Here is a 115,343-nt window from a genome sequence, read left to right as displayed (position 1 = left end):
AATTGTCGCTCAGCCTCGGCATTGCAGCGGGGGCCGCGGCGTTGCAGGTGTGGGCTCACCTCAACCCCGGCTCAAATATTTTCGCATTCCAGAGTTTCAGATGGGCCTTTGTCGCTATGGGCCTCATATCCCTCAGTTCGGTCGCGATTTTTTTACGGCTGCCGGCGGATGCGGGAGCGGAATTGACCGCCCGCCAGGAAGCGCGCGCCGCAGCCGCAAAGCCAAGCGCCCATTGAGCGCCGCAATCAGGCTTCGCTTGTCCCGCAGAAGCCGGTTGCGAGAACGTAAAGCTCTGACGAATCAGCGCGACTCGCCTGCGGCTTTACGTGCCGCACCACCGCAAAATCGCGCTTCAGCCGCATGAGAAGCTCGCTTTCCGTCCCGCCCTGAAAGACCTTGGCGAGAAAAGCGCCTCCAGGCGCCAGCGCGTCGCAAGCAAAATCGGCCGCGAGTTCGACTAGACCGATGATCCGCAAATGATCCGTCTTCTTGTGCCCCGTCGTATTCGCGGCCATGTCCGAGAGCACGACATCCGCCTTGCGGCCGAGCCACTCGGTCAGCAGCCTCGGGGCTTCCTCATCCAGAAAATCCATCACCCTGAATTCGGCGCCTGGCATCGGCTCGATCTCGAGCAGGTCGATGCCGATGATTCTGCCTCTGCCGTCGGCGGCCCCGATCTGAAGCGCCGCCACTTGCGACCAGCCGCCGGGGGCGGCCCCAAGATCGATGATTTTCTGGCCTGGCTTTAGAAAATGGTAACGTTCGTCGATCTCCAGCAGCTTGAACGCCGCGCGGGATCTGAAGCCTTCCCTCTTGGCGCGCGCCACATAAGGATCATTGAGCTGCCGTTGCAGCCACAACGTCGAGGAGAGCGAGCGCTTGTTCGCGGTCTTGACGCGCGTTTTCAGCGAGCGACCGCCCTCCCGACCCGAGGTCGTCTTCGGCTCGGTCATCGGCGAGCTCGCGGAACAGCCCGGTCCGCGCTGATCAATTGCATCAATATGCCCTCTCGCAACCCGCGATCGGCAATCCGCACCCGATCGGCGGGAAAAGCGCGCCGGATGGCTTCGAGGATCGCGCAGCCGGCGATAACGAGATCGGCGCGCCCGATCCCGATGCAGCCGTTCGTCGCACGCTCCTCATAGGTCATTTTCCGCAAGGACGCCACGGCGCCGTTCACTTCGTCGCTCGACATCCATAAACCGTCGACGCGGCGGCGATCGTAGCGAGACAGGCCGAGAAAAACGCCGGCGATCGTCGTCACCGTACCCGATGTGCCAAGGAGGTGGAAGTTCTCGCAGCGACGCTCCGCGCCGACCATCACGACGAAGTTCGCCAGTTCGCCGGAGACATGGTCGACCATCGCATTGAATGTCGCATCGGACACTTCGAGGCCGCCGAATTTTTCCGCCAAAGTCACGACGCCGAGTTTCAGCGAAACCCAGAAACGGACCCTTTCGCGGAGCGCCAGATCGGCGGCGCGTCCCGCGACCCCGTTGGGCCGGCCAAGCCAGACGATTTCAGAAGATCCGCCGCCGATATCAAACAAGACCACGCCGGAGGCTGACGAATCGGCGAGCGAGGCGGAACCCGCAGCCGCCAGATGCGCCTCCGTCTCGCGATCGACAATCTCGAGTTCGAGGCCAATATCCCGCTGCACTCTTTTGAGGAATTCGGGCCCGTTTTCCGCAGACCGGCAGGCCTCGGTCGCGATCAGCCGCGCCCGCGTGACGCCCCGGTCGCACATTTTACGATGGCATATCTCAAGAGCGTCGAGCGTCCGTTCAATGGCGGCCGTACTTAGGGTGTGCGTTCGCGACAGCCCTTCACCCAACCTCACGATCCTGGAAAACGAGTCGATGACGCGAAATTCGGAACTCGGAGCGCCTGTCGAGGACGCGCGCGCGATCAGCAACCGGCAATTGTTGGTGCCAAGATCGAGCGCGGCATAGACGTGCTCCTGACCTTGAGATTTTCCTTTTCCCGGCCGCCGCGGCGGGGCGAAGGCAGCTTGCTTTGCGACTCCTCCGACGTGGCTCGCAGCGATAATGGGATCCTGAAGAAGCCCGGCGGGGCCGCCCGCTTGATCGCGGAGGCTAGGGGGAGGGACGGGGCTCAAGCGGCTCGCGGCCACCTCCGTGCTTTCCATTCATTCGCACTCCCAATGCGTTGCGCGCGCCGCTACGGCATGTAGTGAGTGTAACAATCGCTTGACCAAACGCCAAGAGCCGCCGCGGGCGGGCGCGGCAGCTTCGGTTCGGGCTTTACTCGGGCCGGTGCTGCTCTTCTCCCGGCTTTGGCCGAGCTGGCTTTTCTTGAGCCGCGCCGGGTTGCGGCCGCACATGCTGGTCCGGCTTCTCTTGGCGCAATTCCTGCGCCCGCGGCGCGGGCCTATCCTCGTGGACTTGCGGTTGCGCGGTTGGAGCAGGCTTGGACCGCTCCTCCGGGGCGCTCGGACGAGCCTCAGGCGAGGCAGGCGGCGCGACTTTTATCGCTGCAGGAGGCGGCGCAGCCGGCCTTGGCGCAATCTGAGGAGCGGCGACCGGCGCCGAAGCCCCAGGCTGCGGCTTAACCGGAATGCCAACGGGGCCTCCGCCCTGCCCGACGGCCGGATGTTCGTTTCGCGGCGCAACGGCGGGCGCGCCGTCGCCTCGCGGCGGGACATGATTTGGCTCAACCGCGCCATTTGCCGGCGGGCTCCCTACAGCCGGGGCGACGCCGGGTTTGCCGATCGGCGCCGGCGCCGGCGCAGCGGGGACTCCTCCTGGCCCGACGTTCGGGCGTCCCGTCGGCGATGCGGCCGGGGGCACGCCATTGCCTTGAGGCAGCGCATGGTTCAGCTGGCCGCCGCCCGCTGGTGGAATGACCGTCGCTGGATTTTGCGCGCCGGGCCCCGCGCCGACCGGTCCTTGCTGGCCGAAATTTTGCTGGGTGAAGACGCCGGGCCGACCATTTGGATGCGCGTATGGCAGCGGAATTGGAGCGGGGATCGGCAAAAAGCCCGGATGCGGCGGCAGCGGCGGCGGCGGCAGACTGATGAATTCCCTCGGCGGCGGCGGGAGGAAATAGATCGGCGGCGGCGGTGGCGGCGGGTAGTCATTGGAATAGAAGACGACGACCGGCCGATCGATAATTTCGTATTCCACCTGCGGCGGCGGCGGCAATCCTCCGAAATCATAGACGTCGAAACGCGGCGGCGGTTCAACTGGCGCAGTAAGCAGGGCCAGGCGTCGACGCGCATCGAACACATGCGGTCCATGCGGATAGCGCTGCATATAGCTCCAATATGCGTCCGGCGTATTCGCGAAATAGGTGCGGCGCCAGGTTAAGGCCTCGCGCCGCGCCGCCAGCAGCGCACGCACGCGACGCGCTAGGGGGTCATTTGGATAGACGGTGAGAAATTCCTCATAGCCTTCGAAGGTGTCGCGCTGGAGGGCGGCGGCATAGGCCTCTCCGGGAGAAAATGAGTTGATCGGCCGCGACTCCAAGGCGGCATAGCTTTGCGCTGCGCCCTGCGCCGGCGCATTTGGCGCGCCCTCAAGCAAGACGATCGGCGGCGCGATCTTCGAGGCATCCCATGGCGTGAAGGCGCCGCGGGTCAACTGGTCGACGCGCAGGCGGGCTCGGGAAAAAATCTCATCAAGCGACGCGCCGCCCGCGCGCAGCATTTCCGCCAGCGCCTGCGCATAGGCGCCATAGGGGCCGGGCTCGTTTGGCGCGATGGTTCCGGGGGCCGCGTTGAAAGCGTAAAGAGCGCCGGGATCGGCGTCGACGAGGGCGAGGCCGCCCGCGAGCTGACCGCCTTTGGCGAAATTATTCGCGCGCGCCGCATCGAGAACGACGATCCGCCCGCGCAACGGCAGGGCCGCGAGAGCGCGGGTAAAATCGGAGACGCGCACCGCCTGCAGCGGAATATCCGCATCTCGGGCTATGACCGCCCCGACCGGGGCGAAATAATTTTCGCCTTCATATTGGAGCCCCAGGCCGGAGAGATAGACGAAAGCAATCGCGTCGGGGCCTCCCTGCGCGGCCTTCTCCAGAAAATCGCGGAAAGCGCGGCGAAGCGCATCCTGATCGAGATTGGCCGCCCCCATCACGTCAAAGCCCGCCGCGCGCAGGCTGTCAGCTATGAGCCCGGCGTCATTGGCGGCGGTGGCCAAGGGTTCGGCGTATTGCGCGTCGCCGATCACAAGCGCGAAACGAGCCTCGCCGCCTTGCGCCGCCGCTGGACGCGAAAAGGACAGGGAGAAGGCCAAACTAAGGATAAACAGGCAGCCCGTGATCGATCTCAGCATCATCTCTCTCAATCGTCGGCCGGAACCGGAGTTAAGTCGGAACCGCCTTAGAGAGGGCCAATGTGGCTGAACCTTGTCTGAACGCCGGAGGAAAGTTCAGTCGATCAGGCGCGCCACCTCATCGCGCAGCATCGGCACAACCTCACTTTCGAACCACGGATTGCGTTTGATCCAGCCGCTGTTGCGCCAGGAAGGATGCGGCAATGCGATGATTTTTGGCGAGGAACCAGAAAGTTCCCGCCAGCGGCGGACGACTTCCTCCAGCCGCAGGCCCTTGGGCAAGGGTCGCCCCAGCCGTGCAAAATGATAATCCTGGGCGAAACGCCCGATCGCCAGAATGCATTCAATGCCCGGCAAGGCGGTGAATAGTTCGTCATGCCAGGTCGCGCGGCACTCGGGACGCGGCGGCAGATCGCCCTTGTCAGCGGTGTGGCCCGGAAAACAGAAACCCATTGGCGCGATCGCCACGCGCGACTCGTCATAGAAAACCTCGCGCGAGACATTCATCCATTGCCGCAGACGATCGCCTGACGGATCATTGAACGGCAATCCGCTCAAATGCACGCGGATGCCGGGGGCTTGACCCGCGACCAGCAGACGCGCCGTCGAGGAGACGCGCAACACGGGACGCGGCTCATGGGGCAGCGGCATTTTGCGCGGCGCTTCCACGCAAAGCTGGCAAGCCCTGATGCGATCGGTCAAAGCGGACAGGCTGGGTAGGGCTAAGTCAGAGCTCGAAAACTTGTCCGTCATAAGCGACCGTCAGCCCCGCCTGCTCCATCTCGGCGCGACGCGCCAAAGCCGAGTCGCCCATGTGGGTGAGAATCATCCGCTTGGCCGAAAAGCCTTGTAGATTAGCTCGAAGGGTTGGCCAATCGATATGATAAGGCGTCGGAGAGTCGCCGGAAGAGCATTCGCAAATAAAAAGATCCGCGCCGGCGGAGAGATCAAACAAGGTCGGCGTGAACGCAGTATCGCCCGAATAGGCGAAGACGCCGCCGCCGCCGGTAAGGCGCACCCCCGTCGACAATGCGCCGGAGGGGTGAAATGCGTCATAGGTCTGAAGGGTGAAGCCCGCACATTGGTTTTGGCGGCCAGGAACAATCTCCTCGGCGCTCCAGGGAAAACTCCAAGGCGTCTTGCTCGCCCCCGGAAAAAACAGCTCAAGCGCCGCATCCAGCCTCTTCTTAAAGCCAGGCGGCCCGATCAAAATTAGAGGCCGCGTTCGATGCCTGACGAATTGGCAATCGAACAGCAGGAAAGGCAAGCCGCCAAAATGATCGCCATGCAGGTGCGAAATTACAACAGCGTCAACGACATCGAACTGAAAGCCCAGCTTTTTCCACGACACGATGGAGCCGGCGCCAAAATCGACAAGCGCGACGCCGCTGTCGGCATCAATCCTGAAACAAGAATGGGCCCGTCCTCCCGAGCCAAAAGCATCCCCGCATCCAACAATAGTGACTTTCATAACCCGCCCTATCAACCAGCTCACAGTAACGTCTTTGTCGCGATAGAAACGCCCCATTTGTTTCTACTTCGTATCTATAGTTTTTTTTTCGCAGCAATGACTAAATTGATCAGAGCGATACAAATAAAACTACTAATTATCGAAGATCTTCAAAAGACGATTGATAACCTTCGGAAATTTTTGGACGAGTGCGGAAGAATCCTATCGCCGCCGGCCGCCGCAATATGTGCGCCAGCGCACCTTTACCGTTCGCGAGATCTCGTCGCGCAATATGGGGGCGGGGACGTTCTTTGCTTGGCAAGCCTTGCTCCAGCCCTAAATGTGAAGAATCCGGGGAAGCTGATGAGGCGGCGTTAATCTTTTTGCGGCACAAGTACGGGCTGACAAACCTGATCTACCAGCGATTTGAGCATGATCTTCGAAATATCGCAAATTTTTCGACAAAATCATGCGTTGAATCAGACGTATAGCTGAGCATGGCCAAAACCGATCATGCCCTGGAGCGGCCTTCCCCAAGATGACAGAAGTCACCGCAAACATGATTGCAAGGGGGTCCGCGGCCAATGCGGATGTCGCCGCGAAACGGCGAGGCTTTGGGCTGACGTTTCGCAAGGCGCAGGAAGCGGGGCTCGCCTGCGCAAATCGCGATTTCGATCTCGCTTTGCTCAAACTTTTCGCCAATGGGCGGCAATCGTCCGCCCTCGCCATGGCCGCGCTCAGCGTGGTCTTCGCCGTGATCGCCTTGGTCTGGGCGCCAGCCGACGCCATCTTTATCTGGTTGAGCCTCAATCTCACAGCCTTGGGCCTTACGCACCAGCTCGCCCGCAGATTCCTGCGCGGACCCGTCTCAAACGCCGCAGCCGCTCGCTGGCGCCGCGATTTCGTCATCGCCGAAACGCTGCAGGGTTTTAGTTGGGCGATCATCATCTGCCTTGTCAGTCAGGCCGACGATCCCGCCACTCACGCTTGCGCATTGGTGATGATGCTGCTCGTCGTGGCCATAAATGCGACGATCACCGCCTCTGTGCCTGCCGCCGCGATCGGGGCTTTGGCGCCGATGACTCTGGCGATCGTGGCGCTGCTGCGCCCGACGAGCTTTACCGGCGGGACCTTGCCGCTTGCGGCTCTCGCCGGCGGCGCGCTGCTTTATTTTCTGCTCCTCGCCCGGAAATTGCGCGCCGCCTCCGTCGAAACTCTGTCTTTTCAGGCGGAGAAAGACGCATTGATCGCCGAGCTCGAACAATCCAAATCAAACAGCGATCTCGCGCGGCGGCGCGCCGAAGAGGCAAATCTCGCCAAATCCCGCTTTCTCGCCACGATGAGTCATGAGTTGCGCACGCCCCTCAACGCCATCCTTGGCTTTTCGGAAGTCATGAAAGGCGAGTTATTCGGATCGCATATTGTTGCGTCTTATCGGGAATATTCGAACGATATTCATTCGAGCGGCCAGCATCTCCTCAAGCTGATCAACGAAATTCTCGACCTGTCGCGGATCGAGGCCGGGCGTTTCGAACTCAAGGAGGAGCCCGTCGCGCTGGATCACGTCGTCGAGGACTGCCGCCATCTGCTGGCGCTCCGCGCGAAAAAGCGCAATATAATGTTGGAAGAGGCTGTCGAACCCAATTTGCCGCGCATCTGGGCCGACGAGCGCGCCGTCCGCCAGGTGACCCTGAACCTTCTTTCGAACGCCATCAAATTCACGCCTCCGGGCGGCGCGATCAAGATCAGGATCGGCTGGACGGCGAGCGGCGGCCAATATGTGGCTGTTCGCGATACGGGGCCGGGAATCCCCGAGGAAGAAATCCCGATCGTGATGTCCGCGTTCGGGCGCGGCGCGCTCGCCCAGAAAAACGCCGAGGAAGGCTCCGGCCTTGGTCTGCCTATCGTCAAGGGTCTTGTCGAACTGCACGGGGGCACCTTCACGCTGAAATCCAAACTTCAAGAGGGCACGGAAGTCATCGTGATTTTCCCGCCGACGCGAGTCATGGAGCCGGCGAGCGTCATAGAAACCGACTTTGGGGCCGCAAGAATCCGGCGGCCATCCCGACGAGAGCTACATCCGGCGGCTTAAACCCTCGCTTTACTCGAACCGGCACCGACGATCAGGCGCCAGCGAACCAAATTCCTCTCCATGCCATTTGCCCCAAAGCCTGATAATGGAGACAATATGCGATGCGCGTTGGGCGGCCTCGCCCCAATCGACAAATAGGCTCGCGGGATGGGTTTCATCGCGACCGCCAGGGCCAGAGGGAGAAAAGCCATCGTGTCGCTACCCTTGACGAGCGCCGCCTCGCGCCTGCGAACTGCCCTGCTGGGCGCGGTGCTCATTGGTTTTGTCTCGGCTTCCACCTTCAGCGCCGCCGACGAGGCTGCGCAGAAAGCCCCGAGCTCGCCAAACGCCTCCGAGGAAGCCACAACGGCAGGCCCCGCAACGACGACCCCGCCGCATCCGTTGCCGCCGGCGGCGACAACCTCCCACGTCGTCGAGCTGCCAGGACGCAGCCTACGCTTCAAGGCGATCGCCGGCGCGATCCGACTGAGCGACGCCCAGAGCGCCGAACCGCAAGCCGATGTCGCTTATGCGGCTTTTCTCCTGGAAGGCGCGGACGCCGGCAAACGCCCGATCACATTCGTGGTCAACGGAGGTCCGGGCGCGAGTTCGGCGTGGCTCGATCTCGGCGCTATGGGGCCGTGGCGGCTAAAGCTCGACGGCTCGCCGCAATCGCCTTCCGAGCCTCCGATCGCCATAGACAATGCGGAAACCTGGCTCGATTTCACCGATCTCGTGTTCATCGACCCACCCGGAACCGGCTATAGCCGCCTGCTCGGCAAAGGCGATGCTGCGCGTCATCATTTCTATTCGGTCGCCGGCGACATTGAGGCGCTCGCCGTCGTGATCCGCAAATGGCTCGGCGCAAACAAACGCTTGGAAAGCCCGAAATTCATCGTCGGCGAAAGCTATGGGGGCTTTCGCGCGCCAAAACTCGCGCGCCAATTGCAAGATAAGGAAGGCGTCGGCGTCGAAGGCCTAGTGCTGATTTCGCCGGTGCTCGATTTCGGTTGGTTCGAGGGCGCCAATAATCCGATGACTTACGTGACGCGTCTGCCCTCGCAGGCGGCGGCCGCGCGGGATCCCGACAAGGGGGCCTCGCGTGCGGATCTCGCCGACGTCGAAGCTTATGCGGCGGGCCCTTACCTCGAAGATCTTCTGCGCGGCGAGCGCGATCCGGCGGCGTTGGCTCGAATTGCGGAGAAAGTCGCAGGCTTCGCCGGCCTCGATCCGGCTTTAGTGCGCCAACTTGGAGGGCGGATCGATCTGGCAAGTTTTGCTCGCGAGCGCAGCCGCGCCGCGGGCAAGATTTCCAGCCTTTATGATGCCGACATCAGCGGCTTCGATCCGGCGCCTTTGTCAGCGTCGAGCGAGTATTCCGACCCGGTTCTCGACGCAATCAAAACGCCGCTGGCGAGCGCCATGGCCGATATCACCGCCAATAAGCTCGGCTGGCCGATCGATGCGCGCTACGAAATCCTCAATGAAAGCGTCAATCACCAATGGGACTGGAGCAGCGGTCGAGGCCGCGCCGAGGCGCTCGGCGACCTGGAGCGCGCGCTCGCGATCGACCCGCATCTGCGCGTTCTCATCGCGCATGGGCTGACCGATCAGGTGACGCCCTATTTCGCCTCTAAACTGCTTATCGATCAAATTCCGCCGATGGGCGACCCGAGCCGCGTGCAACTGAAGGTCTATAGCGGCGGCCACATGCTTTATCTGCGCGACAAATCCCGCGCCGCCCTGCGCGAGGATGCGCGCAGCCTAATCGAGGGAAAATAGATTTTCCCTCGACGCTGACGAAATCTACTTCACCTTGCCTGCAACCTGAGCCTCGGCGAAGGTCGCCATGTCCTTATGGCAGGCGAGAGCTGCTTGCATGATCCCGACGGCGAGCGCCGCGCCGGAGCCTTCGCCGAGCCTTAGCCCAAGATCGAGCAAGGGCTGCTTGCCAAGACGCCGCAAAACCTCGCCGTGCGCGCCTTCGGCCGAAACATGAGCAGCGAGGCAGTGATCAAGGGTCGCCGGATCAAGCGCATGGAGAATGGCGGCTGCGGCGCAGACGACATAACCATCAAGGACCACTGGAATGTTCTGCATGCGCGCCGCCATGATCGCGCCCGCCATCGCCGCGACCTCGCGTCCGCCCAAACGCCGCATCAGCTCTAAAGGATCGGCGAGATAGGGCTTATGGAGATTGACGGCTCCCTCCACGGCTGCGATTTTCCGCGCGAGGCCGCTCTCGTCGACTCCCGTGCCGCGTCCCACCCAATCTTCCGCAGCGCCGCCGTAGAGGCCATGATAAATCGCAGCGGCGATGGTCGTGTTGCCGATTCCCATCTCGCCGACGCAAAGGAGATCGACCCCATCGGCGATCGCCTCCATGCCAAAGCCAAATGTCGCCGACGCCGCCACCGCTTCCATGGCGGGCTCTTCAGTAAAATCCTTCGTCGGAATATCGAGGGCGAGGTCGAAGACTTTCAATCCAACGCCGTTGATGGCGCAAATCTGATTGATTGCTGCGCCTCCAGCCGCGAAATTCTCGAGCATGGACCGGGTGACCGAGGCCGGATAGGCGGAGACGCCTTTCGCCACAACGCCGTGATTGGCGGCGAAAATCGCCACAAGCGGACGATCGATCGTCGGCTGCGGCTTGCCTTGCCAGGCCGCGAGGAAGGCGACGATATCCTCCAGCCGGCCAAGCGAGCCTTGCGGCTTGGTGAGCTCCGCCTGCCGCGTGCGCACCGCCGCGACCGAGGCCTCGGACGCTTGCGGCATGAGGGGGAGAAGATCACGGATTGCATCAAATGGCGAAGCTGCGGCGGACATGACAACCTAAAAGTTGGAGGAAAGAAAAAATCTTGAAGAATTTCGGGCGCCGCACAGTCCCGCTTCAGGCAAATGCAAGGCCTGAACGACACGCTAATGCAGTCTAGTGCGATTCAATGCAAGTCGGTCTGCTTCCCTCACCAGGACGCAAGGTCAAGCGTGCGACGCGGCAACTTGCCTCGCATCTGCGATATTGCGCTGCAACAACAAAGCGCTTACATTGCGGACAATCCGTTTTATTGGAGGAGATGACTCGAACTCACAACCTTGAATTGGAGATCGACGATATGATACGGAAACTTTCCCTGTTAGCCATTGGGTTTGCCGCCGTCGCGACGGCCAGCATCGCCATCGCCGCTCCCCTCTCCACCCCTAACAGCGGCGAGGCCCAGACGAGGCCGATTATGACGCCTGCTTCAACCTCGGATTCTTCCGATCGCGTCTATTGCTACAATGGCGTCACCGGCGATCAATCCAACCGTTATCGCGGCTGGGTGTGTCGGTCCGAACAGCAGGGCGGCAAGACCCGCTAAAATCCACAACTCTTGCGTGCAGCCCTAGACCTGCGAAAGCTCCCGAGCGAGCACTCGCAGCAAGCCTCGACAACAGTACCGCAATGAAGGATGAGAGGCGATGCGCTACGGCTCGTCGCTTCTCATCGATTTTCTGATTTGCCTGCGTTTTGCAACGCGGCTTCCGCTTCCATCGCTCAGCCGTGAAACCATGCCGCATAGCCTTGCGAGGTTTTCGCGCGCGGTTGGCCTGCTCCCGGCGGCCGGCGCCCTCCTCGGCGCGATCGCCGCAGGCGTCCTTGCAGCGGCGGCGCTTGCGTTTCCCGCGCTCCTTGCCGCGCCGCTCTCCATCGCAACCTTGATCCTGCTTAGCGGCGCTCTGCATGAAGACGGCCTCGCCGATTGCGCCGATGGTTTCGGCGGCGGTGCGACGCGCGAGCGCAAGCTCGAAATCATGCGAGACAGCCGAGTCGGCGCCTTCGGCGCTCTGGCTCTGGCCTTGTCGCTTTATATTCGCATCGTCGCGCTGGCTTTCATCGCTGCGCAAAGCGTTGCACTGGCGAGCGCAGTGCTGATCGGCGCGGCGGCTGCGTCGCGCTTTTCCGCTCTAATTCCCATGTTCGTGCTGCCTTCCGCCCGCGCGGAAGGAGCCGGCTTTTCGGCGGGGAGGCCTGAACCCCCGTCGTTCGGCCGCGCCGCCTGCCTCGCCGCTATCTTTGCGGCGACCCCGCTCTTAGCCGGCGCAAATCTCGGGAAGGCGACCCTGGGTCTTGCGGCAAGCGTCATTGCGGGGTTTGGGTGCAGCGCGCTCGCCAAGCGGCAGATTGGCGGCCAGACTGGCGACGTCGCCGGCGCCGCGCAGCAGATCAGCGAAATCGCCTTTTATCTCGTATTCGTCGCCCGTTTTTGACGAGGAATGCGGACCCCTTGTTACAGTCCCGCGAGATAGAGCGTCGGATCGACCGGCGTCGCGCCCTTGCGAAGCTCGAAATGCAACTGCGGCGTGGCGACATTGCCGCTCTGCCCCGACTTGGCGATGGTCTGACCGCGCTTGACCGTCTCGCCGCGCTTGACTTCAATGTCGCCATTATTGGCGTAGGCCGAGACAAAGCCGTTTGGATGGCGGATCAAGATGAGATTGCCATAGCCCTTTAGTTCGCTTCCGGCATAGGCGACAATCCCGCTCTCGGCGGCTTTGACCGAGGTGCCTTCCGGAACGGCGATGTTGATTCCGTCGTTGCCACCGGCCTTGAAGCCTTGAATGATGCGGCCTCGCGCCGGCCAGCGGAATTCCGGATTGGCTGAATCGCCGGCTTTGGCGGGTTCGGACGCAGCCTCCTCTGGCTCGGGCTTCTTCGTCTCGAGGACTGCGACTTCGACTTTCGACCCTTTCTGCGCATCCTGCTTCGTCACAGCCGCGGTTTTGACGGGCTGCGCCGCAGCCGCTGCCGCTTTGGGCGCAGCGACGGGCGCCTTTGCGGGCTCCTTGGCGGCGGCGAGTTTTTGCGCAGGCGCGGCGGTTTTGTTCGCCACGTGAGCTTGGTCAACTGCATTCGCCGGGGCTTTGCCCTTCAGCAGCTTGATTTGTTGGGCATGGGCGTCGGCGGCGACGCGCACTGGCGCACTCGGCGGCGCGGCGCTGGCGGTCGCGTGCGCAGCGCCAGTCGCGTTATACACAGGAATAATGACGCGCGCGCCGGGATGCAGCTGCGAAACGGATGCCAGCCCGTTTGCTTTCAGCAGGGCGTCCATTGGAATTCCATAGCGCTTGGCGATGATGTCGGCGTTTTCGCCATCGGCCAGCACAACCGGCGTGCCGCCCTCGGCAGACCAGCCCGCGACGGCCGTGGATGAGTGAACGGGCGCGGCGGCGACCCGAGCGCTCGGCGGCGCGGGCGAGGCCAAACTCGCCGCTGGCGGGGCCAGGGGGCGCGACTGCACCGGGGTGACGGGCGCGCTTTGGTTGATGCTCGCGGTCGGCGAAGGATCGGTCACCGCCGAGTTTTGGAAGGGGCTGCCGAAAGGATCGGTCAGCCGTTCGGAGTTCGCGCAGCCTGCGAGCATGCCCGCCGCCAGCCCCGTCAAAGCGAGCCGGAACGCGAAGCGTGAGTAATATACCGCAACCAAATGACTCATGACGCAGCCCACTGACGTAATAGCTATGTCTGCATTAAATGGGCCGCGAGTTAAGGGAGAGTTTAAGATGAACGAATATTCACAAAAAACCGTTCAAATTAAACTTAATGGAATCCTCGCCGATCTTCCTTCGGCCCTATGCTCGGGCGCGCAACGCGGCGGCAAACTGAGCCGCAAGGTTGAGCGCAGGCGCTAAAGCGCTTGAGACACGCCCGGCAGGATGGCTTGCAGCCTGCAAGGGCAAATCGGCGTCGCCTCCAAAGCATCCGTCTCATTGCGCGCAATGCGCACCACATGCTGATGCGCCGGAACATCGAGATCGGGACGGGCCATGACGATCACGCCATCGGGGGCGAGAACCGCGATGAGATTTTCGGGAAGTTCGGTGAGCGCGCCTTGCACGATCACCCGATCAAATGGGCCCGTCTGCGGCGAAACTGCAAGACCATCGCCCCAGGCGACGCCTGCGTTCATCACCCCAAGGCGCGCCAAGCGCTCGCCTGCCTCGATCGCAAGGCTCTGGAATCGCTCGACGGAGACGACTTCACGAGCGATTCGGGCAAGAAGAGCCGTCGCATAGCCGGAACCGGCGCCGATTTCGAGCACCCGATGATGCGGCAAAGGCGCCAGAACCTCGATCATGCGCGCGGCAAGCCAGGGTTCCGGCAAAGTCTGGCCGCAGCGCAGCGGCAGCGCGAGATCGCGGCGAGCCAGATCGGCATAGCGATGCGGCACGAAGATTTCACGCGGCACCATTTCCAGCGCACGCAGGACATTCACATCCCGAATGCCCCGGGCGCGCATAGCCAGCAAAAACGCCGCCTTCGCTTGCGCCGATGCGACGGCCTCATTGAAGAGCGGGGATTCGGCGGCTTGCGGTTCTCGCGGCCGCGCAGGCGGGCGGCGGCCGCTCAGCGCAAGGCCTGCGCGTAACGCGTAAGCGAGGGAGCATCGGTCAAATCAAGCCGCAATGGCGTGACCGAAATGCGCTTTTGGGCGATGGCTTCAATGTCAGTGCCTTGCCCCGGCGCGAATTCATTGCGGTCGAAGGCGATCCAATAATACGGATTGCCGCGCCCGTCCGCCCGCGCGTCGATCTTGGCCATATAACCGCGACGACCCTGTACGGTCACCGCAACGCCCTCGACTTCAGCCGCCGGGCAAGGGGGGAAATTCACATTGATGACGGTATGGGGCGCTATTCCCTCAGAAAGGATCTTATCGATGAGCGAAGGCCCATGGGTCTCGGCGCAGCTCCAGATCGCGCCCTCTCGCCCATGCAAAGAATTATAGGCCTGCGACAGAGCGATTGAAGGCGTTCCCAAAATTGCGCCCTCCATCGCGCCGGCGACCGTTCCGGAATAGATCACATCCTCGGCGACGTTCTGGCCGCAATTCACCCCTGACAGAACCACATCGGGCCTAGCCCCATCGAGAATCCGGCGGATCCCCATGATGACGCAGTCGGTCGGCGTGCCTTTCACGGCGTAGCGCCGCTCGGAAATTTTGCGCAGACGCAATGGATCGTTGAGCGACAACGAATGGGCGACGCCCGATTGGTCGGTTTCGGGCGCAACGACATAGACATCGTCCGAAAGTGCGCTGGCGATCCGCTCCAGCGCAGCAAGGCCCGGCGCGTGAATGCCGTCATCATTGGTGATAAGAATGCGCATCCAGCCCGGCTCCCGCACAACGCTTTATTATCGGCCTCGATGCACGGTTGATATGCCGGCAAAATCCGGAGGGGACGATCTCATGTGGCGACGGCAAGCCGATGACGGTCGCCGATATTATTTGCGGCAGGGTGGCTCGTTCAGAAGCTCAAGGCTCGACATTTCGCCGGAAAGGACAAAATCGCCATAATCCAGTCTCAGCGCGCGTGAAATTCCGTTTTCATAGAGGTCAAACGACAAGACGTAGCTTGGTCCTTCGTCCTTCTTGCCAGTTTCGAAATAGCTGATCGATACGGGCCAGCGCCGCAGCTTCTCAAGCGCGGGAATTTGAGCGGCTTGCTCGATCACGGGCGATGACTCTGGATGGCCTATATAAGTGGTGGTCTCGAATACTTTGTCTCCGGTCTCAGATCCGTCGTAGACCTTGACCTCGAGAAGATTCTTGCCAGTTTCGGCGGCCGCGAGAATGCGCCTCAAATGCTCCGTCGGGAAAACCACGTCCTCGCCGAGATCGAATTTGCTGTGTTTTGGTTTCGAGAGATTGACCGACAAAGGGCCGCTGCTGGATTTTGAGGCCTTGCCATCAATTGTCTCAGCGGTTTCGTTATCGACGCTTGTTTGCATCTTGAAGTCGAAATTCTTGCCTTCCGAGTCCTCGAAGGTTGCCGAATGCATATCCGATATTCGCGTCGGGCCTTCGGCTGGCTGCAACTCCGTCAACTGGCGGAAATTCTGCACATATCCTTCGCAGGGCGAACCCGCAAAATCGAAAGCGATGCGTCCGTGCGCTGCGGTGGGACTTTTGCTCCCCACTGATTTCGACAGCGTCAATTCGTAGACGGCTCGATGCGGGGCCAGCGCAATTGTGCTGGCTGGGTCGACTTTGGACTGATCTAAATTGACCTGACCGGACTTGACCTCTGCCGGGGCGTCGGGAGTCGCAGTGGCGTTATGGGCTCCCGCCGCAGCAGGGAGGGAAGCAAATTCGATAAGGGTCAGAGCCAACGCGCCGGAGATGAGAAAGCGAGCGTGCGAAGCATACATCTTCTTTGGTCCTCGAACGATGGGCGATGGCGGTCAAACGCGAATCCTTACCGCAAAGGGTAAAGTTAGAGTCAAGACGCGCCACATGCAACCGGGGGACTGAAGCTCTGCCGAATTGGCGTGGGGCTCCCATGTTCGACGGGCGGAACTTCCAACGCTATAGGAGTGGAAACGACAAAGGAGTTTTATTGATGACCAAAATCGAAGCTAAGCTGACGGCTCTTGGCGTTTCGCTGCCCGCAGCTGCGGCTCCAATGGCCAATTACGTCCCATCCGTCATTTCCGGCTCTTTTCTCGTCATTTCAGGTCAATTGCCGTTCGGTGCGGATGGCAAGCTTGACCTTGGGCATATCGGCAAGATCGGCGGGAATGTATCGATCGAAGCCGGACAAGCGGCGGCGCGCCGCTGCGCTATCAATCTTTTGGCGCAAGCCAAAGTGGCTCTCGGCGATCTCGACAGGATCACGCGCTGCGTTCGCCTCGGCGGCTTCATCAATGTCGCGCCAGGATTTTTGACGTTACCTGCCGTTATGAACGGCGCCTCCGATTTCATCGTCGAGGTTTTGGGAGATCCCGGCCGCCACGCAAGATCGACCGTGGGCGTTGCCGAACTGCCGCTCGGCTGCGCTGTCGAGGTTGAGGCCATGTTCGAAATAGCGGCTTGATGCGGGGCCAAAACGTCCGTGAAATCAACGCGCCGGATTGGCTTACGGCGCGGCCGATCGCTCACCGCGGGCTGCATTGCAAAGCGCGCGGACTCGTTGAGAATACCATCGCGGCCGCAGCCGCCGCGATGGCCAAAGGCTATGCGATCGAATGCGACATCCAGCGCTCGAGCGACGGCGAGGCTATGGTGTTCCACGATTTCACGCTCGAGCGCCTGATGCTGGCCGAAGGCCGCCTTGATGCGTATTCGGCGCAGGAAATCAGCGGCTTGCGCTTCAGGGACTGCGATCAGTCGATTGCCCCGCTCGCGGATTTTCTCGCAGCGATCAACGGCCGGGTCCCGCTTATCGTCGAAATCAAAAGCCGGTTCGACGGCGATTTGCGCCTCGCGGACCGCGCTATCGCGATCGTCGCGGAATATGACGGTCCGGTATGCCTAAAGAGCTTCGATCCGGAGATCCTGGCCTTTATCCGCGCTCAGAAAATCGCTTGCCCGTTGGGACTTGTGGCGGAAGCTCGCTACGCGGAAAAGGAATGGCCCGAACTCTCGCCGGAGCGGCGCACGGCGCTCGCCGATCTGCGCGATTTCTCCCGCGTGAGGCCAGATTTTTTGTCCTGGCATATCGGCGATCTGCCGCATGCTGTGCCAGAGCTTTGCCGCAGCGGCATGGGCATGCCGGTCATCACATGGACGGTCCGGTCGGCAAGCGACCGCGAACGCGCAAACCTGTGGATAGATCAAATTATTTTTGAGGGATTTGAGCCCTGAGGGCAATCGGCGGCCCGTTTACGGCTTCGCTGGAGCCTCGGTCTCGGACGGAATCAAGCGCTCCTTGACCAGAAATTTCATCGCGCGCGTATAGGCCTGCTCATCGTCGCCGCGGAACTGGCCGCTGGCGTAAGCGACGGGTTTATCGGTCGCAAGATCCATGATGTAGATGTCGACGCTCGAGATCAGGGACGAGACTTTGTGCACTGCCGCCAGCAGCGCGTAGGTTGCGCCGGCCTCTTTAGCGATCGGCTCCCAGCAGCCATTGCAATTATAACGAGGTTCGGTCTTGGCGATCCGCTCGCCATATGGCGAAAGATCGACGGCGCGATAGCGGCCGGTTTGCTCCAGCTGGTCCTTTAGCGTTTGCGTCGCATGTTCGAGGCGCTCCGCTTGGCCGGGTTTGCTTCCCTCCCCGCTCGTATCCCAAAGTTCAACCGGGAAAATGGCGATCGAACGCGGCGCTTCGGCCTGCGCAAATGCGGCGCCCCCCATGAGCGCAGTTAATAAGAAAGCCGCAGCAAAAAGCCTTATCCCCACGCTCTGTTTCCTCCAAAAACCTCAGATCGATGTCGAGACCGGCTTCTGGGGCTGCAAAGACCTCGGTTTGACGAAACCTGGAGGCGTATTGGCGGCGCTGCGATCGACTCTTGTATAAAGAGTGAAGCGCGGATCGAAGATGAACTGGACCAGCAGTCCGCTCCACGACTTATGCGTCTTCAGATCGTCGTAGAATTCGGGCGCCATTTTCTTCAGCTCCGGCAACCGCGTCCACGGGATATCGGGAAAATCATGATGCTCGTTGTGATAGCCGATGTTGAGCGCGAGAATGTTCAGCGGACCATAATAATCAAAAGTCTCCTGCACCGGATCGCTGGTGAAATGCTCCTGCACCCAACGCGCGCCAAGAGGGTGCAAGCCGCCGACCGAGAACCAGAACGATGCAAACAGATAGAGAAGCGCGTTGGGACCGAGCAAAACGAAAACCGCGATATCGAACAGGATGACGCAGACTCCGTTGATGATCGTCCAGCGACCCCACATCGGGACGGAGCCTTTCAGCCGGCCGAGCCTGATCAGCTGAAACGCGGCGAAAAAGAACATCCAGGTCGCTTTTCCATACCAAGTCGCCCCAAACAGGCGGGCCTCCCAGTGGCTCGGCAAATCGGCGTCAAAATCATAATCGCCGAGATGGGAGTGATGCTTGATGTGGTAGCAGCGAAACCCCATTGCGGTCGGAACCGTGTTTGGCAGATCGGCTAAAATCCCGGCCCACCTGTTCAAGAACGGTTTTTTGAAAATGGCGTTGTGGCAGGCGTCGTGAATGACGACGAACATCGCATGATTGGCGAAAGCGCCGACGCCAAAGGCGACGATCACGGCGAGCCACCAATAGCTGAGGCCGAGGCTACCGAGCACACCCGCTATAACGACTTGACCGACGACGACGCATAAGGTGACCGCCGCCGTTCTCCAGTCATGGCCGATCAGGGTTGCGACCTCAGGATGCGCCCGCATGATGGCGCGCCGGCGCAGCGGATGCGGACGCGGCTCTGTCGTCTGGAGAAAACCGTCGGCGGCCGGAGCTACTTCGCTCGCGCCGACGGCGCCGAAGTCCATTGCGGGAAGGCTCATGTCGATGTCCCTTTTTCCAGCCGCGTTGAGCTTGCCCCAGCGGGGGCGTTTTGACGACCCTCAGGCAGCGATATTTTTCTCATAAATGCGATGAATTTTATCGATGCGCGCGCCGGATAGTTCGATCGGTCGGCGCATTCCGACATTGTCTTCCAGAACCCAGCCGAATTCGACATGGTCGATTGAACTCCGGGCGCTGCGCCGGCGGCATTCCTCGATGAAGGCCAGAATGACCGCGCCCCCGGCGGCTTTACGATGCAGCGCGCGGCGCACGCCAAACAGCGCGAGCCGTCCGGACTTGAATGCATGGCGCCTGATGCGCGAGATCACGCGCGGCAAGCCGAGCGGAAACAGCCGCCCAGCGAGATCGGCGGTGATCTCATGCAGGTTCGGCAAAATGACGCCGAAGGCCTGCGGCGCTCCATCAAGCTCGATCATAAAACCGCCTTCCGGCGGCATCACCATTTTAAGGCCATCGGCGGTCGACAGGAATTCTTCGAGCGTGAAAGGAACAAAACCCCAGTTTTCGCTCCAGGCGTCGTTGAAAATATCGACAATGACCGGCGCTTCTGCGTCGATCTTTTTGAGGTTCAATGTCCGGATCTTCAATCTGTCGCGCCACTCCGGCCGCGCCAGAATTCCTGGCTGCGTCGTCCGGTCCTTCTCCGTCACTTCATAACGGTAAGAAATAAGATCGTGCGCCTTGACGTAGCCGAGCCGTTCCACGGCTTCGACCAAATAGGGCGGATTCCAGGGCATGAACACCATCGGCGGAGCTGTGAAGCCTTCGACCAGCATGCCAGTCTCGCTGTTGATCGACGGCGAAAACGGCCCGTGAATGATTGTTGCGCCTCGCTGGCGCAGCCAGGTTTCGGCGGCTTGCGTCAGAGCCTCGACAACGGCGCCGTCGTCTATCGCATCGAGGCAGCCGAATTGCGCCCCCGATGCGCCGACCGGCAAGGTCGCATCCTTTTTGTATATTTGCGCCAAAATGCGGCCGGCGGGCTTGCCATCCTTGTGAGCGATCCAGGCTTGCCGATCGACCTGCTTGAAATGCGGATTGAGCCGCGCCGCGTGCAATGTCCAACGCTCGGCGTCGAGCGGAGGCGCGAAGCCGTTTTGCCCCTCGTAGATCAGCCGCGGCAATCGGCAGAAGGTAAGAAAATTCAGAAGTCCATCTGCTGGAACGACTGTTACCGCGCCTATGGGCATAGTTTAACCTTTGGAATGCGGGTAATAGGGCCCCTTGAGCATGATCGTGAAAACGCTGCGAGTTTTGTGACAGGGCCACGCCTCAAAGCACAAAAAGCGCGCGGCGTCCCTTCAATTAAAAACGACCAGACTTGCCGAAGCAACCCAACAGTTAAAACCGCTCAACGCCTAGAATTCTTCGCAAGTAGCTGCCGCCGTCGCGAAAACTCGCATGGTTTGGGTTTAGCGCGACGCCAGGGAGTTCAGGTCGCGGCGATCAAGGCATGGGCGGGAGCCTCCGCAACTGCATCCCGCTTGGCCAAAAGGTCGATGACGCCTCGGATTTCGCTCTCGGTATGTGTGGTGGAGAGAAAGAAGCGTAAGCGTGGCTGGTCTTTGGGCACGCCAATCTGGATGATCGGCGGCACGTAATAGCCGTTCTCCATCAAATGACGCGAGGCGGCCAAAGTTTCGAGACTGTCGGAAAAGAGGATCGGAACGACGCCGCGCCCAATGGCGGGACCCGTGTCGAGACCAGCCTCATGGGCGAGATCCATGAATAATTCGGCGTTTTTACGCAGTTGCTCAAGCCGCCAAGCCTCTTCTTGCATCAATTGCAACGCGGCGGCGGCGGCGGCGGAAATAACCGGGGAGAGGCCAACGCTATAGACGAAACCGGGCAGCGTGTAGCGCAGCCATTCGATCACCGCCGCCTTGCCGGCGACGAACCCGCCGCAGGACGCGAGCGACTTCGACAACGTGCCGATGATGAGATCGATTCGTTGCGGATCGACCCCCGAATATTCGCACAGGCCGCGCCCGTCCGCTCCGAGCACTCCGAGAGAATGAGCCTCGTCAATCAGCAACCACGCTTTATTGCGTTCCTTGATCTCGACGAGGCGCGACAGGTCGGCGATATCGCCGTCCATACTGTAGAGCCCTTCGGCCACAATGAGGACGTTGCGGTAGTTTTCCCGCCGCTCGCTCAATAGAAAATCGAGGTGATCGAGGTCATTGTGACGGAAAATGATGGTTTCGGCGACTGCGCTTTTGGCGCCGCTGACGATGCTATTATGCGACAATTCGTCGATGAACAGCGCGTCTCGCGAGCCGAGGAGATGCGAAATCGTCGTGACATTGGTCAAATAGCCGCTGACCAAGGTCAACGCCGAGTCGGTTCCGATGAATTTGGAGAGTCCTTCTTCAAGAAGGTGATGCATCGACCGCTCGCCGCCGACGAGACGGGACGCAAGAGCGCCGACCCCCAAAAGTCCCCAGCGCCTCCGAGGCCGCCGCCTTGACCATCGGATGGGAGGCGAGTCCCAGATAATCATAATTGGCGAAACTGGTGAAATGGCGCCCGGTGGCTGCGGCTTCGGCGCGCAAACTATCTATGGGCGCGAAAAAAGGATCGCCGCTCTCTAGATAGGCTTTGCCCGCAAGGCGAAAGCGTCTCGTCGCATGGTCTTCAAGGCTATTGGTTTTGGTCACTTAGTTCGGCTGTCCAAACGGTTCAAGAAACGCTTTGAAAAAGGCGGCGCTTCGATTGCGAAGGATCGAACAGATCCACGAATAGGAAAATGACGCATATCATTATGCATTGCAGGGAGCAAAACCGATCTTGAGCTAAGGCCCCTCCACGCGGTGCTTTGGCCGGTCCAAGAGACAATAATCTTATGAAATTCAAGCAGTTAATCTGAATTGTCAATTACAGTTACAAAACGTAACAACGGCATATCCGCCGCTCAACGCAAGGCGCGTCGCGCAACTGCGCAACCTCAGTCACAAAACCGAATCAATAACGCGGCCTAATCAATATAGCCGCGCTTCTCCAGTATGTAATATGTAGAGCTTAAGCATTAAAATGGCTCGAAGTCGGCTTTCGGAAAGGTCCATAACTATAGATATTCGCCTTCCAGTTACGATCGACAATCGAGGACAATGAGTTTTGAATGACGTCGTCGTGCGCGCGCCAATGCGATATCTGGATAAAGCCAACGGCGCGTTGCGCGATCTTGGCCTGCTGTCGCCCAAAGTCGAAGATACGCTTCGGCGGCGGTGACGACGGCGGTTTCCGCACCGGCGCGGCATAGGCTGAGGGGACGACACATAAAATATCGACTTTATAGATTTATATCGCTAATCTACGCTTCGCCCGCTCTTTTCGGGTTCGCGCCGGCGAGCATCGCTCGACCGCTTAAGTTTCGTCGATAAATCCCCATATGTGGGTTTTAACACCTAGTCCGATTTGAAAGTGTGCTCCAACGGCGAATACGCCCTCGCCGCCGTCAACTGAAGAAAGTCTACGGAATGCCTGTCACTGCAACGACGCTGAAGGTCGCCGTCATTAGCGGCAATACGCACCGTCCTTCAAAATCAAAGGCGCTCGCCGAGCAAATCCTCCGATCCGTGCAGAGCAATATTTCGATCAAGCCGCAGCTTTTCGATATTCTCGACGCCGGACCAGGGCTTGGAGCCGCATTCACTCGCGCGGAGCTTACGCCTGAGGCGGCTCAACTCGTCGATGCAATTGAAGCCGCGGATGCGCTGATCGTCGTCGCGCCCGTCTACAAAGGCTCCTATTCCGGACTGTTCAAGCATTTATTCGACTTTATCGAGCCTGCGGCGTTGATCGACCGGCCCGTGCTCATTGGAGCGACCGGCGGCGGCCATCGCCATGCGCTCGTCGTCGAGCATCAATTGCGCCCCTTGTTCGCCTTCTTCACGGCGCTGACGGTGCCGACCGCGATCTACGCGACCGATTCCGATTTCAGCAATGGCGAGGTCGTTGAACCCCTGGTGTTGGACAGAATCGCCGCCGCCGCAGGGCAATTTGCGGCCATCCTGGAGAAGCGCGCGCCGCGCGCGTTATCCGCCGCCGCCTGACGTAAGGCGGCGGCGCCGCGGCCGCGATCGAGCCACGGCGCAGCTTCCGCCTTACTCCAAGGTCATCAGCAGATCGCGCGCGTCGATCTGCTGCCCTGGCGCGACGAGAATTTCCGCGATCTTGCCATCGCGCGGCGCGTGCAGCGAGGTTTCCATCTTCATCGCCTCCAGCGTCGCGACGATGTCGCCGGCCTTTACCTCTTGCCCGCTGCGCACGGCGACGCTCACGACCGCGCCCGGCATTGGAGCCGCTATATGCCGGTCATTGCCGTCCTCGGCCTTGCGCCGCATGACGGCCGTCACCGCCGCCGAACGGTTCTGCACCCTGATGATGCGCTGTTGACCGTTCAGCTCGAAGAAAACCTTGACGTGCCCCTCTTCGTCGGTCTCGCTGATCGTCTGCAAAAGCAGCACCAGGGTCTTGCCCGGCTCGATCTCGATGGCGATCTCCTCGCCCGCCTGCATTCCGTAAAAGAACACGGTCGTCGGCAGCGCGGAAACAGGCCCGAAGCGGCGCACGGTGGCCGAAAATTCAGTAAAAACCTTGGGGTACATCAAATAAGAGGCGAGATCGTCATCGCTGAGCTGACGCCCGCACGCCTTTTCAGCCTGCGCGCGCGCGGCGCCGAGATCAGCGGCCGGCAATAGCGCGCCGGGCCGAACGTCGATCGGCGCCTCGCCTTTCAGCGCTTTCGCCTGCAACGCCTTCGGCCAGCCTCCCGGCGGTTGGCCGAGGTCGCCCTTCAGCATCTCGACGACTGAGGTCGGGAAAGCGATCTCGCGCGTTGGGTCGAGCACATCGCTCGGCGTCAGATTTTGGCTGACCATCATCAGCGCCATGTCGCCGACGACTTTCGATGAGGGCGTCACCTTGACGATATCGCCGAACATATCGTTGGCGGCGCGATAAGCCTTGGCGACCTCATGCCAGCGCGTCTCGAGGCCGAGCCCGCGCGCCTGCTCCCTGAGATTGGTGAACTGACCGCCGGGCATCTCATGCAGATAGACTTCGGAGGTGCCGCCCTTGAGATCGCTCTCGAACGCCGCATATTGCAGCCGCACCGCCTCCCAATAGAAGCTGAGCTGGCGGATGGCTTCCGCATCAAGGCCTGTGTCGCGCGGGCTATGCCGCAAGGCCGCGGCTATCGAGCCAAGGCAAGGCTGCGAAGTGGCGCCCGACATTGAATCAATGGCCAAGTCGACGGCGTCGACTCCTGCGTCGATCGCGGCCAGCACGGTCGCCGCCGACACCCCTGACGTATCATGCGTATGAAGATGCAAAGGCAGTCCAACTTCCTCGCGCAGCGCCTTGACGAGCGCGCGCGCGGCGGGCGGCAGCAGCAGGCCGGCCATGTCCTTGATGCCGAGGATGTGGCATCCGGCCCGCTCCAACTCCTTGGCCACCCCGACATAATAGTCGAGCGAAAACTTGGCGCGATCAGGGTCCAGAATATCGCCGGTATAGCAGATCGCGCCTTCCGCCAGTTTGCCGGTCTCGCATACGGCGTCGATCGAGACGCGCATGTTCTCGACCCAGTTGAGGCAATCAAAAACGCGGAAGAGATCAATGCCGCCGGCGGCGCGGCGCACGAAATATTTCACCACATTATCGGGATAGTTGGTGTAGCCGACGCCATTGGCCCCGCGCAGCAGCATTTGCGTCAGGAGATTGGGCGCGCGTTTGCGCACCAGCGCGAGGCGCTCCCACGGGTCTTCCGAGAGAAACCGCATCGAAACATCGAATGTCGCGCCGCCCCAGCATTCCAGCGAGAGAAGCTGCGGCAGGCCCTTGGCGCATGCTTCCGCGGCGGCCGCAATGTCCCGCGTTCGCATGCGCGTTGCGATGAGCGACTGATGCGCGTCCCGCATGGTGGTGTCGGTGACGAGGACGCGCTGTTCATTGCGCATCCATTCGGCAAAGCCCTTTGCGCCGAGCGCCTCGAAACGCTGGCGAGTTCCCTCTGGAATGGAAGCGCCCGGAAATTGCGGGATGACCGCCCCGCGCGCATTCGCGGGAGGGCGCGCCCTTCCCCGCGTTTCAGGATGTCCGTTGACGGTGACGTCGGCGATCCAGGTCAGCAGTTTCGTCGCGCGGTCCTGACGCTTCTTGAAATCGAATAGCGAGGGCGTCTCGTCGATGAAGCGCGTCGTGTAATCGTTTGCGATGAAACGCGGATGGGTAATGATATTGTGCAGAAAGGCGAGATTGGTCGCGACGCCGCGGATGCGATATTCGAGCAGCGCGCGATCCATCCGGCGGATCGCCTCTTCCGGCGTCGCAGCCCAGGCCGTGACCTTTTCGAGCAGCGGATCGTAGAAACGGGTGACGATGGCCCCCGAATAAGCGGTGCCTCCATCAACGCGGATGCCAAAGCCCATGGCGCCGCGATAGGCGGTGATGCGGCCATAGTCCGGGATGAAATTATTTTCCGGATTTTCCGTGGTGATGCGGCATTGCAGGGCGTGACCCGAAAGCCGAATGTCTTTTTGCTCCGGAATGCCGGTCTCTTCCGGCCTGCCGATGCGTTTGCCTTCGGCGATGCGGATCTGCGCCTTGACGATATCGAGCCCGGTCACGACTTCGGTCACCGTATGCTCGACCTGGATGCGCGGATTGACCTCGATGAAGTAGAACTTGCCGGTCTCGGCATCCATCAAAAATTCGACCGTTCCGGCTCCGATGTAATTCGTGTCGCGGCCGATCTTCAACGCCGCTTCGCAGAGACTTTCGCGCGTCGCTTGGTCGAGATAAGGGGCGGGAGCCCGTTCGACGACCTTCTGGTTGCGGCGCTGGATCGAGCAGTCGCGCTCAAAAAGATGCACCAAATTGCCATGCGCATCCCCGAGAATCTGGACTTCGACGTGCCGCGCCCGGCGCACCAGCTTTTCAAGATAGACCTCATCCTTGCCGAAGGCGTTCCTCGCCTCCCGCTTGGCGCTGGTCACGGCGTCGAGCAGTTTGTCTTCGCTCTCAATCGGCCGCATCCCGCGGCCGCCGCCGCCCCACGAGGCCTTAAGCATGACCGGATAGCCGATCTCCCGGGCGAGCCGCTTTACCTCTTCCGGATCGTCGGGAAGCGGCGGCGTCGCCGGCATCACCGGCGCCCCGCTGGAGACGGCGATATTGCGGGCGGCAACTTTATTGCCAAGGTCGCGCATCGTCTGCGGCGAGGGGCCGACGAAGATAATGCCCGCGGCGGCGCAGGCTTCGGCGAATTCGGGGCTTTCCGAAAGGAATCCATAGCCTGGATGGATCGCGTCGACCTTGGCTTCCCTGGCGACGCGGATCACCTCCTCGATCGACAAATAAGCCTCAAGCGGTCCCTTGCCGGCGCCGATCTGATAGGCCTCGTCGGCCTTAAAGCGATGCAGCGAAAGCTTGTCTTCCTCCGCATAGATCGCCACGGTGCGGATGCCGAGTTCGGTCGCGGCCCGAAAGACGCGAATGGTGATTTCGGATCGGTTCGCAACCAGTAAACGACGAATTCGGGCCATGGGCGCTCGCTTCCCGTTCAGGAGTGGCCTCGCCATCGCAGCTTGCGTGGCGTCGTAAGGCGAGACCGCGCGCATTTAGACGCAACGCAACGGAAATGTCATGGTCGATGATGCCGCGCCTAGTTTTGTCTCAGAGCAGCGCGGATTTTGCTTCAGAAAAAAGCGGAATGCCCGATAGAGTTAAAAAAAGGCGCCGCTTTGCGATATCCTTGTTAAGGCAGCGTGAAAATTGATGCACAAAAAATGCCTGCTCAAAAATGCGGCCAAAATCCTAGCCGCACAGCTTAGTATGATCGTCTCACGTCGGGTCCGGCGGCGACCTTGCGAGCGCGGGACTGGAGAATTGTTCGCACTTTGACGCTGCGCCTGCTGCTTTGTCTCGCCGGCTTCGGCTTCGGCTTTGCCTTGGCTTACGCTTCCGGGCGCGGGCGGCCGGCGATTGTTCTGCCGCGCCCGCTTCCGACAGCGCTGCCGGCGGCCGGATCGCCTCGGTAAGCGAGAGGCTGGAATTGACGCTGGAAGATGGCAGGCAACTCAAGATCGCTGGCATCGATCCCCCGCGTCCGACGCCGCAGGACCCTGATCTCGATATAAAGTCGAGTGAAAAGCTGGCCGACTGGCTCAACGGAAAAGAGATTTCGTACCGTTTTGAGGGACAGCGCCCGGATCGCTGGGGGCGTTTCGTCGCGGAGGTTTACGCGCCCGCCGGGGAACAAGGCTCGCCCCTCCTTTTGGTGGCGCAGGCAAGTTCTCGACGCAGGCCTTGCTCGTTTTGAGCCAGACGCCGCTGCGCGGCCCTGTCGCGCAGCTCTGCTCAAAGCGGAAGCCGGAGCCCGCGCGGCCGCGCTTGGACTTTGGGCGGATCCGTATTATGCGGTTATAATGGCCGGCGACCATGAGTCCTTCGCTGAGAAGGCTGGAACCTTTGTCATCGTCGAAGGTCGCGTCGCCGGCGTCGGCAAAGACGGTTTTCGCGTCACTCTCTTTTTAGGGCCGCGCCGGGGCCAGGATTTTTCGGTCACAATCTTGCAACGCAATGTGAAGATATTCGATGCTGCGGGATTGAATTTAGCCAGCTTCGCCGGCCAAATAATTCGCGTGCGCGGACTTCTCGATATGCGCTTTGGACCGCAGATCGAGATTTCGAGTCCGGATGAAATTGAGGCGATCACACAAGGACAAAGCGAGGCCGCAACCAATTTGGCCCCGCAGCGCTGAAACAGGTCCTCGTCACGTAATGAACAATTCCGCGGACATCGCACAGTCGCGGCGGCTGACAGCCGAAGGATTGGGACGCCGCATCGTGACGGCTTTCGCCTTGGCTGCGGCGCTCGCCTTGGGCGCTTGCGCCTCGATAGAGCCGCAAGGCGAACAATCATTCAAGATGGACGCGCCGCCGCTGCCGCCGCACCCGCCTGGGGTGGAAACCAAGGCGATGGCCGAACATGCCCGCATGATCGCGCTGTTCGATGGAGAATACAAAGATCCCGCCGCCGAACGCTACCTCAACGAAATCCTGATCAAACTCGCCAACGCGGACGATCGGAAAAGCGAACCCTATAAGGTGACGATCCTCGATTCCCCCATCGTCAACGCCTTCGCGCTGCCGCCGCGCAACCTCTATGTCACGCGCGGCCTTTTAGCTCTTGCCAATGACGCATCCGAAGTCGCCGCCGTGATGGCGCATGAGATCGCCCATCTCACCGCAAGACATGCAGTCCGCCGCGAGGAGGAGGAGAAACGCGCCGCCGTCATCAGCCAGGCTGCGACCGTGATCCAGAACAAGCAGAAAGGCGAGGAAGTCGAGGCCGTAGCGCGCCGGACCATCGCCAGCTTTTCGCGCCAGCAGGAGCTCGAGGCGGACGCAATCGGCATCAAAGTCACCGCGCGCGCGGGTTTTGACCCCTATGGCGCGTCCCGCTTCCTCAGCGCGCTTGGCCGCTCGGCGTCGATGCGGACTTCGCTGATCGGCCAGAACGCCAGCGCGGATAAGCCGGATATTTTGGCGACGCATCCCTCGACTCCGGAGCGCGTCACGCAAGCTATCGCCGCCGCCCGCCAGATCGGCGCGCCGGGCATCGGCGAGACCGATAGAGGTCCTTACCTTGCGGCGATCGATGGCATGATATTTGGCGACAATCCGGCCGAAGGCGTCGTCCGCGGCCGCAGGTTTCTCCACGGCCGATTGGGGTTCGCATTCCTAGCGCCGGAGGGATTTACTCTGGAAAATGCCTCCAAAGCTCTGCTCGGGGTCTCCGCGAACGGCGACGAAGCGCTACGGCTCGACAGCGTCAAGGCGCCGCCTGGGATGTCGCTCGAAACGTATATGGCGTCTGGCTGGATCGATGGCTTGATGCAAAGTTCGATTGAAGCGATCGAAGTTAACAATTCGCCGGCGGTGATCGCCAGCGCGCGGGCTGGGGAATGGAACTTCCGCCTCGCCGTGATCCGGTTCGAGCCCTCCGAGATTTATCGGCTGATCTTCGCCACGCGCGCGCTAACCGACGAGAGCGAAAAGCGTTTTCGCGCAGCGCTCCAATCATTTCATCACGCCTCGCCCGAAGAGATTCGCGCGGTGCATCCGCAGCGCATCGGCATCGTCACGGCCGCCGCCGGCGATGATCCATCGACGATGGCGGCCAAAATGGCCGTTCCCGACCAGCAGCTCGATTCTTTTCTGCTGATCAACGGTCTTGAACCCAATGCGACGCTCACTCCCGGCGAGCGCTACAAGATTGTCGCCGAACAGGATTAGGCAATTCAAAACCGGGCTGATGCGAATTTGAGCCGGCGGCCAGACGCCGGTTAGCGGCTCGCCTTCGGTCGCCGGAATGTCCGCTCCCGATTGATTTTTAAAGCCAACCAGATAGCATCCGCTCAAATCTGTTTGGGAGGAGAATTTCCCTTTGCGTCCGATCTGGTTTCTTCTTCTCATTCCCTATATTGGACTGCTCTACGTCCCTTTCTACAATCATTTGGAACCGGAACTCTTGGACTTCCCATTGTTCTATTGGTACCAATTGCTTTTTGTGCCAATCACCTCGCTGCTTATCTATATTGTCTATGGGCGGCTCGGCGATGGGCGGTGAGATCGACTATCCGGCTCTGGCCGTCTTTCTCTTCTTCTTCGCGCTCGTCACGGGCATGGGTTTTGTAGCGGCGCGCTGGCGGCGGCCAAAAACCCTTGCGCATCTTGACGAATGGGGCCTTGGCGGTCGCCAATTCGGCACATGGATCACCTGGTTTCTTGTCGGCGGCGACTTTTACACGGCCTATACGATCATCGCCGCGCCGGCCCCGGTCTACGCCATCGGCGCTTATGGCTTCTTTGCCCTGCCCTACACGATCATTGTTTTTCCCTTCGTGTTTGCGGTCATGCCGCTGCTCTGGAAAGTCGCCAAAGCCAATAATTACGTGACCGCCGCCGACGTCGTTCACGGCCGTTATGGATCGCGATCGCTCGAACTCGCAGTCGCGATAACAGGGGTCATCGCGACGATGCCCTATATCGCGCTGCAGCTGATCGGCATGTCGGCGGCGATCAAGGCTCTTGGCCTTGCCGGGGAGCTGCCGCTCATCGCCGCCTTTCTCGTTCTGGCGATCTACACTTATTCGTCGGGCCTCCGCGCGCCTGCGCTCATCGCCTTCGTCAAGGATGCGATGATCTATATTGTCGTTATTGTCGCAATCGCGTTGATTCCGCTTAAGCTCGGCGGTTATCACGCAGTATTCGCCGCCGCCGATGCGGCTTTCAAGGCCAAAGGGACTGGCGGAATACTGCTGGCGCCAAGCCAATATGTCGCCTATGCGACCTTGGCTTTCGGCTCGGCCATGGCCGCCTTCATGTATCCGCATACGATAACGGCGATTTTTGCGAGTTCAGGCGCCCATACGATCCGCAAGAACGCCATGTTGCTGCCGGCCTATACCCTGCTGCTCGGCCTGCTCGCGCTCTTGGGCTACATGGGCCATGCCGCCGGGCTGAAGCTCACCAACAATAATGACGTCGTCCCGATGCTGTTCAAGGCTTTGTTTCCGGGCTGGTTCGCCGGTTTCGCCTTCGCCGCCATCGCGATTGGCGCGCTCGTTCCGGCCGCCGTCATGAGCATCGGCGCCGCCAATCTCTTCACCCGCAATTTCTGGAAAGCCTATGTCGAGCCTGACATCACTCCCCAAGGAGAGGCGAAGGTCGCCAAAATAACCTCGATGGCCGTCAAAGTCGGCGCGCTTCTGGTGATCTTGTTCCTGCCGATCCAATTTGCGCTTGATCTGCAATTGCTCGGCAGTTTGTGGATCTTGCAGACGTTCCCGGCTTTGATTTTCGGGCTTTTCACAAGCTGGTTCCGCGCGCCCGGCATTCTCGCCGGCTGGGCGACCGGCTTTTTGGGGGGCACCCGGCTTGCCTGGTTGAACGGATTCAAGCCCTTGCACGCTCTGGTGATCAACGGCTCTAGCGTCACCGTCTACTCCGGGCTGCTGGCGCTCGCCGCAAATATTCTCGTGGCGGTTATGGTCACGGCGGCGCTGCGGCTGCGCGAACCTTCTGTGTCGGTATGAAAGCTTTTCTGTCGCGCGGCATTCACATTGCATTCACCGAAACGGCCCTTCATGTAATATTTAGATCGATCCAAAGGAGCGACACAGATGGATAAATTCGACCGCCCGCGCGAAATCATTGAATTCTGCCTGAAGCCTCTTTCCATATCCAAGACATCAGATGAATATAAGGAAGCTTATCGGCGGCTCGAACACGTCATCAAAACCTATCAATTGATGATCGTGAAAGAAAAAATGCCGGTCGCCATCGATTTTTCGAAGATGAAGACCATTACAATCAACGAGGCCGCCCATGGAGACGATGCCTGACGCGCGCGATCTAGAGACGGATTCAATCGCCAGCGCCGCTGGAATTTGATGGTGGCCGATCGCGGCGCAGAAAATTCTCCATCGGAAGGTCTCTCGTGCCGCTGCTGCATCGTTGGCGGCGGACCGGCTGGGATGATGCTCGGCCTGCTGTTCGCCCGCGCCGGAATCGATACGATCGTCGTCGAGAAACACGCTGATTTCCTGCGGGATTTCCGCGGCGACACGATCCACCCCTCAACGCTCGAAGCCTTAAGCGATCTCGGACTGCTTGAGGAATTTTTGAAGTTGCCGCACCAGGAGGCGCGCCAACTCTCAGCGCAAATCGGGGCCGTCACTATTCCCCTTGCCGATTTTTCGCACCTGCCGACCCATGCGAAATTCATCGCCTTCATGCCGCAGTGGGATTTCCTCGATTTTTTGGCGCAAAAGGCCGCGCGCTACCCGCAGTTCCGTTTGATGATGTCGACGGAGGTCACGGGACTTCTGCGAGAAGGAAGCCGAGTCGCCGGCGTCCAGGCCGAAACCAAGGATGGGGCCTTAACGATTCGCGCGGATCTCACCATCGGCGCCGATGGCCGCCATTCGCAGGTCCGCGCGGAGGCCGGTTTTGCGCCGCTGAACATAGGCGCGCCGATGGATGTGCTCTGGTTCAAGCTTTCGCGCCGCCGCGACGATCCAATCGAGGTTTTCGGCCGGCTCGACGCCGGGCAGATGCTGGTGACGATCAATCGCGGCGAACATTGGCAATGCGGCTATGTGATCCCCAAAGACGCCGCCGACGAGATCAAAGCCGCCGGAATCGCGGCGTTGCGCGCGCGGATTGCGGAACTGGCCCCGTTTCTTGCGGACCGGACCGCCGAACTCGCGAGCTTTGACGATGTCCGGCTGCTCAGCGTTGCGGTCGATCGTCTACCCCTCTGGCACAAGCCCGGCCTTCTATGCATAGGAGACGCCGCGCACGCGATGTCGCCGGTCGGCGGGGTCGGCATTAATCTGGCCATTCAGGACGCCATCGCCACCGCCAATCTCTTGTCTCAACCCTTGCTCAGCCAGCCGCGACCGCCGGATGAATGCCTGGCTCGGGTACAAGCCCGGCGGGAATTCCCCACTAAAGTCACGCAAGCGATACAGGTCTTCATTCAAAACAAGTTGATTTCCCGCATTCTGAAAGGCATTGGGCCGGTTGAGCCGCCGTGGTTCCTGCGCCTTTTCAAGAGCTTTCCAATCCTGCGGCGTTTGCCGGCGCGCGTGGTGGGCATGGGCATAAGACCGGAGCGGGTCGCATCGCCGAACGCGGGCGAGCGTCCGATGGCGGCCGGATCACGATGATTTGAGGCGGCGCGTAAACCGCCAGCTTAGCGCCATAATCTTCATGCATGGTCGCTTTAAAGCCATCGTTCCACCATAGCTCTATCCGAGCAAGCCTACAGGGGGTAGGACAGAGGATCGGAGCGCCTCGGATGGGCATCCTGATTCGCCTGAGTTCAAGCAAGCAAGCGTCAACATATATGGACACTTCAAGCCGGCGGCCGGCCTGTTCTGCGGCTGATGAAACGATCTGCGGCGGCAACCGCAAGCCAAAACATTGGCTCGCTGGTTTGGCGGTCGCGACGTTCGCCTTTTGCCTTGCTGTGGTCAGCGCCGCATCGGCGGCTCCGGCGCTGGTGATTGAACTCAATTCCGGCGCTGTCCTCTATCAGGATCAGGCCGCGCAGCCTTGGTATCCGGCTTCGTTGACGAAATTGATGACGGTCTATGTCGCGCTGAAAGCCGTGCGCGACCACAGCATCTCTCTCGACACGCCGCTGGTCGTCTCCGCCCGCGCCACATCAATGCCGCCATCCAAAATGGGGTTCCGGCCCGGTACCCTGGTGACGCTCAACACCGCGCTGAAAATGCTGATGGTGAAGTCGGCCAACGACATCGCCGTTACGGTCGCCGAGGGCGTTTCGGGCTCGGTCGAAGCCTTCGCCGACGATATGAATGAGTCGGCCGCATCGCTCGGAATGCAGCAATCGCATTTCGTCAATCCAAATGGCCTGCCCGACCCGCGGCATGTTTCTTCGGCGCGCGATCTGGCTATTCTGGGACGCGCCTTGTATCTGACCTTTCCCGAGCGCGCCGACCTGTTCAACATCGGCGCTTTGGAGCTCGACGGAAGGGTCATCACAAATCACAATAATATGCTTGGCCGCTATCCCGGCGTCGATGGAATGAAGACCGGATTCACCTGCGCCGCCGGATTCAATATCGTCTTGAGCGCCAGCCAAGGCGGCAAGAGATTGATTGCCGTGGTGCTCGGATCGCCAAATGTCGCGTTGCGTACGATCAGGGCCGCCACTCTGTTTGACCGCGGCTTCGCCGGCGTCGATCAGCCTTCCGGTTCGGTGGTTGATCTTCAGGCGCAAGGCGCCGCCGCGCCCGACATGGGAAATGCCATTTGCCGCAACCGCGGCTCGGCGATCGCCCAGGCCAACGCCGATATAGAGCGGCTGATGGCCCCGCTGGAAGCCGCCAACGCCCGCGCCTTCGCCGCTCCGGAAAGCGCCGCCTATGACAGCAGCGCGCTATCGCGAATATCGCCGATGGCGACGCGCATCACATTGGTGCCTGCGCCCGATTTCGACCCCGTGCCCATCTCGATCGGCGCCCCCGCCGGCTATGTCGGACCCATCGCGCAGGCCCGCGCAGGACACACGCCCGTCGGAACCGATGCCCCGCCCGAGGCCGTGAGCGCCTACGCTCCAGCCAAACAGCCAACCCTCGCCGATAGCGCGCCGCTGGCTCAAGATGTCGGCGCGCTTCCCATGAAAGGGAGATCAAAACACGCGCTTCGCTCCGCAGCCAAAGCCTCGCATGGGCGCCGGCCGGCAGCGACGCAAACGGCCAGCGAGGAATCGGACGGCAAGGACGTCAAAGCCTCGCCCAAATCGGCCCATGCTGCGAAGGGCAAGCCCCAGCATGTGAAGGACATCGCGGCAAAGACCAAAACGGCAAAGACTGAAGCCTCCAAAGCCAAAGCGGAAACGCGCCAGCAGGCGATAGCCAAGGCTGGAAAGTCGCATGGGGCAGCCGCCAAGGTCGCGCAAAAAGCCGGCGCCAAAAAAGCAGAGACAAATGCCGTCCAATGATCCATCTGTCATGGTCCAAGGCGCGATGGAGCAAGACATGATGCAGCAGGAAATGGAGCCGGACGTTGCGGAGCAGCCGGCGACCAGCCAGGGAAGGCGACCGCCGCCGCCCTTTCCGTTAACCATCATCACCGGGTTTCTCGGCGCCGGCAAAACCACCCTGTTGAACCGCCTGCTGCGCGATCCGGCGCTGGCCGACACTCTCGTCATCATCAACGAATTCGGCGAAATCGGCCTGGATCATCTTCTGGTCGAGCAGTCCGGCGACGACATGCTGGTCATGACGTCAGGCTGTTTATGTTGCACAATCCGCGGCGATCTCATCGCCACGCTCGAAGATATTCTGCGCCGGCGCGACAACGGACGCATTACGCCATTCCGGCGCGTGGTGATCGAGACAACGGGTCTCGCCGATCCGGCCCCGGTGCTTCACACCATCATGTATCATCCCTATCTGATGCTGCGGTTTCGTCTCGATGGCGTCGTCACTCTGGTTGACGCCGTGAACGGCGCGGCGACGCTCGATGCGCATGAGGAAGCGGTGAAACAGGCGGCAGTCGCCGACCGGATCGTCCTGACGAAGACCGATCTTATCGGCGACCCGGACGCCGAGACTTTGAGCGATCTGCGCGCGCGTCTCGCCGGCCTCAATCCGGGGGCCCGTCTTCTCGACGCCGCGAAAGGCGAGGCGACTGCGACCGCCCTCCTCGACGCGGGGCTCTACGATCCTGACCGCAAAACGCTCGATGTTCGCCGTTGGCTGAATGCGGAAGCTTTCGCGCCTGATGCGGACGCCGATGGATCGACGCATGGGGATCATGATCACAAGCACGATCATCATCATAGCCACGACCATCGCCGCCAGGACGTCAATCGGCACGACGCCCGCATTCGCGCCTTCTGTATGCGCCACGAGTCGCCGATTTCGCCCGCCGCTTTCGATCTTTTTCTTGACCTCTTGCGCAACGCGCACGGACCCAGCCTTTTGCGCGTAAAAGGAATTGTCGCTCTATCGGATGACCCTCTGCGGCCTGTCGTCATCCATGGCGTGCAGCATGTTTTCCATCCACCGACGCGCCTTCCGGCCTGGCCGGATGATGACCACGGAACTCGCATCGTATTCATTTTGCGCGATATGGAGCCGGCCTTTGTCGAAGGCCTGTGGAGGGCCTTTGCCGGCGTCCCCACCCTTGACAGCGCGGATGGCCCCGCGCGCAAAGCCAATCCGTTGGCGTTTTCAAAAGGCGGACTGCTTGCTTGAAAATGCAGCAGGGAGTGAATAAGTCGTGCGGATTAGCGCGACTATGAAGGAAAGGCATGGCCGAAAGACAGCGGCTTGACAAATGGTTATGGTTCGCCCGGGTTGTGAAATCTCGGAGCTTGGCGACCCGCCTCGTCGCCTCTGGCCATGTGCGGATCAATGCGCGACGAATCGACGCCCCCGCCAAAGCTGTCGGACCTGGGGATGTTCTAACGATCGCGCTCGAGCAACAGGTTCGCGTCTTGAAAATTCTGGATCCAGGGACGCGGCGCGGCTCATTTCCAGAAGCCAGGCTTCTGTTCGAGGATCTGAGTTCAGGCGCTGCAGCGCAGAAATGATTGCGATGCAAAGCGCTGGCTTCAGGGACGCGCTGACGCAATTTGTCGCGGCGGACCGCGGCGCCGCCGCTGTGAATCCCTTGCTAAGACGTGACAAAGGCGCTAGTGGATCGAGCCCGTTTATAAGCTCGGGGAAATCAACTTATCGATCAAAGAGTTGCGGTCGCGGCCGACCGGAGGGTGATGCTTTTGCCCTGAACCCGACTAGGCGTTGCAACTCGCTAGCATCGTGTTGCATCGCCAAAGGTTTCGCAGGCCGTGCGTGCAAAGGAGCATGATGATGACCTATGTGGTCCTGGAAAATTGCATAAGATGCAAGTATATGGATTGCGTTGAAGTTTGCCCGGTGGATTGCTTCTATGAAGGCGAGAATATGCTCGTCATCAATCCGGATGAATGCATCGATTGCGGCGTCTGCGAGCCTGAATGCCCGGCCGAGGCGATCAAGCCGGATACTGAGCGCGGACTTGAAAAATGGCTGCAGCTGAACAATGAGATGTCTCAGGTTTGGCCAAATGTGACAATTAAGCGCGATCCGCCGGCTGATGCCGAGGAATTTAACGGTAAGCCGGGTAAATTCGAACAATCCTTTTCGGCCAATCCTGGGAAGGGCGACTGACATAAAGTTCAGACCAATGCAGTGACTCGACGGCCTTTGCGGCGATTTGCAATTCTTTGCGGAGTGCAGCCCGCCCGCAGCGCAAATCTTTTGATTTTCACCGTTTTTCGTGCTATGTTCTTTATAACAGTTTCAAAAAACAGAAGCTTGCGACTGTTATCTATCATCCGCGTCGTGGGTCGGCTTACAAAGCGCCAAGGCGTACATTTGTGGTGCGTTGCGCTGGTCAAATCCTCGGCCCATTCGGGCAAATGCGTCATAATTGGATGATCATCGATTAGGAGCGGCTCGCTTGCGCCTGTCCATGGCTCAATTGCGGAGTCTCTGACCGGTGGATTTTACAATCCGCCGTTGATGATCTGTTCCGTCTCCAAAGCGGAACAAAAAGGAGCGCTTATGAGGTCCGTCAAGAAGACCGTAAAGTCATCGAAGACAAAGGCCGCCCTGCATCCGGTGGAGCGAGCTGAGACACGAGTGCGTAAAGCGAATCCGTCCAAGGATAGCGTTAGCGCTAAATCAAAAAAAACCATCGCCGATTCCGCACGGAAGCGAACTGGTGCGAGCAGCGCAAGCAATGTGAGTTCGCCGCGCGCGAAAACATCAAAGACCGTCAGCGCTGCAACTGCTTCAAGGGCATCGAAAAGTGCGGAGCCGAGCAAGGCGAAATCGAAATCGAGCGTCCTGGCTCCTGCTGTAAAAATGTCCGCCCGGACTTCCACGGCGAAGACATCTTCGAGCGCGGTTAAGGGAGCCAAAGGCCAAGCCGCAAAAGCCTTGCCCTCGCGTCAAGCTGTAGCGGCGAGCAAGCGGCGCTCGCTCAAGGTCGAGGCGACCGCGCGGCCCGTCAAACCTGCGGCGGCGCAGCGCAATGTTGAGACCGCCCGCACTGCCGCGAAGCGCAAGTCGGCAAATCAATCCGTCGCCAAAGCGACTAAGGCTCCTGCCGCCAAGGCAGCGACTCTTGGTCGCGGAGCGAAACATCGATCCGCGGACCCAGCAACCACCCCGGGGCTGGCCAAGATATCCTCGAACTCCACTCCAGGGGCAGGTGAGCAAAAAATAGTGACAAAGAAAATCGAGAAAAAAACATCCATGGAATCCGCCACAACCGACTCAACGGTTAAAGCTTCACCGGTGAAAGCGGTGAAACCGCCCGCATCCGCCGCACGGTCGGAATCTGCGTTCAAAACCGCGGTCGCCAGCCGGGCGGCCAAATTGGCCGCCGCTGCAACGATTCCGCCGCCGCCGGCGTCGCTTGTGACGGCCCCCGTGGCGGCGCCGGTTGCCGAAGCGGTCGTTGCAACCGTTGCAACCCCAGTCGAGCCGAAGCCTGCCGACAAGTACAGCAGCCCTCTCGTTAACAAACCGGTCAAAGCTCCGAGCGGCGCGAAGCCCAGTTTCAAGCCCAATGAATATATCGTTTATCCCGCACATGGCGTTGGCCAGATCGTCGCGATCGAGGAGCAGGAAGTCGCGGGCTTCAAGCTCGAGCTGTTCGTCATCAGCTTCGTCAAAGATAAGATGATTCTGAAAGTGCCGACGCCGAAAGTCATCAGCGTTGGAATGCGTAAGCTCGCCGATGCCGATGTGGTGAAAAAGGCGCTCGATACCTTGGCTGGCCGGGCGCGCGTGAAGCGGACAATGTGGTCGCGCAGGGCGCAGGAATATGAGGCCAAGATCAATTCAGGCGATTTGATCTCGATAGCGGAGGTAGTGCGCGATCTCTATCGGTCGGATGCGCAACCGGAGCAATCCTATTCCGAACGGCAGCTCTATGAGGCCGCGCTCGACCGCATGGCGCGCGAGGTTGTCGTGGTGCAAAAGCTGACGGAGACGGAGTCGCTGAAGACGATCGAAGCGCAACTCCAAAAAGGTCCCCGTCGCGGCGTCAAGGCCGAAGAGGTCGAGGCCGACGCCGACGACGCGGAAATCGAAGAAGCGGCATAGTCCTTTCGTTCGCCTGAGATTCGTCTCATCAAAAAGCCCGGCCTTTCGCCGGGCTTTTTGAGTCTCTGGGCGTCGCAGTTCGCCGCGCGAAAGTCATCGCTTTTCTTGCGCTCTTGAATCAGCTTCGACTGTCGCCATATCGAAGAGACGGCGAACGCCGCGGGACGCCTTTGAGGGTCCCTCCTGACGAAGGCTTTTGAAAGCTTCGCAAATGTCGCGCGCATCGAATTCGGATCCCCCTTTCCTGCTCGGGTTCGCTGAGATCGAGCGAGCCATAGCGAGGCCCGCTAGAGGCGGTTCGGACGGCTATCCGCCCTATAATATTGAGCGAATTGCGAAGAATGGTTCAGAGGGGCCGCGCCTGCGCATTACGCTGGCTGTCGCTGGATTCGCCGCCAATCAAATCGAGATCATCGTTGAACGGGAGCAGCTTCTGATCCGGGGACGCCAGAAAGACGATAGGGAGCGCTTTCATCTCCACCGAGGCATTGCGACGAGGCAGTTTCAGCGCGTTTTCTTTTTCGCGGAGACGATGCAAGTCGCTCGAGCCACCGTTCATCATGGTCTTCTTTCCGTGGAGCTGATGCCCCCGGAACCTGAGCAAACCTAAAATCAACAACAACGAGGATAATGGCATGTTAGATGAATCAGACAATGGCGGATCGGTGCGCTTGAGCAACCAGCAACTCGCCAGTTTGGGCGGCGGCCGCGTTGCTTATTTGAAAGCCATGCGATCGGAAGAGGTCAACAGATTGTTTCCGGCGGCTCCCGCCATACAGCCGGGCTTGCAACTGTTCGCCCTGCTCGGGGCCGACGGCTCGCCAATCGCCGTAACCGACTCGCGCGATGCGGCGGTCGCCAACGCTATGCAACAAGAACTCGAAATGGTGAGCGTGCATTAATGCGCTCGCAAATGAGAGCGCGTTCGTTTGATCGCGCTCTTTGCTTCTCTTCCATAAATGCCTGATCTTAAGAAAAACGCCGCGGCGTTAAAATGTCGGTCGCTGCCTGCATTGCTTTCCTGACAATGCCCTCGGAACTTCGATGATATCGATACGTTCACGACGCATGATTTGCAATCGTTCAGGAGAAAAGCAATGGGACGCGGTATTCTGCTTTGGCTTGTTGGCGTGCCGATTCCGGTGATTATCCTTATATACTTTCTTTGGCATTGAATCGCCAATGTAGGATTTTCTCTGCTTGCGCTGTATTGAGCTATGCGGGCGCGCTTGTGCGTCTGCATAGCTTCTAAGCGCTCTATATTCGATGTGATAGGCATTTTGTTTTTTGCGGCTTCATCATGAAGCTTTCAGCCGCCTGTCGTCGTCGCTGCGCCCATTGAGATCGCTGTAGCTTTGAACGAGACTTGGTTGAGGCTCTTATTGGCTGTATGGCTGGAGTCCTCGCGGTTGGCCAGAAAAGCTCAAAGTTCATGCCCGAATCTCAATCCGGCGATTCATCGCGCCCGCCGGCCTCGGCGGCGGAGCCTTATGACGCTTTGGCGGAGGCCAAGCTTCTTTTGCGCGGCGTGCGCGCCGGCGCGTTGGCGACCCTGACGCAAGATGGCGCCCCTTTCGCCAGCCTCGTCAATGTCGCGACCATGCCGGATGGCAGTCCAATTCTATTGATGTCTCGCCTCGCGGCGCATACTCGCCAGCTCGAGCGCGATCCGCGCGCTTCTCTCCTGCTCACACAAAGCGGCGAAGGAGACCCGCTTTCGCATCCACGCCTGACGATCGCGGGAACCGCGGAGCGCGCCGACGATCCGGCCTATCGCGCCGCGCTCAAAGCACGGTTTCTGGCGCGGCATCCAAAATCTTCGCTTTACGCCGATTTCGCTGATTTTTCTTTTTGGCGCATCGCGATTCAACACGCACATCTCAACGGCGGATTTGGCCGCACCGGGAATTTTTCCGTCGCAGCGATCGGCACCTCTTTGGAGGGCGCGGATGCGCTTGTCGCGGCTGAAACGCGGGCGCTGTCGCACATGAACGCAGAACATCGAGATGCGCTCGCTCTTTATGCCGTCGCACTTGCGGACAAACGCAACAAGGCCGGGTCTGGCGATGAATGGATCGCATCGGGGATCGATCCCGATGGCCTCGACCTCATCCGCGCCGATGAGACGGCTCGCATTGTCTTCCCGCAACGGGTTCTTACCCCAGAGGCTTTCCGAGCGACGCTTGTCGAGCTTGCTGCAAGATCCCGGGCAATTGCGCCGGGAGCGGCGTAAGGACCGGATCAGAGTTTCAGAAGCAGGGATCCGTCGGTAAAGTGAATAGCGGAGATCTGCATGGTGCGGTGGAGGCGATCACGTCGGTTCGATTCCACCAGCCGCCTCCCAACGCCTGGAACAGAGCGGCTGTGTCTGAGTAGCGATTGGCCTGCGCCTGCGCGCGGGTGAGAAGCGATTGCAGGTAGGTTTGCTGCGCGTTGAGAATGGCGAGGCTGTTGACTTGCCCGAGCTGCGCCTGTTTTCGCACGATATCCAGGCTTTTGAGCGCTGCGTCCTCAGCTTTCACCGCCGCCTGGAGTCCGCGCGCGTCGGCCTGGAGCGCGCGGAGAGTATCGGCGACGTTCTGGAATGCGGTGATGACAGTGCTTCGATATTGCGCGTCGGCCTGCTCATAGGCGGCTTCGGCGGCTCTCTGCTTATGATACAGGGAGAATCCGTCGAAAATGGTTTCTGACACGCTCCCGGCGACGGTCCAGGCGTAAGTCGGGGGCTGGAAAATCTGCGAGAAGGCGGACGCGCTTGTTCCTCCATTCGCGGTCAAATTGATCACTGGCAATCGATTGGCGATAGCAACGCCAATGGCGGCGCTCGCCGAGTGCATATTGGCCTCGGCGGCCTGCACGTCGGGGCGATGCTCCACCGTCTTCGACGGCAAGCTGACCGGCAGGTCGCGCGGAAGCCGCAAGGAGTCGAGCGTAAACTTTTCAGCGACTTCATCGCTCGGAAAGCGTCCCGCCAACGCCGTCAGAAGATCGCGCTGCTGAGCAAGCTGCTTTTGCAGCGGCGGAAGCGTCTGCTGCGATTGCGCGAGGGCCGCCTCCTGCACCAGCACATCCGCAGTGGCGACCTGACCCAAGCCCTTCTGAGTCTGGAGCAGCTTCAAAAGGTCGCTCTCGATGGCGATGATCTTTTCCGTCGAGGCGATCTGCGAGCGCAGCGAGGCTTCCTGGATAGCCGCCAAAACCACATTGGACGTGAGGGTCAGATAAGTCGCTTCAAGTTGAAACCGTTGCGCGTCGCTTTGCGCTTCGGCCGATTCCACCTGCTTTTGGACCAAGCCGAACACGTCTGGCGCGTAGGATACATCGACCTCGAACGTATGCAGGCTGAAGAAGTCGGACGGCGTTACGCCCGGCGGCGAAACCTCGCCGGCGACCTTCTGGCGGAAGCCATTATAGTTGCCGCTGACCTGTGGATAGAAAGCGCCTTTCTGGGCTTCCGCCGTCTCATGGGCCACGCGCAAGGCCGCCTGCGCCGCCTGCAAATCCGCATTATGCTTCAGCGAATCTTCAATCAGGTCATTCAGCGCGCGCGAATGAAACGTCTCCCACCATTGGCCGGGAATATCGAGGCCTTCGACGAAATGTTGCGGGCCGCCAGCCTTCCCGGACCCGGCCAGGTCATGCGCCAAAGGCTCCGGCGTGAATCGCGTCACGTCCGGGGCCGCGGGCTTTTGAAAATCAGGCCCGCAAGCGGCCAACAGGGTGCACGCCATGCCCGCCGTCATTCCGGCAAAAGCCGCCGCGCCGCTTCTGCGGTTTGATTGCAATAGGGTCCCTCTAAAGAACATCATCACTCTCCGGGCTCCGGAGCGATGTTTCCAAGCGCTCCTGCCTCATGCGGATTTTCCGCTTCCGCGCGCCCCCCGGGCTGCGGCGCCCCGCCCTTTTGTCGTCCGTTTCTGGTTCGTCCGTCGCCTCCGCGCTTTTTGTCATCGCCCCTGAGGAACAGCATGCGAAGCGCGGGCGCGACGATCAGCAGCATGACGGGCCCTATAGTCATGCCGCCCACAACGACCGTGGCGAGCGGTCGCTGCACCTGACTGCCAATGCCATGCGAGATGGCCGCAGGGAACAAGCCGACGCCGGCGGAAAGCGCCGTCATCAACATCGGCCGCATCCGCTGCTCCGATCCGCGGAAGACGGCTTCGGCGATGGACATGCCGCGAATCCTCAATTCGCGGTAGTAGGTAATGTTCAAGATGCCGTCCATGACCGCTACGCCAAACAGCGAAATGAACCCGATAGCGGCGGAGACGCTGAAGGGCTGGCCGGAAAAATACAGCGCGAAAATGCCGCCGGCCACGGCGAACGGTATGCCGGCCATCGACAACAGGCTGTCGCGCAGGGAGTTGAACAACGTGTAGAGAAGCACAAGGATGAGCAGGAAAGTGATCGGCACGATCACCGTGAGCCGAGCCTTGGCGTTCTCAAGGTCCTCAAATTCCCCGGACCACATGATCCGGTACCCGGCCGGCAGCTTCACGTTTTTAGCGACCAAGGCCTGCGCTTCGGCGACAGTGCTTCCGAGATCGCGGCCGCGCACGCTGAACTTGATCGGTATGTAACGATCGCTGCGCTCGCGATAGATGTATGCGGCGCCGGTATCGAGGGTGATGGTGGCGAGTTGGCTCAGCGGGATATAGGCGTTGGCTCCGTTGCCCGTCGAATAAGCCACTTTGATTTTGCCGATTTCATCGATGCTCTCGCGGAATTTTGGATCCAGGCGAACGGAGACTCCGAACTGGCGGTCGCCTTCAAGAACCGTGGTGGCGGTGCTTCCGCTCATCGCGGTCTGGATAACCGAGTTCACGTCCCCTGTGTTGAGACCATATCGCGCCGCCTTGGCCCGATCGATCTTGATGTTCAAGTTTGGCTGGCCGATGACATGGAAGGTCCCGAGATCCTCGACCCCGTGAACATTGACCATTTGTTCCGAGACCTGCGCAGCCAAGGTCTCAAGGGTGTTGAGATTCGGCCCGATCACCTTGACCGAGTTCGCCCCTTTGACGCCGGAAAGCGCCTCTTCGACGTTGTCCTGTATGTATTGCGAGAAGTTGAAGCCAATTCCCGGCAGTTCTTCGGCAAACTCCTGCTGAAGCTGCTCGGTAAGTTGGTCTTTGGTCAAACCGGCCGGCCACTCGTCGAGCGGCTTTAGCGGCGCAAACAACTCGACATTGGAAAAGGCGGAGGCGTCGCTGCCGTTGTCCGGACGGCCGTGTTGGGAGACCACCGTGATGATTTCCGGATGCCGCAGCAGGATTTCACGCATTTTCGAAGTCGCCTCGGTGCCCGAATTGAGGGACATCGTCGACGGCATGGAGGCGCGGATCCAATAGTTTCCTTCCTCAAGCGCAGGCAGGAACTCGCTGCCGAGTTTGCTCGCCGCGAACCCGCTGGCGAGGAGAAACAGCAAACCCAGACCGATGATGATCGGCAGACGCGAGAGGCCCCATTTCAGGACGGGGGTGTAGATGGAGCGCAGCCCCCGAACGATGATCGTCTCGGTCTCTTCGATGCGGGCGGGCAGCACCAGGGAGGCGAAGACTGGCGTGACGGTAAACGTCGCGATCAACGCGCCCGCAAGCGCATAGCCATACGTTTTTGCCATCGGGCCGAATATCTGACCCTCGACGCCCTGCATCGTAAACAGGGGAACGAACGCCGTGATAGTGATCGCAGCGGTAAAAAACACCGCCTGATCGACCTGCAGCGCGCTGATGAAGACCAAGCGCAGCCGCGTGCTCCATCTGAGGCTGCTTCCCTGCGAACCCAGCGAACTTGTCGGGTTCGCCCCCCAGTATCCTTCGGTCAAATGCTGCAAAAGCATCTGCCGTTCTGGTCTTCTCGCCTGGAAATTTCGAAATATGTTTTCGACCAAGATCACCGCTGAGTCCACGATGATGCCGAAGTCGACCGCCCCCAGCGACAAGAGATTTGCGTCCTCGCCTTGCAGCACCAGAAGTATGATGGCGAAAAAAAGCGCGAATGGAATATTGATGCTGACGATGATGGCGCTGCGCAAATCGCCAAGGAAGATCCACTGGATGAAGAAGACGAGGAGGCAACCGAATACGAGATTGTGCAGAACCGTATGGGTAGTGACCCCCACGAGAGAACTGCGGTCGTAGTAGGGGGCGATCTTGACCCCCGGAGGCAGTGTGCCGTCGGAGTTGATCTTCTCGACTTCGGCCTGGACGCGGGGAAGAATAGTATTAGTGTGCTGCGTCCGGCCCATGACCACGATGGCTGCGGTAACGTCATCTTCATGATCGCGACCGGCGATGCCCAACCTCGGAACATTTCCAATCGAGACGGTCGCGACATCCTTGATCTGAACAGGAACGCCGTTGGATTGCGTCAGGACGATATTCTCGATGTCGTCAAACTTGTAACCTTTGGTGACGTCGTCGCCGCCGCCGTCATCGATCAAGCCGATGCCGCGAATGTTCACGGACTGCTGCCCGATCGAGATTTCGCGGCCGCCCACGTTGATATTGGCGTTGCCGATAGCGGTAATGAGCTGGGGCACAGTTACATTGAAGCCCTCAAGCTTTTGAAGATCGGCGTCGACGTTGAACTGCTTGGTCGTGCCTCCCCAGCTGTTGATTTGAACGACGCCGGGGATGGTCAGCAGGCGGCGCGTGACGACCCAATCCTGGATCGTGCGAAGGTTAGTCAAGCCGAAATGGGGGGGACCGACGACTTGATAGCGATAGATCTCGCCGACGAGGCTCGACTGCTGGATTTGAGCGACCTGGTTTCCCGGAAGATTGACGTTCTGCTGAAGGCTTAGCGCCGCCTGCGTATAGGCAAAATAAAAGTCCGTGCCATATTTGAAGGTCACGCGAATGAACGACAGACCGTAGAATGAAGTCGACCTTATGGTGTCGACGCCAGGGGTCGGGTAGAGACCGACCTCCATTGGAATCGTGTAATATTTCTCCATTTCTTCTGCGGACAGGCCGGGGGCCTGGGCGGTGATTTCCAGAATCACTGGCGCAGGATTGGGATAAGCCTCAATGTTAAGCCTGGAAAACGCGAATAATCCGGCGGCCATGAACACCACCGCGCCAATTACGACGATGGCGCGATGGGTCAGTCCGAATGCGAGCACAGCTTTAATCATTGGCGCCTTCGCTTAGGAAACCGGTTCCGTTAATTGATTTTTGTCTAAGAAGGACCTTAGTCGGTCGCGCCGCCCGCAAGCATGTTGCTCAGAAATACCGCCCCATCGGTCACGGCCTGTTCGCCGGGTTTAAGACCTTCCAGGACCTGATCGTAACCATTCTGCTGCAGTCCGAGCCGGACCGTCCGCTTGGTGAACACTTTGCCGTCCGTGACCCATGCCGACATCGTCCCGTCTCCCTCACGCACTACTCCGCCTGGCGGGAGAGCGATCGAACGGCTCGACTTGCCGGTGCGTATGACGAACGTCGCGAACATTCCGGGACGCAGGAGGTTTTCCGGATCTTTGATCTCCGATCGCACCAGAAGGCGGCGGGTGACCGGATCGACGCTCGCGCCAAGCGTCGTGACTTTTCCTTCGAAGACGCGATCTGGATAGGCCAGCACTTGCGCTTCAACTTGCTGGCCGAGGCTAAGAGCGGGGATTTCACTCTCCACGACGAAGGAGTTCATCCATACAGTCGAAGTATCCGCCACCGTATAAGGGGCCGGCGCATTGCCCGGCTGAACGAAGAGTCCGGTAGCGGCGCTGCGGGCGGTGATCTCGCCGGAAATGGGAGACGGCACGATCAAAGTCGAGTCGACATGGCGGTCGGCCACGATGCGGTCGATCTCGGCGTCAGTCTTGCCAAAGTAACGCACGGCGTCGCGCGCGGCTCTGAGATTACCCTCGGCGGTTTGCTGATCGGAAACCGATTGGTCGAGATCCTTCTGCGCGCCGCCGCCCGCCTTCACGAGCTTCTCGTTCCGAGCCAGGGAGCGGTTCGCCAAGTCCAGCACGCCAGCGGTCTGGATCAGCGTCGATTCCGCCTGGAGGAGATCCGTGCTGTCGATCGTATAAAGAGTCTGGCCCGCCTTCACCCTGTCGCCGATCTTCGCGGACAGATCCTTGATCCGGCCCTGATAGGGCGCAAACACCTGGACCGCCATATCCTGGTTGAAATCGATGCTGCCCGTCGCAGATTTCTCGATCTGAAACTCGGCATAGGCGACCGGCGCGACTTTGATCGCCGCCAGTTGTTTTTCCGACAATCGAACGCTGTCGGCCGGAAGCGCCTCAGCGGCGTCCGGTCGCGCCGCGACCGCGACGGTTTTTGGCTTCGGCATTATCGCCTGATATGCGGCGGGACCGAAGAAATAAGCGGCTGCGGCCAAAGCCGCGAAGAACAAAAGAATAGGCAATCGTTTTTGGCGCGATTTACCGAAAGCCTTGCCCGGCGCGGTCGGCGACTTCGCTTCCGCGGCGATTTCGGATTGGCTTTCAGAGCGGGTCATTTCGTCGGTTTCCATGAGGGTACTTAGCTAAAAAGGTTTAGACGGAGGCTAGACAGCCTTATAGCAACCGTCGACGCGCCAATTTATGACAAAGCTGTAATTATTGTGAGCTTGAGCGGTAGAACTCTTCGAATTCTGGCGAAAAACAGAAGCTCGGCAACAATACAATCAAATTTAGGCCACTTTATTTTATGATTCTGCAACTCTCGACGTTGCGGGCCTAAAATCGCTATATGCTGCGAGATTGCATAAATATTCCATATGGATTGACCATCTTCGGCATAGTTGAACCATAAATTTTCCGTGCTCCACGGACGATTTAGAACTCAGCATGGAACCGCAAGGCAAAAAGCGAAATCGGGCCTCGGGCCTGATTGTAGCCAGGGTTGTCGACGAATTGGTAGTCAGCGGTGACATTCACCCCGTCGGCAATTGCATATTTGTAATAGGTCTCAAAGATGTGCTCCCCGCCATAGGACAGGGCCCCGTCGCCGAGAATGGCGCCGATCCCGCCCGCGGCGAGATATTGGGCATGCACGGCGGAAATGCCGTTGAGGACGCCGGAGACGCCGATCTGGTCATTGTCTCTGCCCCATAAATCGCCGCTGATCACGACGCCGCCCGAGGCGGAGCGCTCGACCTCGGTGAAGTCGTAAGTCTCATATTGGCCGTTCGCTGCGCTCAGCCTCACGAAAAGACCAAGGCTTGGCGTGATCTGCTGTTCGAGATTGACGCCGCCGCCAACCTTGACGCGACGCGCCCGCACCGACGTTATATCGGGCGTCACGCCTGCCGCCGCGGCTTCCGCGATGGCCTGACTGTAACTGCCCATAAAGCCATCGTCGGCAAAGAAAAGGAACTTCAGTTTGCCGGGCTGCTCCTGGATCGCGTGACGCTCCTCGAATTCCACTACCGGCATGAATTGGCGGAAGAGTTCGGGTTCGATCGAATTGGCGGCGGGCACGGAAGACAATTGGAAAACGCCGGCTCGCGCGGTCCACCAATCCTGTCTCCATTCCGCGGTCAAGCCGTAAGTATAGCCCCAGGCGTCGGCTGCGAAATCGAACGCGCCCATGGTGTTGGTCGTCCAATTCATGAAACCGTTTCGGCCGTCATGGGCATATTTATTGTCGTCGAAAATATCGGTCACCGCATATTTGCCGATCGTGAATGTCAGGCGATTAGCGTCAACTGATCCCGCGAGTTGGTTTTGCCCTGATTCAACCGGTTCGGTCGTCCCGCCGAGGCCGACCGTCTGGCGCAAAAAATAACGCTGGATGCGCACATACGGATCTGTGCTGCCGACTTTGAAAGCCTCATTGTTCGGAAACCCGGCGATGCCAAACGCATCGCCAATGCCAAAGCCCTCATCGACCTCGGGATTGAGAAAAATTGCAGCGCCCTGCCATAGAGCCAGGCCGAGAAACGCCGTCGCCGTGAAAGTTGCTTCGACATGGCTATTTGGCGGTACGCTATGGGGTCCCGAATAGGGCGCCTGGAACGTCGGGTAATATTGCGGAAGATAGGTTGCCTGGCCGTGGAAATTATATGCCTCTGGCGCCGCCTGCGCGTCGCCGTCCGATTTGGCGGGCTCGGCCGCCGCGAGGGCTGGCGCCGGGACCGATGACGGAAAGTCGCCGAATTTATAGTCAAGCCCGACCCGAAGAATGTGATTCTCGCTGTAGGAGCTCGAAAAAAAGCCGCGCCCCGCCCCATTCGCGAATGTCTGATCGATGCGGCCAAGATTGACGTAGAGATATTCCGCTCTGGCGAACCAATGGTCGGTCAGGGCGTATTCAATTCCAGCGCCAAAGACGTATTTGGGTCGGGATGAACTCGATGCGCCGGTTGTGAATAAATTGCCGGGAGCCGGCGGGTTGAAATTGATCGAGCCCGGATCGCGGTTGCCGCCATAGGCGATGCCTGCGGTGGCATAGAACAGCGCGCGATCGTAAATATAGCCGATCCGGCCCCGCATCGTGCCGAAATAGTGCGAGCAACTGCCTGATAGACTGTAAGAACCGCCGAAGTTCGCGAAGATCGCTGGAGCGGCGAACGCGCCGCTGCGGCAATTGCCGAGATAATTGAAATCGGTTTCAAAGCCAAGCAGCAGCTTGTCGATCTGATAATCGTACCCGCCCTGGAAGCCCCCGGTGAAGCCAGCGTTCGGCGCGCCTCCATTCGGGAACAGATCGAAGCCGCCGATGGCTTGATAGCTTGGCGCGCCAGGAGAGAACCAGGCTCCCGAATTCACCCCAAGATAAAGACCAGTCCAAGTGATGGCAGGCGAAGCGGGGGCCGATGACGACTCGCGCGGAAGATCCGCCGCGAGAACGGAATTCGCCGCAATAACAGGGGCGGCAGCCGCCGCCGCGAAGACCGAGGAAGCCAGCCTCAAGCGCCAGTGATGCGAAGGCGACCGTATCGAAAAATAATTTACCATCATCGCATCGCAGCAACTGAGGGGTCACTGCGAACTAAGCCCAGGCCCGCGCCCAAATCAGGCGAGAGACCTATTTCTCATCGAGACACCCCGCCCAATGCGTTCGCGCGTGACCACGGCTGATGGCAGGTCTCCTGGCTCGCGGGTTGCTGCCTTGCGCCGCCTTCCCGGTTGCCCAGTGGCATGATCGGCGCGCGGCTCGCCGCTTACAGTTGCGGGGGCAGCCACGGTATTGGCGGTTAAGCCGCACCGCGTTCCCTTTTGATCCCCGAAGGGAACCATCGCGATCACCATGTCGTCTTTGAAATCGATAGTCAACGGACGCGGTGACTTCCGTCGCAAATTCGATTGCTCTTCGCGCTGTAAGTGCCCTCGTCGAAGGACGGACTTTATGGAGGAAGTTTGTCCCGCAAATTACGCTAGGTTTGGATACCTGGAAGCGCAAGGGTCGCGTCAGCGACCAGTTTGCGCGCGACTGTCGCAATTGCGGCGCGCCTGCAGGTCCATTCGCTGCGCGCCGCCTCCGTCGCATCGGACGATGCGAAAATTGACCCTTTAGAAAATTGGCGAACCTGCTTTCGCAGATCCGCCGATTTGAGATTAGTAGTGCCAGATCAAATCCATCGAGGCGATAGTAAGCGCATGCTTGGTGCCGTTGTCGAAGGCCGGCTTGTCCAGCGCATTATACCACGCGATTTCCGGACGGATCTCGACTTGAGGCGAGAACCAATGCTGCCAGCCGAAGGCAAAGTTGACATACTGAGTTGCAAAGCCGGTGCGCTGACCATTGAGGTCGTTATAATATTCCGCGCGCCAGGTCAGATTGTCCATATCCGACCACCTGTAGTTCAGATAGCTAAGCGCTGCGTATTCCCTCGCGGTGCAGGACATCTGGTTGGCTGCGCAGACAGCTTCGTTCGGAGGGTTAATTAGGAAAGCGAACGGAGTAGCGCCGAACCCCAAAGTCTTATTCGGGACGTTCTTCTCGTACATGTAGTACGATTCGACCGAGATGTGCCACTTGTCGTCGAACTTGTGATAATAAGTGCCACCCCACCATTGCAGGTTGTTGTAGCCCCACTGGCCGTCGTTGATGCCGTTGGCGCACAGATAAAGGGCGTCGTAGTTGGTATCGCTCTGCCATTGGACGCAGCCAGTGAAAGTCGGCTGCGTGCCAGGATCCCTCTGGCCATGGTAGCCCGGGAAGCCCGTCGTCGGGTTAATAAGCGAGACTTGCTTGGCATTCCACGGCACGGTCTCGGTTCCGGCGCTGAGGCCAAACTGCAACAGCCAGTTCTTGTTCACCTTCAGAGAGGTGAGCAGACCCGTGTTCGTGAAGTTATCAACGGCATAGGTCATCGAGTGCGAATACATGTAGTTGTTTGGCGCGAGCTGCGCCTCGATATCCGGCACCGAGATATACCGACCAAGACGGAATTCCAGCCCATCCAGCACGCCCGGAACATAAAGTTCGCCATAGACCATCGGCACGTCCCAGCCGGCGAAATGATTATGCACCGCGAATTGGTTGCTTAAGACGCCAAGGGCGGTCGTAAAGCGATAGTTTTCGCCGTAGAACCCGCTCAAGCGAAAGCCCCAGTCGATATGGTCCTGCTGCACGGTATCCGGGACGCGTTCGACATACATGACGGCCTGGTCGAGCTGCAGAATATTTGGCGTGTAGGAATAGGCTGCTGGCGCGTTGCCGGCATAACCGGTTTTCGCGGTGCTCACGTTGCCGCCTGCGTCGATCCAGCCATAAATCTGGATGTGCGCATCCTCAAGCGGTTTCCCGATGGGCGTCGCATCGAGAGCATGCATCAGCGGGCTATCCACCGCATTTGGAATTGCGGCGCCGATGTAGTCCATGCCGCCTGCCGGCCACTCGGCGAACGGATAGGGCGGAATCGTTTCCGGCTGCGGCGGGAAGGGCGCCGGGCGCCGGGACACGACGGGCGGCGCGCCGGGCGTCGCAGGCGCGGACGGCATGCCCCATTCGTCGGCATAGGCGTGATAAAACGCGGTGAAGAAGTTGAGCTCTTCCTGCGTCGACGGGACGGGGGCGAGGGGCAAATCCGCAGCGCGCGCAAACTGCCCCGTGTTCAGGAGGAATGCGCCGGCGAAGAGCGCCGGCAGCAAGGAAGGTCTTCGCTGAACAGCCATAAGTGACTCCTATACAGGCGATTTCAGGTGTAGGCGAAAGTACACCTCGTGCGGCGAGATTCAATCTAAGTTGTATGTTTCAACTTGCTTTCTATTGGTGCGATGCTCTGACGCCACAGTTTGCTAAATGGTATGGCAGATCGCTTACTCCCTATAGGCCACTGCCTATTTTGAATACAGAATTGATCTAAATTGTATAAGAATAACTCATGCTTATATAAAAACGATATAAGGGGATGCGCAATTTTTAACTGATATAAGCATTATATAATATTTTTAATACTTCATATAAATATTCTATAAATGTCCACGAAACTGCGCAACTTGCGCCAGCGCGCATGCGCTTCCAGAGGCATCGCGCAAAAAGAAAGCCCGCGTTGCATCGGACCGGCCGCCCGCGATGCCCGATTGGATTGAAGTCGAAAGAGCTTCGATTAAAACTTGAACGTTGTTCGCAGCCCAAACACCGCCGCATCTGGAATGCGGCCGGCGGCGGGGTTTGCCGGATTGACCGCGCCGGCGCCGGGGCGAAAAATATATTGAAAATCCGGCTGAATGTTCCAACCGGGCGCGATGTGCGCCTGGTAGGTAAGTTCGATGACGGATTCGAAATCGCGGACCGGCATGGCGGACCCGGCAAAGAAATTCGCATCCATATCGAGCGCTGTCGCCTCAGGCGAAATCCCCAGATAGGTCACCCCAACGCCGAATACGTCGTCTGGCCTTGCGTCCCAAAGGCCATTGAAGGTCACGCCGGCTTCAGCATAAAAATTGACGAGATTGCGCACCGTCGGGCTTATCGACACGCGGCTGAACACGCCAATTCCTTTTGTCGGATCGGCTTTGGACGATCGCCAGACCATCTGATCGATCCCGGCGTGAAGGGAGTAATCGCCGCTGTAGACGACTGGAGCGTGGTTGCTGGCCGGATTGGCCAGTGAAAGATGGTCCGTGCCGAAGCGGAGGTCATCGAAGTCGCCGAAATGGTACCACGCGCCGAGTTTGAACGTCCCGGCCAGTCCTTGCGAATCCTTGTCTTGGTAATATCTAAATTGTGCCTCGCCCAAGACCAGAGGCGGATCGCGTAGACGAAAATTGATGCCTGAAAGATCCTCGATCTCCTGCAAACCGTTGAATCCGGCGCCGGACGGGTCTCCGTTAAACGCAGCGAGAAGGAAGGTCAGCGCATCTGTCGGGGTGACTTTGAGGCGAACGGCGGGCGTCGCCAGCGGATAGGCAGGGCCGCCGCTCGGGAGATCCGCGGCGAACTTATTCGGCAGGCCGAAGGTCGCATTTAGAAACAGGGCGCCAAGGTCGCTGACGAAGAATTCGGCGTCCGCCGACATTTGACCGATGCGGATCGACGCCTTGTTGTCGAAAAGCTGCTGCTCGTACCAAAGCTCGAAAAGCCTCGTCGAATGCCTCGCCTCTATGCTGCTGACAGTCATAAAATTGTCGATGTTGTTGGTCGACAACCCTTCGCCATGAATTTGGTAGGCATTGACGTGAAAGGTTCCGCCTTTCAGGCCGGCGATCTTTTCAAGATCGCCATCGACCGCCATTTCGAGAAGACCTTCATAGATCGCGCCCTGCTTGACGCCGCCTGTTGGATTGCCGAAGGTCTCGCCGGTATAATTTATCTGAAAATTATAGCCGTAATCAAAAAGCGCCTTCTTGAAATCCGCAAGCGCCGGAACGCTCGACACGATGGAGCCACCTGCGATCTTCGTCCAGTCATCATCCGCGTAAGCGACGCCGCACTGCATCGCCGCGACTCCCGCGAGGTGCAACGCGCGAATGGACGACCATAGCCGCACGGCTCTGTCTCTCTGTCGGCGGAGGCAGTTCGGACATAACCTTATAACATCCTTATGATTAACGGATGCGCAAAGAAGCGAACTTATTTCCGTCGCGAGGACGAATGGCGCAGGGGAATGCGGCCCTGCGCATCAGGTCAGAACGTCAGCGCCTTGACCTCTTTAACGCCGGGCAATGATTTGACCTCGGCGAGAACCTTGTCAGGGACCGGCCCGTCAACCTCGACGAGCGCCATGGATGAGCCGCCCTCGCGATCCCTGCCAAGGGCGAAGGTGGCGATATTGACGCCGGCGTTGCCAAGAATGCTGGCGAAACGGCCGATGAAGCCCGGCTTGTCTTCATTGGTGACGTAAATCATCGACGGCCCGACAGCCGCGTCGATTTTGGTTTCGTTGATCGAGATGATTCGCGGCTCGCCGTCGCTGAACACGGTCCCGGCTACGCAGCGGGCGTAGGCTCCGGCCTCGACGCATAGAGTGATGATCGATTCAAAATCGGCCTCGGCGGCTCTCGTCACCTCGTCAATGACGACGCCGCGCTCTTTGGCCACGGCCGGCGCGGAAACGACGTTGACGTCAGCCAGCAGCGGACGCAGCAACGCTGCGATCATCGAGGCCGTCAGCGCCTTGGTTTTCAGTTCGGCGACTTCGCCTTCATAGGTGATCGAGACTTTCCTGATGTTGCTGTCGACCAACTGGCCGGCGAAGGAGCCAAGGCGCTCCGCCAGGGCGATGAAGGGCTTCAGTTTCGGGGCCTCCTCCGCCGTGATGGAGGGGAAGTTGACCGCATTCGAAATCGCGCCCCGCATCAAATAGTCCGACATTTGCTCGGCGACCTGAAGCGCGACATTTTCCTGCGCCTCCTTGCTCGAGGCCCCAAGATGGGGCGTGCAGACCGAGTTTGGATGGCCAAACAGCAGATTTTCGGTCGCCGGCTCCTTTTCATAGACATCGACGGCGGCGCCGGCGACGCGGCCCGCGTCGAGCAGGGCGCGAAGCGCGATCTCATCGACGAGTCCAGCTCGCGCGGTGTTGATGATCAGAACGCCGTCTTTGGTCTTGGCGAGATTTTCGGCCGAGAGAATATTCCTCGTCTGCGGGGTCACGGGCGCATGCAGCGTGATGATGTCCGCGCGAGCGAGGAGCTCCTCGAGCTCAACTTTCTCGACGCCAAGGTCGAAAGCGCGTTCCGGCGACAAGAAGGGATCGAATGCGATGACCCGCATGCGGAGGCCAATAGCGCGATCGGCGACGATCGAACCGACATTGCCGCAGCCGATCACGCCGAGGACCTTGCCGGTGATCTCGACGCCCAGAAAGCTGCTTTCCTCCCATTTTCCGGCCCTAAGGGATGCATCGGCGGCAGGGATATGTCGGGCGAGCGCGAACATCAGGCCAATCGCGTGCTCGGCTGTCGTGATCGAATTGCCGAATGGCGTGTTCATCACGATCACGCCTTTGGCGGTCGCGGCGGCAATATCGACATTATCGACGCCGATGCCGGCGCGGCCGATGACCTTCAGATTGGTTGCGCGCTCGAGGATTTTGGCGGTGACTTTTGTCCGCGAGCGGATGGCCAGTCCATCGAATGCGCCGATTGCGGCGGCGAGCCCGTGCTTGTCCTTGCCGAGATCTGGCTGAAAGTCGACCTCCATGCCCCGCGCTTTGAAAATGGCGATCGCTGCGGGCGAAAGAGGATCTGAAACGAGGACGCGCGGAGGCACGGGCTTCTCCAATGACAGTCGATCTAATGCGCCTATTCGAACGCCGTTTTCAAGCCAATCCGCCATCGAAGGCGCGAGAATGCAGCCCAAAATGCTGCGGGCGTTCTCTCATGCATGAGAGAACGCCCGTAAAACTAGTAAAACTGGATCGAAATCAAAATTTCAGGCGGCTTCATCCATAAAAGCGCCTTTGACCATTGCATAGGCATAGTCAAGCCAACGCGTCAGCGCCGTAAGGTCGCTGGCGTCCACCGTCGCGCCGCACCAGATCCGCAGGCCAGGCGGCGCATCGCGATAAGAGCCGATGTCATAAGCGGCGCCCTGCTCCGCGAGGAAGCTCACCATCTCGTTTGCAAACTCCGCCTCGCCACGTCGTCCGCGCGCGACGACGGCAGGGTCGATGATCTTGAGGCAGATGCTGGTATTTGATCTGATCGCCGGATCGGCCGCCAAGAAATCGATCCAAGGCGTCCGCTCGACCCAATCGCTGAGCGCTTTCGAATTGGCGCTGACGCGCCTCGTCAGCGCGTCGAGGCCGCCGATCGATTTCGCCCAGTTCAAGGCGTCGATATAGTCCTCGACGCAGAGCATCGATGGCGTATTGATCGTCTCGCCTTCAAAAATGCTCTCTATCAACTTGCCCTGGTGGGTCAGCCGAAACAATTTGGGAATTGGCCACGCTGGCGTATAGGTCTCCAGCCTCTCCACCGCGCGCGGACCGAGAATCAGCATCCCGTGGGCAGCCTCGCCGCCGAGCACTTTCTGCCAGGAGAAAGTCACGACATCGAGCTTCGCCCAATCAAGCTTTTGGCCAAAAGCGGCGGAGGTCGCATCGCAAATCGTCAGGCCCTTACGGTCGGCCGGGATAAAATCGCCATTTTGGACGCTGACGCCCGCCGTCGTTCCGTTCCAGGCGAAAACGACGTCATTATCGAAGTTAAGGCTCGAAAGATCGACGATCTCGCCATAATCGGCCACCATGGAGCGCGTGTTTTTCAGTTGCAGCTGCTCTACGACGTCAATGACCCAATGTTCGCTGAAGGCTTCCCACGCGATCACGTCGACCCCGCGCTGGCCAAGCAGCGACCACAAGGCGGCTTCGACGGCGCCGGTGTCCGAACCAGGGATGATCCCGATTCTATAGTCGGCGGGGACCTGCAAAACTTCGCGGGTGAGATCGATTGCGAGCTTCAGCTTGGATTTGCCGATGCCGGAGCGGTGCGAGCGGCCAAAGGGCGCATTCTCGAGGTTTTTGAGGCTCCAGCCCGGATGCTTGACCGTCGGGCCGCAGGAAAAATTTGGCCGCGCCGGTTTCGCGGCGGGAATCGTCGTCATCATGATGGCCATCCTTACAGATGGGCGCCCTTCGTTGGGGAAGGGTGTCCCGCTTATCTGGATAAGCCTCCGTCGGCATGGCGTCAAGGTGGCGGTTTGCTGCGTCCGAACTTAAGACACCGGCGCTTCAAAAAACCCAAGCCAGCCAACCTTGTCAGTCAAGAAATCGATTCTCTGACTCCTCTCCCAAGATTTGAATGCAGGTCTGTCCGCCGCCATCAGGGGGCGCTGCAGTTCGCTTTTAATTTCTGATCGTTTGAGGTTTTCTCGCCGTTCGCGACTTTGGCTTCACAAGGCCGTAAAGGCTGATCGCCGCCCAGAATCCTTCGATGAGCGCCGCCGGAAAATTCCATTCCGAATAGAGCGAAACGAGAATCAGAATCGCCCCAAGCAGATTGGCGAAGAGATAGCGACGGTCGCGCGAGCCGACGATCCCTTGCTGACTGGCGAAAAACGCCGCGATGACGATTGCAGCGCCGACGAAGCCGGCAAGCGAATAAAAATCAGACGGCATCACGAACCCCAGGGCTCATGGCAAGGTCGTCCCCACCGATTTTCGGAAAAGCGCAAGGTCGTCCCTGCGCCTTCAAAGATGGCGGTTTTGCGCCCGGATTCAATCCGGCATCGTGGTCAGGCGGCAAAGCCAACTTGCGCCGACGTGCGTCGCCACTATAGTCGCGCGTCCTTGTCTTCCCTGTAACCGCCCAAAGAGTTCCCAATGCCGCAGCAAAGATCAGACGTCAAAAAAGTCGTTCTCGCCTATTCGGGAGGGCTCGACACGTCGATCATCCTCAAATGGCTGCAGACGACTTACGGTTGCGAAGTCGTCACCTTCACCGCCGATCTTGGCCAGGGCGAGGAAATCTCTCCCGCGCGGGACAAGGCGATCCTGCTTGGCGTCAAGCCGCAGAATATCTTCATCGAAGATTTGCGCGAGGAATTCGTCCGCGAGTATGTCTTCCCGATGTTCCGCGCCAACGCCCAGTATGAGGGGCTCTATCTGCTCGGAACGTCGATAGCGCGTCCGCTGATCGCCAAGAAGCAGATCGAGATCGCGAGGCTTACGGGAGCCGACGCAGTCGCCCACGGCGCCACCGGCAAAGGCAATGACCAGGTGCGATTCGAGCTGTCCTATTACGCGCTCGAACCCGACATCAAGGTTATCGCGCCCTGGCGGGAGTGGGATTTGACCTCGCGCACAGCTTTGCTCGCTTTCGCCGAACAGAACCAAATACCGATCGCCAAGGACAAGCGCGGCGATGCGCCGTTTTCGGTCGACGCCAATCTGCTGCACGCCTCCTCCGAAGGGAAAGTGCTGGAGGATCCAGCGCAGGAAGTGCCTGACTATGTCTATTCGCGGACAATCAATCCGGAGGACGCGCCCGACAAGCCGACCTTCATCGAGATCGATTTCGAACGGGGCGACGCGGTCGCGATCAACGGCGAAGCATTGTCGCCGGCGACAGCGCTGGCGCAACTGAACGAGCTCGGCCGCGCCAACGGCATCGGCCGTCTCGATCTCGTCGAAAATCGCTTTGTCGGCATGAAGTCCCGCGGCATGTATGAAACGCCAGGCGGCACGATCCTTTATGCCGCGCATCGCGGCATCGAATCGATCACCCTCGATCGCGGCGCGGCGCATCTGAAAGACGAGCTGACGCCCAAATACGCCGAGCTCATCTACAACGGATTCTGGTTTTCGCCGGAGCGCGAGATGTTGCAGGCGCTGATCGACAAAAGCCAGGAATTCGTAACGGGCCGCGTGCGCTTGAAACTTTACAAAGGCTCGGCTTTCGTCGTCGGACGCTCAAGTCCCTATTCGCTCTACGATCAGGATCTGGTGACGTTCGAGGAGGGAGCCGTGGCTTATGATCATCGCGATGCGGCGGGCTTCATCAAGCTCAACGCGCTGCGGTTGCGCACGCTCGCCAAGCGCGCGCGAAAGATGGCCGGGCGCAGCTGAACCGAAAAGCAAAGGAAGCGTTAATCAAATAACCGTGGCGCCTGACAGAATCGCCTGAATCGGCCTATAAAGCGTCCCGGTTCAATATCTGCGAGGAGGAGCATATATGCGTCGATTGATGACCACAGCCGCAGCAGTCGCATTCATGGCCGCCGAGGCCTTAGGCGGCGGTGCCATGGCGGCGCCGGCGGCAAACGCCGATTTGGATGCGGTAGCCCATAGCGCTCTTCCCCTCGAGCAAGCGCAATATTTTTGGGGCGGACGCAATTATTGCTGGTACGGCAATGCGTGGCAGGGACCCGGCTGGTATTGGTGCGGCTATGCGTGGCGTCCGGGCTTAGGCTGGGGCGGCGGCTACGGTTGGCGCGGTTGGGGCGGCGGCGCCGGCTGGCGTGGCGGCGGCTGGCGTGGCGGCGGCTGGCATGGCGGTGGTGGCGGCTGGCATGGCGGTGGTGGCGGCTGGCATGGCGGCGGCTTCCACGGTGGCGGCTTCCATGGCGGTGGCGGTTTCCACGGCGGTCGCCGATAGCGCCAGCGAATCAAGTTGCGGCTCGAGGCCTCCAGGCTTCGAGCAATTGGTTCTCACGTTAAATACATCGGCGGCGGGCTCAGTCTCTGGAGCCTCCGCCGCAAAATTAAAAAGACAGCGGCGATCTTTCGCCGCTTTTTTTTTGCAAATGAGTTGGCGTCTCCGACGAAACGTTCGGGCGGAGACCATCAAGGAGAATTTTATGCGTCGATTGATCTCAATAACAGCGGCGGTCGCATTCATGGCGGCTGAAGCTGCGACAGGCGGAGCGATGGCGGCCGCCGCGGCGCCCGTCGCCAGTCTCGAAGGGCTGGCCCACAATGAGCTTCCGCTCGAACAGGCTCAGTTCGCCTTTGGCGGACGTAATTATTGCTGGTACGGCAATGGTTGGCAGGGACCCGGCTGGTATTGGTGCGGCTTCGCCTTCCGGCGCGGTTTGGGCTGGGGCGGACCCCAAGGCTGGCGTGGCTGGAACAATCGTCCCGGCTGGAATAATGGTCGTCGTCCCGGCGGTGCCGGTTGGCATGGCGGCCGCGGCGGCGTGCATGGCGGCGTGCATCGCGGCGGCGGACACGACGGCAGGCGCTAGCATCAGCGCATAAAGCCCGGACTCCGACCTTCGACGGCGTCAATGACGCCGTCGATCAAATTAGCTTCGAGCAGCATGTCGTCCCGCGCTTCGACAAATTCATCGCGGCGATATCCTTGCGCGTACAGCAATGCGGTGAGATCGGCATAGTCGACGCGCGCGCGCATGGCGGCCGCGACCGCCGGCTTGCCGCGAAACGCAACGCCAAGACCCGCCTCGCGCAACATCGCAAGATCATTGGCGCCATCGCCCACAGCCATTGTTTCATCAATCGACAGACCATGCTCCAAACGCAATTGCCGTAAAGTCGCGCGCTTGGCTTCCCGCCCAAGAATCGGCTCGAGGATATCGCCGCTAAAACATCCGTCCGCATCGAGCGCCAGTTGATTGGCGTAGTCCTCGTTAAAACCGATCCGGTCTGCAATAAGTTTCGTGAAGACCGTGAAGCCGCCCGAGACCAGCGCCGTGTGGGCGCCATGGCTGCGCATGGTCTGAACCAGACTGCGGGCCCCTGGAGTCAATGTGATCGTCCTGCTCATCACCCGCAACACAATATCAGGATGCAAGCCTCTGAGGAGGGCGACGCGCTCGCGCAACGCCGGCTCGAAAGCGATCTCGCCACGCATCGCGCGTTCGGTGATTGCGGCGACATGCCGCCTCAAGCCGATTTCCGCTGCGAGTTCGTCGATGCATTCCTGGCCGATCACGGTCGAGTCCATGTCCGAGATCAGCAGCTTCTTACGCCGCCCCCTCGCCTCCTGGATTATGACGTCGACCTCGGCCCGCCCCAATGCGGCGCGAACCTCCTCGGTCAAGGCGGCGGCGTCGGTTCCTTCAGCAGGTATGAAAACAATATCGGCGGCGACGCCTGCATCGAGCCATCGCGTCCCCTGAGGCCGCGGCAATGCAGACGCAGCCTGCCGCAAAAGTCCCTCGGTCAGGATCGGAGCAGCCTGATTGCAAACAAGCGTCGCGACATGCGTCATCAGGGAGGCTCGTGGGAAGCTCGCGTCAAACAGGCGCCATCCTGAATTCTAGCGGTAAAATTGTGCGCCTCTATTTCAACGCAGGATGGAGACTGCGGCAAGCCCGCAGTCACGCCACTTGCCGCAAAGCCTAATTCCCGGAGCGCTTTCTCTTCAAACGCTGGTCGATCAGCATATTGGCGACGCTCATGCGGCGGGCGGCGGCGACTCGCTGCGCGGGCTCAAAGCGGTCCGGGTGATTTTTCTTGGCGAAGTCGCGCCGGATGCGCTTGAGATCGCCGATGGCGAGATCGGCGCGCAACCCAAGCTCCTCGGCAATCTGCTCGTCTTCGGTTCGTGGCGCAAGCAACTTTGGCGCGGCGTCCGGCTCCTCATCCGCTGTCGCGAGCCTCCCCTCGCCGCGCCACCAGCGCCAGGGAATTTGGCTGAACAGCCGCCGCAAGCCATGCACCGGCTGCGGATCGAGCGACTCCGCCGGATCCTGCGCCTCGTTGGCGATGGCTTGCTCTGCAAGACCCAGGACATCCTCTGCGTAATCATCGCCAGATGGCGACGCCTGAGCGCTGATCCCGCTCCGCCAGCCCCATGCCATAGATCCAAGATTGCGCCGCAGTGGTTCCGCGGGGTCTGACGCTCGTTCAGGCGCGATCGATCGTTCGCTCGATTCGCGAGTGCTTTTTCTTAACGACGCCGCGGTCTGCAAAGACTCTACCCATGAAGCGTCTATCCTCGCAGGACTTGGCGAAGAGAGGTCCGGGACAGTTGTCTCGAGGCCAGCCAGAATGTCGCCAAAGGCTTCGGCGTTGATCTTCTTCATCTGGACCATGGCGCTGATCCACTCCTGTCGGACAATAAAAAAAGGTTGAAGAGGTTTGCCTGAGAGCAGTTGAACTCGAGTTAAAGCGATGTCGCCATCTTGAAATGATCGCCGGACTCGCGGCAGGCATTGATTTGAAGAACCAAGCGGCCTCGACGGTCAAGAATTCGTCGGAATTTGCGCGCCATACCGTTGGCCGGCGGTCAAAAGCGAAAAATAAATCATTTGCAAGACCGGAAAGGGCTAAAGCTTGATGGAAACGCCCGTCCGCAATCGCTATTATGGCGTCCGCTGTCATTGGAGAACCACCATGAATTCGCGCTTGCACCTTTTGATGATCGCGCTGCTCGGCTCCGGCCTCTCCTTGGCCGCGTTCAATGCAGACGCGCAACAACCGCCGCCAGGCGCCCCCCCATCCCCGCCCGCTGGCATGGAAAAACACGGCGGCCCGATGGGCGGCTCCATGCAGATGGGCGGTCCCACGGGCGGCGCTGTGCATGAGCATTTCTCGCCCGCCGACCGCGCGGCCTTCTTCGACGCGCATCTCGCCGGACTGCATGCTGGATTGCAGTTGACTCCCGATCAGGAAAAGCTCTGGCCGGCCGTCGAAACGGCGTTGCGCAATGGCGCAAAGAGCGCCCAGGCGCGACATGAGAAAATGCGCACGGAGCCTCGCCCCGCCGATGCGGTCGCTTGGCTGCGTCGGTTGAGCGAGAACGATTTGGCGAAGGGCGAGACGCTCAAAGCCCTCGCCGACGCCGCCGCTCCTTTCTACGCGTCATTGGCAGAAGAGCAGAAACATCGGCTGCCTTTCCTCTTGCACGGCATCAAGCCGCACGGTCTCGCCGCTCATTCTTTTGCCGGCGCGAACGATGACGACGAAGATGAAGACGCCGACGAGCATGGCAATGGCCCGCACGAAGAAGGCGAAGGGCATCCGGACGGTCATCACTACCACGAGTAGCGAGCCTAACCCCACTGGGCCGGTCGCCTTCTAGCCGGTCCAGTTGCACAAAAGTTGACGGGCGCTGGCGACCTCGCGCGTCAACGACTCTTGCTTTCTTATGCCGAACCCTCAAACCCGTCGCGACTTCAACGATCAGCGGCTCTCCGCAAGCTGCGTCTACCGGTCTGAACGCAGAGGGACGACCATCCGCAACCGGAATCCTTCCGGTTCGAACGCGACTTTCACCTCGGCTCCGATCTGCTGCGACAGCACCCGCTTGAGCAGCACCGAACCGAACCCCTCGCGCGAGGGCGGCTTGACGGTCGGACCGTCCGTCTCATTCCATTCGCACAGCAGCGCTGAGCCATTTGGAGTGTCGGTCAGACTCCATGTGATGTCGATTCGCCCTTCCTCTCCGGCCAATGCGCCGTATTTGGCGGCGTTGGTGGTGAGTTCGTGAACGGCCATGCCAAGCGGAACCGCGATCTGCGACGGCAGATCGACGGCCGGCCCGGCAAGGTGAATGCGAAGGCCGCCATTGTCGCAATAATGGCTGAGCTCCTGATTCAGCAAATGCGCGAATGAAACTGACTGATCCAGCTCCTCCGTCATGACCGCATGAGTCTTCGCCATTGAAGCGATGCGCCCGGCGAAGGCTTCCTGGAATTCCTCGATGGTCGCGGAGCTCTTTGCGGTCGTGTTCATCACCCCTTGCACGGTCGCCAGCGTGTTTCTGACGCGATGGTGCAACTCGCGAATGAGAAGCGCCTGCCGTTGCTCGGCCCGCACATGATCCGTGACGTCGCTCCCCTCGATGAAGACCCCGCTGACCTCGCCCTTGGCCCCGAGGATCGGCTGACAAACGATATCGAGAAAATGCTCTTCGATCTTGCCTTCGCTGCTTTGCAAAAGCACCCGCATCTTGCGGCTGACGAAGGCTTCGCCGCTGCTGAAGACGTCGTCCAGAATTCGAATGTAATTCTGGCTTTCAAGCTCGGGAACAGCCTCGCACGCGGCCTTGCCTAGGAGATCGCGATCGCCGACCAGCTCGCGAAAAGCGAGGTTCGCGATGTCGAACACATGATCCGGCCCATGCAAAACGCACATGAAATTGGCCGCCTGCATGAACAAACGTTGCAGATGATGCGCAGTAGCCAAAAGCGTCTGGTTTAAGACCTGAATCATTTCGATTCGGGGATAAACCGCGTCTTTGAGCGACTGCGTCTCGACTTTTGGCAAATCAAGCAATTGACGCGTCTGCGACAGATTTGAGATGTCTTGCGCATTCTGGAGCACAAAGGCGACCTTTCCGTCCTCGCCGAGAATCGGCGCGTGGGTATAGCTCCAGGATCGCTGCTCGAACCCGTCCTTACCGGGAATGGCGTATGGCAGCACGGGAATCACGTCAACGACGGCTTTGTCGCGGACGCGCTCGAACGACTCCTGCAACATCCTGCGACTTTCGCCTTCAGCGGGAAATGCGGTGAAGACCTCGACGCCAATAAGGCTTTCCCGATCCCGCGACATCACCCTCAAATAGGCTTCGTTCATGGCGACGATCACGAAATTCACGTCCATCACCATAGAGGGAGTGGGAAGGTTCTTGAAAATTGCCTCGAAATCCATGTCCTTGAGCAACTTCACCAACATTTTTCAGGAAATGGTCTGCGGCTGCGGTCGAACCTGCGAACCGGAGCGAAGCAATGTCGATAACGAATTATATAACAGTTTTTTGAAACAACTCGTCCTCGCGGAGGAAGGAATGGGCTGAGAAAGAAGCATAAAGAGCGCTGACATACATTTCACAAAGGTAACGATATATTACAAAATTGCTGAGGCGCCCATGCAAACTACGCCAGCCGCATCGCCCGCCGTGAACCATAACGATCGAACCATTTTTTAGTTGCATAGACTTTTTGCGGCCTCTTTTTTATCCGCCTCCTCGCCTTCTAGAGCCCGCCGCGCCCGATGCAGTAGCATCCGCGGTCCGGCGCGCCTATGCTGGCGGCCTCTTTCAATCGGGAAAATTGCCGCGCTCATGTCGTTTCCTCAAAAACCCGTCCAGGCGGGAGACCATGTTTTCCTGGTCGACGGATCCTCCTTCGTATTTCGCGCCTATTTTCAGTCGATCCGGCAGGACGCAAAATATAATTATCGCTCCGACGGCTTGCCGACCGGAGCCGTTCGGCTGTTCTGCACAAAACTGTTTCAATTCGTGCGCGAGGGCGCGGCCGGGATCAAGCCGACCCATCTCGCGATTATTTTCGATAAATCCGAGAACTCTTTCCGCAAAGAGATCTATCCGCCCTACAAAGGCAATCGGTCCGAGCCGCCCGAAGATCTAATCCCGCAATTCCCCTTGATGCGAGCCGCCGTGCGCGCCTTTGGTCTTTTGCCCGTCGAGCAGGACCGCTTTGAGGCCGACGATCTCATCGCCACCTATGCCCGCGCCGCGCGCGAACGCGGCGCCGACGTTTTGATCATCTCCGCCGACAAGGATCTGATGCAGCTCATCGAGCCGGGAGTCTCGATGTATGATCCGGCCTCCGGGGAAGCCGGCGCGAAGGGCTCGCGCGAAGAGCGCCGCATTGGCGTCGAGGAGGTGTTGACCTATTTCGGCGTCTCTCCCGACAAAGTGATCGACGTGCAGGCGCTGGCCGGAGACTCGACGGATAATGTCCCCGGCGCGCGAGGCATAGGTCTCAAGACCGCAGCGCAGCTCATCAGCGAATATGGCGACCTCGACACGCTGCTCGCCCGTGCGGGCGAAATCAAACAGCCAAAGCGCCGCGAAATTCTCACCGATCCAGAGAGCGTCGCGCTAATCAGAACCTCAAAGCAGCTCGTCTCCCTCGTCTGCGACGTTCCGCTCGAGACGCCGCTCGACGATTTCATGCTTGCGGCTCCCGAAGGCAAAACATTGGTCGCCTTCTTCAAGGCGCTGGAATTCACCACCATCACGAAGCGGGCGGCGGAGGCCTACGCGATCGAGGCGGCCTTGATTGAGCCTGATCCCGCTTTCGCAGGGCAAGCCGGCTGGCGCGGCCGCAACGGCGTTGCGCTATCGGCCTCAAGCGAAGCCACCGAGGCGCCCCCATCGAACGAAAGCGCAGTCGTGCAAGGTCCAAAGCGCAACGCCCGTTATGGCGAGCAAGCGCCGCAAAAAATCATCGCCACAGGGCCTGGCAATCTCGCCGCCGCGCGGGCCGCGGCGGCGCGCGCGGACAAATTCGACATCAAAAGCTATGAGACCATCACAAGCTTCGAACGGCTCGAGGCTTATATCGCGGAGGCGATCGAAGCCGGCGCCGTCTCGATCGACACCGAGACCTCCTCGCTCGACGCCATGCAAGCCGATCTCATCGGCATATCCATGTGCGCGACGCCGGGCCGCGCTTGCTACATTCCGTTGCGCCACAAGGGCGAAGGAGCAGGCGATCTTTTCGGCGGCGGCGAAGTCTTGCCGGGCCAATTGCCGATTGCCGAGGTTCTGGCGCGGTCGAAGCCGCTGCTCGAGGCTCCCAATGTCTTGAAGATCGCGCAGAACATGAAATTCGACCGGCTGATTTTTTCGCAACGCGGCATCGACGTTTCGCCGGCGGAAGACACGCTGCTGATCTCCTACGTTCTCGACGCCGGCCGCACCGATCACGGAATGGACGTCCTCTCCGAGAAATACCTCGGGCACAAGCCGATCCAATTCGGCGAGGTCGCGGGCTCCGGGCGCACCTTCGTCGGATTCGCCCGCGTCCCCATCGACAAAGCGACCGAATATTCGGCGGAAGACGCCGACGTCGCTCTGCGGCTCTGGCGCGTGTTGAAGCCGCGCCTGCCGGCCGAACATATGACCTCCGTCTACGAGACGCTGGAGCGCCCGATGATCGAGGTTTTGACGCGCATGGAGCGGCGCGGCATTTCCATCGATCGCGCCATTCTCTCGCGACTCTCAGGCGAATTCGCGCAGGATATGGCGCGGTTGGAAGCGGCGATTTTCGAGCTGGCCGGCCAAAGCTTCAACCTTGGCTCGCCGAAACAACTGGGCGACATTTTATACGGCAAAATGGGTCTCTCCGGCGCCAAAAAAACCGCGACGGGAGCCTGGTCGACAGCGGCCGGAGTGCTCGAAGATCTCGCGGAACAAGGCAATGAGCTCGCCGCGCGCATCCTTGATTGGCGCCAGCTCTCCAAACTGAAATCGACCTATACCGACGCCTTGCCCAGTTTCGTCAATCCCTCGACGGGGCGCGTGCACACCTCATACGCCTTGGCGGCGACGACCACCGGGCGGCTCTCCTCTTCTGATCCGAATTTGCAGAATATTCCGGTGCGCAACGAGGCGGGACGCAAGATCCGCAAGGCTTTCATCGCCGCGCCGGGCCACAAGCTCGTTTCGGCGGATTATTCGCAGATCGAGTTGCGGCTGCTCGCCCATATCGCCGATATCCCGCAGTTGAAGGCGGCTTTCGCCGAGGGTCTCGACATTCATGCGATGACCGCATCGGAAATGTTTGGCGTCGCGATCGAGGGCATGCCCTCCGATGTGCGCCGCCGCGCCAAGGCGATCAATTTCGGCATCATCTACGGCATCTCGGCCTTTGGCCTCGCCAATCAGCTGGCTATTCCGCGCGAGGAGGCCGGCGCTTACATCAAACGATATTTCGAGCGCTTTCCCAACATTCGCGCCTATATGGACGCAACAAAGAAGACCGCGCGAGAAAACGGCTATGTCACGACGATTTTCGGCCGCAAATGCCACTATCCGCGCATTACCGCCTCAAATCCTTCGGAGCGCGCTTTCAACGAGCGCGCCGCGATCAACGCCCCAATCCAGGGCTCGGCCGCCGACATCATCCGCCGCGCGATGGTGCGGATGGATGCGGCGCTGGAGCGGGCGAAGCTTTCGGCGCAAATGCTGTTGCAGGTTCACGACGAGCTTGTGTTCGAGGTTCCCGATGCTGAAGTCGAGGCGACTATCGCAGTGGTGCGCAGGGTAATGGTCGAGGCGCCGCATCCTGTGTTGCAGCTCTCCGTCCCCTTGCAGGTCGACGCCAAGGCCGCGCAGAACTGGGACGAGGCGCATTAGGTCAGTCCGATCAGACGCTCGGATGGAGCCCCCAAGCGGACGTTAGGACTTTCCGTCAGCGGCGTCGGCGACGACCGTGCACACGGTTTCTGCGCGGACGGTCGAGATAGACAATGCCGCACTTAATGCGACGCGAGGTGTGACGCGAATCGAGATTGCCAACCTCACCCCGGATAGAAAGCCTCGCCCTTTGCGGCCATCGCCAGGAATTTTTCGCTCGGATGATAGATCGCGCCAAGCCTCTCCCATTTGGCGGCGCGCTCGACAACGTTCTTGAGCCCAAGATAATCGGCGTATTTCAACGCGCCGCCGAGATAGCGCGGCAGCCCAAGCCCGTGGATGAGGCACATGTCCGCCTCGCCCGGCGATGCGACGACGCCTTCTTCAAGGCAACGCGCAGCCTCCAAAATCAGCGGCAGCATCATGCGCTCGATGATCTCGGCCTCGCTGATCGAAGCTTTTGCGCCCGGCCGCCCAGATGCGAGAAGCGCATCGACCGCGGGATCAATCTCCTTGCGCGGCCGGCCCTTCAGATCATTGACGTAGCGATAGAAGCCGCGGCCATTCTTTTGACCGAGGCGCTTGTCGGCCAACAAAATGTTGATCGCCGAATTGGGCGGAGCCTCCATGCGCCCGGAGAAACCGGTGGAGACGATTTCGATGACGTGATGCGTGATATCGAGGCCAATGACGTCGGTTAGATAGGCTGGCCCCATCGGCCAATCGAAGCCTTCCATGGCCCTATCGATGCTCTCGAAATCGACTCCGTCATGAACGAGGCGCAAAAAGGCGATGAGATAGGGCGTCAGCGCGCGATTGACGACGAAGCCGGGACAATCGCCAACGACGATCGGCGTCTTGCCCATCGCAGCCGCGTAACCGACAATGGTCGCGACTGCCTCTTGCGACGTTTTGGGGCCGCGCACCACCTCGACCAACGACATTTTGGGAACGGGGTTGAAAAAATGCATGCCAATGAAATTTTCCGGGCGCCGTAGACCCTGCGCCAGATCGCCGATCCGCAAGGACGACGTATTCGAGGCGAGGATGGTTTTCTCACCGACGGCCCCTTCGATCTCACGCAGCACCGCAGTCTTCACCGCGAGATTCTCAACGATCGCCTCGACGACGACATCGACAGCGTCGAACCCTTCAAAACCGAGGCTCGGCGTGATCGCGTCGATGATGGCATTAGCCTTATTCTGCTTCAGCCGGCCCTGCTCAACCTGTTTGTCGAGAAGCTTTTTCGCCTCCGACATTCCGAGTTCGAGCGCCTTGTCCGAAATATCCTTGAGGATGATCGGAACGCCGCGCGAGGCGCTCTGATAAGCGATGCCGCCGCCCATGACGCCCGCCCCGATGACGGCGGCTTTGCGCACCGGCGCCGCCGTCTTCCCATATTGTCTGGCGATCTTTTTCACCGCCTGCTCATTGATGAAGATCGTGACCAGCGAGGCGGCGGCCTGCGTCTTCGCCGTCTTGGCGAAGGCCGCCGTTTCCAAGGCCAGCGCCTCGTCGCGCTCGAGGCCGGCGGTGGCTACCAGCAATGCGATGGCGTCATGCGCCGCAGGGAAATTCGGCAAGCTTTTGGCCGCCGTCACTTCGTCCCCGGTGAGAAGATCCTGAACCTCCTCCTGCGTGAGGCCGAGTCCTTCCTTCGATTCGCGGCGACGCTCTCGCCACTCATCGGGATTTGCAATCGCCTGTTGAAGCGCGCCGATCGCAGCCTTGCGCAGCTCCTGCGGCGCAACGACGGCATCGACGGCGCCAAGGGCCAGCGCCGTCTCGGCTCCCTGCTGCGCGCCCGAAATAATCCATAGCGCGCTTTCCGCAAGGCCAATCAGGCGCGGCAGGCGAACGCTGCCGCCATATCCCGGGAAAATGCCAAGGTGGATCTCTGGAAAGCCGATCTTCGCTGTATTTGACATGACCCGGTAGTCGGCGGCGAGGGCGACCTCGAGTCCGCCGCCGAGAGCCAAGCCATTGATCGCGGCGACCGTTGGAATCGGCAAATCATTCAGCGCCGTTATTATCGAGCTATTGCTCCCGACAAACGCGGCGACCTCCGCGGGCTCGAGGCGGAAGATATGGCTGAACTCGAAAATATCGGCGCCGACGATGAAGGCGTCCTTGGCGCTTGTGATCAGAGCGCCCTTAATTCCAGGCGCTGCGGCGATGACGTCAATGGCGCGGCGCAACTCACTGAAGGTTAAACGGTCGAGCTTGTTGACCGCTTCCGCCCCGCGCTCGAAGCGCAGCTCGACGATCCCCTCGCCGAGCTCTTCAACCTTGATGGTCTGACCGTCAAAAAGCATGTCCCACCCTGTCGTTGGATGTTGAGGGAAAAGCTGCGCTCGTCGCAAGATAAGCCGTGCTTACGCCTTGGAGACCGCCTGTCGCACAAGGCGATTGCATAGCACATCGGCGCGGCCTCGCCCATGCCGCATCGACGTAATTTGCGCCCCCTCCTCACGCATCCCCGGTGCGAAACGCCGCCGCGATGAGCGCCTGCGTATAGGCCTCGCGCGGATTTTCCATGATCTCATCCGCCGATCCGCGCTCAATGATGCGGCCGTCTTTCATGACCGCGATTTCATCGGCCATAGCGCCGACCACGGCGAGGCCGTGGCTGATCAGGACATAAGTCAGCCCATGCGCCGCCTGCAAAGTCTCGAGCAGCGCCGGTATTTCGTGCTGCACGGAGCGGTCGAGCGCCGAAGTCGGCTCATCGAGCACGACAAGGCGCGGCTTAAGGATCATCGCCCGCGCGATGGCTATGCGCTGCCTTTGGCCCCCGGAAAGCGCCTGCGGAAGGCGATTGCGCAGCTTTGGATCGAGCCGAACTTCCGCCAAGGCCGCGGCGACGCGCTCCTCGCGCTCCTCCCGCGACATCGCCGGTTCATGCACGAGCAATCCCTCGCCGATAATGTCCCCGATGCGCATGCGCGGCGACAGGGAGGAATACGGATCTTGGAACACCGGTTGCAGCGAGCGCCGCAGGGCGCGCATCGCCGCGGCGTCGAGCTTTGCGAGATCGCGATCCTCAAAACGAATCGCTCCGCTCGCGGGAGCAAGTTTTAGGAGGGCCCGGCCGAGGGTCGATTTGCCTGAACCGGATTCACCGACGACGCCGAAGGTGCGGCCTTGGCGCAGAGTCAGGCTGACGTCATCGACCGCCTTGATTTCGCGCTTTGCCGCAAACCAGCCGCTGCGCAACGGAAAGCGGACATTGATGTTTCTCGCGGTGAGTATCTCAGGAGCCGGCCCCTCGGGTCGCGGAAGTCGCGGCGCGCTGGCGAGCAGTCGTTGCGTCGCGCCATGTCGCGGCCGCGATAAAATCTCCGCGGCCGGTCTGCTCTCAACGATCTCGCCCGCCGCCATGACATGGATGGCGTCGGCGAAACGGCGCACAAGGCCAAGATCATGGCTGATGAAAATCATCGCCATCCCTAGCCTTTGCTTAAGCTCGGCGAGCAGATCGAGAATGCGCGCGGCGACCGTTACATCGAGCGCCGTCGTCGGCTCATCGGCGATCAGTACGTCGGGGCTGCAGGAGATCGCCATGGCGATGGCGACGCGCTGGCGCTGACCGCCGGACAATTCGTGCGGATAGGCGTGAATTCTCCGCCACGGCTCGGAGATGCCAACCAGCTCAAGGAGTTCCTAGGCCCTGGCCGTCGCCGCAGCACGCGAAAAACCTGCCTGAAGACGAAGAATCGCGCTGATCTGCGCGCCGACCGTGAACAAGGGGTCGAGCGCCGACATCGGCTCCTGAAACACCATGGCGATGCGGCGCCCTCTGATAATGTTGAGCCGCCGCTCGGAAAGAGTGAGAAGGTTCATCCCCTCAAAAGCGACCGCCCCCGTCGCCGTCGCCCCGCTCCCCAGCAATTTTAACGCGGCGAGCGCGGTCTGGCTCTTTCCGGAACCCGACTCGCCGACGATGGCTGCGACCTCGCCTCGCGCCAAAGCGAAACTCACATTTTTGACGACAGCCGTCGGCCCATAAGAGACGCAGAGATCGCGAAAATCGAGGATCGCATGCTTGTGCTCCATTCAGCCGCTTCCTTTGTCCGAGGAGCCGGCAAACTTTTGGCCAAGCGCCTGACCGAGGCTTTGCAGCGCGCCAAGCGTCAGCCCGAGAAAGGCAGCCGGAAGAATCAGCAGATGAATCGAGCCCTGGATGTTGCGAGCGCCGTCGGCGATCAGGACTCCCCAGCTCGCCAAAGGCTCTTGCACGCCAAGACCTAGGAAAGAGACGAAGCTCTCGAGCAGAATGACGCGGGGAACCAGCAACGTGAGATAGGCGATGATCGGACCGGCCGCGTTCGGAATGATGTGGCGCCAGATGATCGCCGGAGCGCTGGCCCCGAGGGCTTCGGCGGCGCCTACAAAATCCCGGCGCTTAAGCGACAAGGTCTGTCCCCGCACGATCCTCGCCATATCGAGCCATTCGACCGCGCCGATCGCCAGGAAGATCAGCGCAAAGTGGCGGCCGAAAACCATCACCAGGACAATCACAAAAAAGATGAAGGGAAGCGCGTAAATAATCTCGACGAGGCGCATCATCATGGCGTCGACGCGCCCGCCTGCATAGCCCGCGACCGCGCCATAAGCGACGCCAATAATGAGGGCGACGAAGGAGGCGAGCAGGCCGACCGCAAGCGACACGCGGCCGGCGATGAGGGTGCGGGTCAAAAGATCGCGCCCATTGGCGTCGGCGCCGAACAGGAAAACATTGCGCTTCAATGGAAGCTCAATGCGCAGGCGACGACCCTCCTCCTGCGTTTCGACGATGCGGGGCATCCCGAAAACATCCGAGCGCTCAAAGGCCCGCAACGCCCGCGCGTCGATCTGTTTCTCGCTCACGAGCGTGACGTTGAGCGCTTCGCCGCGCCGCTCCGAGATCTCGACCTGCGCCGACATGCGCCGGACAGCATCCTGAAGCGCCGCATCGAGTTCGTCCGCTTTAGGGTGCGCCGCGGATGATGGCGGGACAAGAACATAGTCGCGATAGACGCGATCATAGGGATGGGGCGAAACAAGCGGCCCAATGATGCAGGCGAGCGCGATCAACGCGAGAATGGCGAGGCTGACGCGCAGAGATTTCGGCCGCGCCCAGGCGGCGCCTAAGATTTCCGGCGCAGCGCCGCTCATTGAACGCGCCCATGATCCGCCAATCGCGGATCGAGCCAGGCGTGGGTCAAATCGACGATGAGGTTGAAGAGGATCACCAGCGCCGCCACCACGACGACCGTCCCCATCACCAGCGGATAATCGCGGCCAAGAGCGCCATCGACGAAATAGCGGCCCATGCCGGGAATGCCGAAAATGGTTTCGACAATCACCGAGCCGGTCAGGATATTGGCGGCGGCAAGGCCAAGATATGAAAGGACAGGCAGGATCGCGGCGCGCAGCGCATGCGCGTAAATATGGCGCGCCGGCAGGCCAAAGGCGCGCAAGGTGCGAATATGCGGCTCCGCCAGAACATCGCGCAGCACCGCCTGCATCAGCCGCGCGACCACGGCGATTTGCGGCAGGGCGAGAGTTGCGACCGGCAGGATTTGATTGGGCCACGCGCCGTCGTTCCAGCCGCCGACCGGCAGGGCATGCAAGCTCAAGCCAAAGCCAAGCTGCAAGAGAGGCGCGACCACCAAAGGCGGCAACACGACGCCGAGCAGCGCGGCGCCATCGACAGCCCATGCGCCGGGCCCGCGCCGCGAGGCGGCGCCAGCGATGCCCAAAACTCCCCCGACGATGAGAGCGAGCAGCATGGCCTCGCCGCCGAGCCGCATCGAAATCGGCAGGGCATGGGCGAAGAGTTCGTTGACGGAGAAATCGCGCCAATGAAAGCTCGGGCCAAGATCGCCGCGCATGAGGCTTTGCAGATAGACCCAGAATTGCTGAATGAGGGGCAGGTCGAGCCGATAGATTCGCCGGAGGTTTCGCGCAATGTCGGGGTCGAGCGCCCGCTCGGAATCAAATGGGCCGCCTGGCGCGAGCCGCATCAAGAGGAACGCCAGAGCGATGATGATCAGTAAGGTCGGGACGGCGGCGCAAACGCGCAGAAATGCGTGTCGCAGCATGACGCAGTCCTTCTAAACACGGCTCCCCTTCAGCTTAGCAGATGCGCTATGGCCGCGTTAGTCAAGGACGCATAACGATCCCTAACGCTTTAGCCGTAAATAACTGCCAACCCATTGATTCAAATTTACTTTTCGTCGCAAACGAGCTAAACGTTACGCTACGTTATAACGAGGCCTATCGGCTCGAATGCTAACCCGGAAATGGGCCGGGGTAATCGGGGGCCAAGGCGCGATTGGTCTGCCCCCTGAAAAGTGATCCTCCGTGAAGTATGGGCTTATGAGCCTGATGGAGGACTGCGCAATGCCGAGGAAAAGACACAAGGCGGAAGAGATCGTCGCGAAGCTACGGCAAGTCGAAGTGCTTAGCGCGCAAGGGCGACCGGTCGCGGAGGCGATCCGCTCGATAGGGGTGACGGAAGTTACATACTATCGATGGCGGTCGGAATACGGCGGCCTGAAGGGCGATCAGGTGAAGCGGCTGAAGGAGCTGGAGGCGGAGAATACGCGGCTCCGTCGAGCGGTGTCCGATTTGACGCTTGAGAAGCTGATCCTGAAAGAGGCTGCCTCGGGAAACTTCTGAGCTCCGCGCGTCGTCGCGCCTGCGTGGAGCATGTGATCGCCGAACATGGCGTTTCCGAGCGGTTCGCTTGCCGGGTTCTCGGTCAGCATCGCTCCACGCAGCGCAAGGTTCCGACCAAGCCCGATGACGAAGCGGCATTGATCGCCGACATCACGGCGCTCGCCATCCAGTACGGCCGCTATGGCTACCGCCGCATCACGGCGATGTTGTGGGAGCGAGGCTGGAAGGTCAACGTCAAACGGGTCGAGCGGATCTGGCGACGCGAGGGGCTGAAAGTTCCGGCCAGACAACCCAAGCGCGGGCGTCTCTGGCTCAATGACGGCTCGTGCGTCCGGCTGCGCCCGCAATGCCCCAACCACGTCTGGTCCTATGACTTCGTCGAGGACCGCACTCATGATGGCAGGAAATATCGCATGCTGAATATCATCGACGAATTTACCCGCGAATGCATCGCGATCAGGATTAACCGGCAGCTGAAGGCAGCGGACGTCATCGACGTTCTCTCGGACCTCTTCATCTTGCGAGGGGTTCCGATCCACATTCGTTCCGACAACGGCCCGGAGTTCATCGCCAAGGCGTTGCGTGACTGGATTGCCGCCGTCGGCGCGAAGACCGCCTACATCATGCCGGGCAGTCCCTGGGAGAACGGCTATTGCGAGAGCTTCAACTCGAAGCTGCGCGACGAGCTTTTGAATGGTGAAATCTTCTACACTCTCAAGGAGGCGAAGGTCGTCATTGAGCGATGGCGACGCCACTACAACACCGTGCGCCCGCACTCATCGCTGGGCTACAAGCCGCCAGCCCCGGAGACCCTGCAATGGCCGGCTTCGCAATCCGGACCAGCTTCGCCCGCCACGCCAGCAATAGCGCCAGGGCCGACAATGCACTAACATTCAAACTGGATCACCCCATGGGGGCAGGCCATGACGGCGATAACGAATTTTTGCATGGAAAAATACCTCGGCCGGCAATGCGCCGAATAATACGCCTGAATATCAAAAGTCCAAATAGCCACCCGTGAGGGTGGCTTTCTTAATGGGAAGAGATTCAAATGCGCGCTTTAATCGTGAGTGCTTTCGCATTCATTGGAATCGTCTGTCCGGCAGTTGGGGCCAACTATGCAAACGATCATTTTCCTGAAGTGCCACTAGATGGGACGAGAAACGACCATGTCACAGTCGTCTGTCCCGCTGGGGAGCGCTTGATTATCGCACCAGCAATGGGTGCTTCGTCGGCCTACCTGTATTGTAGGACGGGCGATGAAGGCTTCGACCTTCTGCCGCAGGATCAGTGATCCCTTTCCGACCGTATCTTCTCTAGATGCTCCTTAACTTGCTGCAAACAATCCATCGAATCTTTGATATTTGAGATGAGCTTGGGAAGAAATTGAGTTTTTGCCTGCTCTTCTGTCGTATCGAAAATGGTGACGGAAGTTTGCATTTGGCATACCGACAAAACGTTCATATGCGTTTCGCCCGCAAATACGAGAGATTGAGTGACATCGTACTTTCCGTGACCCCGATCAACCAAAGTAATAGTTCCTGGTACTAGGTCCGGGGCAACCATCTGCGCGCTTGCCGCAGAAGTCATAAGCGCAAAAATCGTGACGCAAATGTATCTCTTCATGGCCTACCTCCTGCCGGGGATGTCCGGCGGAGGCTAAGGCTACCCTGAGTCGTGAACTATGCCGAGTCCGATTACTCGCTCAACAAAACAGCCGCCTTGCAAGGGCGGCTTTTTTTATGGAATCTGACCATGCCTTTCAACGGATCGGGCGTTTTCTCCCCGCTGATCACCTTCGTCGACAACACCCCCGCGACGGCGGAAGATCAAAATTCGCAGGACGGAGACATCGCTCAGGGCCTCTCGGATTGTATGACCCGCGATGGGCAGGCGCCGGCGACGGCGCCCATCAACATGGGAGGCTTCCCGCTTCAAGACTTGGCGTCGGCAGTCAACCCAGGCGACGCGGTCAGCTTTGGGTTTTTACTTACGCAGCTCCGTAATTCGGCTGCCGTTTTGGGGACCGTCGCAGGAACGAGCGACGTGATCACGGCGACCTTCGCTCCAGCAATGGCGAATCCCCTTATCAACGGGACGCAAATCCTTCTCCGCTTCACAGCGGCAAATACCACGACGACTCCGACATTGGCCGCAGATACCAATCCCGCGATAGCAATCACGCAATTGGGCGGACAGCCACTCCGAGTGGGGAGCATTCCCGGCGCTGGCTTCTGGGGCCTACTGATTTACGATGCAACGGCGAACCAGTGGAATTTGCTGAATCCAGCGCCGGTCGAAGCGCCTGGCGTCATCAAGATGCAGGCCATGCAGGCTGTTCCTGTCGGCTGGATGGAATGCAATGGCGCGAGCCTGACGACAACAGCGTTTCCGCAGCTCTTTGCCGCGATTGGATTTACCTATGGCGGATCGGGGGCGAATTTAATCTTCCCGATGCGCGAGGCCTTGTCCCGCGCGGCTGGGATGACGGCGCCGGCGTCGATCCAGGTCGCATCTTTGGATCGACCCAAGCTGATGCTGTTGGACCGCATACGCAGGGTCTGAATCAAAATCCCGTAGTCGGCGGATCGAGCATTTCAAATGGGTCGGAAACCGGGGCGGCGACCTTTGTTAATTCGTTGACCAATACGCCGGCGACGGTGACGGGAAATCCGATCACCGGGGGCGCCCCCGAAACCCGCGTGAAGAACATCGCCTGGATGTTTATCATTAAGACCTGAGGGAATTTCCAGATGAAGAGATTCTTGCTCGCCGGCGCGCTCGCGCTCGGCTCAATCGCGGCTGCTTGGGCGCAGACGCCGCCACCGCCGCCGTCGACGCTGTCTGAGATCCTCGCTCTTATTAATGGCGAGGTGATCGACAACAACAGCGGTCAGATTACGCCCGCTATCGTACGGGATATTTTGACCAACATGGCGGTTTCAACCGCTACCATGATTGGTCCTAGCCAACTTTCTTTCTCGCAGCTTCCGCAAATTGATCCAAATAGCGTTCTCTGCAATGCAACCCGCGCGATAGGAGATGTCCAAGCATGTGAGACGCTCCCGAGTGGTTTAATTATACCTTCTCCGACAATTACCGGATCGAACGTCCTACCTTTAGGCCTTCTCAGCCAAATCCCTGCGAATAGCCTTCTCGGCAACCCGACTGAATCAACTGGCAATGTCGTCTCGATCACAGCGTTGCCGAGCGGATTTTCTATTCCTTCGCCGCAGATCTCATCTCCGACGATTTCGTCTCCAACGATCAACGGAGCGGCGGTCGCCGCCGGCACGCTGTTTGTTCAAGGGCAGCTCACTGCGTTTGTGCCCTCGACGGGGGATTTTCTTGGCTCTAATCCATTTTCCGGGGGCAAATACGCCTTTGGCAATGTGGGAAATGTGCTAGCGGAGTCTGGCCCTTCGGGTGTCGGAGTGACCGGTGCGGGTAGGACCCTGGATACGACCGGCTCGGCGTTTGGTGCGATTTTCTTCGGCTTTAATGACAAACCGAGCGCTCTGAATGCAGCATTTGCTCAATACGGCGAGTGCCGGATCTATCCGGGCGCCGCGAGCTGCTCGGTTGGCGAGTGGAATATCACGGACTTTAGGACAAGTGGATCGGTCGGGTTTGATTCGTACAATCTAGAGTTTGCTAGCGGGCACGGGAGCGCGGGACTCAGGCTGCTGAGTGGTGGCGGATGCCTGACGGTGCCGGGGCAAATTTGCCTCAATGTGCAGACGGGACTGTATGACGCGCTTCCGCAACCGGCTGGAGCAGCCCTAGGTATTCAAAACAACGGCGCGACTTTCCTGAAGGGTATTTTTGCCGGATACAACGCGCTGCAGGGCAATGACGGTATGACGCCGGGGCAAAGCGGAACGCTCATGCAGTTCCCACGCGGCTCACGATTCAAGCAGCAATATTGCGACAACACCGCGTCCTATCCCGCCAACTGCACTGTAGACCTCATTGGCGCATTCTTATCATTCGAAGTCGATAACGCTGCTTCTGTCCAAGATATCACGATCGGCGATAACGGATTAATCATCCAAAATGGCGGCGGCGGAATCAATCTAATAATTCCGACGAGCAATATCGACGTCAACGGGTTTGAGTTTCTGCCGTCGGCAGCGGGCGCGCCCATTATCCTTGAGCCTCAGGGCTTTGGCGGCGACGCCAACGTCACCCTGGAGATTGGAGCCAAGGGGACGGGCGTCATTGATTTACTGAGCCCGCTTGAGCTTTCAGCCGCCAGTTTCACCGCAAATGGAACTGTAGCGACGACGATAACGTCCCTTGGACCGACCGGCGCCAGCACGACCATCAAAGAATGGTTGACGGTTCTGGACACGACCGGCGCCAAACACTTCATCCCATCTTACTGATCAAAGGGATCAATCATGATCAAAACAACCTTTATTGCATGCGTGCTTGGCTTAGGTCTTTCAACGATGGCTGTGGCTGCAGATGACGATCTCGAAAAGGCATACGAGCTGTGCGTCCGTCATGGCAAGACGAATGCCTTCAAGGGATTTGTCTATGACCCTGGCTATGAGCAGTGCGCCGACATCATCAGCGCGATAGATGCCGGGAAGGGACGCGCCGCCGCTGAGGCAAAACGGCAAGAGGCTGCCCCAGATACAGAATTCCTGAGATCCACATTGGGCAATCTCCACAAATGAAAGAGTACAAAATGAAAATTGCAACCCTTCTATCCGGCATGACGATCGCATCCTCTTTGACCCTGTCATTACCAGCATTCGCCGATGGTGATGGCCGCGTTATTCCGTTCCAGGCCGTGCTGCATGGCGCGCGCGGCGACGAGTTGCGCGAGCCCGCGCCGATCGATCCCACGACGAATAAGCCGATTCCTGGCGTCGAGGGCAAGCTCATCACGTTGGGCGATGTTGCGATCAACGCATTGCTGATCGCGACACGGGGTGATGAGACTTTGGCCGGCACCGAGAAAGTTCGTCGCGGCGAACTGGCGCGGAATATTTTCGCCCACCCGGAAGAGCCTCTGAAGATCGACGAAATCAAACTGATCAAGGATCGAATCGGCGTCGTCTACACGGTCGACGTTGTGACGCCGGCTTGGCACATCCTCGAAGGCGATAAGCCTTAATAGGTGAAATAATGGACATTTCCGAAAAGGGCTTGCAGGCCTTGATCGCCCGCGAGGGATCGCGGCTCCAGGCCTATCGCGACAGCCGCGGGATTTGGACCATCGGCGTCGGCCATACGGGCCGCGCGAGTCCGCCATCGGTTCATGCCGGGATGACCATCACTCCCGACGAGGAAATGCGAATCCTCCATACCGATCTCGCGCCGGAAATCGCCGCAGTCAATCGGGCGATCCGCGTTAGCATCAGCCAAGATCAGTTCGACGCTTGCGTTTCGCTTGCCTTCAACATCGGCGCGCATGGCTTCGTCGGATCGACCGTCGTCCACATGATCAATGCCGGCAATTTAGAGGCCGCGGCGAATGCCTTCCTGATGTGGGATCACCCATCAGAGTTGAAGGGTCGCCGCGAAGCCGAGCGAGAGCAATTTTTGGGAGTCGCCGCATGAGACTCGCGCGTGCTCTTCCCCTCACGAAAGGAACCAAAACGATGCGTGGATTTCGCTTGATTGTCGCCATTTGTTGCGCCGCTCTGGTTTGTGCGTCGCCTTCCTTTGCCGCCTCGAAAGCGAAATTGCCGCTGCCGCTCCCGATCGACCCGCTCGGTTTGAATGGCGATGCCGCCGCGACGACTTCGAAGCTCCCGATCCCGCTGCCGTTCGATCCGCTCGGCCTCAACGAGACCGGCCTCCAGTCACCTGACCAAATGGTCGACAAGGTTCGCGCTTGGGTCACGAGCGACGCCGCCGCGGATTTGGCCGCGGCTCAGACTGTCGCCAAGGCCGCCGGAAATACGATAACGGCGGCTTGCTGGACGCCAATTCAGGCCTTCGTCGCGCAGGTTCAGGCGCTCCCGGTGGCTAGCGATATGCCGAAAATTCACCTCGCCGTGGATATCGAGATCATCACGGATCTTGAAATCGCGCTGTCGCCCAATTCGCCAATCGTCGCCGGTTGCTCCTCACTCGCGAATTTCCAGCTCATCTCCGCGAAGGATCTCGTCTCGGGGATCCTGACGGGCGCAACTTCGCTCGCGGCTCTCGCTGCTTCGCCGATCAAGTAGGAGCTGATCGTTCCCGTTCCGCCCGCGAACACCGCAAGAATTCGCTTCGTGACAACGAAGGATGACTTTTTTTCGCGCTTGATCCGCTTCGACAATATGGCCGCGGTGAGCCACGTCGAAGCGGTGATGGCCGATGGCACGATCATCGCGGCGCTGACCCAAGGCGGCGTGCAACGCCTTCCCGGCGACTACGCGCCAGAGGACACGTTACAAATCTTCGTCGATCTCAAATGACGCCGGAAATGTACGCCCATTGGGTGGCCTTCCTCGAATATCGCATCGGCTGGCAATACGACATGAAGGCCATTCTGGGGTTCGCGACGTTCAACGGCGGCCTGCATGATCCGCGTAAACTGATCTGCTCGGCCTCGATCGCCGACTCGCTTCGTCACTGCGGCTGGTGGCCCATCCCGCTCGCCAAACGCTACCACGCCATAGATCCTGTTACGGTTCTGCTCATGCTCCAAGCGGATGTGCGCAGCATCGTCCATCCCACGGAGACGCTGACATGAACACGCTCGTAAGCATCGGGCCGGTCGTTGAATTTCTGAAGCCCGCCATCCAGGACGTCGCGGCGGTCGTGATCCTCGCGGGACTCGGCGCCGTGGGGAATCTCGCGCGTAAATATCTCAAGATCCAGATCTCCAGTTCGCAGATGGATCTCGTGCGCAAGGCGATGGCGGACGAAGTGCATCGCATGGTCGGCGAAGGCGTCGACAAGCTCTCGACGATCAACGTCAACGTCGAGTCGCCGCAGGTGGCGCGGGTCGCTAACGCCGCGATCGCTAATGCCGGGCCCGTTGTCGCGAAGTTGGGCATCACTCCCGATGAGGTGAAGGCGTTGGCCCTCAGCACGATTGGCGCCTATCAGGCGAGCGTCGAGAGCAATCCCGCGCCTGTCGTTGTATCGCCCGCGCCGATCGCCGCGCCGCCGGCGGCCGCAGGTCTCGTGACCACCTAAGAAGTTCGCCGAGGAAGGCTTTCAGGGGATAATTCGAAATGGCGGACGAAGGCGAAAATCGTGAACACCGGCTGCTCAACGAGCGCTGGACGTGGGAAAAAGAAATGGTTGCACTCACATCGGACAACCAAGCCAGGATCAGAAATCTCGAAGAGGGGATTAAGCCGCTAGCCCAGCTTTCCCTCAATCTCGAGCGGTTTGTCGCGAAGTTCGAAGCGCTCATCGATCGCTTTGAATCCGTAGAGAATATGCGCGAGGACCTCGATCAGCTCATAGCCAGCGAGAACCAACGCAAAGGCGCCGACGCGCGGAACATACGAAACTCGCTCCTGGGTGGACTTGGAGGGGGTTTGGCGTCCGGCGTGGGCGCTTGGCTGCTGACGCACATAAAATGAGGACGCCTGCAATGACTAGATTGGTGGTCAAGGTCCTTTTGTTTGCGATGCTGGCGCTGGCGCCGGCTGCGGCTCATGCGCAAATGCGCGCGTTCGTTGTCACCTCATGCGACTCTCTGCCGGCGATCTATAATCCGGGTAGTCAGGGCATTCCGGTAATCGACGAGACCGGCGCCGCTTGCACGGGTGGTGGAGGAGGTGGCGGCGGTGGCGCGATCAGTCAGCCTCTGGGTGGCGCAACTCCGCTGGCTCAGGCTGTTGCGGTCACTATCGTCCCCAACGTGAAGACGCTGACGGATCGCAGCGGCGCGGTAACGACGGGCGGCACCTCTCAGACTTTGGTCGCGTCGGTCTCTGCTAGAATGACGATCTTCATCGAGAATCCGTGCACAGCCGCTTCGCAAAATATCACGACGGCCGAGAGCCTCTTCATCAACTTCACGGCTGCTGCATCTACGACGGCAGGCGGCTCGATCGAGCTAGCCCCCTGTGGGGTTTATAGCACGGGCACGGGACCGGTCTCGACCGAGGCGATTACGGTCACAGCGACGACGACCGGGCATAGGTGGACCGCGAAGATCGAGTAGGCGCGGAGCGTGTTTTTCGCAAATGAAATCACGTCGTAACATCGCTGCTCCATAAGCGTTGATCGACTAGGCTGGGCGGTCTGCCGGCTCCAGTCTGGTCAAAATCGCGGGCTTATGCCTGCGGGGAGCCGGACCGTTTCGCCACCCCCTTGATGTCTTTGCATGAGACTCTCTTCGAGGCCCAACGATCGTGATCCGGTAGTGAGAACTGCCCCCGCCGCTGTTTAAACGCCGGCGAGCGGGGGTTTCCTTTATCCAAGAGATGCCCGCGCAGGGCTTCCGTGTTGCAGCTTCAGGAAACTCGACGAAGTCAATTAGTGCGCCGGGCGAAGAGACCAACAGCCGGCCTCTGCTCTCTGGAAACCGCGGCACCGATCGCGAATGATCAATCAGCATCACAGATACGCGCTAAACGCGGAGACCGCCATCTCAACGCGTCTCGAAAACAACAGGAAAATCCCCAGCGAATTATGACGACTGTAGTCATTCTCTCGCCGCGGGATATCGGTTCGTAACCTTGAAGGTCTCTATGAAAGCCGCGAGCGGTAGATGAAGCACGAACAATTCATAATTCGGCTAGGCGGCAATAATACCTAGTTCTAACGGAGATCACCATGGTTACTGCAGGGCTGACGCCACCTGAAGCCGCGCCTTCGTCCGACATTCAGCGGTTCTTCGCGGGCGTTCTCGCCGCGATGGCGTGGTTTGGCCTTGGCGTCGAAATCATTCTCGGTCTTTCAAATTCGGTATCCAAAAATTCATCGATCGCCGCGTATCTCGTTAATTACTTCAGTTTATTTTCGATCCAAACCAATCTGTTGGTCGCGCTGGTTCTGACGCTTGCCTGCGCGCGGCCGCAGGCCGAGACGTTGCTGTTGCGCCCAAGAGTGCAATCGGCGTTGGTCGTTTATATCATCGTGGTCGGCGTAGTCTTTGAGCTGCTGCTGCGGGGGCCGAAGTCGCGAGGGATGCAGTTCGTGTCGGACGGTGTTTTGCACGATGCTATTCCGATTCTCTATGTCTTATATTGGTTAGTCTTTACGTCCAAAGGGAGACTGACGTGGGGTGATCCGGCGCTCTGGTTGCTTTATCCGCTGCTCTTCTTTGTATATACGATTGCGCGGGGCGCGGTCTTTGGCATTTATCCTTATTCGTTCATCGACGTCACCAAATTGGGCTATCCTGGGGTTTTCATCAACGCGCTAGTTTTTCTCGGGGTGTTCTTCGCGCTTGGTCTCGTCTTGACTGCGATTGACCGCGCGCTGGGCAAACGGCGAAGCCGCCGTCGGAATGAGGTTGGCGGAGCCTCTGCGGCCTAAAAGAATTCGATATTCAATCGTTAAGCGTTTTACGCTTGCGGGCGCGGCGACTTCACGGAGTTCGCGACGACGCAATGGAAAATCATCAAGGATGAGCTTTGCGCTGGAATCGACCACCCCGCTCGTCGGCCTTTTGTCCTGTTCCCACGATCCTCAGCTTTTCGTTCGGCAGAGGCCGTTGAAGCGCAATCGCTTCGTCGAGCGATCCATCGAGCCAAATGTCCCATTCCTCTGGCCTCGTGAGCATAACCGGCATGGCCTTGGCGTGGATCGGACGGACGACATCGTTCGCCTCGGTCGTCAGAAAAGAGAACAGGCGATGTTCGCGGGTCCATAGCGGCCCCAAAGCGTTATATCTAGGGAATACCGTCATGCGCGCTCAATAGCTCGCCATCTTTGCTTGCCGATCGCGTAGGTCCCATCCCCCAGCGCCAATGTGAGATCATCGTTCATGCGAAGGGGTTGATTCTGGGCACCGTGATTGATCCACGCATCGCCCAATTCCTTAATCAAATTCACCTCTTCCGCCTCCAAGGCGTCCATACCCAATTCTGAGAGTGCGTCGAAGATTGGTTGGGGCAGACTGTCCGGATAAGTCCAAGCGCCGTTCCTATTGACCGGCTGGATAAGTGGACTCAATCGAACAATTCGTCCGACTTTGTCGGGAGCATTTCCGAGGACGATATGGGCAGTGTAGGTGGCTGCGTCCGGGGGATCGTCTGTGATACAACCTGCAGCTCTAGCGATATCGCTCAACACGCTTGGCTTTACCTTTGCTGTTGTAAGGTCAGGAGGAGTATCTGCAGTGGCGAGGTCGGACGGGATTAATCGAACCGTCCCGGTGCCGAGTGACAAGATCTCTATCTCGCTGGGCTGAACTCCGAGGCATATAGCGTCAACGACGCCGGCCATTAATGGATTGTTATATGCGCCCATCGCGCCGTCCCAGTAACGTTTCCGGCCGACCAAGGCTGGCGCGTCGAAGTAGGTGACGGGCGCATTCGTGGATGCATGTACCGCGTCGAAAAGAGCGATTTCGTCGGGGAGTGCGCCGCTCGTAGATATCGCATAGCTACGCAACATGGCTTCACGCAGGCGGTCATAATCGAAAGTCACGATGAGAACACCAACGCGACTACCGCTCGGGCCACGCGGCCATCCAGGGCGACTTGGCCAATGCGAAAGAGTAAAGTTCCCGCCCAACGACTCCATCGCCTTTTGCAGGCCGATGCGCTTTTCGGACGCGATATAACGGGGAAGAATTGGGATCCCAGACGACAGGGTCTCAAGCGGCCTTTTGTAGAAAATCGATTCTCGCTTTTCTTGGTCTTCAAAGAACTCGCGAATATCCCTTGGGGCCATATTCATAACGAGACCAGCAAGGACAATGCTGCCGCCGGAGTTAGGCCGTGGTGACGAATTCGGCGTTTGAGGGATTCTCGCGAGGATCTTTCCATGATTCAAGGCTGATTTTTGGAGATCAGCCTTGATGATTCGGGATGTCGATGCGCTGCGAGACGATCAATGGGAGCGGCTTTGTGATCTTGTGCCAGGCGGAAGAGCCGGCCAGCGCGGGCCGCGCTGCGACAATCGACGCTTCGTCGACGCGCTGTTATGGATGGCCCGCTCGGGCGGCCGCTGGCGCGATCTGCCCGAACGCTTCGGCGACCATCAGGCGGTGAAACGCCGCTACTATCGCTGGATCGAGCGCGGCGCCTTGGACGGATTTCTTGAGGCATTCACCGCCGAGGCCGATCTCGAATGGCTGATGATCGACTCAACAATCGTGCGCGCCCATCAGCACGCGGCCGGCGCAAGGATCGCCAAAGGGGGGCGGATGCCCAAGGCCTGGGCCGCTCTCGCGGTGGTTTGAGCACCAAAATCCACGCCGCGACAGACGCACTCGGCAACCCCGTTCGGCTCCTTCTCGGACCTGGGCAGCGCAACGACATCACAAAAGCGCACGCCCTGATCGAAGGCTTTGCGGCCGATGCGATCATCGCCGATAAAGGTTATGACGCCAATCACTTGCGCAAGGCTGTTCTTATGCGTGAGGCTGAGCCGGTGATCCCATCAAAATCCAATCGCCGCGCGCCGCTCCCCTACGACAAGGCGCTCTACAAGGAGCGCAATCTCGTCGAGCGTTTCTTCAATAAACTGAAGCAGTTCCGGCGCGTCGCAACCCGATACGACAAGCTCCTCGCAAACTACCGAGGCTTCGTATTGCTCGCCGCTATTGCTATCATGCTCAGGTAATTCGTCACTACTGCCTAGCGACGGCGAGATCAAAATTGCTCAAGATTTCATGCCCTGAACAACCTTGATAAAGATCCTCGAGCGCCATCGCCTGAAGAAGCGCCCACGTTCCTCCTCCGTCCAAAGAAAGAATCTTATAGCTCATACAAATCTCCCTCTCTCTAAAGGGACGCGTTATCCCGTTTCATTTCGGAGCTTCAGCATCGCCATGGGATTGATACACCAATAGGCCTGTGCGCGGAAGCTGCACTAAGTGATGACAAGCGTAACGGACTCTAAGAGCTGGCATTACAAATCTGGACAGCAGGATAAGTGGAGTTTCTGCCTGAGAGCGGTCAAAATGGCCGCAGCACAGGAGAGACGATGAGCAAACGACCCCGCCGGAACCACGCTCCGGCCTTCAAGGGGAAGGTGGCCTTGGCCGCGATTAAGGCCCGCGCCTCGATCGCCAGTTATCTTCGCTTCTACAATTCTCGCAGACCCCATTCGAGCCTTGACCGGCAGACGCCAGATCAGGCCTATTTCAACCGGCTGCCGCAGATCGCGGCGGCCTGAACCTGGTAGGGATTCCACTTATCAAACCGGACACATTGTTCAGACAAGCCGAGCCAGCTCTCTAATCAGGGTCGCTCAGGTCCAGCCGCAGGAAAAACAGGGCCTCTTCGCTGATTTCCCGCGCTTTACGCCAAGGCTGCGATCGCTCGAAAGCGCTGCGGACGTTCTGCGATTCCCCGACATAAACCGGCGCGGAGTCCGAAGGGCGCCCGAACGCGACGATATACATTCCGGGTGCGGCCGGCAGATCGGCAGCCTTCACGCCCGAAATCAGCGCGTAGCGATAGCGCTTTCCTGATGCTCCTCGGAATGAATAAGAGAGGATTGCTGCAGCGATATTCGCTGCTCCTCCTGGTTCACATGTTCAATTGAACATTTAGAGGATTTATAATCTTCCGCTAACTCATTGAAAACGCTGGTGCTGCGAGACAGGATTGAACTGTCGACCTCTCCATTACCAATGGAGTGCTCTACCACTGAGCTACCGCAGCCCTCGACGAGCGGGGGTCAATTGGGTGGCGTATTGCCATAGGAGCGCCGGATAGGCAAGCCTGAGCCTTGTCTCCGCCGACGCGGCGCTTTAGAAGTTTTTCTGAAACGCGGCCTTTGGCGCGATTCACCGAGCCTTCGCTCAATTCATGAAATACTCCAATTCATGAAACATTTACGGAAAGTGTTATGGGATGCTCTCAAGCTGATCCTCCGGACCGGCGCGACGCTGCGGATGCCTCCGCCAGCGAAATGAACGTGCGCAAGCATGCGGAACGCCAGCGTCTCGCCGCGGCGCTGCGCGCGAATCTTGGTCGGCGTAAAGCGCAAAGCCGCGACCGCAAGGCTGCGGGCGATGAAGGAGCGAGCGCCGCCGCAGTCGGCGCATCCGGCAAAGACTCGGTTGACCGGAATTGATGTGATTGAGTTGAAAGCGGGGGATTGATGGATCGTATTCGCATCGTCGGCGGCCAAGCGCTGAATGGCGTCATTCGCATTTCCGGCGCCAAAAACGCGGCGTTGCCGCTGATGATCGCCTCGCTCCTCACCACGGAGACGTTGACTCTTGACAATGTCCCGAGCCTCGCCGACGTCGGCATGCTGTTGCGCATTCTAGGGCACCACGGCGTTGATCATTCAATTGACGGGCGCCGCCCAGGCGCCGCGCCAAATGCGAGCCGCGCGATCCACCTGACCGCGCGAAATATCGTCGATACGACCGCCCCTTACGAACTCGTCGCGAAAATGCGGGCGAGTTTCTGGGTGATTGCGCCGCTTCTTGCCCGCATGGGGGAAGCGAAAGTGTCGCTGCCGGGCGGCTGCGCCATTGGCACGCGGCCGGTCGATTTGCTCCTCATGGCGCTGGAAAAGCTCGGCGCCAGTATCGAGATCGAGGCCGGCTATGTTCATGCCAAAGCGCAGAAAGGCCTGATCGGGGGGGAGATCCATTTTCCCAAAGTGACGGTCGGCGGCACGCACACGGCGCTGATGGCGGCCTCCCTCGCCAAGGGTCACACTTTGCTGGTCAACGCCGCGCGCGAGCCGGAAATCGTCGATCTGGCCGATTGCCTCATAAAGATGGGCGCCAAAATCAAGGGGGCCGGCCAGTCCAATGTCGAGATCGAGGGCGTCGGCAGCCTTGGGGGCGCGAGCCATAAAGTCTTGCCGGACCGCATCGAAGCGGGCACCTATGCAATCGCCGCCGCCATGGCCGGCGGCGACGTCATGCTGGAAGGCGCCGAGGCGGGCCGCTTGCAAAGCGCCCTCGACGCCATCGAACAAGCCGGCGCTAACGTCTCCGTCACTAACGAGGGGGTTCGGGTGCAGCGCAATGGCGCGGGGCTGTTCCCGGTCGATATCACAACGACGCCATTCCCAGGCTTTCCGACCGATTTGCAGGCCCAGTTCATGGCTCTTATGACCAAGGCCAAGGGCAGCTCCAGAATTACTGAAACGATTTTCGAAAACCGCTTCATGCATGTTCAGGAACTGGCGCGGCTTGGCGCCCATATTCGGCTTGACGGCGATGTCGCCGTGGTTGAAGGCGTCGACGAACTCCAGGGCGCTCCCGTCATGGCGACCGATCTGCGCGCTTCGGTGTCGCTTGTCATCGCCGCCCTCGCGGCGCGGGGCGAGACCATGGTCAATAGGGTCTATCACCTCGATCGCGGCTTCGAACATCTGGAAAATAAGCTCAGCGGCTGCGGCGCCATCATCGAGAGGATTGCAAATCCCGGCTAGCACTGGCGCCGGCCGAAACTCATCCTAAATTGAGGGAGGACGAACAGCGCCAAGTTTCTTTTACGCGGGGCATTGCGATGAATGGGACGTCGACGCCGGAGCCGCTTCGATTAGTCGCCTTCGATTGCGAGGACCTTGAGGTTATCTCGGCCAATTTGCAGGACGCCTTGATTAGCGTCGGCGATATGGCTTTTTTGCCTGGCCCCAAGCAATTCGCGTTTGTCGGGGCGAGATTCGACTGGGTAAAGGCCGCGAAGGGAAGCTGGGAGCGCTGCCGAACCGGAGTGCATTTCGAGCGCGTTCTGAAGGTCTCGTGTTCGGGGTTTTCGCAGCGCGACAAATCGCTCATCCTCAATCTTCTGAGCATCGGCTTCAAGGAGACTGGCGCCCCGGCGGGAGAGGTTGAGCTTATCTTCTCGGCGGCCTGCGCGCTGCGGCTCCAGGTCGAATGTCTCGAGGCGCGCCTTCGCGATTTCGATGTGCGCTGGCCGGCCAAGGTTTTGCCGGGCCACCCGTGCCAAGATCTGCCGGGCGATGTTGTGAGTTGAGGCCGCGCGCCGCGGCTGAATTCGCGGCGACGGGTTGCTGCTGAGCTAAACTCGCTCTAGTCTCGCTTCATGTTCGAGTGTCTTTTTCAATCTTTTGAAGATCAGGCCGATGCGTCCCAAAGCGCTGCTCGCGTTGCGGCTTTGCGCCTCGAGCTGGAGCGGCTTGGTCTTGATGGCTTTGTCATCCCACGCGCGGACCAGCACCAAAATGAGTATGTCGCGTCATCTGAAGAGCGGCTCGCTTGGCTGACCGGTTTCACGGGTTCGGCTGGATTCGCCATCGTGCTGCGCGATAAGGCCGCAATATTCGTCGATGGGCGCTATAGTCTTGTGGTCAAGGATCAAGTTGACGTTGGGATCTTCCAGCCTGTGGCCTTGGCGGAGATCAGCCCCGCGAAGTGGCTCGAAAATCATGTCCGCTCGGGGAGCCGCATTGGCTACGACCCTTGGCTGCACACGTCCGGCCAGATCGAACGTCTGAGCAAGTCGATCCAAATCGCGGAGGGGGAGTTGGTCGCCGTCGAGCAAAACCCGGTCGATGTGATCTGGACCAACCGCCCCGCGCCATCGCTTGGCAAGATCAGCCTGCATACCCGCAAGCACGCCGGGGAGGCCGCCGCCAAAAAGCTCGCCCGCGTCGCGTCTTCGCTTGCAGGCAATGACGCCTTGGTGGTGAGCGATCCGCATTCGGTCGCCTGGGTCTTCAACATTCGCGGCCATGACGTGGCGCACACGCCGCTGCCGCTGGCCTATGCCTTGATCTTGAAAGAGGGCAAGCCGCGCCTTTATGTGGATGCGCGCAAAATCGGTGATGACCTGCCTCAAAAGCTCTCCGCGCTAGCTGACCTCGAAGAGCCGCAGCGGCTCGAACGCGACCTCGAAGACCTTGGGCGCCAAGGCAAGCGCATATTGTTCGACGCCGCGACGGCCCCGGCTAAACTGACCGAGATCGTAAAAAAGTCCGGCGGCGTCTCCGATGTCGGGACCGACCCGATCGCCTTGATGAAGGCGCGCAAAAACAGCGCGGAGTTGGCGGGAGCGCGTCAGGCGCAACAGCGGGATGGCGTCGCCGTTGCGCGGTTTCTGCATTGGTTTTCAGAAAACGCGCCAAGCGGAAAATTATCCGAGATCGATGCGGCGCAGGCGCTCGAAACCTTCCGGCGCGAAACGCGCAAGCTGAAGGATGTGTCGTTTCCATCGATTTCTGCGGCCGGGGCGAACGCCGCAATCCCCCACTATCGGGTGACGGTCAAGTCCAACGCGCGGATAGGCAGAGGCATTTTCCTGATCGATTCAGGCGGCCAGTACGAGGACGGCACGACGGATATCACGCGCACCATCGCCGTCGGCAGGCCAACGGCGGAAATGCGCGATCGCTTCACCCGCGTTCTCAAAGGCCATATCGCCATCGCCCGCGCCGTGTTCCCCAAAGGTACGTCGGGCGCGCAAATCGACGCCTTGGCGCGGCTGCCATTGTGGCAGGCTGGTCTTGATTTCGATCATGGCACGGGGCACGGCGTCGGCTCCTATCTGTCGGTGCACGAAGGGCCGCAGCGCATATCGAAGCTCGGCGCGACGGCGTTGGAGCCTGGCATGATCCTGTCCGATGAGCCCGGCTATTATTATGCCGGACATTGGGGCATTCGGATCGAGAATTTGGTCGTCGTCGAGCCGCGGGAAATTCCTGGCGGCGAACGGGAGATGCTTGGTTTCGAGACGATCACGCTGGCGCCGATCGATCTCGCGTTGATCGAACGCCGGCTCCTCAACGCGGAGGAAATTGCCTGGCTCAACGCCTATCACGCGCGCGTCCGGCAGGAAATCGCTCCGCTCGTCGAGCCGGCCGTGCGGCGGTGGCTGAACGAGGCGACGAAACGAATTCGCAAATAATCCGCCCGAGACCGGTGGCCCGCGCCCTTTGGCGCTTTATGCGGCAGCCTCGACATGGACCAGCCCGCGTGGCAGAAGCCTTGCTCGCCTCTGCGCGCGCAAACGAGTTGCCTTGAACAATGTCCGATCTGACCGCTCTAGAAACTCAAATCCTGGCTGAAATCGCAGCCGCGCCCGATGAGGCTTCGCTTGAGGCCGTGCGGGTTGCGGCCCTTGGCAAAAAAGGCTCGATTTCGGAGCTTCTTTCAGGCCTTGGCAAAATGGGGCCGGACGACCGCAAGGCGCAGGGCGCGGCGATCAATGCGCTGAAGGACAGCGTGGCGGCCGCCTTGGCGGCTCGACGCGCGGTCCTGAAGGAAGCCGCCATTGAAGCGCGTCTCAAAGCCGAGACATTGGATGTCACCTTGCCGCCTCGAGCGGACGGGATTGCGCTCGGCCGCATCCATCCGGTCACGCAGGTCATGGATGAACTGGCGGCGATTTTCGCCGACATGGGATTTTCGATCGCCGAAGGGCCGGATATCGAGACCGACGATTATAATTTCACCAAGCTGAATTTTCCGCCGGATCACCCCGCGCGCGACATGCATGACACGTTCTTCTTCAATCCCGACGCCGAGGGTAAGCGCAAGGTTTTGCGCACCCACACGAGTCCGGTGCAGGTTCGCACCATGTTGACGCAAAAGCCGCCGATCCGGGTGATTTGCCCCGGACGCACGTATCGCTGCGATTCCGATCAGACCCATACGCCAATGTTCCATCAGGTGGAGGGTCTCGTCATCGACCGCTCCGCGAATCTTGGGCATTTGAAGTGGATTCTCGAGGAATTCTGCAAGGCTTTCTTCGAGGTGGCCGAAGTTAAGATGCGCTTCCGGCCGAGCTATTTCCCATTCACCGAACCGTCGATGGAAGTCGACATTCAATGTTCGCGAAGGGACGGCGAGATCAGATTCGGCGAGGGTGAGGATTGGCTTGAAATCCTTGGTTGCGGCATGGTGCATCCAAATGTCTTGCGCAATTGCGGTCTTGACCCCGACGTCTACCAGGGCTTCGCCTGGGGCATGGGCATCGATCGCATAGCAATGCTGAAATATGGCATGCCCGACCTGCGAGCATTCTTTGAATCCGATATCCGCTGGTTGCGGCATTACGGGTTTCGTCCGCTCGATCTGCCAAGTCTGATTGCGGGCTTGAGCGGATGACGGAGGTTTTACTCAAGCGTAAAATCTCCGAAAGAACGCCTCAAAAGTCGGTTGCGATTCCCTTCACTTCCCAATCGCCATAGCGCACTGGCTCGGGACCATCGCGGCCGTTGAGCTCCTTTTGTCGCGTTTCGTCCCGGTTCGCTTTAAGGCGGCGACGTTCTTCCGCCTCGGCGAGAGCGCGCTGCGCTTCCGGCGACAAAGCCTTGCCTCCGGCGGCGCTGCGCGGATCCTGCGTCGTTGCAGCCGAATCTTTCTCGTTCGGCTGGTTCTCTGGTTCAGACAAACGTTGCATGGCAATCGCCTTCAGGCGTCAACGAGGTTCGTGAGCCTTTGGATAAGGACAAAAGCTCGCGCAAAGTTTAACCATTCATGGTAGAAATGCACATGTTTCGTCGCCGCGCCTTGCGATCTCCGAATCCCTGCCGAACCTTTCGTTGCGGAGCTTGAATTTGAAGGAACCGCCGCGCCCGCCGGTTGATCACCGGCGGAATTCTAAAACTGCGACCAATCGGCCAGGCCATATCGCCTCAGCAGCAGCTCAAAGACTCGAGGCCGAGCAACATCCCGGGCTCCCGGCTCGCCTCGCCGCCGCCGCCATCGTTTGCGATATCGTCGGCAAAGCCCATTCCCTTGAGGATTGTTTCTCGCCCGGCGCGATCCCGGCCCGGCTGGGCGGCCTCGACGCGCGCGACATCGCCCTGACGCGTTCGATCGTGACCGTCGCGCTACGCCGGCTCGGCACCATCCGGTCGGCTCTCGGCGGGCTTCTGGAGAAGGGACTGCCGCGACAGGTGGCTCATCTCGAATGGACCCTGATCGTGGCGGCCGCGCAGTTGCTCTTTCTCGACGTGCCTGACCATGCCGCTGTCGATCTCGCCGTCCGCGCGACGCGCCTTGAAGCCAAAACCGCGCCCTTTGCTGGGGTGATTAACGGCGTTCTGCGCAATCTTGCGCGCGGACGCGATAAAATTTTGGCCGAAAGCGATCCGCTTGACCAGGATACGCCGCCTTGGCTGGCGGTGCGCTGGCGCAAATTTTATGGCGAGGAGTTGGCGCGCGCCATCGCCATCGCCAATCGCGAGGAGCCGACGCTCGACCTCACGGTCAAGTCCGATCCGGCGCTTTGGGCCGAGCGGCTCGGCGGCGTGGTTTTGCCGACCGGCTCGCTGCGCCTTTTGACCCATGAATCGATCACGGAACTCGCCGGTTTTGACGAGGGCGAATGGTGGGTTCAGGACGCCGCGGCGGCGCTCCCGGCGCGGCTGCTGCGCGCGGGGCCGGGCGTCCGGGTGGCTGATTTCTGCGCGGCTCCAGGCGGCAAAGCGGCGCAACTTGCAGCCGCGGGCGCTGAAGTCACGGCGATCGACCGTTCGGCGGAGCGATTGAAGCGGCTCGCCGCCAATTTTTCACGGCTGGGCCTTCACGCTGACGTCATCGTCTCCGACGTCGTGAGTCTCAAGGCCAATCCGTTCGATGCGATCCTGCTCGATGCGCCCTGTCTCTCGACCGGAACCATCCGGCGTCACCCCGACATTGCCTGGATCAAAAAGCCCAGCGACATCGCAGCGCTGGCCGCGACGCAAGCGCGGATGCTCGACAAGGCGGTCGAACTTGTGAGGCCGGGCGGCCTCATCGTCTATTCCACCTGTTCGATCGAGCCGGAGGAAGGCGAAATGCAAATCGCCGCCCTGCTTCGCCGCAACCCCGATGTCATGCGCGTGCCGATAGAATCCGAGGAAGTTGGCGGCATCCCGGATATCATCAACGAAAATGGGGAGTTGCGGACATTGCCGTCGCAACTTCCAGCGTCTGATCCGCGACTTTCCGGCCTCGACGGATTTTTTGCTGCACGGTTGATCCGGCGTGGTTAATAAAGCCGAGAGGATTTTCGGCGATAACTTAACCTTCTGAGCGCAGATCGTCTTCGCTCGCGGGCAGCGTCTCGCGCCTGAGCGTCGCGGAATGTTTGGCGGCCGCAAAAACTCAAGGAGTCGAGACTCGTGGCCGGCGCGATTCTTAAGGACCGGTTGCGTGTGGCGGGGCATCTCGCCACGCGGGGAGGCGTTGTCCTCTGGCGATGTCTCGGCGCGCCCTGGCGCGCAATTTCCGGCTTGCGCCAACGCCGGCCCGAGCGGCTGCTGATTGCGCCTCAGGATATAAGAACCAGCGATCCGACCCTCGCCGCCGACATTTATGCCGGTTATTTTGCGTTTGGCGGCCAAATCGTTAATGCGCATGGCCGCTCGCCTTTCGAACTGGAGCCGAGGTCGGAGGCCTGGGCGCAAGCGCTGTCGAGCTTTAGCTGGCTGCGCCATTTGCGCGCCGCCGACACCGCCATCGCCAAAGCCAATGCGCGCGCTCTTGTCGAAGATTTTCTGACGGCGTCCGGCAAACCGAGCCAAAGCCCAGCCTGGGCGCCGCGCGTTGCGGCCCGCCGCTTGCTTGCCTGGCTTTCGCAATCGCCGATCATTCTGCTGGGCGCCGACCGCGTTTTCTACCGTCGTTTCATGAAAGGAATCGGCCGAACCCAGGTTTTTCTCGAGCGCAAAATGGCGGAAGGCCTTCTTGGCGAGCAGCGCCTTGTGGTGGCGATAGCGCTGGCAGAGCTTGGCCTTTGCGCGGAGGGCGCCGGAAAACTTCTGCAAAGGAGCCGGAAGCTGCTCGTCGAGGAGATAGAGCGGCAGATCCTGCCCGATGGTGGACATATCAGCCGCAATCCGCAAACTTTGATCGATTTGCTTCTCGATCTGTTGCCTTTGCGGCAAGCCTACGCCGCGCGCGGCGTGCAGCCTCCAGCGCAACTGCTGAATGCGATTGATCGCATGATGCCTATGCTGCGCTTGTTTCGGCACGGCGATGGGACGCTCGCCTTGTTCAACGGCATGGGCGTCACCGCGCCCGAACAGCTCGCGACCGTAATTGCCTATGACGATATCCGCGCCGTCGCGCTCGCCAACGCGCCGCACTCGGGCTATCAGCGCATCGAGATGCAGGATGCGATTTTCATCATGGACGCTGGCCGGCCGCCGCCGCCCGCTTTCTCCAGCCGAGCGCACGCCGGCTGCGCCTCTTTCGAGTTTTCTGTTGGCGCGCAACGGCTGGTGCTGAATTGCGGCTCGCCTGACGCCAATCGCGCCCCGGCGCGCGAATCCGCTCGCATGACGGCGGCGCATTCGACGCTTGTGATCGACGACACCTCCTCGTGCCGTTTCGCTTTTCATACCGGCCTGCGCAAATGGTTTGGCGATGCGATCGTTTCGGGACCGGATCAAGTCGATGTTGAACGTCGCGACGAATCGTCGGCGACGACGCTCGTCATGGCCCACAATGGCTATGAGCCCCGCTTCAGTCTGATCCATCAGCGACGCATTATGCTGCGCAAGGATGGCAAGAGGCTCGATGGGGCCGATCGCTTGCGCGTCGCCGGGCCGGCTGGGTCGAGCGAGCGGCTGCCTTTCGCCGTGCGCTTCCACATCCATCCGAGCGTGCGCTTGAAACGGGTGCGAGACGGTCATGCCGTGCTTTGCGTGTTGCCCAATGGCAGGCGCTGGTTGTTCGAGACCGCCGGCGGCGGCGTCGATATTGAAGAGAGCATATTCTTCGCCGCCCCGGATGGCCCCCGCCCATGCGCGCAAATCGTCATCAATGGCGTGACCGAGGACGGTCTTGAGATTGAGTGGAGCTTTCGCCACGTCGAGAAGAAACGGCGGGAGCAGCCGAGCGCTATTGAGGGGCGGCCGGATTCCGGTTAGTCCTTGTCGAGGACCATCCAGAATGGGGGCGTCAGCCGGGGTGCAGGCGAGCCCGCCGTCGCCGCGACGCTCGCGAAAACGAGACGGCGGCGACCGCGGAACCGGAGGCTGGCGTGATGCGGATGCCTCTCGACGGCGAACGTTCCGGTCTCCTTCTCCGCTTCCAGACGCTTGCGTGGCTGGTCGGCGTCATTGTGACCGCTTCGGCGGCGGGAGCGATCGCTGGCTCGCAAGATGGAAGCGCTGAGCAGGCCTCGATCAGCCAATCCGCGAACGGGCAGGAGGAATCGCCCGACTCAAATGTCGATAACAATGGTCACGACATCACCCGCCCGCAAAACAGTCTCGAATGGCGTTCGCGATTTGAAAGCTCATTGACCGACGCGTCCCGGACCGACCGCGTCTCGACGATGCTGCGACTGAGCAGGAAGCTGAATCTTGACGATGGCTGGAGGCTCGCCGCTCTGGTTCAGGTTCCTTTCGTCGCCCGGACGAAAACGACGTTTGATTCCCCATCCCAGCAATATAATGCAGGAATTGGGGACGCGTTTGTTCAAGGAATCCTCTCCCACGCCATCAATGAACGCATGGCTTTCGGTTTTGGCGCGCGCCTCATCGCCCCGACGGCGGCGGAGAACCTTGGGTCTGAGAAATGGCAGATCGCGCCTGGCTTTGGCTTCCGATATTTGCTGCCGGAATTAGGGGCTGACGGCTCCTTCGTTCCGGCGATGCGCTACGCGATCAGTTTCGCCGGTTCGCCGTACGCGCGGAGAATCAGCGAGCCGCAGATTGCTCCAACTCTCAACATCGATTTGCCCGGCCCTCTGTTCGTGACGTTTTATCCGAGCAATGACATCCGCATTAATTACGGCGCTCCAGTAAGCGGTCAAACGGGTCGGCTGTTTCTTCCATTCGACGCCCTTGTCGGCGCGAAGTTGACCAACACCCTTCAAGTCTCGCTCGAAGTCGGCGTGCCAATCGTCAAGGACTATCCTGTTTACAACTTCAAGACGGAGCTGCGCGTTCGGGTTTTATATTAAGCCCACGGTGGCGCCTGCCGCTAGGCATACGCCCGAGTAGCTTTCGCCCAATCGCGCGTGCGCTGCTCTGGATCGGCGTTGAGCGTGATGTCGGTCACGACCGCGGCGCTGTCGGCCCCGGCCTCTAGCACCCCCGCCACGCGCTCCAGGCTGATTCCGCCAATGCCGACGAGCGGAATTTCGCCGATGCGCTTCTTCCATTCGCCGATACGCAGCAGGCCTTGCGGCCCGAACGGCATTTGTTTCAAAATCGTCGGATAGATCGGCCCCAGCGCGATATAGTCCGGCCTCGTCTCAAGCGCGCGAGAAAGCTCGGCCTCGTCATGGGTTGAGACCCCAAGCTTCATTCCGGCGCGGCGGATGGCGGGAAGATCAGCTGTATCGAGATCGCTTTGGCCGAGATGGATGAAATCGCAGCCGGCGTCGATCGCCGCTTCCCAATAGTCATTGACGACGAGCTGCGCGCCGTGACCTTCGCAAAGCGCTTTGGCGGCGACAATCTCGGCGCGCACTGCATCGTCCGGCGCATCCTTGATGCGCAATTGCACCAGGCGCACGCCGCAAGGCAGCAGCCGTCCGATCCACGCGGCGCTGTCGACGATCATATAAAAGGGATCAAGCACGCGCCAAATCCGTAAAAGCCTGCCCGATGACCGGCGTCGACGGAGCCGCCATATCGCGCGGCTGCATCGGATCGGCGCGAAAGCCGAGCCGTCCGGCCTCGACCGCCAAGGCGAACGCGCGGGCCATGGCGACAGGATCGCCGGCCTTGGCGATTGCGGTATTGAGCAGGATGGCGTCATAGCCAAGCTCCATCGCCGCCGCCGCATGCGATGGCGCGCCGAGGCCTGCATCGACGATCAACGGCGTCTGAGGAAAATGCGCCCGCAAGGTGCGCAATCCATAAGGATTGTTGAGGCCGCGCCCGGTGCCGATCGGCGCGCCCCAAGGCATCAAAACCTCGCAGCCAGCGCGGAGAAGCTTTTCTGCGACCACCAGATCCTCGGTCGTGTAGGGGAACACCTGGAACCCGTCGCGGCTCAAAGTTCCGGCAGCCTCGACGAGGCCAAAGACATCGGGCTGCAGCGTATCTTCCTCGCCGATGACCTCGAGCTTGATCCACGACGTATTGAATACTTCGCGCGCCATCTGCGCCGTCGTCACCGCCTCCTTCGCCGTGCGGCATCCGGCGGTGTTGGGCAGCACGCGCACGCCAAGTTCGCGGATCAGCGCCCAGAAACTTTCGCCGGCGCGCCCCGCGCCTGATTCGCGCCGCAGCGACGCCGTCACGATCTCGGCTTTCGCGGCCGCAATCGCTTGCGCCAGAATCGCGGGGGAGGGATATTGCGCTGTGCCAAGGACAAGGCGCGAAGCGAGCTGAACGCCATAGAGGTTGAGCGTTTCCGGCTCCATTCTTAGCCACCCTGACGCGGGCTGAGAATTTCCACCGCGTCGCCGTCTTTCAGCTGGGTTTGCGGCCGGTCCGTCTTGCGCACGAAATTCTGGTTCAGCGCGGTCGCGATGTGAGAATCCGCGAAGTCGAGCTCGTGAAGCAGCGCGTCAAGCGTTGTCGCCGCGACCTCAAGCTGTTTGCCGTTGACATGGATTTGCATCCATCACCTCCGCAAAACTTGCGCCCTCAAGCGCGATTTTGGCCGCCCGATGAGCCAGAGCGGGGGCCAGCAAAAATCCGTGCCGGAAAAGGCCATTAACGTAGATGACGCGATCCTCGATCCGGATGCGCGGCAGATTGTCGGCAAAGGCGGGACGCACGCCGGCCCCGGTCTCGACGATCTCCGCCTCGCCGAAAGCCGGATGCACGGCGTAGGCCGCCCCAAGCAGCTCCAGCATTGCCCGCGCGGTGATGCGGCCCGGCTCGTCGTTTTCGATCATCGTCGCCCCGATCATGAAGCGCCTGTCGCCGCGCGGCACAATGTAGACCGGGCAGCGCGGATGGATCAGCCGCACCGGGCGCGCCAGGCTGATCTCGGATGTCGCGAGCACGAGCATTTCGCCTTTGACGCCGCGAAGATCCGCCAATGTGTCCCGCGCCTCCAAGCCGCGGCAGTCAATGACCCAATCTGCGTCGTCGCGGCGGCCGCTCGCATCGATGCCATAACGCAACGCGACATTGTCCATTGCGCCGAGGCGCGTCGCGAGCGCTGCAATCGCCGCGCGCGGATCGAGATGGGCTTCGCCCGGAAAATAGAGCGCCTCGTCGAACCGTCCGGCGAGATCGGGCTCAAGCGCCGCGATTTCTTCTGCGCCGATGTGCTCGAACTCGCTGGTGCGGCGGGAAAAGCGCGTCAGCTCCGGCCGGTCGCGTGGGGGCGCCAGCACCAGCGAGCCGCGCTTGACGGCGACAGGCACAATTTGCGTCCAATAGCGCAGCGATTCGATGCCGAGATCGACGACGAGTTGTTCCGCGCTTTCCGCCTCGCACCAGGGCGCGAGCATGCCGCCTGCAAAGAAAGAGCAACCAAGACCTGGTCCCTCGCGGCGTTCGATGATTTCGACGCGGCAACCCGCGCGCGCGAACTCCAGCGCCGTTGTGAGGCCCGCAACGCCGGCGCCGATGATGTTTATGCGCAAGGCGGCGGTCATGGCCGGACGCTCCCGGCAGAGGCGGCCGACGACAGAAGGGGGAATCGATTGCGGGAAAAGATCACGGCCACCATCCCTACGCCAGTGCGAGCTGGATCAGGTTCGAAGGGTCGCCGGGCCGCTTTCTAAAGCGTTGCCAGCCCTCAGCCCCCTGTCGGGGATCCCCTGGGTTTGTGGCCAACAGGTAGGCCGGCGCGCGTCCTGCGTCAAGGCGCGCCGAAACTGAGGCGGCGGTTGCGGATTGGCGTCTGTCTTCAGAGGCCTTCGGGAAAAGCCGAGCCAGCCGGCGAAGGCGCGCTTGCGAGCGCAGCTCCGCCGGCCAATCTTTGGTTCGCGCCAGATGCTTAAATCAAGCCTTGCCGATGCGGGGCGATAGCCACGCCATGACTCGCTGGCAGCGATCGCCGGTTAAGCGGAGCTCATGTGTCTCGGTCGCCTTCGCGGCAAAGGCGGCGGCCTGCTCGGCGGTTCGCCGCTTGTCTTGCGGAAGCGACATCCATTCGCGGATAATAGCCCGACGCGGGCTATGGCCTGGTTTCATTTTTTTGAGATCCTTCCGACCCCTTCGCGCGGTTGATTGCGCGCAAAGATGCCGCGCTGCAAACAGCGCAGCTCGCGGTGCGCGCATATTCTCCAATATTTCGATGGAACGCAATCAAGTGGGATTAATAATTTCTCGCTTTTGCCGGTTCTTGCAGCAATTGCGCAGGTTCTTTATGCATTCCTTATAAATATAGAACGCTTTCCATCTTGATTTCCTACGAGCCTATTGCAAATTTTCACCCCTGCCGCCTGCGGGACTTATCGGCGGGACCGGAGTTCAGCGCAGTCCGTCGGAAGCTATGGCGAACATCTGATGCAATTGCATTTCATTCTTAGCGGTTGGGCGCGTTCGGCGGCCTCAACATGCTCGCTGCATCGTGCAAGCGCTCTCCATCATCGCCGAACCCGCTAGCCATAATTCGGGTCTTTCTCCATCGCATAAGGTTGAAGCATGCATACGCTACGTGAGAATCGTCACGACGAGCCATCGGCCGACGACGGAAATATCGCAACGATCTACAATCGCGCGGGCAATTCCTACGTCGCTTATGCCGATGGCGATCCAGATCGCCTGTTTTCATTCGAGGGCACGCACGCCTTCGCGGATCGGTATCTCTGGTCTCTCCTTGAAACGAAGCTGACCGAGTTGCGGGCGACTGGCGCATCCTCCGTCAGCATTCTTGACGCCGGCTGCGGTCCCGGCACCTGGCTGCGCCGTCTCGTCACGCGCGCCAAAGCGCTTGGCTTCGCCAACGTCGCCGCGCGAGGCTTCGATGTCGCCGAAGCGCAGATTAAAGCCGCTCGAATCAGCGCCCGCGATATCGCAGCGCTCCCGGGCGTCAATCTCACCTTTGACGTCGGCGATCTTGGCGCCCCTCTGCCGGAAGCCGACGCGTCGATCGACATCGCTCTCTGTCTTTACAGCGTCCTCAGCCATCTGCCGGTTGCGGATTTGCCGAAAATTTCCGCGGAGATGGCCCGCGTCACCAGAGGGCATTTCATCACTACGGTCCGCTCGATCGGCAGCCCGCCGACGATCTTCGTCGATTCGATCGAGAAGGCTCGTCGTTTCCAACACGATCACGCCCAGGATCAATCCAAGATTGAGCTCTATGACGGGCGCCATTTTACAATAAGGTTTCACCTCTTCGGCGCGCTCGAGCTGCAAAACTGCTTCGCCAATCACTTCGCCATCGAGGATTTGCGCGGCCTCGATCTGTTTCATAGCCGGTTTGCGCCTGACCCTCGCTGGAATCCTCCGGCGCTCCCCGTCGATGACCCCTCCCGCGATTACCTCGCGCGGCTCGAGGACGCTTATTCGAAAGACCCTGCGTTCATAGAGCGTGCGACCCATCTGCTTTTCGTTGGACGCCGCCGCCAGGCTGAAGAGCCTTTAGCTCAGGCGCCGCTGCCGCCGCTCAAGAAAGCATCCTAGCGGCTCCAGCCAAATAGACGCGCGCTGGCTGCGGATTGACCGAATCCTTGCTTCGACCGGTCAATTCGCAAATTGTGGATAGGCAGCGGGGCCTTGTAGGATGCCGGAGTCAGAGGGCGCATGATGGCCGCCACTCTTGATCCCGACCCGGACCCTGCAAAAGGCCAGCGTGCACAAAAGAATCTTCACCATCGCGCCTGGCGCGCCTTTCCTGGAAACCTTCGCTGAGGCTCTTCTCGATGGGCGCGTCGTCGAGGGATTTTCGCGGCGGCTTGGTCCGCTTGCGCTGGCTGAGGCGACAATCTATGTGCCGACGCGCCGCGCCGCGCGAGCGCTGATCGATGAATTGTCGCGCGCTCTCGGGGGCGCCGCGACGCTGTTGCCGCGCATTCTGCCGCTCGGCGCCTTGGAGGAGACCGAGACCAGCCTAATGTTCGAGGAGGCTGCCGCCGGCGCCCTTGATCTGCCTTTGGCCGCCAGCGAAATCGCCCGGCGGATGCAACTCGCCGAGTTGATCCTTGCCTGGGCGAAAGCTTTGCGCCACGCGATCGTGAGCGTCGATGCGGCCGGATCTCACGAGATCGACGCGCGGGAGCCCTTTCTCGTTGCGGCCACCGCCGCCGACGCTTGGCATCTATCCGGGGAGTTGGCTAGCCTCATCGACGAACTGATCATCGAAGACGTCGCCTGGGATAGACTCGATCCGCTGGTTCTGCCCGAGTTCGATCCTTACTGGCGCATTACGCTGAATTTTCTTGATATCGCCATTAAGGAATGGCCAAAAATTCTGTCGCAGAAGGGCTATGTCGACAAGGCCCGGCGTCAGGTCGCGCTCATCGAAAAACAGAGCGCGCAATTGCGCGAGGGACGCATCAAGGGGCCAGTCATCGCCATCGGCTCCACAGGCTCTAATCGCGCGACGGCGCGGCTTCTTGCGGCTATCGCCGCGGCGCCGATGGGAGCGGTCGTGCTGCCCGGCCTCGATCAAAACCTCGACGAAGCCGCCTCTGCTTTCATCGAAGGCGACGCCGATCAAAACATCGAGGCGTCTTTCACGCATCCTCAGGCCGCGCTCAGTCGCCTTCTTTCGGTTCTAAAGGTCAAGCGCAGCGAGGTCGCAGAACTCAGCGAGCCGACGCCCATCCTCGCGATGCGCGAAAAATTCATCTCGCAAGCCCTGCGGCCGGCCGATGCGACCGACGATTGGATCGCTTATCGGGCGGCCGTCGATCGCGCCCTGCTCGAGGCGGCGATGGCGGACGTCTGTTTGATTGAAGCCGCCGATGAGCGCGAAGAAGCGCTTTGCCTCGCCATCGCGATGCGGCGCGCGCTGGAGACTCCCGGTCAAACGGCGGCTTTGGTGACGCCGGATCGCGAGCTAGCCCGGCGCGTGCAGGCGGAATTGCGGCGGTGGGGTCTAGACGTCGATGATTCGGGGGGCGATCCTCTGAGCGCCAGCCCCGCTGGGGTTTTGGCGCGGCTCGCAATTGCCTGCGTCGCGACGGGCTTGGCGGCGCAAAGCCTCAAAGCGTTGCTCGCCCATCCAGGCGCCCTGCTCGGATCCTCCCGCGCCGAGGTCGAGCGCCTTGCGCCGCTGCTTGAAATCGGGGTGCTGCGCGCAAGCTTCGCCGCGAGCGAACGCGCGGAACGCTTGTTCGCCAATTCCCCTCACGCGATCGGAATGGCGCGTGAGGAGGCCAAGGGTCGCTTCGCGCATCCGGCCAAGCAGCGGATCGACCCAAGCGAATGGGAGAGCCTCAAAGATCTTCTCGATCGAATCGGCGCTGCGTTCGCGCCGATGCTCGCGTTGCGCGGCGAGCATGATCTCAAGGCCTGGGTCCTCGCGCATAAAACCACGCTTGAGGCGATCATCGCGGGCGATGACGCCGCAGCCGCAGGCGAGGATCGCCGAGCGCTTGATGAGCTGTTTGATGAACTCTCGCGCAGCGCGACCGCAGGCATGCGCTTTGACGCCGAATCCTATGGATTTTTCTTCGCCGCCGTCGCGCGCGAGGTCACGTTGCGCGGTCCCAAAAACGCGCATCCGCGCCTCAAGATTTTTGGGCTGCTGGAGGCCCGTCTGATGGCGGCCGATGTGATATTGCTCGGGGGCCTCGACGAGATGACGTGGCCGCCACAGGCGCGCACTGAGGCTTTTCTCAATCGCCCCATGCGCGCGGCTCTCGGCCTCACGCCGCCGGAGCACAAACTCGGCCAGACGGCGCATGATTTTACGCAAGCTATGGGACGCGGCAGCGTCATTTTGAGCCGTGCGATGAAACGCGCCGGGGCTCCGACCGTCGCATCGCGATTCATCCAGCGCATGGCGGCGCTTGGCGACGAGATTTGGCTCGGCTGCGTCTCGCGCGGAAATTTTTACCTGGATCTCGCGCGGATCGTCGATCGTCCCGACGCTGTCGCGCCGCCGATCAAACGGCCGATGCCGCGCCCCGCCATTGCGCTGCGCCCCCAAGGCCTGAGCGTCACGGACATCGAGACATTGCGGCGCGATCCTTATGCGCTTTATGCAAGATTGATCCTTGGCCTCATCGAGATGCCTCCGATCGGCGCTGCGCCTGGTCCGGCGGAGGCCGGCAGCGCAGTCCACGCCGCGCTGGAAAGTTTCGTCAAGAATCATCCGGCCGGCGCGTTGCCTTCGACGGCTCGCGATGAGCTGCGCGAACTGCTGCGAGCAGGGCTGAAAGACAATCTGGACGACCCCGATTTTCGCGCCTTCAACTGGCCGCGAGTCGAAAAGATGATCGATTTCTATCTGGGCTTTGAGGCCGATCGCCGCGATGGCCTCAAAGAGATCAAGACTGAGATCTCCGGCAAGCTCGACATGACGCTCGGCGATGGGTCGCTGTTCACTTTGAAGGCGCGCGCCGATCGCATCGACCTTGCGCGCGATGGGACCGTCACGCTCGTCGATTATAAAACGGGGTCCCCGCCGGGCAATAAAGAGATTCTCGTCGGCTTTGCGCCGCAACTTACCTTGGAGGCGGCGATGGCGAGCCGCTGCGCTTTCGATCAGGTCAGGAGCGCAGCGATTGAAGGCCTGTATCTGAAACTCGGCGGCGCGAAGGGCGGTGAAATCAAGCCGGTTGTTTTTGAAAAAAACACAGCGACCTTCATGGATGTGGCGGAGCGTCATTTTGCGGCTTTGCTTGAACTGCTCAATCAATTCCGCGATCCCGTGACGCCGTACCCTCCGCGTCCCTTTCCTAAATTCGCCAAGAGCCACAACCCTTATGATCATCTGGCGCGAGTCAAGGAATGGTCGATCAGCGGCGAAGCGGAGGGCGACGCGTAATGGCGCTTTTTAATGTCCCGCAACACACGCTGGAAAAGCAGCGTCAAGCCTCGGACCCCACGGCCTCGGTCTGGGTCTCGGCGCATGCCGGCTCAGGCAAAACGCATGTGCTCGCCCAGCGCGTCGTGCGGCTTCTGCTGCAGGGCGTCGCGCCATCGAAAATCCTGTGTCTCACCTTCACCAAGGCTGCGGCGGCGAATATGGCGACGCGCGTCTTCGACACCCTCGCAAAATGGACGCGGCTCGATGACGCCGAGCTGCGCAAGGCGATCGTCGCGACCGGCGCGCCCGAACCGCGCGAACGGGAAAAAACCGCGGCGCGCAAACTTTTCGCGCGGACGGTCGAGACGCCGGGCGGACTGAAGATTCAGACCATCCATGCGTTCTGCGAAAAGCTGCTACATCTTTTTCCATTCGAGGCGAACGCTCCTGCGCGGTTTGACGTCGCTGATGAGTTCGCTCAAGCCCAACTTCTAGAGCACTCGCGGCGCGAGGTTCTCGCTCAGGCGATGGGGGGGCATCTGGCGATCGGCGATGCGCTTCAGCGCGTTTCCGATGAATGTTCGGGCGGAACGTTCGAGAGTTTGATCAAGGAAGCGCTGCGTCATCGCGCAATGTCGCGCGCGCGGTGGCCTCAAGATCCAGAGCCGCTTTTGCGCAAGGCTTTGAGCCTCGCGCCGGGGCGGGGCGTCGCTGCGATCACGCGAGACATGATCGAGCACGGCGTTCCGCCGGAGCGCTGGAGCGAACTCGCGGCTTTCTTCGATCAGGGCGGCGTCAACAATCAAAAAAAGGCGAAACTATTTCGACAAGCTGCTTCGCATCATGAAGACGGGGATCTCGAATCCTGCCTTGAATTCTATCTTTCCATCTTCTTCACTAAGACAAAAAGCGAAAGAGCCAAAACGCTCGTCAACCAAACGCTCGCAAAGCAACGCCCCGACATTGTCGCCGAGCTCTTCGCCGAACAAGAGCGTCTCGATCCCCTGCGCGGAGAATTAAAATCCGCCGAAACGCTCGAGCGCACGCTGGCGCTTGTCGCCGTGGTTGACGCCATTTTCAGGCGCTATGAAGCGATGAAGGCCGTGCGGGGCATTCTCGATTTTGATGATCTCGTCGCGAAGACATTGGGGTTGCTTGAACGTTCGGAGGCGGCCTGGGTTCTGTACAAGCTCGATGCCGGCATCGATCATATTCTTGTCGATGAGGCGCAAGACACCAGCGCGGCGCAATGGCAAATTCTCGAGCGGCTGACGGAAGATTTCGCGGTCGGCTCCGGACGCAGCGCCGCGGCGCGCACGTTCTTTGCGGTCGGCGACGAAAAGCAATCGATCTTCTCGTTTCAGGGCGCGGCGCCGCATATGTTCGCAGAGATGCGAGGGAAATTTGCGCGCAGATTCACATCGGGGGCCGAGACCTTTGCGGATGTGCGGCTGACTCAATCGTTCCGGTCGGCGCCCGGCGTGCTTGAGGCCGTCGATAAGGTCTTCGAGTTGCGCGAGCATCAAAGCGGGCTGATCGACAATGATGTCTGGGTGCCGCATGAGGCCTTGAAGCAAAAGCTTCCGGGGCTGATCGAGATCTGGCCATCGATCGGAGCGCAAGCGCGCGAGGATGCGCGCGATTGGAAATTGCCGCTCGACATTCTGGACGAGATGAATCCGGCAAGCCTCATCGCGCGACGGATCGCGCAGAAGATCGCGCAGCTCGTCGCCGATGATTCGAGCGAGTGCGTGCACGACAGCCGCGACGGGACGCGCCGAAAAATTAGCGCCGGCGATATTTTGATTCTGGTTCGAACGCGCGGGCCTTTTTTCGATGCGGTGATCCGCGCTCTAAAACAAAACAAGGTCCCCGTCGCCGGCGCCGACAGGCTGGAGCTCACCGGGCATATCGCGGTCCTCGACCTTGTCGCGGCCGGGCGCGCGGCGCTGCTTCCGCAGGATGATCTTGTTCTCGCTTCAGTGCTGAAATCGCCTTTGATCGGCCTTGATGACGATGACCTTCTGGCAATTGCGCCAAAGCGAAGCGGCAGCCTCATCGACGCGCTCAGAGGCGCGCCTGCGGCGCATCATGCGCAAGCGCTGGATAAGGTGAATCTTTGGCGGACGCGCGCAGCGCAAAGCCCTTTTGAATTTTATTCGAGCTTGCTCAACGAGGACGGGGGACGCCGGGCGATGGCGGCCCGCCTGGGTCCCGAGGCGACTGATGCGATCGACGAGTTCTTGCGGCTCGCCTTGGCGCATGAGGCGGAGGCTGCGCCTTCGCTGGCGGGGTTCCTCGCCGAATTTGAGGCGATGGAGCGATCGATCAAGCGCGATATGGAAAGCGGCGTCGAGGTCGTGCGCGTCATGACGGTTCATGCGGCCAAAGGGCTTGAAGCGAAGATCGTGTTTCTGCCGGACACCTGCGGCGCGCCCTCGCCGCGTCATGATCCGAATATTTTCGCCCTCAACGCGGGATCGTCGGGCGCCGTGGCGATCGCCTGGTCGCCGCGCAAGGCTGCCGATTGTCCCGCGATCACGGAGGCGCGGGATGCTGCGCGCGAGGCCAGCCTAGATGAATACAGACGTCTTCTCTATGTCGCTTTGACGCGAGCCGAGGAGCGGCTTTATATCGCGGGCTTTCATGGGGTCAACGCGCCCGATGAGAATTGCTGGGCCGCGATGATTCAGGCGACGCTCGCAAGCGACAGGGCCGCCGTCGCCGCGCCGGCGTTTTGGAGCCCGGACGAAAGCGTGCTTCGCCTGATTTCGGCGGGGGAGGACGCCGTAAGTCCCGCCGCGCCGTCGCCGGAGCCGGCGGCGCCTGTTGCGGAGAAAGGGCCGGACTGGCTTTGGCGCCGCGTTGATCCTGAGAGCGAGCCAGCGCCGCCGGTGAGGCCATCCAGCGCGCTCGCGGCCGCCGATCAATGGGGCGACGCATCGCTGATGCCGGCGCGGCGCGAGGCCCTGCGCATCGGTGAATTGACCCATGTGCTGTTGCAATATTTGCCGGATGTTGCGCCAGACCGTCGGCGTGAGGCAGCTCACGCGTTTCTTCAAGCGAGAGCCAATGACCTTGACGAGAAGCTTCGAAGCGGGCTCATCGCGGCGGCGCTTGGCGTCATCGAGGCCCCCGAGCTTGGGTCGCTGTTTGGGCCGGGCTCAAAAGCCGAGGTCGCGGTCGCTGGCGCAGCATTGTTGCCGCGCGGCGGCTCGGTCGACGTCCTGGGCCGGATCGATCGGATCGGCGAAACGGCGGACGAAATCCTCATTGCGGACTATAAGACCGGCGCGCCCTGCGCCTTGGCTGACATTCCGGCGCGCTATATCGCGCAAATGGCTCTCTATCGCGCCGTTCTGGCTCCGCTCTGGCCGGAAAAGCGCCTGCGCCTAATGTTGATTTGGACCGCCAAGCCTCTGGTTGTCGATCTCGACGACGCCAGCCTTGACGCGGCGCTCGCCTCGATCCCCGCGCAGAGGCGTCTTGACGCAAGCGGCGCACCTTCTTACGTTCCTGGGTGAAGCGCGGCGGGTATTTTCCCGCGTCAAATTGCGAGAAATGTTCATGTCCACTGTCAAGGTCACAGATGCGAACTTCAAATCGGATGTCGTCGGCGCCGGTGGACCGGTAGTAGTCGATTTCTGGGCCGAATGGTGTGGGCCATGTAAGATGATTGGTCCGGCCCTGGAGGAGATCGCCGCAGAATTGCAGGGCAAAGTCACGATCGCCAAGCTGAATGTCGATGAAAATCCTGGCGTTGCGGGAACCTATGGCATTCGCAGCATTCCGACCTTGATGCTATTCAAGGATGGTAAGATGACCTCGACCAAAGTCGGAGCGGCTCCCAAGGGCGAGCTGAAGAAGTGGATTTCCGAAGCCATTTGACGGTTCCGCGCCAGCGCCGTTCTAATGAAAGGACCTCGCAAGAGGTCCTTTTTGCTTGGGACAAAGCATGATCCCGGAAAATTGTAGAGTTTTCCGATAAGATCATGCGCTTAAACAACAAGCGCGATCGAAAGCAGCCGAGGCGATCGCGCTCCATGGTGGGGTGCATGCGTAACTACGCGGTGAAGGAGCTGTTCCTCACCCTGCAGGGGGAGGGCGCCCAGGCGGGACGCGCCGCCGTGTTCTGCCGCTTTGCTGGTTGCAACCTGTGGTCGGGCCGGGAAAAGGACCGCTCCGAGGCGAACTGTCGCTTCTGCGATACGGATTTCGTCGGGACCGACGGGGATGGCGGCGGCTCTTTTGCGGGGGCCGATGCGCTCGCGGCGGCGATCGAGGCGGAGTGGCGGGGTGGTGAGGCCGATCGCTTCGTGGTCTTCACTGGCGGCGAACCCTTGCTGCAACTCGACGATGCATTGATTGAGGCCGTACACGCACGGGGTTTCGAAATTGCGGTCGAGACAAATGGAACGCTTGCGCCGCCAGACGGCGTCGATTGGCTATGCGTCAGCCCCAAGGCCGGCGCGCCGTTTGTCGCAACGCGAGGCTCCGAACTGAAGCTGGTTTTTCCGCAGCAGGATCTGTGGCCGGATTCTCTCGGCGCCCTGGATTTCGCGCATTTCTGGCTGCAACCCATGGATGGCGCCGATCGCGCCGCGAATACGGCCGCGGCGGTCGCCTATTGTCTCGAGCATCCGCACTGGCGGCTGAGCGTGCAGACCCATAAGCTGATTGGAATTCCATGAAAATCACGCAGGCCTTCCGGTTTGAGGCGGCGCACCGGTTGCCGAATGTCGGCGAAAAGCACCGCTGCCACAGGCTGCACGGCCATTCCTATCGGGTCGAACTGAGGCTTGAGGGAGCTGTTGACGCTTCAAGTGGATTCGTCGTCGATTTCTTCGAGATCGAAAGCGTTTTTGGACCTTTGCTGGCCCGGCTCGACCATCATTACCTCAATGAGATTGAGGGGCTCGAGAATCCGACGGCGGAGCATATAGCGATCTGGATTTATGACCGAACGAAGGCGGCGCTTCCTCAACTCGTCAGCGTCACTGTTTTCGAGACGCCGGATTGTTGGGCTGAATACGATGGCGAGTGAGCTCCGGGAAGTGAGCTACGCGAAGCCTATTCCGGCGGCGTTCCGTTGAGCGCCAATGCTTCTCCGGCGAGATAAAGGCTGCCTGCGATGAGGATGCGTGGCGGCATCCGCCAATCCCGCGCGGACAGGAAACGCAGCGCCGCTTCCATATTTTCGCAGGCCGCGGCTCGGATTCCGACTTCGTTAGCGGCTGCGGCGACATCCCGCGCCGGCCTGCCATAATGTTCGGCTTCGACCGGGATGGCGAGAACCTCTTGAGCAAGACCCTTGAAGGCGCGCAAAAATGCGCCGGTATCCTTGGTCGTGAGCGTGCCGCAAATAATGACCAGCGGCCGTTCGGTCTTGTCTTCAAAATCGGCCATAGCCTCCGCGAGGACGCGCCCGCCGTCTTCATTATGGCCGCCGTCGAGCCAAATCTCTGCGCCGGGCGGAGCCAGCTCGGAGACATGCCCCTTGACGAGATTTTGCAAACGGGCCGGCCATTCGACCTGCGTCATGCCGCGCTCGAAGGCGCTCGGGTCAAGATCAGGTTCGATCCAGCGCAGGGCGGCGATGGCCGTCGCCGCATTTTGGAGCTGGTGGCGGCCGAGCAAGCGCGGCAACGGCAGATCCAGAAGTCCGCGCTCGTCCTCGAAAATATAGCGTCCATGTTCTTCTCGGGCGGAGAAATTCCGCTCGGCGTCGATCAGGGGGGCCCCGGCGCGCGCCGCCTCTCGCCGCAATACGGCGAGAGCAACGTCGCTCTGAGCGCTTAGGATCGCGGGAGCGCCAGGTTTGAAAATTCCGGCCTTCTCGAACGCGATCTTCTCGATCGTGTTCCCGAGAAATTCGGGATGATCGATCGAGATCGACGTCACCACCGTGGCCTTGGGCCCCTTAATGACGTTGGTCGCGTCGCCCCTGCCGCCAAGGCCAACTTCCAGAAGCAGATAATCAGCGGGGTTTTCGCTGAAGACTTTGAAAGCCGCAGCGGTGGTGAATTCGAAGAACGTAATTGGCGCGCCGGCGTTGATTTTCTCGCACTGGCTCAGCGCCTCAAAAAGCGCCGCATCGGAGATGAGTTGGCCGCCGCCTTTGGCCGCAAGCCGGATGCGTTCGTGAAAGCGCACCAGATGCGGCGATGTATAGACGTGAACGCGCTTCCCCGCAGCCTCGAGGATCGCGCGCATGAAGGCGATGGTCGAGCCTTTGCCATTGGTGCCGGCGACATGAATGATCGGCGGCAATTTCGTCTCGGGCGATCCCAATGCCGCGAGCAGCTGCTCGATCCGCTCCAACGTCAGTTCGATATCTTTGCGGTGCAGAAGGAAGAGCCGCGCGAGCAGCGCATCGAGAGAGGTCATGATAATCTTGTTCCTGCTGGCGTCAGGCGGCGTTTCGCTCGACGCGCGGCGTCTTGGTCAGAAGCGCGCAAACACGGGCGAGCGTCGCGCGCATGTCTTGGCGGTGGACGACCATGTCGATCATTCCATGCGCTTGGAGATATTCGGCGCGCTGGAATCCTTCCGGCAGGCGCTCGCGAATGGTCTGCTCGATTACTCTTGCGCCTGCAAAGCCGATGACCGCGCCAGGCTCGGCGATGTGAATGTCGCCAAGCATGGCGTAAGAGGCGGTTACGCCGCCGGTCGTCGGGTTGGTCAAAACGACGATATAGGGCAGTCCAGCCTTGCGCAGACGCTGCACGGCGATGGTCGTGCGCGGCATCTGCATCAAGGAGAAAATACCTTCCTGCATGCGGGCGCCGCCCGAGGCGGTGAAAATGATGAAGGGGGTGCGGCGCTCGACGGCGGTCAGCATTCCGGTGACGATCGCCTCGCCCGCCGCCAGGCCGAGCGAACCGCCCAGAAAATCAAAGTCCTGCACGGCGACGACGACCTCCATGCCTTCCAACCGGCCGGAGGCGAGCTTGACCGCATCCTGCGCCTCAGTTTTAAGGCGGTATTCCTTGAGCCGGTCGGTGTAGCGCTTGACGTCGCGGAACTTCAGCGGATCGAGCGGCGCTTCCGGCGTCGCAAGCTCATCAAAGATCCCGCCGTCGAAGAGATTGTTGAGGCGCGCCTTGGGAGCGAGGCGCATGTGATAGCCAGAGCCCGGCACGACGAAGAGATTTGCTTCGAGGTCGGTGTGAAACACCAGTTCGCCGCTTTCGGGGCATTTGACCCAGAGATTTTCGGGCGTCTCGCGGCGTAGAAAGGATCTGACCTTGGGCGGGACGACATTCGCGATCCAGTTCATTGAAGATCCTGATTGGGCGGCAGAGTTTGGCCGGTCTTGCAGCGGCAATCGCTGCGCCAAATAACGAGCCTTGCGGCGACGGGCTCTTTAGCCGTGAAAAATTAAAACATCCAGTGATGTTGGCGCATAATGGGGATCCAAAGCAAGCGCGCCAAGGGCGCGACACGGCCTAGTTTCGTTCCGCACGCAAAAACAGCCAACGGCAGACCGCGTCAAGTTAAATCGCCAATGTAGCGTATCTCTTTGTTCTCACGCAGGATCGCGTCCAAAAAGTCGCAGCTTTCCGAGGCGCGCTACCCGGTTGCAAGAGCCGCCCGCCGGATGCCCTCTGCGATGTCGGCGACGAGTTTCGTCACAGCCTCGACGCTTTTTCCGGTGGCCTTGCCGTTGGCGTCGAGCGATCCGCGGACCGCCTCGACGATCGCCGAGCCGACAACCACGCCGTCGGCATGGGCCGCGATCGCTTCGGCTGTCGCCGCATTTTTGACGCCGAAGCCGACCGCGATTGGCAAGCTTGTATGATGCTTGATGCGCTCGACCGCGATCGCCGTCTTGGAATAATCCGGCGTCGCCGCCCCAGTCGTGCCGGTGATCGACACGTAATAGACGAACCCCGAGGTGTTGGCGAGCACCGCCGGCAGCCGCGCCGCGTCCGTGGTTGGGGTCGCAAGGCGGATGAAATTCAGCCCCGCGGCGAGCGCCGGCAGGCAAAGCTCGGCGTCCTCCTCGGGCGGAAGGTCGACCACGATGAGGCCGTCGACGCCGGCCCGCTTCGCGTCCTCGAGAAAAACATCGACGCCGTGGATATAGATTGGGTTGTAATAGCCCATCAGGACGATCGGCGTCGTCTTATCGCTTTGGCGGAAATCCGCGACCAGCGCCAGAGTTTTGACGAGGGTCGTTCCGGCCGCCAGCGCCCGCAATCCCGCCGCCTGTATCGCCGGTCCATCGGCCATCGGATCGGTGAACGGCATGCCGACCTCGATCACGTCGGCGCCCGCCTCGGGCAGCGCCTTGAGAATTTTGAGGCTCGTCGCAAGGTCCGGGTCGCCAGCCATCACGAAAGTCACAAGCGCGGCGCGGTCCGCCTCGGCCAGCTCGGCAAAACGGCGATCGATACGTGTTGGGGAAGACTGGGACATCGGGCTTTTCGGGCGCCTCCTAAGGGGAAGAGGAAGCCTTTAACACGGAGGGCGCTGAGGCGAAAGCGCCGCCGCGGCGGGATTTCGCGTCCGCTAAATCCCTCCAGCTACGCCAACGATTAGAGTTAGCACATTGGCTCGCTGGAGGGGCTTGGGCCGGGTTAGCGCCGCCCCGCATTATGCATTTTCGCCGCTGATCGAGACGCCGGGTAGGGACCATTGGGCCGGCGCTCAATCAGAGCTTTTCAAGCGAAAGGGTTATCTGCCCGCGAGCCGACGGCCTTTATCTTTCGATGAAGCCCCAGAAACCTCATCGAGAATGCGGAGGATCTCGGACCGCGTGTCGATGCTGCCGAACTCTTTGGCCATCTCGGTCGCGCGCGAACGATAATTCGGCTTGTCCAAGACATCCCGGACCGCCGCGCGCAGCGCCTCCGGCGTCGGCTCATTGGTCGCAAGATTAATGCCGACCCCCGACCACGCGACGCGGGCGTTCACGTCGGCTTTGTCTTCAGTCAGCCCCGCCGTGACAAGGGGAATTCCGAAGCTCAGCGCCTGATTGACGCTGCCATAGCCGCCATTGGTGACGAATGCGTCGACCTTCGCGAGCGCCCATTCGAACGGCAGATAACTAGCCAGCCGCGCGTTGGCAGGAATTGGGCCTGGTATGGCGTCGACGGGGCGGCCGCCCGCGGTGACGACGACAAGCACATCAGGCTCATTGGCGAGCGCCGCAAGCGCCGGGGCGACCAGCAAGCCAAAATCGTGATTTGCCACCGTTCCTTGAGTAACCAGCACGACTTTGCGCGAACCATCCAACTCGCTCGCCCATGACGGAACCGGAGCCTGATTTGGAACGATGGGGAGAGCGCCGATGAAATTGACTGAGGGTGGGATGGCGCGGGGAAATTCGAAGCTTGGAACCGTCAACTGCATGTAGGCGTCCGCAAGTTCTACGACGGAATCAAAGAGGTTTGTCGACAACGGCCCAACGCCGCGTTCCTGCAAGATTTGATTCAGGCGAAGCGCCAAGGGTTGATTGACTGCTATATCGTGTTCTCGAGCGATGGCCGCATATTCCTCGAGCTGCCCCTTGGTGGTCGCGGGGGGCAGGCCAGCGAAATGCGGCGCTCCGTCTTCGCGGCGCCAGTGCAGAAACGATGTGCCGCAAAGAACAATGGGCGGACGTTTCGAGCGCGGCCCGAGCAGCATCGGCAGAACGCCGAAGATCATATCATCGCCTATAATCACGTCGGCAGGGAAATTCCGAAGGACCTGCTGCAAGCCTTCGTGCTGCGCAGGGAGGGTCTCGACGAACACGCCCTCAATGGCTGCACGCAACCATTCTGATCCCGGAGGTATAGTCTTCAGCGCCGGAACTACCGAAAGGATGTCTCGCAGATCGATGTCGGCGCCCGCTGGAAGCGACCAAAATGCAGCGCCTGTAGCTTCGATGCGATCGCGCAGGACGGAGCCTGATAGATAGGCGACCTCGTGACCTTCGGCCATCAAGATGCGGCTAATCGCAAGCAGCGGATTGAGGTGGCCCGTCGCGGGCGTTGAGGCGAAGAGAATTTTCATGCGGTCTTATCACTCCGATTGTTGAGAAAAGCGCTGCGATGGTTATGACCGCACGCTTGTGACAAAACCGTTGCAGCGCGTAGCAAACGCGTTACGGATGTCGCGTTAGACGCGAGATTCGTCGCTATGCGCCGCACATCGGAATATCGGGCGATTTCGCGGCGGCCGGTGCTTTGGCGATCAATT

The 115,343-nt window shown here is 60.2% G+C and carries 103 protein-coding genes, 1 tRNA gene, 3 pseudogenes and 2 riboswitches (1 of these 109 cut by a window edge); of the genes and pseudogenes, 58 read left to right on the top strand and 49 right to left on the bottom strand.

Features of this window, described 5'->3' with window-relative positions; all coding sequences use genetic code 11:
- A protein-coding gene (locus WDN46_03750) for an MFS transporter (GenBank protein MEJ0092560.1) crosses the window boundary here: on the top strand, window positions 1–236 show its 3' portion. Its footprint begins 1,186 nt before the window's first position; 236 of the gene's 1,422 nt are visible here — the last part of the coding sequence; its start codon lies beyond the left edge, outside the window; it ends in the stop codon at window positions 234–236.
- 9 nt (window positions 237–245) lie between these two features.
- Here WDN46_03750 and WDN46_03745 read toward each other — a convergent pair whose 3' ends face one another.
- From WDN46_03745 to WDN46_03725, 5 genes are all read right to left on the bottom strand, one after another.
- Window positions 246–953: an RlmE family RNA methyltransferase gene (locus WDN46_03745; protein ID MEJ0092559.1), complete on the bottom strand. Its 708-nt coding sequence runs from the start codon at window positions 951–953 to the stop codon at window positions 246–248.
- On the bottom strand, window positions 950–2,149 hold the full coding sequence (locus WDN46_03740) for a Ppx/GppA phosphatase family protein (GenBank protein ID MEJ0092558.1): 1,200 nt from the start codon (window positions 2,147–2,149) through the stop codon (window positions 950–952). Before WDN46_03740 ends, WDN46_03745 begins: the two co-directional genes overlap by 4 nt.
- A 115-nt stretch (window positions 2,150–2,264) precedes the next feature.
- Entirely contained in the window at window positions 2,265–4,298 is a 2,034-nt protein-coding gene (locus WDN46_03735) for a caspase family protein (GenBank protein MEJ0092557.1), read from the bottom strand.
- 93 nt (window positions 4,299–4,391) lie between these two features.
- Window positions 4,392–4,946, bottom strand: coding sequence for a uracil-DNA glycosylase family protein (locus WDN46_03730; protein ID MEJ0092556.1), 555 nt, complete (start codon window positions 4,944–4,946; stop codon window positions 4,392–4,394).
- Between the two features lie 76 nt (window positions 4,947–5,022).
- Window positions 5,023–5,766 carry an MBL fold metallo-hydrolase gene (locus WDN46_03725; protein ID MEJ0092555.1) on the bottom strand — a complete coding sequence of 248 codons (744 nt, stop codon included), beginning with the start codon at window positions 5,764–5,766 and terminating at the stop codon, window positions 5,023–5,025.
- Between the two features lie 517 nt (window positions 5,767–6,283).
- Between WDN46_03725 and WDN46_03720 the strand changes: the two genes are divergently transcribed.
- Together WDN46_03720 and WDN46_03715 are read left to right on the top strand one after the other, a co-directional pair.
- Complete coding sequence (locus tag WDN46_03720) at window positions 6,284–7,837, top strand: HAMP domain-containing sensor histidine kinase (GenBank protein MEJ0092554.1); 1,554 nt, start codon at window positions 6,284–6,286, stop codon at window positions 7,835–7,837.
- A 192-nt stretch (window positions 7,838–8,029) separates the two neighbouring features.
- Entirely contained in the window at window positions 8,030–9,598 is a 1,569-nt protein-coding gene (locus tag WDN46_03715) for a peptidase S10 (protein ID MEJ0092553.1), read from the top strand.
- A 24-nt stretch (window positions 9,599–9,622) separates the two neighbouring features.
- Here WDN46_03715 and cobT read toward each other — a convergent pair whose 3' ends face one another.
- Window positions 9,623–10,645: a nicotinate-nucleotide--dimethylbenzimidazole phosphoribosyltransferase gene (cobT, locus tag WDN46_03710; GenBank protein ID MEJ0092552.1), complete on the bottom strand. Its 1,023-nt coding sequence runs from the start codon at window positions 10,643–10,645 to the stop codon at window positions 9,623–9,625.
- A 116-nt stretch (window positions 10,646–10,761) separates the two neighbouring features.
- Here cobT and WDN46_03705 point away from each other — a divergent pair, with 116 nt between their 5' ends.
- Both WDN46_03705 and cobS read left to right on the top strand, forming a co-directional pair.
- Complete coding sequence (locus tag WDN46_03705; protein MEJ0092551.1) at window positions 10,762–11,178, top strand: hypothetical protein; 417 nt, start codon at window positions 10,762–10,764, stop codon at window positions 11,176–11,178.
- 100 nt (window positions 11,179–11,278) lie between these two features.
- Window positions 11,279–12,067: an adenosylcobinamide-GDP ribazoletransferase gene (gene cobS, locus WDN46_03700; GenBank protein ID MEJ0092550.1), complete on the top strand. Its 789-nt coding sequence runs from the start codon at window positions 11,279–11,281 to the stop codon at window positions 12,065–12,067.
- 20 nt (window positions 12,068–12,087) lie between these two features.
- Here cobS and WDN46_03695 read toward each other — a convergent pair whose 3' ends face one another.
- The 4 genes from WDN46_03695 to WDN46_03680 form a co-directional block, all read right to left on the bottom strand.
- Complete coding sequence (locus WDN46_03695; protein MEJ0092549.1) at window positions 12,088–13,293, bottom strand: peptidoglycan DD-metalloendopeptidase family protein; 1,206 nt, start codon at window positions 13,291–13,293, stop codon at window positions 12,088–12,090.
- 192 nt (window positions 13,294–13,485) lie between these two features.
- Complete coding sequence (locus WDN46_03690; GenBank protein ID MEJ0092548.1) at window positions 13,486–14,106, bottom strand: methyltransferase domain-containing protein; 621 nt, start codon at window positions 14,104–14,106, stop codon at window positions 13,486–13,488.
- Between the two features lie 98 nt (window positions 14,107–14,204).
- Window positions 14,205–14,966 (bottom strand): 5'/3'-nucleotidase SurE, encoded by a 762-nt coding sequence (gene surE / locus WDN46_03685; protein ID MEJ0092547.1) that lies wholly within the window; start codon window positions 14,964–14,966, stop codon window positions 14,205–14,207.
- A gap of 117 nt (window positions 14,967–15,083) precedes the next feature.
- Window positions 15,084–16,010 carry a cell envelope integrity EipB family protein gene (locus WDN46_03680; protein ID MEJ0092546.1) on the bottom strand — a complete coding sequence of 309 codons (927 nt, stop codon included), beginning with the start codon at window positions 16,008–16,010 and terminating at the stop codon, window positions 15,084–15,086.
- A 191-nt stretch (window positions 16,011–16,201) separates the two neighbouring features.
- Here WDN46_03680 and WDN46_03675 point away from each other — a divergent pair, with 191 nt between their 5' ends.
- Complete coding sequence (locus WDN46_03675; protein MEJ0092545.1) at window positions 16,202–16,675, top strand: RidA family protein; 474 nt, start codon at window positions 16,202–16,204, stop codon at window positions 16,673–16,675.
- Window positions 16,675–17,445: a glycerophosphodiester phosphodiesterase family protein gene (locus WDN46_03670; protein ID MEJ0092544.1), complete on the top strand. Its 771-nt coding sequence runs from the start codon at window positions 16,675–16,677 to the stop codon at window positions 17,443–17,445. The genes WDN46_03675 and WDN46_03670 overlap by 1 nt, the downstream gene beginning before the upstream one ends.
- 18 nt (window positions 17,446–17,463) lie before the next feature.
- Here WDN46_03670 and WDN46_03665 read toward each other — a convergent pair whose 3' ends face one another.
- From WDN46_03665 to WDN46_03650, 4 genes are all read right to left on the bottom strand, one after another.
- Complete coding sequence (locus WDN46_03665; GenBank protein ID MEJ0092543.1) at window positions 17,464–17,985, bottom strand: DUF3280 domain-containing protein; 522 nt, start codon at window positions 17,983–17,985, stop codon at window positions 17,464–17,466.
- Between the two features lie 21 nt (window positions 17,986–18,006).
- Window positions 18,007–19,080 carry a fatty acid desaturase gene (locus WDN46_03660; GenBank protein MEJ0092542.1) on the bottom strand — a complete coding sequence of 358 codons (1,074 nt, stop codon included), beginning with the start codon at window positions 19,078–19,080 and terminating at the stop codon, window positions 18,007–18,009.
- 60 nt (window positions 19,081–19,140) lie between these two features.
- A complete protein-coding gene (locus WDN46_03655; GenBank protein MEJ0092541.1) occupies window positions 19,141–20,292 on the bottom strand; it encodes a hypothetical protein in 1,152 nt (383 codons plus the stop codon).
- A gap of 242 nt (window positions 20,293–20,534) precedes the next feature.
- On the bottom strand, window positions 20,535–21,539 hold the full coding sequence (locus WDN46_03650) for an aminotransferase class I/II-fold pyridoxal phosphate-dependent enzyme (protein ID MEJ0092540.1): 1,005 nt from the start codon (window positions 21,537–21,539) through the stop codon (window positions 20,535–20,537).
- Between the two features lie 1,042 nt (window positions 21,540–22,581).
- On the opposite strand from WDN46_03650, the gene msuE reads away from it, so the two are divergent.
- Complete coding sequence (gene msuE / locus WDN46_03645; GenBank protein MEJ0092539.1) at window positions 22,582–23,157, top strand: FMN reductase; 576 nt, start codon at window positions 22,582–22,584, stop codon at window positions 23,155–23,157.
- Window positions 23,158–23,208: 51 nt separating this feature from the next.
- On the opposite strand, the gene pyc is transcribed toward msuE, so the two are convergent.
- Window positions 23,209–26,652: a pyruvate carboxylase gene (gene pyc, locus WDN46_03640; GenBank protein ID MEJ0092538.1), complete on the bottom strand. Its 3,444-nt coding sequence runs from the start codon at window positions 26,650–26,652 to the stop codon at window positions 23,209–23,211.
- A gap of 374 nt (window positions 26,653–27,026) precedes the next feature.
- Between pyc and WDN46_03635 the strand changes: the two genes are divergently transcribed.
- The 11 genes from WDN46_03635 to fdxA all read left to right on the top strand — a co-directional run bounded on the left by WDN46_03635 (window position 27,027) and on the right by fdxA (window position 36,867).
- On the top strand, window positions 27,027–27,428 hold the full coding sequence (locus WDN46_03635) for a hypothetical protein (protein MEJ0092537.1): 402 nt from the start codon (window positions 27,027–27,029) through the stop codon (window positions 27,426–27,428).
- Between the two features lie 106 nt (window positions 27,429–27,534).
- Window positions 27,535–27,870 (top strand): hypothetical protein, encoded by a 336-nt coding sequence (locus tag WDN46_03630; protein MEJ0092536.1) that lies wholly within the window; start codon window positions 27,535–27,537, stop codon window positions 27,868–27,870.
- Between the two features lie 19 nt (window positions 27,871–27,889).
- On the top strand, window positions 27,890–29,407 hold the full coding sequence (locus WDN46_03625) for a M48 family metalloprotease (protein ID MEJ0092535.1): 1,518 nt from the start codon (window positions 27,890–27,892) through the stop codon (window positions 29,405–29,407).
- Between the two features lie 160 nt (window positions 29,408–29,567).
- Window positions 29,568–29,741 carry a DUF3311 domain-containing protein gene (locus WDN46_03620; GenBank protein ID MEJ0092534.1) on the top strand — a complete coding sequence of 58 codons (174 nt, stop codon included), beginning with the start codon at window positions 29,568–29,570 and terminating at the stop codon, window positions 29,739–29,741.
- Window positions 29,731–31,209 carry a sodium:solute symporter gene (locus tag WDN46_03615; protein MEJ0092533.1) on the top strand — a complete coding sequence of 493 codons (1,479 nt, stop codon included), beginning with the start codon at window positions 29,731–29,733 and terminating at the stop codon, window positions 31,207–31,209. The genes WDN46_03620 and WDN46_03615 overlap by 11 nt, the downstream gene beginning before the upstream one ends.
- A gap of 87 nt (window positions 31,210–31,296) precedes the next feature.
- Window positions 31,297–31,518, top strand: a complete 222-nt coding sequence (locus WDN46_03610; GenBank protein MEJ0092532.1) for a hypothetical protein — start codon at window positions 31,297–31,299, stop codon at window positions 31,516–31,518.
- Window positions 31,519–31,566: 48 nt separating this feature from the next.
- Entirely contained in the window at window positions 31,567–32,847 is a 1,281-nt protein-coding gene (locus tag WDN46_03605) for an FAD-dependent oxidoreductase (GenBank protein MEJ0092531.1), read from the top strand.
- 179 nt (window positions 32,848–33,026) lie between these two features.
- Window positions 33,027–34,649 (top strand): serine hydrolase, encoded by a 1,623-nt coding sequence (locus WDN46_03600; protein ID MEJ0092530.1) that lies wholly within the window; start codon window positions 33,027–33,029, stop codon window positions 34,647–34,649.
- Window positions 34,650–34,686: 37 nt separating this feature from the next.
- Window positions 34,687–35,910, top strand: a complete 1,224-nt coding sequence (locus WDN46_03595; protein MEJ0092529.1) for a GTP-binding protein — start codon at window positions 34,687–34,689, stop codon at window positions 35,908–35,910.
- Window positions 35,911–35,966: 56 nt separating this feature from the next.
- On the top strand, window positions 35,967–36,248 hold the full coding sequence (locus tag WDN46_03590; protein ID MEJ0092528.1) for an RNA-binding S4 domain-containing protein: 282 nt from the start codon (window positions 35,967–35,969) through the stop codon (window positions 36,246–36,248).
- Window positions 36,249–36,528: 280 nt separating this feature from the next.
- The gene (gene fdxA / locus WDN46_03585; protein ID MEJ0092527.1) at window positions 36,529–36,867 is read left to right on the top strand and encodes a ferredoxin FdxA; all 339 of its coding nucleotides are present in this window, start codon (window positions 36,529–36,531) and stop codon (window positions 36,865–36,867) included.
- A gap of 338 nt (window positions 36,868–37,205) precedes the next feature.
- Here the strand turns inward: fdxA and WDN46_03580 are convergent, their stop codons facing one another.
- Entirely contained in the window at window positions 37,206–37,622 is a 417-nt protein-coding gene (locus tag WDN46_03580; GenBank protein MEJ0092526.1) for a hypothetical protein, read from the bottom strand.
- A gap of 337 nt (window positions 37,623–37,959) precedes the next feature.
- On the opposite strand from WDN46_03580, the gene WDN46_03575 reads away from it, so the two are divergent.
- The 4 genes from WDN46_03575 (at window position 37,960) to WDN46_03560 (ending at window position 41,047) form a co-directional block, all read left to right on the top strand.
- Window positions 37,960–38,814, top strand: a complete 855-nt coding sequence (locus WDN46_03575; protein ID MEJ0092525.1) for a CarD family transcriptional regulator — start codon at window positions 37,960–37,962, stop codon at window positions 38,812–38,814.
- A 211-nt stretch (window positions 38,815–39,025) separates the two neighbouring features.
- Window positions 39,026–39,424 carry an Hsp20 family protein gene (locus WDN46_03570; GenBank protein ID MEJ0092524.1) on the top strand — a complete coding sequence of 133 codons (399 nt, stop codon included), beginning with the start codon at window positions 39,026–39,028 and terminating at the stop codon, window positions 39,422–39,424.
- A 25-nt stretch (window positions 39,425–39,449) separates the two neighbouring features.
- Complete coding sequence (locus tag WDN46_03565) at window positions 39,450–39,716, top strand: DUF1150 domain-containing protein (protein MEJ0092523.1); 267 nt, start codon at window positions 39,450–39,452, stop codon at window positions 39,714–39,716.
- A 530-nt stretch (window positions 39,717–40,246) separates the two neighbouring features.
- A complete protein-coding gene (locus WDN46_03560; protein MEJ0092522.1) occupies window positions 40,247–41,047 on the top strand; it encodes a DUF2470 domain-containing protein in 801 nt (266 codons plus the stop codon).
- 16 nt (window positions 41,048–41,063) lie between these two features.
- On the opposite strand, the gene WDN46_03555 is transcribed toward WDN46_03560, so the two are convergent.
- From WDN46_03555 to WDN46_03515, 9 genes are all read right to left on the bottom strand, one after another.
- On the bottom strand, window positions 41,064–42,623 hold the full coding sequence (locus WDN46_03555) for an efflux transporter outer membrane subunit (protein MEJ0092521.1): 1,560 nt from the start codon (window positions 42,621–42,623) through the stop codon (window positions 41,064–41,066).
- Window positions 42,623–45,958 (bottom strand): efflux RND transporter permease subunit, encoded by a 3,336-nt coding sequence (locus WDN46_03550; protein ID MEJ0092520.1) that lies wholly within the window; start codon window positions 45,956–45,958, stop codon window positions 42,623–42,625. Before WDN46_03550 ends, WDN46_03555 begins: the two co-directional genes overlap by 1 nt.
- Window positions 45,959–46,014: 56 nt before the next feature.
- Window positions 46,015–47,292 (bottom strand): efflux RND transporter periplasmic adaptor subunit, encoded by a 1,278-nt coding sequence (locus WDN46_03545; protein ID MEJ0092519.1) that lies wholly within the window; start codon window positions 47,290–47,292, stop codon window positions 46,015–46,017.
- A gap of 319 nt (window positions 47,293–47,611) precedes the next feature.
- Window positions 47,612–49,690 (bottom strand): carbohydrate porin, encoded by a 2,079-nt coding sequence (locus WDN46_03540; GenBank protein MEJ0092518.1) that lies wholly within the window; start codon window positions 49,688–49,690, stop codon window positions 47,612–47,614.
- Window positions 49,691–49,841: 151 nt separating this feature from the next.
- A riboswitch (cobalamin riboswitch) is annotated at window positions 49,842–50,033 on the bottom strand.
- A 302-nt stretch (window positions 50,034–50,335) separates the two neighbouring features.
- Window positions 50,336–51,898: an outer membrane beta-barrel protein gene (locus tag WDN46_03535; GenBank protein MEJ0092517.1), complete on the bottom strand. Its 1,563-nt coding sequence runs from the start codon at window positions 51,896–51,898 to the stop codon at window positions 50,336–50,338.
- A gap of 434 nt (window positions 51,899–52,332) precedes the next feature.
- Entirely contained in the window at window positions 52,333–53,715 is a 1,383-nt protein-coding gene (locus WDN46_03530) for a carbohydrate porin (GenBank protein MEJ0092516.1), read from the bottom strand.
- A 137-nt stretch (window positions 53,716–53,852) separates the two neighbouring features.
- Complete coding sequence (gene serA / locus WDN46_03525) at window positions 53,853–55,439, bottom strand: phosphoglycerate dehydrogenase (GenBank protein MEJ0092515.1); 1,587 nt, start codon at window positions 55,437–55,439, stop codon at window positions 53,853–53,855.
- Window positions 55,440–55,601: 162 nt separating this feature from the next.
- Window positions 55,602–56,777, bottom strand: a complete 1,176-nt coding sequence (locus WDN46_03520; protein MEJ0092514.1) for a phosphoserine transaminase — start codon at window positions 56,775–56,777, stop codon at window positions 55,602–55,604.
- 238 nt (window positions 56,778–57,015) lie between these two features.
- On the bottom strand, window positions 57,016–57,288 hold the full coding sequence (locus WDN46_03515) for a hypothetical protein (GenBank protein ID MEJ0092513.1): 273 nt from the start codon (window positions 57,286–57,288) through the stop codon (window positions 57,016–57,018).
- 204 nt (window positions 57,289–57,492) lie between these two features.
- On the opposite strand from WDN46_03515, the gene WDN46_03510 reads away from it, so the two are divergent.
- From WDN46_03510 to WDN46_03500, 3 genes are all read left to right on the top strand, one after another.
- Window positions 57,493–58,737: an argininosuccinate synthase gene (locus WDN46_03510; GenBank protein MEJ0092512.1), complete on the top strand. Its 1,245-nt coding sequence runs from the start codon at window positions 57,493–57,495 to the stop codon at window positions 58,735–58,737.
- A 106-nt stretch (window positions 58,738–58,843) separates the two neighbouring features.
- Entirely contained in the window at window positions 58,844–59,266 is a 423-nt protein-coding gene (locus tag WDN46_03505; protein MEJ0092511.1) for a hypothetical protein, read from the top strand.
- Between the two features lie 202 nt (window positions 59,267–59,468).
- Window positions 59,469–59,855 carry a hypothetical protein gene (locus WDN46_03500; GenBank protein ID MEJ0092510.1) on the top strand — a complete coding sequence of 129 codons (387 nt, stop codon included), beginning with the start codon at window positions 59,469–59,471 and terminating at the stop codon, window positions 59,853–59,855.
- A 2-nt stretch (window positions 59,856–59,857) separates the two neighbouring features.
- Here the strand turns inward: WDN46_03500 and serB are convergent, their stop codons facing one another.
- Together serB and WDN46_03490 are read right to left on the bottom strand one after the other, a co-directional pair.
- Window positions 59,858–60,841 (bottom strand): phosphoserine phosphatase SerB, encoded by a 984-nt coding sequence (gene serB, locus WDN46_03495; GenBank protein ID MEJ0092509.1) that lies wholly within the window; start codon window positions 60,839–60,841, stop codon window positions 59,858–59,860.
- Window positions 60,842–60,971: 130 nt separating this feature from the next.
- Window positions 60,972–61,667, bottom strand: coding sequence for a hypothetical protein (locus WDN46_03490; protein MEJ0092508.1), 696 nt, complete (start codon window positions 61,665–61,667; stop codon window positions 60,972–60,974).
- Window positions 61,668–61,762: 95 nt separating this feature from the next.
- On the opposite strand from WDN46_03490, the gene WDN46_03485 reads away from it, so the two are divergent.
- Together WDN46_03485 and WDN46_03480 are read left to right on the top strand one after the other, a co-directional pair.
- Entirely contained in the window at window positions 61,763–61,912 is a 150-nt protein-coding gene (locus WDN46_03485) for a hypothetical protein (GenBank protein MEJ0092507.1), read from the top strand.
- The gene (locus WDN46_03480) at window positions 61,912–62,622 is read left to right on the top strand and encodes a Spy/CpxP family protein refolding chaperone (protein MEJ0092506.1); all 711 of its coding nucleotides are present in this window, start codon (window positions 61,912–61,914) and stop codon (window positions 62,620–62,622) included. Before WDN46_03485 ends, WDN46_03480 begins: the two co-directional genes overlap by 1 nt.
- A 159-nt stretch (window positions 62,623–62,781) precedes the next feature.
- Here the strand turns inward: WDN46_03480 and WDN46_03475 are convergent, their stop codons facing one another.
- Window positions 62,782–64,254: an HWE histidine kinase domain-containing protein gene (locus WDN46_03475; protein MEJ0092505.1), complete on the bottom strand. Its 1,473-nt coding sequence runs from the start codon at window positions 64,252–64,254 to the stop codon at window positions 62,782–62,784.
- 388 nt (window positions 64,255–64,642) lie between these two features.
- Between WDN46_03475 and polA the strand changes: the two genes are divergently transcribed.
- A complete protein-coding gene (gene polA, locus WDN46_03470) occupies window positions 64,643–67,687 on the top strand; it encodes a DNA polymerase I (GenBank protein MEJ0092504.1) in 3,045 nt (1,014 codons plus the stop codon).
- A gap of 164 nt (window positions 67,688–67,851) precedes the next feature.
- On the opposite strand, the gene fadB is transcribed toward polA, so the two are convergent.
- From fadB to WDN46_03445, 5 genes and pseudogenes are all read right to left on the bottom strand, one after another.
- Window positions 67,852–70,002: a fatty acid oxidation complex subunit alpha FadB gene (gene fadB, locus WDN46_03465; protein ID MEJ0092503.1), complete on the bottom strand. Its 2,151-nt coding sequence runs from the start codon at window positions 70,000–70,002 to the stop codon at window positions 67,852–67,854.
- A gap of 154 nt (window positions 70,003–70,156) precedes the next feature.
- Window positions 70,157–70,939 (bottom strand): ATP-binding cassette domain-containing protein, encoded by a 783-nt coding sequence (locus WDN46_03460; protein ID MEJ0092502.1) that lies wholly within the window; start codon window positions 70,937–70,939, stop codon window positions 70,157–70,159.
- Between the two features lie 39 nt (window positions 70,940–70,978).
- A pseudogene (locus tag WDN46_03455) lies at window positions 70,979–71,743 on the bottom strand (ABC transporter ATP-binding protein).
- The gene (locus WDN46_03450) at window positions 71,744–72,844 is read right to left on the bottom strand and encodes an ABC transporter permease subunit (protein MEJ0092501.1); all 1,101 of its coding nucleotides are present in this window, start codon (window positions 72,842–72,844) and stop codon (window positions 71,744–71,746) included.
- Window positions 72,841–73,773 (bottom strand): ABC transporter permease subunit, encoded by a 933-nt coding sequence (locus WDN46_03445; protein ID MEJ0092500.1) that lies wholly within the window; start codon window positions 73,771–73,773, stop codon window positions 72,841–72,843. The genes WDN46_03450 and WDN46_03445 overlap by 4 nt, the downstream gene beginning before the upstream one ends.
- Window positions 73,774–74,074: 301 nt before the next feature.
- Between WDN46_03445 and WDN46_03440 the strand changes: the two genes are divergently transcribed.
- A protein-coding gene (locus WDN46_03440) for an IS3 family transposase (protein MEJ0092499.1) occupies window positions 74,075–75,243 on the top strand; the annotation gives its coding sequence in 2 pieces (ribosomal slippage) (window positions 74,075–74,339 and window positions 74,339–75,243; 1,170 coding nt in all).
- Window positions 75,244–75,640: 397 nt separating this feature from the next.
- Here the strand turns inward: WDN46_03440 and WDN46_03435 are convergent.
- The gene (locus WDN46_03435; protein MEJ0092498.1) at window positions 75,641–75,979 is read right to left on the bottom strand and encodes a hypothetical protein; all 339 of its coding nucleotides are present in this window, start codon (window positions 75,977–75,979) and stop codon (window positions 75,641–75,643) included.
- Window positions 75,980–76,030: 51 nt separating this feature from the next.
- Between WDN46_03435 and WDN46_03430 the strand changes: the two genes are divergently transcribed.
- The gene (locus WDN46_03430; protein MEJ0092497.1) at window positions 76,031–76,918 is read left to right on the top strand and encodes a phage tail protein; all 888 of its coding nucleotides are present in this window, start codon (window positions 76,031–76,033) and stop codon (window positions 76,916–76,918) included.
- Between the two features lies 1 nt (window position 76,919).
- On the opposite strand, the gene WDN46_03425 is transcribed toward WDN46_03430, so the two are convergent.
- On the bottom strand, window positions 76,920–77,084 hold the full coding sequence (locus WDN46_03425; GenBank protein ID MEJ0092496.1) for a hypothetical protein: 165 nt from the start codon (window positions 77,082–77,084) through the stop codon (window positions 76,920–76,922).
- A gap of 34 nt (window positions 77,085–77,118) precedes the next feature.
- Between WDN46_03425 and WDN46_03420 the strand changes: the two genes are divergently transcribed.
- The 11 genes from WDN46_03420 to WDN46_03370 all read left to right on the top strand — a co-directional run bounded on the left by WDN46_03420 (window position 77,119) and on the right by WDN46_03370 (window position 83,803).
- Window positions 77,119–78,741: a hypothetical protein gene (locus WDN46_03420; GenBank protein MEJ0092495.1), complete on the top strand. Its 1,623-nt coding sequence runs from the start codon at window positions 77,119–77,121 to the stop codon at window positions 78,739–78,741.
- A 15-nt stretch (window positions 78,742–78,756) separates the two neighbouring features.
- The gene (locus WDN46_03415) at window positions 78,757–79,038 is read left to right on the top strand and encodes a hypothetical protein (protein ID MEJ0092494.1); all 282 of its coding nucleotides are present in this window, start codon (window positions 78,757–78,759) and stop codon (window positions 79,036–79,038) included.
- Window positions 79,039–79,049: 11 nt separating this feature from the next.
- Window positions 79,050–79,481 (top strand): hypothetical protein, encoded by a 432-nt coding sequence (locus WDN46_03410; protein MEJ0092493.1) that lies wholly within the window; start codon window positions 79,050–79,052, stop codon window positions 79,479–79,481.
- 11 nt (window positions 79,482–79,492) lie between these two features.
- On the top strand, window positions 79,493–79,927 hold the full coding sequence (locus WDN46_03405) for a lysozyme (protein MEJ0092492.1): 435 nt from the start codon (window positions 79,493–79,495) through the stop codon (window positions 79,925–79,927).
- Window positions 79,924–80,541, top strand: a complete 618-nt coding sequence (locus tag WDN46_03400) for a hypothetical protein (protein MEJ0092491.1) — start codon at window positions 79,924–79,926, stop codon at window positions 80,539–80,541. Before WDN46_03405 ends, WDN46_03400 begins: the two co-directional genes overlap by 4 nt.
- Before the next feature lie 48 nt (window positions 80,542–80,589).
- Window positions 80,590–80,775, top strand: coding sequence for a hypothetical protein (locus WDN46_03395; protein MEJ0092490.1), 186 nt, complete (start codon window positions 80,590–80,592; stop codon window positions 80,773–80,775).
- Window positions 80,772–81,053, top strand: a complete 282-nt coding sequence (locus WDN46_03390) for a hypothetical protein (protein ID MEJ0092489.1) — start codon at window positions 80,772–80,774, stop codon at window positions 81,051–81,053. The genes WDN46_03395 and WDN46_03390 overlap by 4 nt, the downstream gene beginning before the upstream one ends.
- Complete coding sequence (locus tag WDN46_03385; protein MEJ0092488.1) at window positions 81,050–81,502, top strand: hypothetical protein; 453 nt, start codon at window positions 81,050–81,052, stop codon at window positions 81,500–81,502. The genes WDN46_03390 and WDN46_03385 overlap by 4 nt, the downstream gene beginning before the upstream one ends.
- 38 nt (window positions 81,503–81,540) lie before the next feature.
- The gene (locus WDN46_03380) at window positions 81,541–81,897 is read left to right on the top strand and encodes a hypothetical protein (GenBank protein MEJ0092487.1); all 357 of its coding nucleotides are present in this window, start codon (window positions 81,541–81,543) and stop codon (window positions 81,895–81,897) included.
- Between the two features lie 11 nt (window positions 81,898–81,908).
- Complete coding sequence (locus WDN46_03375) at window positions 81,909–82,484, top strand: hypothetical protein (protein MEJ0092486.1); 576 nt, start codon at window positions 81,909–81,911, stop codon at window positions 82,482–82,484.
- 614 nt (window positions 82,485–83,098) lie between these two features.
- Window positions 83,099–83,803, top strand: coding sequence for a Pr6Pr family membrane protein (locus WDN46_03370; GenBank protein MEJ0092485.1), 705 nt, complete (start codon window positions 83,099–83,101; stop codon window positions 83,801–83,803).
- A gap of 85 nt (window positions 83,804–83,888) precedes the next feature.
- On the opposite strand, the gene WDN46_03365 is transcribed toward WDN46_03370, so the two are convergent.
- Both WDN46_03365 and WDN46_03360 read right to left on the bottom strand, forming a co-directional pair.
- Window positions 83,889–84,176, bottom strand: coding sequence for an SOS response-associated peptidase family protein (locus tag WDN46_03365; protein ID MEJ0092484.1), 288 nt, complete (start codon window positions 84,174–84,176; stop codon window positions 83,889–83,891).
- Window positions 84,173–85,171, bottom strand: coding sequence for a hypothetical protein (locus tag WDN46_03360; GenBank protein ID MEJ0092483.1), 999 nt, complete (start codon window positions 85,169–85,171; stop codon window positions 84,173–84,175). The genes WDN46_03365 and WDN46_03360 overlap by 4 nt, the downstream gene beginning before the upstream one ends.
- A gap of 121 nt (window positions 85,172–85,292) precedes the next feature.
- Between WDN46_03360 and WDN46_03355 the strand changes: the two are divergent.
- Window positions 85,293–86,059, top strand: a pseudogene (locus tag WDN46_03355) (IS5 family transposase).
- Window positions 86,060–86,488: 429 nt separating this feature from the next.
- A pseudogene (locus WDN46_03350) lies at window positions 86,489–86,614 on the top strand (integrase core domain-containing protein).
- A gap of 61 nt (window positions 86,615–86,675) precedes the next feature.
- Here WDN46_03350 and WDN46_03345 read toward each other — a convergent pair.
- Both WDN46_03345 and WDN46_03340 read right to left on the bottom strand, forming a co-directional pair.
- On the bottom strand, window positions 86,676–86,876 hold the full coding sequence (locus WDN46_03345; protein ID MEJ0092482.1) for a hypothetical protein: 201 nt from the start codon (window positions 86,874–86,876) through the stop codon (window positions 86,676–86,678).
- Between the two features lie 154 nt (window positions 86,877–87,030).
- A tRNA-Thr gene (locus WDN46_03340) sits at window positions 87,031–87,105 on the bottom strand.
- Between the two features lie 187 nt (window positions 87,106–87,292).
- Between WDN46_03340 and WDN46_03335 the strand changes: the two genes are divergently transcribed.
- The 5 genes from WDN46_03335 to pheS all read left to right on the top strand — a co-directional run bounded on the left by WDN46_03335 (window position 87,293) and on the right by pheS (window position 92,483).
- The gene (locus tag WDN46_03335; GenBank protein MEJ0092481.1) at window positions 87,293–87,520 is read left to right on the top strand and encodes a hypothetical protein; all 228 of its coding nucleotides are present in this window, start codon (window positions 87,293–87,295) and stop codon (window positions 87,518–87,520) included.
- Between the two features lie 27 nt (window positions 87,521–87,547).
- Window positions 87,548–88,843, top strand: a complete 1,296-nt coding sequence (murA, locus tag WDN46_03330; protein MEJ0092480.1) for a UDP-N-acetylglucosamine 1-carboxyvinyltransferase — start codon at window positions 87,548–87,550, stop codon at window positions 88,841–88,843.
- 29 nt (window positions 88,844–88,872) lie between these two features.
- Window positions 88,873–89,391, top strand: coding sequence for a DUF2948 family protein (locus WDN46_03325; protein MEJ0092479.1), 519 nt, complete (start codon window positions 88,873–88,875; stop codon window positions 89,389–89,391).
- A gap of 69 nt (window positions 89,392–89,460) precedes the next feature.
- On the top strand, window positions 89,461–91,281 hold the full coding sequence (locus WDN46_03320) for an aminopeptidase P family protein (protein MEJ0092478.1): 1,821 nt from the start codon (window positions 89,461–89,463) through the stop codon (window positions 91,279–91,281).
- 119 nt (window positions 91,282–91,400) lie between these two features.
- The gene (gene pheS, locus WDN46_03315; GenBank protein ID MEJ0092477.1) at window positions 91,401–92,483 is read left to right on the top strand and encodes a phenylalanine--tRNA ligase subunit alpha; all 1,083 of its coding nucleotides are present in this window, start codon (window positions 91,401–91,403) and stop codon (window positions 92,481–92,483) included.
- A gap of 40 nt (window positions 92,484–92,523) precedes the next feature.
- Here the strand turns inward: pheS and WDN46_03310 are convergent, their stop codons facing one another.
- Window positions 92,524–92,778, bottom strand: a complete 255-nt coding sequence (locus tag WDN46_03310) for a DUF1674 domain-containing protein (GenBank protein ID MEJ0092476.1) — start codon at window positions 92,776–92,778, stop codon at window positions 92,524–92,526.
- 229 nt (window positions 92,779–93,007) lie between these two features.
- Between WDN46_03310 and WDN46_03305 the strand changes: the two genes are divergently transcribed.
- From WDN46_03305 to WDN46_03295, 3 genes are all read left to right on the top strand, one after another.
- A complete protein-coding gene (locus tag WDN46_03305; protein ID MEJ0092475.1) occupies window positions 93,008–94,357 on the top strand; it encodes a transcription antitermination factor NusB in 1,350 nt (449 codons plus the stop codon).
- A 129-nt stretch (window positions 94,358–94,486) separates the two neighbouring features.
- Window positions 94,487–96,238: a heparinase II/III family protein gene (locus tag WDN46_03300; protein ID MEJ0092474.1), complete on the top strand. Its 1,752-nt coding sequence runs from the start codon at window positions 94,487–94,489 to the stop codon at window positions 96,236–96,238.
- Window positions 96,239–96,354: 116 nt separating this feature from the next.
- Complete coding sequence (locus WDN46_03295) at window positions 96,355–97,278, top strand: transporter (protein MEJ0092473.1); 924 nt, start codon at window positions 96,355–96,357, stop codon at window positions 97,276–97,278.
- Window positions 97,279–97,298: 20 nt separating this feature from the next.
- On the opposite strand, the gene WDN46_03290 is transcribed toward WDN46_03295, so the two are convergent.
- The 5 genes from WDN46_03290 to WDN46_03270 all read right to left on the bottom strand — a co-directional run bounded on the left by WDN46_03290 (window position 97,299) and on the right by WDN46_03270 (window position 100,378).
- Window positions 97,299–97,883, bottom strand: a complete 585-nt coding sequence (locus WDN46_03290) for a thiamine phosphate synthase (GenBank protein MEJ0092472.1) — start codon at window positions 97,881–97,883, stop codon at window positions 97,299–97,301.
- 10 nt (window positions 97,884–97,893) lie between these two features.
- Window positions 97,894–98,691 (bottom strand): thiazole synthase, encoded by a 798-nt coding sequence (locus WDN46_03285; GenBank protein MEJ0092471.1) that lies wholly within the window; start codon window positions 98,689–98,691, stop codon window positions 97,894–97,896.
- A 2-nt stretch (window positions 98,692–98,693) separates the two neighbouring features.
- Window positions 98,694–98,891, bottom strand: coding sequence for a sulfur carrier protein ThiS (gene thiS, locus WDN46_03280; GenBank protein ID MEJ0092470.1), 198 nt, complete (start codon window positions 98,889–98,891; stop codon window positions 98,694–98,696).
- A complete protein-coding gene (gene thiO, locus WDN46_03275; protein ID MEJ0092469.1) occupies window positions 98,860–99,870 on the bottom strand; it encodes a glycine oxidase ThiO in 1,011 nt (336 codons plus the stop codon). Before thiO ends, thiS begins: the two co-directional genes overlap by 32 nt.
- Window positions 99,871–99,938: 68 nt before the next feature.
- A riboswitch (TPP riboswitch) is annotated at window positions 99,939–100,059 on the bottom strand.
- Between the two features lie 172 nt (window positions 100,060–100,231).
- Window positions 100,232–100,378, bottom strand: a complete 147-nt coding sequence (locus WDN46_03270) for a hypothetical protein (protein ID MEJ0092468.1) — start codon at window positions 100,376–100,378, stop codon at window positions 100,232–100,234.
- A gap of 498 nt (window positions 100,379–100,876) precedes the next feature.
- Here WDN46_03270 and WDN46_03265 point away from each other — a divergent pair, with 498 nt between their 5' ends.
- The 6 genes from WDN46_03265 (at window position 100,877) to queD (ending at window position 110,199) form a co-directional block, all read left to right on the top strand.
- Window positions 100,877–101,860, top strand: a complete 984-nt coding sequence (locus WDN46_03265) for a class I SAM-dependent methyltransferase (GenBank protein MEJ0092467.1) — start codon at window positions 100,877–100,879, stop codon at window positions 101,858–101,860.
- A gap of 169 nt (window positions 101,861–102,029) precedes the next feature.
- Window positions 102,030–105,173 (top strand): double-strand break repair protein AddB, encoded by a 3,144-nt coding sequence (gene addB / locus WDN46_03260; protein MEJ0092466.1) that lies wholly within the window; start codon window positions 102,030–102,032, stop codon window positions 105,171–105,173.
- Window positions 105,173–108,679 (top strand): double-strand break repair helicase AddA, encoded by a 3,507-nt coding sequence (gene addA / locus WDN46_03255; protein ID MEJ0092465.1) that lies wholly within the window; start codon window positions 105,173–105,175, stop codon window positions 108,677–108,679. Before addB ends, addA begins: the two co-directional genes overlap by 1 nt.
- A 43-nt stretch (window positions 108,680–108,722) precedes the next feature.
- Window positions 108,723–109,043, top strand: coding sequence for a thioredoxin TrxA (gene trxA, locus WDN46_03250; protein ID MEJ0092464.1), 321 nt, complete (start codon window positions 108,723–108,725; stop codon window positions 109,041–109,043).
- Between the two features lie 167 nt (window positions 109,044–109,210).
- Window positions 109,211–109,846, top strand: a complete 636-nt coding sequence (queE, locus tag WDN46_03245) for a 7-carboxy-7-deazaguanine synthase (GenBank protein MEJ0092463.1) — start codon at window positions 109,211–109,213, stop codon at window positions 109,844–109,846.
- Complete coding sequence (gene queD / locus WDN46_03240; GenBank protein MEJ0092462.1) at window positions 109,843–110,199, top strand: 6-carboxytetrahydropterin synthase QueD; 357 nt, start codon at window positions 109,843–109,845, stop codon at window positions 110,197–110,199. The genes queE and queD overlap by 4 nt, the downstream gene beginning before the upstream one ends.
- Before the next feature lie 26 nt (window positions 110,200–110,225).
- Here the strand turns inward: queD and WDN46_03235 are convergent, their stop codons facing one another.
- The 4 genes from WDN46_03235 to WDN46_03220 all read right to left on the bottom strand — a co-directional run bounded on the left by WDN46_03235 (window position 110,226) and on the right by WDN46_03220 (window position 115,157).
- Window positions 110,226–111,542, bottom strand: coding sequence for a folylpolyglutamate synthase/dihydrofolate synthase family protein (locus tag WDN46_03235; GenBank protein ID MEJ0092461.1), 1,317 nt, complete (start codon window positions 111,540–111,542; stop codon window positions 110,226–110,228).
- 22 nt (window positions 111,543–111,564) lie between these two features.
- Entirely contained in the window at window positions 111,565–112,434 is an 870-nt protein-coding gene (gene accD, locus WDN46_03230; protein ID MEJ0092460.1) for an acetyl-CoA carboxylase, carboxyltransferase subunit beta, read from the bottom strand.
- 293 nt (window positions 112,435–112,727) lie between these two features.
- Complete coding sequence (gene trpA, locus WDN46_03225) at window positions 112,728–113,576, bottom strand: tryptophan synthase subunit alpha (GenBank protein ID MEJ0092459.1); 849 nt, start codon at window positions 113,574–113,576, stop codon at window positions 112,728–112,730.
- A gap of 258 nt (window positions 113,577–113,834) precedes the next feature.
- Window positions 113,835–115,157 (bottom strand): nucleotide disphospho-sugar-binding domain-containing protein, encoded by a 1,323-nt coding sequence (locus WDN46_03220; GenBank protein ID MEJ0092458.1) that lies wholly within the window; start codon window positions 115,155–115,157, stop codon window positions 113,835–113,837.
- Between the last annotated feature and the right edge of the window lie 186 nt (window positions 115,158–115,343).

It is taken from the genome of Methylocella sp., from assembly GCA_037200525.1.
Lineage (GTDB): Bacteria > Pseudomonadota > Alphaproteobacteria > Rhizobiales > Beijerinckiaceae > Methylocapsa.
Note: the sequence above shows the minus strand (reverse complement) of the source record. Positions and strands in the feature narration are given on the sequence as shown.

Excerpts from the sequence above, each read along its gene's own strand:
- WDN46_03515 (MEJ0092513.1), bottom strand. The coding sequence starts at position 57,288 with ATGCCGTCTGATTTTTATTCGCTTGCCGGCTTCGTCGGCGCTGCAATC.
- WDN46_03375 (MEJ0092486.1), top strand. The coding sequence starts at position 81,909 with ATGACTAGATTGGTGGTCAAGGTCCTTTTGTTTGCGATGCTGGCGCTG.
- WDN46_03220 (MEJ0092458.1), bottom strand. The coding sequence starts at position 115,157 with ATGAAAATTCTCTTCGCCTCAACGCCCGCGACGGGCCACCTCAATCCG.
- WDN46_03730 (MEJ0092556.1), bottom strand. The coding sequence starts at position 4,946 with ATGCCGCTGCCCCATGAGCCGCGTCCCGTGTTGCGCGTCTCCTCGACG.
- WDN46_03745 (MEJ0092559.1), bottom strand. The coding sequence starts at position 953 with ATGACCGAGCCGAAGACGACCTCGGGTCGGGAGGGCGGTCGCTCGCTG.
- WDN46_03500 (MEJ0092510.1), top strand. The coding sequence starts at position 59,469 with ATGCGTCGATTGATCTCAATAACAGCGGCGGTCGCATTCATGGCGGCT.
- polA (MEJ0092504.1), top strand. The coding sequence starts at position 64,643 with ATGTCGTTTCCTCAAAAACCCGTCCAGGCGGGAGACCATGTTTTCCTG.
- WDN46_03290 (MEJ0092472.1), bottom strand. The coding sequence starts at position 97,883 with ATGATCGTCGACAGCGCCGCGTGGATCGGACGGCTGCTGCCTTGCGGC.
- WDN46_03450 (MEJ0092501.1), bottom strand. The coding sequence starts at position 72,844 with ATGAGCGGCGCTGCGCCGGAAATCTTAGGCGCCGCCTGGGCGCGGCCG.
- WDN46_03725 (MEJ0092555.1), bottom strand. The coding sequence starts at position 5,766 with ATGAAAGTCACTATTGTTGGATGCGGGGATGCTTTTGGCTCGGGAGGA.
- WDN46_03535 (MEJ0092517.1), bottom strand. The coding sequence starts at position 51,898 with ATGGCTGTTCAGCGAAGACCTTCCTTGCTGCCGGCGCTCTTCGCCGGC.
- WDN46_03415 (MEJ0092494.1), top strand. The coding sequence starts at position 78,757 with ATGATCAAAACAACCTTTATTGCATGCGTGCTTGGCTTAGGTCTTTCA.
- WDN46_03390 (MEJ0092489.1), top strand. The coding sequence starts at position 80,772 with ATGACGCCGGAAATGTACGCCCATTGGGTGGCCTTCCTCGAATATCGC.
- WDN46_03625 (MEJ0092535.1), top strand. The coding sequence starts at position 27,890 with ATGAACAATTCCGCGGACATCGCACAGTCGCGGCGGCTGACAGCCGAA.
- queE (MEJ0092463.1), top strand. The coding sequence starts at position 109,211 with ATGCGTAACTACGCGGTGAAGGAGCTGTTCCTCACCCTGCAGGGGGAG.
- WDN46_03320 (MEJ0092478.1), top strand. The coding sequence starts at position 89,461 with ATGTTCGAGTGTCTTTTTCAATCTTTTGAAGATCAGGCCGATGCGTCC.
- WDN46_03595 (MEJ0092529.1), top strand. The coding sequence starts at position 34,687 with ATGATGCAGCAGGAAATGGAGCCGGACGTTGCGGAGCAGCCGGCGACC.
- WDN46_03485 (MEJ0092507.1), top strand. The coding sequence starts at position 61,763 with ATGATCGCCGGACTCGCGGCAGGCATTGATTTGAAGAACCAAGCGGCC.
- pheS (MEJ0092477.1), top strand. The coding sequence starts at position 91,401 with ATGTCCGATCTGACCGCTCTAGAAACTCAAATCCTGGCTGAAATCGCA.
- WDN46_03520 (MEJ0092514.1), bottom strand. The coding sequence starts at position 56,777 with ATGATGACGACGATTCCCGCCGCGAAACCGGCGCGGCCAAATTTTTCC.
- WDN46_03510 (MEJ0092512.1), top strand. The coding sequence starts at position 57,493 with ATGCCGCAGCAAAGATCAGACGTCAAAAAAGTCGTTCTCGCCTATTCG.
- WDN46_03270 (MEJ0092468.1), bottom strand. The coding sequence starts at position 100,378 with ATGTCGCTTCCGCAAGACAAGCGGCGAACCGCCGAGCAGGCCGCCGCC.
- WDN46_03680 (MEJ0092546.1), bottom strand. The coding sequence starts at position 16,010 with ATGTATGCTTCGCACGCTCGCTTTCTCATCTCCGGCGCGTTGGCTCTG.
- WDN46_03555 (MEJ0092521.1), bottom strand. The coding sequence starts at position 42,623 with ATGATGTTCTTTAGAGGGACCCTATTGCAATCAAACCGCAGAAGCGGC.
- WDN46_03435 (MEJ0092498.1), bottom strand. The coding sequence starts at position 75,979 with ATGAAGAGATACATTTGCGTCACGATTTTTGCGCTTATGACTTCTGCG.
- WDN46_03480 (MEJ0092506.1), top strand. The coding sequence starts at position 61,912 with ATGGAAACGCCCGTCCGCAATCGCTATTATGGCGTCCGCTGTCATTGG.
- WDN46_03405 (MEJ0092492.1), top strand. The coding sequence starts at position 79,493 with ATGGACATTTCCGAAAAGGGCTTGCAGGCCTTGATCGCCCGCGAGGGA.
- WDN46_03235 (MEJ0092461.1), bottom strand. The coding sequence starts at position 111,542 with ATGACCTCTCTCGATGCGCTGCTCGCGCGGCTCTTCCTTCTGCACCGC.
- queD (MEJ0092462.1), top strand. The coding sequence starts at position 109,843 with ATGAAAATCACGCAGGCCTTCCGGTTTGAGGCGGCGCACCGGTTGCCG.
- WDN46_03550 (MEJ0092520.1), bottom strand. The coding sequence starts at position 45,958 with ATGATTAAAGCTGTGCTCGCATTCGGACTGACCCATCGCGCCATCGTC.
- fadB (MEJ0092503.1), bottom strand. The coding sequence starts at position 70,002 with ATGCTTTTTGACGGTCAGACCATCAAGGTTGAAGAGCTCGGCGAGGGG.
- WDN46_03335 (MEJ0092481.1), top strand. The coding sequence starts at position 87,293 with ATGGGATGCTCTCAAGCTGATCCTCCGGACCGGCGCGACGCTGCGGAT.
- WDN46_03360 (MEJ0092483.1), bottom strand. The coding sequence starts at position 85,171 with ATGAATATGGCCCCAAGGGATATTCGCGAGTTCTTTGAAGACCAAGAA.
- WDN46_03560 (MEJ0092522.1), top strand. The coding sequence starts at position 40,247 with ATGCCCGAATCTCAATCCGGCGATTCATCGCGCCCGCCGGCCTCGGCG.
- WDN46_03575 (MEJ0092525.1), top strand. The coding sequence starts at position 37,960 with ATGGAATCCGCCACAACCGACTCAACGGTTAAAGCTTCACCGGTGAAA.
- WDN46_03285 (MEJ0092471.1), bottom strand. The coding sequence starts at position 98,691 with ATGGAGCCGGAAACGCTCAACCTCTATGGCGTTCAGCTCGCTTCGCGC.
- WDN46_03380 (MEJ0092487.1), top strand. The coding sequence starts at position 81,541 with ATGGCGGACGAAGGCGAAAATCGTGAACACCGGCTGCTCAACGAGCGC.
- WDN46_03545 (MEJ0092519.1), bottom strand. The coding sequence starts at position 47,292 with ATGACCCGCTCTGAAAGCCAATCCGAAATCGCCGCGGAAGCGAAGTCG.
- WDN46_03720 (MEJ0092554.1), top strand. The coding sequence starts at position 6,284 with ATGACAGAAGTCACCGCAAACATGATTGCAAGGGGGTCCGCGGCCAAT.
- addA (MEJ0092465.1), top strand. The coding sequence starts at position 105,173 with ATGGCGCTTTTTAATGTCCCGCAACACACGCTGGAAAAGCAGCGTCAA.
- WDN46_03670 (MEJ0092544.1), top strand. The coding sequence starts at position 16,675 with ATGCGGGGCCAAAACGTCCGTGAAATCAACGCGCCGGATTGGCTTACG.
- WDN46_03445 (MEJ0092500.1), bottom strand. The coding sequence starts at position 73,773 with ATGCTGCGACACGCATTTCTGCGCGTTTGCGCCGCCGTCCCGACCTTA.
- msuE (MEJ0092539.1), top strand. The coding sequence starts at position 22,582 with ATGCCTGTCACTGCAACGACGCTGAAGGTCGCCGTCATTAGCGGCAAT.
- WDN46_03295 (MEJ0092473.1), top strand. The coding sequence starts at position 96,355 with ATGCGGATGCCTCTCGACGGCGAACGTTCCGGTCTCCTTCTCCGCTTC.
- WDN46_03695 (MEJ0092549.1), bottom strand. The coding sequence starts at position 13,293 with ATGAGTCATTTGGTTGCGGTATATTACTCACGCTTCGCGTTCCGGCTC.
- WDN46_03675 (MEJ0092545.1), top strand. The coding sequence starts at position 16,202 with ATGACCAAAATCGAAGCTAAGCTGACGGCTCTTGGCGTTTCGCTGCCC.
- WDN46_03735 (MEJ0092557.1), bottom strand. The coding sequence starts at position 4,298 with ATGATGCTGAGATCGATCACGGGCTGCCTGTTTATCCTTAGTTTGGCC.
- WDN46_03655 (MEJ0092541.1), bottom strand. The coding sequence starts at position 20,292 with ATGCCCATAGGCGCGGTAACAGTCGTTCCAGCAGATGGACTTCTGAAT.
- WDN46_03310 (MEJ0092476.1), bottom strand. The coding sequence starts at position 92,778 with ATGCAACGTTTGTCTGAACCAGAGAACCAGCCGAACGAGAAAGATTCG.
- cobS (MEJ0092550.1), top strand. The coding sequence starts at position 11,279 with ATGCGCTACGGCTCGTCGCTTCTCATCGATTTTCTGATTTGCCTGCGT.
- WDN46_03400 (MEJ0092491.1), top strand. The coding sequence starts at position 79,924 with ATGAGACTCGCGCGTGCTCTTCCCCTCACGAAAGGAACCAAAACGATG.
- WDN46_03570 (MEJ0092524.1), top strand. The coding sequence starts at position 39,026 with ATGTCGCGCGCATCGAATTCGGATCCCCCTTTCCTGCTCGGGTTCGCT.
- WDN46_03630 (MEJ0092536.1), top strand. The coding sequence starts at position 27,535 with ATGGCCGGCGACCATGAGTCCTTCGCTGAGAAGGCTGGAACCTTTGTC.
- WDN46_03565 (MEJ0092523.1), top strand. The coding sequence starts at position 39,450 with ATGTTAGATGAATCAGACAATGGCGGATCGGTGCGCTTGAGCAACCAG.
- WDN46_03505 (MEJ0092511.1), top strand. The coding sequence starts at position 58,844 with ATGCGTCGATTGATGACCACAGCCGCAGCAGTCGCATTCATGGCCGCC.
- WDN46_03490 (MEJ0092508.1), bottom strand. The coding sequence starts at position 61,667 with ATGGTCCAGATGAAGAAGATCAACGCCGAAGCCTTTGGCGACATTCTG.
- WDN46_03660 (MEJ0092542.1), bottom strand. The coding sequence starts at position 19,080 with ATGAGCCTTCCCGCAATGGACTTCGGCGCCGTCGGCGCGAGCGAAGTA.
- WDN46_03365 (MEJ0092484.1), bottom strand. The coding sequence starts at position 84,176 with ATGACGGTATTCCCTAGATATAACGCTTTGGGGCCGCTATGGACCCGC.
- pyc (MEJ0092538.1), bottom strand. The coding sequence starts at position 26,652 with ATGGCCCGAATTCGTCGTTTACTGGTTGCGAACCGATCCGAAATCACC.
- surE (MEJ0092547.1), bottom strand. The coding sequence starts at position 14,966 with ATGCGCATTCTTATCACCAATGATGACGGCATTCACGCGCCGGGCCTT.
- WDN46_03410 (MEJ0092493.1), top strand. The coding sequence starts at position 79,050 with ATGAAAATTGCAACCCTTCTATCCGGCATGACGATCGCATCCTCTTTG.
- WDN46_03265 (MEJ0092467.1), top strand. The coding sequence starts at position 100,877 with ATGCATACGCTACGTGAGAATCGTCACGACGAGCCATCGGCCGACGAC.
- WDN46_03705 (MEJ0092551.1), top strand. The coding sequence starts at position 10,762 with ATGCAAGTCGGTCTGCTTCCCTCACCAGGACGCAAGGTCAAGCGTGCG.
- WDN46_03600 (MEJ0092530.1), top strand. The coding sequence starts at position 33,027 with ATGGACACTTCAAGCCGGCGGCCGGCCTGTTCTGCGGCTGATGAAACG.
- thiS (MEJ0092470.1), bottom strand. The coding sequence starts at position 98,891 with ATGCAAATCCATGTCAACGGCAAACAGCTTGAGGTCGCGGCGACAACG.
- murA (MEJ0092480.1), top strand. The coding sequence starts at position 87,548 with ATGGATCGTATTCGCATCGTCGGCGGCCAAGCGCTGAATGGCGTCATT.
- WDN46_03370 (MEJ0092485.1), top strand. The coding sequence starts at position 83,099 with ATGGTTACTGCAGGGCTGACGCCACCTGAAGCCGCGCCTTCGTCCGAC.
- WDN46_03605 (MEJ0092531.1), top strand. The coding sequence starts at position 31,567 with ATGGTGGCCGATCGCGGCGCAGAAAATTCTCCATCGGAAGGTCTCTCG.
- WDN46_03385 (MEJ0092488.1), top strand. The coding sequence starts at position 81,050 with ATGAACACGCTCGTAAGCATCGGGCCGGTCGTTGAATTTCTGAAGCCC.
- accD (MEJ0092460.1), bottom strand. The coding sequence starts at position 112,434 with ATGAACTGGATCGCGAATGTCGTCCCGCCCAAGGTCAGATCCTTTCTA.
- WDN46_03425 (MEJ0092496.1), bottom strand. The coding sequence starts at position 77,084 with ATGATAAACATCCAGGCGATGTTCTTCACGCGGGTTTCGGGGGCGCCC.
- serB (MEJ0092509.1), bottom strand. The coding sequence starts at position 60,841 with ATGACGCATGTCGCGACGCTTGTTTGCAATCAGGCTGCTCCGATCCTG.
- WDN46_03740 (MEJ0092558.1), bottom strand. The coding sequence starts at position 2,149 with ATGGAAAGCACGGAGGTGGCCGCGAGCCGCTTGAGCCCCGTCCCTCCC.
- cobT (MEJ0092552.1), bottom strand. The coding sequence starts at position 10,645 with ATGTCCGCCGCAGCTTCGCCATTTGATGCAATCCGTGATCTTCTCCCC.
- trpA (MEJ0092459.1), bottom strand. The coding sequence starts at position 113,576 with ATGTCCCAGTCTTCCCCAACACGTATCGATCGCCGTTTTGCCGAGCTG.
- WDN46_03610 (MEJ0092532.1), top strand. The coding sequence starts at position 31,297 with ATGGATAAATTCGACCGCCCGCGCGAAATCATTGAATTCTGCCTGAAG.
- trxA (MEJ0092464.1), top strand. The coding sequence starts at position 108,723 with ATGTCCACTGTCAAGGTCACAGATGCGAACTTCAAATCGGATGTCGTC.
- fdxA (MEJ0092527.1), top strand. The coding sequence starts at position 36,529 with ATGACCTATGTGGTCCTGGAAAATTGCATAAGATGCAAGTATATGGAT.
- WDN46_03615 (MEJ0092533.1), top strand. The coding sequence starts at position 29,731 with ATGGGCGGTGAGATCGACTATCCGGCTCTGGCCGTCTTTCTCTTCTTC.
- WDN46_03475 (MEJ0092505.1), bottom strand. The coding sequence starts at position 64,254 with ATGTTGGTGAAGTTGCTCAAGGACATGGATTTCGAGGCAATTTTCAAG.
- WDN46_03590 (MEJ0092528.1), top strand. The coding sequence starts at position 35,967 with ATGGCCGAAAGACAGCGGCTTGACAAATGGTTATGGTTCGCCCGGGTT.